Here is an 87,451-nt window from a genome sequence, read left to right on the forward strand (position 1 = left end):
TTGATCGGGATGTCGTTCAGGGCGCAGGTGGCCAGTTCCTGGTTGGTCATCTGGAAGCAGCCGTCGCCGTCGATGGCCCAGACCGCGGTGTCCGGGCGGCCGGCCTTGGCGCCCATCGCGGCGGGGACGGCGTAGCCCATGGTGCCCGCGCCGCCCGAGTTGAGCCAGGTGCCCGGCTTCTCGAAGCGGATGAACTGCGAGCTCCACATCTGGTGCTGGCCGACGCCCGCGGCGTAGATCGCGTCGGGGCCGACCAGTCGGCCGATCCGCTCGATGACCTGCTGCGGGGAGAGGCGGCCGCCCGGGGCGGGCTCGTAGCCGAGCGGGTAGGTCTTCTTCCACTCGTCGAGCTTCTCCCACCACTGCGAGTAGTCGCCCTTGTGTCCGGCGTCGAACTCGGCCTGGACGGCGACGATCAGATCGGCCAGCACCTCGCGGGCGTCGCCGACGATCGGCACGTCGGCGGGGCGGTTCTTGCCGATCTCGGCCGGGTCGATGTCGGCGTGGACGACCTTGGCGTGCGGGGCGAAGCTGTCCAGTTTGCCGGTGACGCGGTCGTCGAAGCGGGCGCCGAGGGTGAACAGCAGGTCGGTTTTCTGGAGTGCGGTGACGGCCGGGACGGAGCCGTGCATGCCGGGCATGCCCAGGTGCTGCGGGTGGCTGTCGGGGAAGGCGCCGAGCGCCATCAGGGTGGTGACCACCGGGGCGCCGGTCAGCTCGGCGAGGATCCGCAGCTCGGTGGTGGCCTGCGCCTTGATCACGCCGCCGCCGACGTACAGCACCGGGCGCTTGGCGCCCACCAGCATCTTCGCGGCCTCGCGGATCTGCTTGGCGTGCGGCTTGGTGACCGGGCGGTAGCCGGGCAGCGAGGGCTCGACCTGCCGATGCCTTGTCAGGCCCTGGAGGGCGTCCTTGGTGATGTCGACGAGGACGGGGCCGGGGCGGCCGGTGGCGGCGATGTGGAACGCCTCGGCGATCACCCGGGGGATCTCGTCGGGGTCGGTGACCAGGTAGTTGTGCTTGGTGATCGGCATGGTGATGCCGCAGATGTCCGCCTCCTGGAAGGCGTCCCTTCCGATCAGGGTCGAGGGGACCTGGCCGGTGATCGCGACGATCGGCACCGAGTCCATGTAGGCGTCGGCGATCGGGGTCACCAGGTTGGTCGCGCCCGGGCCGGAGGTGGCCATGCAGACCCCGACCCGGCCGGTGGCCTGGGCGTATCCGGTGGCGGCGTGGCCGGCGCCCTGCTCGTGGCGGACCAGGATGTGGCGCACCTTGGCCGAGTCCATCAGCGGGTCGTACGCGGGAAGGATGGCTCCGCCCGGGATGCCGAAGACGGTGTCCACTCCGACCTCTTCGAGTGCACGGATCAATGCCTGGGCGCCGGTCGTCCCGGACTCCGCGGGCGTGGTCCGTGCGTCGGGGGTGACCGGCGCGGGGGTCGATTCGGTGGTCTCGGCGCTGTGGGTGGTCACGGGGGACTCGCTCAACTGGGTCATCTGGCAATCTCTCGGTTTCGTCGACGTGGTGGTCCCGCGGGGAGTGCGGGGTGGTGTCCGTGGCCGGGGCCGCTGCGGTGCGCGGCGCCGTTGGGCGGCCAGGGACGTGTCGGGGAAACCGGGGCAGCAGGGTCTGTCTCCGCGCCGGTCGTCGGTCGTCGCGTGCTGAGGGGTGTTTCAGCGCTCGGTGCGACGCCGCACCGTCAGGAAGCGGTGACCGGAAGGGAGTTGACCGGCCCGCAGGAGGTGTCTCGCGCCTCAGCCTTTGTTCGTGGGCGAGTGGCGGGTGAAGAGCAGGAAGATCAGGGCGATGGCGGCGATGGCCGCGCCCAGGCCGTACACGGTCGCGGCGCCGGCGCCGAGGGTGGAGCCGCCGATGATGGTGCCGAGGCCGATGCCGAGGTAGATGGAGGAGGAGTTGAGGGAGACCACCAGCGGGGCCTCCTGGGGGGCGACCTCGATCAGGCGGTGCTGCTGCGGGGGTGTCTGGCACCAACTGCTGGCGCCCCAGAGGAGGACCAGCAGGCCGACGACGGGCTTGAGGTCGGAGTCGGAGGCGGCGAGCCAGGCGAGGGCCCCGAGGGCGACGACCATGGCGGTGTAGCCGATGATCAGGACCTTGGTGGAGCCCCAGCGGTCGGTGGTGTAGCCCGCGGCGAGGTTCCCGATGACGGCGCCGAGGCCGTACAGGAAGAGCATCCACAGGATGGAACTCTCGGGCACCTTGACGGCTTCCAGCATGGGCACGCTGTAGGCGTACGCGGTGTAGCTGGCGCCCATGCCGAGGATGGTGAGCGGCAGGACGGCGAGGACGGCCGGTCGGCGCAGGACGGCGAGGCGGGTGCGTAGCGGCACCCGGACGTTGCCGGGGAGCCACGGCATGATCAGGCGCAGTATCACGGCGACGAGCAGGCAGAGTCCGGCGACGAGGCCGAGGGCGGTGCGCCAGCCCAGCCAGTGGCTGGCGGCGTTGCCGAGCGGCACGCCGAGTGCGGTGGCGATGGTGAGGCCGCCGATGACCACGGCGAGGGCGCGGGCCCGCAGTTCGGGGCGGACGAGGGAGGCGCTGACGGCTCCGGCGTTGGGGGTGTAGGCGGCGGCGCCGGCGGCGGCGATGATGCGGCTGATGATCAGCACGGCCATGTTGGGGGCCAGTGCCGAGCCGAGGTTGGCGATGCCGAGCGTGAACAGTGCGGTGATCAGCAGGGTTCGGCGGGGAAGCCGGGCGAGGAGGGTGGCCAGGACGGGGGAGAGGACGGCGTAGGCGGCGGCGAAGACGGTGATCGACTGGCCGGCCGTGGCCGAGGAGACGTGCAGGTCCTTGGCCATGGAGGGGAGGAAGCCGGCCACGACGAAGGCGTCCGTGCCGACGGCGAATGTGCCTAAGGCGAGGACGAGGGTGGAGGACAGGCCGCCCTGGGGTGGTGAGCCGGGTTCGGCCGGAGCTTTCCGGTCGGCCGGAATCGAGACACTGGACATCCAGATTCTCCTTGCGGGTCGGTGCGTGTGCTGTGGTGTCGCCGCGCGGTGAGGCGGTCGGACCGTCGGGCGTGCGGTCAGCCGGTCATGCGGGCGTAGTGGCGTCGGGTGCGGTCGGCGGCCCCGCCCGGCGCGGCGGCCATGAGGTCGGCCACCGTCTGCCCGGCGAGTTCGCGGCGCCAGGCCAGTTCGGCCTTGCGCATCGCGGTGGCGATCCCGCACGGCTGTCGGAACTCCCGTGCGATGGCGCCACCGCCGTCCGCACGCTGGCGGATCTCGGTGCAGCGGAACACGTCGTCGGGGCCCTCGATGGCGGCGACCACGTCCATCAGAGTGATCTTCTCCGGCCGTCGGCCCAGCCGGAAACCGCCCTTGGAACCTGGCGTCGAGCTCAGGATGCCGGCCCGGACCAGCGCCTGTAGGCGCTTGGTCAGGTAGGCCGGCGGCAGGTCGAACCAGGCCGCCAGCCGTGCCGTCGGAACCGGTTGGTCACTGTCGAGCCATGCCAGGGTGAGGCAGCAGTGCAGGCCCCACTCGACTCCTTCACCCATTCGCATAACCAGGACAATACACGTCCAGGTTCTGTGCCGCAGGCCGGACGTGCCGGAGGCCCGGAATATGTCAAGTCGCGGCCCGACGAGGGCGTTGCGGCCCTGCCGGACCTCCGGTACAACAGTTGGCAGGCGTCCGGTCAGGCCTGCGAATCGGGCCTGAGGATCACCCGTCTGCCGTGCAGCTCGCCGCGTTCCATTCGGCCGTGGACCTCGGCGGCGGCGCTCAGCGGAAGGGTCTCGACCGCCAGGGGGCGCAGCCGTCCGGCCGCGAGCAGGCGGTTGATGGCGACGGCGGCCTCGGCCAGTTCGGTGCTGGTCGCATGCGAGATCACGAAGCCGGCGATCGAGCAGTCCTTCATGTAGAGCGGCCCGACCGGGAGGATCGGCCGCGAGCGGGCGCCGGCCAGCAGGACGATCCGTCCGCGCGGGGCGAGCAGGTCGACGGCGGTGGCCAGGTCGTTCTCCCCGGACGTGTCGAGGTGGAGGTCGACGCCGCCGGGGCAGGCCTGGGCGAGCCGTTCGGCGAGGTCCGGATCGCGGTAGTCCAGGGCCTCGGCCGCACCCAGGGCGAGGCACTGTTCCAGGTCGCGGGCGGAGGCGGTGGCGACGACCCGGGCCCCGGCGTCGACGGCGAGGGTGACCAGCGCGGAGCCGACGTTCCCGGCCGCGCCGGCCACCAGGACGGTCTCACCGGCCCGCAGGCGGCCGTGCGTGAACAGGCCGAGGTAGGCGGTCGCGGCCGGATGGACGACGGCGACGGCCTCCTCGGGGAGGACGCCCTCAGGGAGGTGGTAGAGGCGGTCGGCGGGGACGACGACCTGCTCGGAGGCGGCGCCCTGGCGCCCGCCGTGGCCGAGGCTGTTGGTCCACACCCGGTCGCCGACGGCGAAGCCGGGGGCGGCCGGCCCGGCCGCGGCCACGGTGCCGACCAGGTCGCGGCCGATCACGAACGGGAACTCGACCGGGGTGCGGAAGAGGCCGGAGCGGACGAAGGTGTCCACCGGGTTGACGGTGGTGGCCGTGACGTCGACCAGGATGTCGGTCGGCCCGGGACGGAGGGAGGGAAGTTCGCCGTAGCGGATGTTCTCGGGCGGCCCGAGGGCCTCGATGAAGGCTGCTCGCATGCTCGGAGAGTCTTCCACCGGTCGGCGCCGGGGTGCCGCACGGAAGTCGTTTGTTCGTCAACTCGCGCGCGGTCGGCCCGCCCCTGATGGCCCCGGCACACCCCGCCGGGCGGCTCCGGGGGCGATCGCGCCTGCTCGCGTGCGCTGTCCGGTGGTCCGGCCATAGGCCGCGCGTGCAGCCGTGTGTCCGGTGCACCTGGGCCCGGCCCGAGCCCTCTGCATACCGTCGACCCATCTGAAGATGCGTCTGCCATGTAGAGGTTGGGGATCTCGATGAGCGACTTCGCCCTGCACATCAGGGACACGCGAACGCCCGGGCGCAAGCCGGGCGTCGGTAGTTCCCACGACATCGTCCTCTCGGAGCTGTGCCCGGCGCTGTTCGCGTCGCTGCCCCGGGCGGACCAGCGCCGCAAGGGCGTGGAGTACCTGCGCGGACTGCTGGGCGCGGAGGGCCGCAAGTCGGTGCGCAACATCGCGCGGCTGATCGGCGGGCAGGCCACGGAGCAGAACCTGCACCACTTCATCAGCAGCTCCACCTGGGAGTGGGACCCGGTGCGCGCCGCGCTGGCGCACTACGTGACGTCCGTCGCGCCGCCGCAGGCCTGGGTGGTGCAGCAGACGGTCATCCCGAAGGCCGGGGAGCACTCGGTGGGCGTGGATCGCCGGTTCATCTCCTCGCTCGGCCAGGTGCTCAACGCGCAGCAGGCGGTGGGCGTCTGGGCGGCGTCCGAGGAGGTGAGCATGCCGGTGAACTGGCGGCTGCACCTGTCCCGGGCGTGGCTGGACGACGTGCCGCGGCGCAGCCAGGCGTCCATCCCGGCGAGTGTGGACACCCGGACGCTGGGCGACTGCTCGGTCGAGGCGGTGCTGGAGCTGACCTCGGACTGGCGGCTGCCCACGCTGCCGGTGGTGATGGACGTCCGGGAGCTGGACGGGATGAAGGCGCTGCGGCGGCTGCGCGCGGCGGGGGTGCCGTTCCTCGTGCGGATCAACAGCACGCTGCCGCTCCGCCCGGCCGAGGGGGCCGGGCACGGCGCGGAGGCGATGCCGGCCCACCGGATCATCGGGGCGTGCCGGGACCGCAGGCGGATGGTGACCTGGACCGACCACGGCCAGGACGCCGGGCTGTGCACCGCGCTGGTCGGTGCCGTCCGGGTGCGGACGGTGACCGGGGCGGCCCGCCCCCTGGGAGTGAACCGCAGGCCGGACGGCCCGGACCGCGACCTGCTGCTGCTCGGCGCGGGCAGCTCCGGCCGGCGCTGGCCGCAGGAGCTGTGGCTGGCCGACATCCCGGACGCCACGCCGGCCCAGCTGTTCCGGCTGAGCCTGCGGATCGGCCGGGTCGAGCGGGACTTCGACGAGATCGCGGACCGCACCGGCATCCGCGACTACACCGGCCGCTCCTTCAACGGCTGGCACCGCCATGTCACCCTCGCCTCGGCCGCACACGCGGTCGTGGCCCTCTCCCACACCGGCGGCCGCTCGCTCCGCCGCGTGAGCTAGGGTCCGTCGTCGAACTCGCGCCCGCGCCCTAGGTTCCTTGGCCGACTCCCGCCGACGGGCCGTCCTTGATGAGGAGGTCGCGGACGCGCGAGAGCCGTAGGGCGAGCTGGACTTCGAGCGCTTGGCCGGGGTCCTGCCAGTCGGGGCCGAGCAGTTCCGCGATGCGTTCCAGGCGGCGGGCGACGGTGTTCGGGTGGACGTGCAGCTTCTGGGCGGCCCGGGTGGGGCTGGCTCCGGTCTCGAAGTAGGCGTCCAGGGTGCGGCCGAGGTCGGTGAACCGCTGCCGGTCGTACTCGAGCACCGGACCGATGACCGAGTCGACGAAGGAGCGGACGTCCCGGTTGTCGGCGAGCAGGACACCGAGGAAGCCCAGCTCGCGGGGGGAGGCCGAGCGGCCGGTGGTGTCGAGGGCGATCATCGCCTCCAGGCAGCGCAGCGCCTCCTGGTGGCAGTGGAAGACCGAGGCGGCGTCCGCGACCGGCCCGGCCGCCGCCACCGTGACCGGTTCGCTGAGCAGCGGGGCGAGTTCGTTCAGGACGGCCCGGGCCGTCGCGCCGGCGTCGGTGCCGGGCAGCAGCAGCACGGCGTTGCCGCCGTGCCCGACCCGCAGCCCGTTCAGTCGCTGGGCCAGGCCCGTGGCCAGGGCGCAGGCCCGGCCGACCGCTCGGGCCTCGGGGCGGACGACCACCACCACGTGCGGCGTGGCCAGGTTGATGCCGAGCCGGCGGGCGCGCTCCTCCAACTGCTGCGGCGGGCGCTGGGCGCTGGTGAGCAGGTCCTCCAGCAGCTCGCCGTGGGCGCGGCCCTGCGCGACGGTGGTGTCGCCGGTGCGCAGCAGCTGCACCGCCACCGCCTGGGCGGCCAGGTGCAGCAGTTCGTCGATGCCGGCCGCGGGGAGGTCCTCGGGGCGGAACACCAGGGTGCCGAGTATCTCGCCTCCGGCGGTGACCGGGGCCGCCCAGAGGCCGTCCGCGGTGTGGACCGGGCGTTTGGCGGCGTGCACATCCGCGGCGGCGGGGCCGGTCTCGGGCATCCGGCCGGTGGTGGTCAGGACGGTGCCGTCCGCTGCGTGGATCCGCAGCGCGCCACCCAGGTTCCGGCTCACGGCTTCGGCGAGGCCGTGCAGTTCGCAGTCGGTCAGCGCCCGTTCGATCAGCTCGTGATGGATGCGCCGGTGCTCGCTGAGCTCCCGCAGCGACTCGGTGGTGCGTCCGTGCTCCTCGCGCAGGGTCTGCACGGTGGCCTTGGCGTCGTCGAGGACGAGGGTGCGCTGGACGGCCAGGCCGGCGAGCTCGCCGAGCAGGTTCGCGGTGGAGATCTCCTCCGGGGTGTAGTGCCGCACATTGCGGTCGGCGACGTAGAGCGCGCCGAAGGGGTGCGGGCCGTAGCTCAGCGGGACGGCCATGATCGCGCGCAGCCCCTCGGTCCGGACCACCTCGTCGATGTCGGTGCTGTGCTGGATCCGGTTGTCGTCGAGGTAGTCCGGGGTCCAGACCGGCGCGAGGTTGGCGACGGCGGCGTGGCCGAGTCCGGAGCCGCCGGTCAGCTGGAGGCCGACGTTGAGGGTGGAGGTGTGGCCGTCCGACGCCCGGATGTAGGACAGGCCGTCCTCCGGTCCGGGGAAGCTGACGTACGCCATGTCCGCGCCGAGGAGCAGACGCGAGCGCCGGGTGACGGCCTTGAGCACCCCGTCGAGGGTGTCGGGGACGAGGAGGTCCCGGGCGGTGTCGAGCAGCGCGGACAGGCCCGCTTCGCGTTGCTGGCGCCCGCGGCGCTGGGCGCAGATGTCCAGTCCGAGCCGGACGGCCCGCTCGAGTGCGGCCGTCTCGGCCTCGGGGGCGCCGCCGCAGGCGGCTTCGGCGAGCAGTGACTCGATGCGCGCCGGTGGTGCCTCCGCCACCAGCAAGGTCAGTACGGTCAGCGCGTCAGGCCGCTTCCGGACCCCCTGTTGGGCCATCTCTTATCCCCCACCCGTACATACCAGCCGTTTTGCCTGGCACATGCCAGGTGCTACAACGTGTTTATCATGTCACTTTGGGTGGGGCTCGGATGATTCCACGGTGTGGACGGTGGAGAGGGCACCGCCGAGTGGCCCCCGATGTGTTGCCGGGTCACCTTCCCGCCGCCCGTGCCGGTTGAGGAGGATGAAGTGGTGGCCACCAGGGAGGTGGTCCGGGCGACAACGCCCAGCTGGCGCGGTGGGAGCACAGGCGGACGGCATGAACGCGCTACAGGACTACCGCCGTTCGCTGGAACGAAGCAGGGCCGCGCTGGAGCACGCGCACCGGCCCGCGACCTTCCGGCTCTGCGGCCGCGAATGGGACCTGCTGCCAGGGATTTTCGCCCCGGTCTACTCGCCCACCACCGAGATCTCCATGCGCCTGCTCGGCCTGGACGACCCGCGGGCCGCCGGGCGCTCCGGCTCGCTGCTGGAGATCGGCTGCGGCACCGGCGTCATCGCGGTGGCCGCGGCACTGGCCGGGCATGCCCGGGTGGTGGCCGGCGACATCAACGAGGCCGCCGTCCGCAACACCGAGATGAACGCCCACCGGCACGGCGTCGCCGACCGCGTCCACAGCGTGCACAGCGACCTGTTCGCCGCGCTCGCGCCCGAGGAGCGCTTCGACACCGTCTTCTGGCACTCCAACTACGTGCTCGCGCCGGAGGACTACCGCTACCGGACGATGCACGAGCGCGGCTACGTCGACCCGGGCTACGCCGCCCACCGCCGCTTCCTCGTCGAGGCTCCGGGCCGGCTGGCTCCGGGCGGCTCGGTGCTGCTGCACTTCAGCGAGCGCGGCGACCTGACGGCGCTGAGCCGGATCGCCGAGGAATGCGGGCGCACCCTGCGGGTGGTGCGCGGCGGCGTCTTCCCGGAGGGCGAGCAGGAGGTCGAGCACATGTTGATCGAGGTGGCCGTGGCGCGCGGCCGGGCCGCCCGCGAGACGGCACCCGGTACCGGCTTCTGACGTCCGGGTCCGGCGACCCTACCTGCCACGCCGACTTCGGCATGTGCCACGAGGCGCCGGCGCACGGTGGTCCGCCCACCCCCGGGGTAGGCCTGGGCCACCAGGGTCCGGCCGTGCCGTACGGCGTCCGGGCGGGTCGCGCGCCCGAGCCGTTCCATGGCCGGATCTCGCCGGTCCGCCACCTCGGGACGGACCTCTTCGAGGGTCCGCCGTCACCGTTCTTCGTCGTCCCCGGGCGACATCTGACGGAGTGTGCCGCCACCTGATGGAGTATCCGCCACCTGACGAAGTGCGGGGGCGGGCGTTGGCGACACCTGGCGGCACGCCACAAGATCTGGAAGAGCCTCAGCCGTTCGGCGGCCGGCGGACCGCTGCCGGACCGGGACCCGGGCCGCGGGCCCGCCGGTCCTCCCCGACCCGTGCCATCCACAGCCTCGCCACGACGCCCTTCCGTGCGCGCCGCCGAGCCGGCGCACCTTCGCCCTGGGAGACACCCATGGTCACCGCCCTGTCCGCGCTCCTGTCCCGGCCCGCACTCCATCAGCCCGACTGGGCCGACCACGAGCACCTTCCCGACATCAAGGACCGGCTGGCCGGTCTGCCGCCGCTGGTCGGCCCGGCCGACGTCCGGCGGCTGCGCTCCGTGCTCGCCGAGGTCGCGGCCGGGCGGGCCCAGGTCGTACAGATCGGCGACTGCGCCGAGGACCCGGCGGAGTGCACCGCGGGCGACGTCGCCCGCAAGACCGGGCTGCTGGACGTCCTGGCCGGCATCGTCACGATGGCCACCCACCGGCCGGTGGTCCGGGTCGGCCGGATGGCCGGCCAGTTCGCCAAGCCCCGCTCCAAACCGACCGAGTTCGTCGGCGGCCTGGAGATCCCGGTCTTCCGCGGCCACCTGGTCAACAGCCCCGAACCCGACCCGGAGCTGCGCCGCCCCGACCCGCGGCGGCTGCTCGACTGCTACTGGGCGGCGGCCGAGGCGATGACCCAACTCGGCTGGCCGGATCCGGACCGCCGCTCGCCGCTCAGCCCGCCGGTGTGGACCAGCCACGAGGCGCTGCTGCTCGACTACGAAGTTCCGATGATCCGTCAGATCAGTTACACCGAAAGCCTCCTGACGTCCACGCACTGGCCGTGGATCGGCGAGCGGACCCGCGACGTGGCCGGCGCCCACGTCGCGATGCTCGCGTCCGTGGCCAACCCGGTCGCGTGCAAGGTGGGCCCCGGCATGGCGCCCGAGGAACTGCTGGAGCTGTGCGCGCGGCTCGACCCGCGCCGCGAGCCCGGACGGCTGACCCTGATCGCCCGGATGGGCGCCGAGGTCGTCGCCGACCGGCTGCCCGCGCTGGTCAGGGCCGTCCGGGAGGCCGGCCACCCGGTCATCTGGCTCACCGACCCGATGCACGGCAACACCGTCACCACGCCCGGTGGGCTGAAGACCCGCTTCGTGGAGACCGTCGTCCGGGAGATCCAGCACTTCCAGTACGCCGTCCGCTCCGAGGGCGGCGTGGCCGGCGGCCTGCACCTGGAGACCACGCCCGACGACGTCACCGAGTGCGCCCACGACGCCTCCGGGATGGCGCACGTCGGCGACAAGTACACCAGCTTCTGCGATCCCCGGCTCAACCCCGGCCAGGCCATCACCGTGGTCTCCGCCTGGGAGGGCTGACCCGCCGCGCCCGGAACGGCGCCACGCACCGCCACACCGAGAGAGCAACCGAGAGAGCAACGGGCCGGCCGCGCGCCGGCCCCGAGGGAGGTCCGGCAGTGACGAACACGATCGCCCTGGTCACCGGGGCAGCAGGCGGCATCGGCGCGGCCGTGGTCCGCGCCCTGGCCGAACAGGGCACCGCGGTGGCCGCGGCGGACCGCGACGAGGAGGGCCTGCGCAAGACCGTGGCCGCCCTCGCCGAGGAGGGCCTGCGGGCCGAGGCCTACCCGGTGGACGTCAGCGACCACCGCGCCGTCGACCTGCTCGTCGACCAGGTGGAGCGCGAACTCGGGCCGGTGGACCAACTGGTCAACGCCGCCGGGGTGCTGCGCCTCGGCGAGGTCCGGGACTTCTCCGTCGAGGACTGGGCGGCCACCTTCGCGGTCAACGTCAACGGCGTCTTCCACGTTTCCCGCGCGGTGGTCGACCGGATGATCCCGCGCGGGCGCGGCGCCATCGTCACCGTCGCCTCCAACGCCGCCCGCACCCCGCGCACCGAGATGGCCGCCTACGCCGCCTCCAAGGCCGCCGCGACGATGTTCACCAAGAGCCTCGGCCTGGAGGTCGCCAGGTACGGCATCCGCTGCAACCTCGTCGCCCCCGGATCCACCGACACCCCGATGCTCACCTCGATGTGGCACGACGAATCCGGCCCGCAGGGCACCCTGCACGGTCGCGCGGACGCCTTCCGGGTCGGCATCCCGCTCAACAAGCTGGCCAGCCCCGCCGACATCGCCGCCGCCGTGCTCTTCCTGCTCTCCGACGCGGCCGGCCACATCACCCTGCACGACCTCACCGTCGACGGCGGCGCCGGCCTCGGCGCCTGACCGGCTCGCCCAACTCACCACTCCCCCAGGAGAGTCCACCGCATGGCAGGCATTCCGACCATCGAGCCCTATCCGATGCCGACCGCGGGCGAGCTGCCCGACAACACCGTGTCGTGGACCGTCCGCCCGGACCGCGCGGTGCTGCTCGTGCACGACATGCAGCGCTACTTCCTGCGCCCCTTCCCGGCGGACGAGGCACCCGGCCGGGAGCTGCTGCACAACGCCGCCCTGCTGCGCCGCCAGGCCGCCGAGCTCGGCGTGCCGGTCGCCTACACCGCCCAGCCGGGCGGCATGACCACCGAACAGCGCGGGCTGCTGCTGGACTTCTGGGGCCCCGGGATGCGGATGGACCCGGTCGACCGCGAGGTCGTCGAGTCGCTCGCCCCGGCCCCCGGCGACTGGCTGCTCACCAAGTGGCGCTACAGCGCCTTCTTCCGCTCCGACCTGCTCCAGCGGATGCGCGAGGAGGGCCGCGACCAGCTGATCCTGTGCGGCGTGTACGCCCACGTGGGCGTACTGATGACGGCCGTCGACGCCTTCACCAACGACATCCGGCCGTTCCTGGTCGCCGACGCCGTCGCGGACTTCTCCGCCGCCCACCACCGGCTCGCCCTGGAGTACGCCGCCGCACGCTGCGCGATGCTGATCACCGCCAAGGAGACCTTCGCATGACCGACCGGACGACGGACCGGGCGAGCGAGCCGACGACGGACCGGGCGAGCGAGCGGACGACGGACCGGGCGAGCGAGCGGACGACGGACCGGACGACCGAGGAACTGCTGCGCCGGGTGCTCGCGGAGCGGCCGCCCGCCTTCGCCCTCCTGCACCGGCCCGAGACCACCGGCCCGGGCACGCTGGACGTCCTGTTCGGCGAGGTCGCCACCGCGGACACGCTGGACGGTGTCCCGCTGGGCCCCGAGCCCGGCCGCCCGGGCCCGGAGGTCCTGGTCCTGGTCCCGTACCGGCAGATCGCCGAGCGCGGCTTCGAGGCCCAGGACGACGGTGCCCCGCTGCTCGCCATGACGGTGACCGAGCACGCCACCGTCGACCTCGGCGAAGCGCTGGCGCTGATCCCGGACCGGCCCACCGAGCTGACCGGCGCCCGCTTCGACCTCGGCGACGAGGAGTACGCCGACATCGTCCGCCGGGTGGTCGCCGAGGAGATCGGGCAGGGCGTCGGCGCCAACTTCGTCGTCCGCCGCACCTTCCTGGCCGAGATCAGCGACTACACCCTGCACGCCGCGCTGGCCTTCTTCCGCCGGCTGACGGAGCGCGAGGCGGGCGCCTACTGGATCTTCGTCGTGCACACCGGGGAGCGGACATTCGTCGGCGCCAGCCCCGAGCGGCACATCAGCCTGGCCGACGGCGTCGCCGTGATGAACCCGATCAGCGGCACCTACCGCTACCCGGCCTCCGGCCCCACCCTGGCCGGCGTGATGGACTTCCTCGCCGACCGCAAGGAGGCCGACGAGCTCTACATGGTGGTCGACGAGGAGCTCAAGATGATGGCCCGGATCTGCGAGGGCGGCGGCCGGGTGGTCGGCCCGTACCTCAAGGAGATGGCCCGGCTCGCGCACACCGAGTACCTCATCGAGGGCCGGACCGACCGCGACCCGCGCGAGATCCTCCGCGAGACGATGTTCGCCCCGACCGTCACCGGCAGCCCGCTGGAGAGCGCCGCCCGGGTCATCCGCCGTTACGAGCCCGCCGGGCGCGGCTACTACAGCGGCGTGGCCGCGCTGATCGGCCGGGACGAGCACGGCGGGCGCACGATGGACTCCGCGATCCTGATCCGCACCGCCGACATCGACACCGCCGGCCGGATCCGGATCGGAGTCGGCGCCACCCTGGTGCGCCACTCCGACCCGGCCTCCGAGGTCGCCGAGACCAGGGCCAAGGCGGCCGGGCTGCTGGCCGCGCTGGAAGCCGGAGGCCCGCGCACCTTCGCCGGCCACCCCCGGGTACTGGCCGCGCTGGAGCGGCGCAACACCGGCATCTCGGACTTCTGGCTGGCCGAGGACGCGGACCGCGGCCGGCGGCTCGCCGAATTCGCCGGGCGCCGGGTGCTCGTGATCGACGCCGAGGACACCTTCACCGCCATGATCGGCCACCAACTCCAGTCACTGGGGCTTGAGGTGACGATCCGTCGATTCGACGAGCAGTACGCCTTCGACGGCTTCGACCTGGTCGTGATGGGCCCGGGGCCGGGCGACCCGCGGCAGGCCGACCACCCCAAGATCGCCTGTCTGCGCTCCGCGGTGGCCGAGTTGCTCGCCCGGCGGCGCCCGTTCGTCGCGGTCTGTCTCAGTCACCAGGTGCTGTCCACCCTGCTCGGCCTGCCGCTGCGCCGCCGGGACGTCCCCAACCAGGGCGTCCAACGCGAGATCGACCTGTTCGGCGCTCGCGAGCGGGTGGGCTTCTACAACACCTTCGCCGCCATCAGCCCGCACGACACGGTCGACGTGGACGGCGTCGGCACCGTCGAGGCCGCCCGCGACCGGGAGACCGGCGAGGTGCACGCCCTGCGCGGCCCGCACTTCGCGTCCATGCAGTTCCACGCCGAGTCGGTGCTCACCCAGGACGGCCCCCGGATCGTCGGTGGCCTGATCGCCGAGGTCCTCCGTGCCGGGGCGATCCTTGCCGGGTAGTCTCCGGGAGAGCGCACGGGAGAGAGGCCGACAGGATGGGCGATGACCGCGCCACCGGCGAATGGGGAGCGGAACTGCTCGACGTCGGGGCCTACCTGGCCCGCATCGGCGTCCCTGGCCCGCTGCCCCCCGAGCCCGGGACGCTGCGCCGGCTGCACCGCGCCCACCTGCTGGCCCTCCCGTTCGAGAACCTCGACATCCCGCTCGGCCGCGGCGTCCCGCTCGACCTGGACCGCGTCCAGGCCAAGCTGGTCGCCGGCGGCCGCGGCGGCTACTGCTTCGAACAGAACCTGCTCTTCGCCGCAGTGCTGGAACGCCTGGGCTTCCAGGTCACCAGGCTCGCCGCCCGAGCCCTGCTGAACGCCGGCCGACCGCTGCCGCGCACCCACCTGGTGCTGCTGGTGACGGTCGGCCGGGCGCGTTTCCTCGCCGACGTCGGCTTCGGCGACAAGGGGCCGCTGGAGCCGCTGCCGCTGACCGACGGCGCCCTGGCCGAGCCCGACGGCTGGACTCACCGGCTCCGCCGGGTCGGCTCGGAGCCGGACTGCTGGGTGCTCGAACTCCTTCGCCCCGACGGGTGGTTGCCGCTCTACCGGTTCGAGACGGGCCTGCCGCTGCACCAGGTCGACTGCGTGGTGATGAACCACTACACCTCCACCCACGAGCGCTCCCCGTTCACCGGCCGGGCCTACCTGTCCAGGATCACGCCACAGCGCCGGCTCTCCCTCGACGGCCGACGGCTGGTCGTCGGCCGCGCCGACGGCACGACGGAGGCTGCGGACCTCACCGACGAGCGGTACGCCGCCGTCCTCGCGGAGGACTTCGGTGTCCGGCTCGGGCCCGGGGACCTGCGGTCCGTCCTGCGGAGCCTGCCGGCCATCGGCCCCTCCTGACACGCGTCGGCCCCTCCTGAAAAGCGTCGGCTCAGACCTCCTCGGCCGTGGCCAGCTCCCTGGCCAGCTCCAGCCGCTTCACCTTGGTCGTGGCGGTGTGCGGCAGCTCGTCCAGCCGGCGCTGCACCGGCGGGGCCAGTGTGGGCAGGCCGGCCACCGCGCGGTTCCAGCGGGCGAGGTCGAGCGGCTGGTCGTCCCGGGTGCAGACCACGGGCACCGGGGCCTTGTCCCCGCCGGGCACGATGATCACCTCCAGCAGCTCGGGCAGCCGGGTGAACAGCTTGTCCTCCAGGTCCAGGGTGCTGTTGATCCCCGGGATCTCGTCGACCTCGCGGTCCAGCAGGTGCAGGCAGCCCCACCGGGTGCGGTAGCCGAGGTCGCCCATCCGCCACCAGCCGTCCCGCGAGAACTGGCCCTCGAAGCGCTCCCGCTCGCCGAAGTAGGTGACGATCTGCCCGCCGCTGCGCACCTCGATGTGGCCGGGGGAGTTCTTGGTCACCGGCCGGCCGTCCCGGCTGACCACCCGGACCTCGGTCATCCCGGGGAAGGTCCGCCCGACGCAGCGGCCGTCGGCGCCGCTGCGGCGGTGCCGGGTGTAGGTGCGGGCGGCGATGGCGCCGGTCTCGCTCTGCCCGTACGTCTGGGCGAAGAACGGCAGGCTGCGCTCGGACGCGCCCAGCAGGGTGTCGACCGTGCGCGGGTGGATGGCGTCGAAGGTGTTGCTGAAGCAGCGGACCTTGGCCAGCGGCTTCGCCGGGTGGTCCGCCAGGACCTCCCAGCTCAGCAGGGTGTTGGGGTGGGACTCGATCACCCCCGGGGGGATCCGGGCGAACAGCTTCGCGACGTGCTCCGGCTCGTCGTCCCGCAGGATGATCATGGGGTGGCCGCGCAGCGCGAACAGTGCGGCCCCGCTGATCATCCGCGAGTGGGCGAAGGAGACGTGTACGGCGATCGGCTCGTGCCGCCCGACCGGGGCGAGCAGCACCGACTGCGGGCGGCAGCGGGCCTGGATCGTGATGCCGGTCTGGACGGCGAGCTTGGGCAGGCCGGTGGTGCCCGAGGTGTGGGTGATCAGGGCCGGCTGGTCCTGCGGCATGATCACGGGTGCCACCCGCTCGACCCCGGCCAGCCCGGCCAGCGCGGTCGCGCCCGGGAACTCCCCGGTGGCCACCAGCACCCGCTCGGTCAGGTCGAACACCTCGGACGGGAGTTCCTGCTCCAGCTTCGCCGCGTCGGTGAGCAGCGTCGGCCGGGACAGCCGCCCCAGCAGGCGGGCGACGGTGGTGCCGTCCAGCTTCGGGGACAGCAGCACCGGTACCCCGCCGACCCGGGCGACGCTGTAGGCGAGCAGGGAGATGTCGAAGCTGTCCGACTTGTGGATCACCACGTGCGAGCCGGGGCGGACCTGGGAAGCCCACAGTCGGGCGGCGAAGTCGTCGACCAGATCGGCGAGTTCGGTCAGGGTGACCCGCCGGCCCAGCTCCGGGGCGATGTCGAGGTCGTGGTCGAGGTAGACCGGGCTCGCCGGGTGACGGGCGGCCGCGCGGTCGAAGACCGTGCCCAGTCGGATGCCTCGGTTGCCGACGCGTTGCAGGAACATGCTCCTCTTCCCCTTCGGTTGGTCGCAGATCGCTCGGGAGTCCGGCGCCGGGCCGGCCTCACGGCTCGCGCAGGGCCCGGTCGACGAGGGGGCCGGCCGCCCCGGTGTACGAGGTCGGATCGCACAGCCGGGAGAGCTCGGCCCTGCCGAACATGCCGTCGAGAGCAGGCAGTTCGGCGAGCACCTGCTCCAGTGGCCGCCCATCGCGGTCGGCCTCGCCGGAGGCCTCGGTGAGCAGCTGCTTGGCCGTCGCCTTGCCGAGCCGGGGCGCCAGGACGGCGACGATCCGTTCCGAGACGATCTGACTACCCGTCAGTTCCAGGTTGGTGCGCATCCGTTCGGGCCGGACCTCCAGCCCCTCGGCGAGCTCCACCGCAGTGTGCGCGGCGCCCCCGGTCAGCCGCAGCGCCTCGCGCAGCAGCTGCCACTCGGCGTGCCAGGCGCCTCCCGAGCGCTCGTCCTCGGCCAGCAGGCACTGGGTGAGCCCGGTGGCGATCACCGGCACCTGCAGCGCGGCGCTGCGGATCAGGGTGGCCAGTACCGGGTTGCGCTTGTGCGGCATCGCGGAGGAGCTGCCGCGCCCGGCCGCGGTGGGCTCGGCCACCTCGCCGACCTCCGTCCTGGTCAGCGACTGCACGTCGATCGCGATCTTGCCGAGGGCGCCGGCGGTGAAGGCCAGCGCGCCCGCGAGGTCGGCGATCGGGGTGCGCAGCGCGTGCCAGGGCAGCACCGGGCGGGCCAGCCCGGTCTCGGCGGCGAAGGCGGTGAGCAGCCGGTCCAGGTAGTCGCCCGGGTCCGGCGCCGCCCCGTTCGCGGCCGCGCCGTCGATCCGGGCGTATTCCAGGTACCCGGCGAGGGTGCCGGCGGCGCCGCCGAGCGAGACCGGCAGGCCGTGCTCGGCGACGTGCCCGAGCCGCTGCTCGGCGTCCAGGACGAGCCGGCGCCAGCCGGCCGCCTTGAGGCCGAAGGTGGTCGGTACGGCTTGCAGGGCGAGCGTGCGGCCGGGGAGGACGGTGTCCCGGTGCCGTTCGGCGAGGACGGCCAGGGCCCGCGCGGTGCGGGCGAGGTCGGCGCGGATGATCCGCAGGGCCTGGGCGGCCACCAGCATCGCGCCGGTGTCCAGGACGTCCTGGCTGGTGGAGCCGCGGTGGACGTACTCGGCGGCGGCCCGGTCCTCGGCCGCCACCACCCCGGTCAGCGCCCGGACCAGCCCGACCACCGGGTTGGCGGTCTCCCGGGATTCGACCGCGAGGGCCCGCAGGTCCAGCAGCTCGGCGCGGGCCAGGCGGGTGATGGTGTCGGCGGCGGTCTTCGGCAGGGTGCCCAGCCCGGCCTGGGCCCGGGCCAGCGCCGCCTCGGCGTCCAGCATGGCCTGCAGCCAGGCCCGGTCGCAGACGGCGGCCTCGACCGGCGTCCCGGCGCGGACCGGCGAGAGCAGCCCGGAGTCGGTCAGGATGCCGGCCGCGTCGTGCGGGTCGTGCGGGCCGCCGGGTCCGTGCGGGGCGACCGGCTCGTCAGGGTCGGTCATATCAGCACTCCGGTCAGGTCGGTGACGGCCGCGTCCGGCCGGACCCCGAAGGGCAGCTGGGTGGTGGGTGGCAGGGCGAGCAGCGAGCGGGCGATCGCGTCCGAGTCGCCGAGCGTCACCGAGTCCACGCCGGGCCGGATTCCGGCCGCCGTCACCCAGTGCACCGACTCGGTCGGCACCCCGTAGGCGTAGCGCCGCGGGTGCGCGCGGCCCCGGGTGTCCAGCAGCCGGTACGGCCGTTTGGTGACGGCCAGGCCGCCGGTCTCGTAGTCGGTGCCGCCCGTGCCCGGGATCCGGTACGCGGTGGCCTGCTCGGTGCTCAGCAGGTGCTGCAGCAGCGGGTCGGTGGTGCGGCGCAGGTCGGGTTCGGGCAGCCGGGCCTCGATCAGGACGGTGGCGCGCACCGGCGGCTGGGGCACCGCCCGGGAGGTGAGCACGTAGGCGGCCGCCTCGGTGTCGATCCGGATCTCGGTGCCCGGGCCGGTGAGTTCGACCACCCCGGCCTCGATCAGGGCGATCAGCTCCTCGATCCGGGAGACCGGCGGGCCGATCGACAGGAAGGCGTTGAGCGGGGTGTACCAGCCCTCCAGGTCGTCCCGGTGCGAGTTCCCCTCCAGCCCGCCGTGGTCCACCGCGAGGCGGATCTCGTTGCGCAGGTCGCGCAGGATGTCCAGGGCGGTCTTGAGCGGGCCGCTGAGGTTGCCGGCGCGGGCCGCCTCGACGTCCTCGGCCAGGTACCCGAGCAGCCAGTCGCGGAAGTCCTCCGGCCCGGTGAACTCCCGGTCCCCGTAAGGGCGGAAGAGCCGCTCCCAGTCCCAGCGCTCCGACTCGGGGATGCCGTACTCGTCGAGCAGGGCCGCGAAGCCGCCGCCGTGGGCGACCGTCAGGTACCGCTGGACGAAGGGCTCCCGATCGGCGCCGCGGCCCTTCGCGTCGAGCAGCGTGCCGTAGTAGACGCTCTCCACCTCGCGCGCGATCAGCGGCCACAGATCGGTGCGGAACTGCACCGGCTCGCCGGCCGCGGACTGCTCGCGCAGCCCGGCGATGTACTCGGCGGTCAGCAACCGGGGGAAGTAACGGCCGTACGCGCCCTTCTCGTTCTCGCCGCGGGCGTGGTACGGGATGCCGCGGCGCGAAGTGGCGAACAGTTTCGGCTCCCGGCCCGACGGCCGGTACACCAGCCGTCCGTCCGCGCGGACGAAGGCGCCGCCCCGGCCGACCGTGAACAGGGCCATGTGGTCGAAGAAGTTCAGCCCGAGGCCGCGCAACAGGACGTGCTGGCCCGGCAGGATGCCGCTCAGGTCGAGGTCCGCCGGGTTGGCCGGGGTGATGTAGGTGAGGTGGTGGATCCGGGACAGGCTCGCCGTCCGCTCCTCGTGCGGGGTCGGCCGGGCCGCGACGTGGCCCTGGGCGAGCACGATGGCGTCCAGGCGGTTGAGCCGGCTGCCGTTCTCCAGGCGGATGCCCTGCGGGCCGCCGGGGACACCGTGGGTGTCCGCCATCGCCACCGCCCGCGAGCGGTGCACCTGGACGGTGACGTGCGCGGGCGCGCCGTCCACCACCCGGCGGAAGCTCGCGTTCAGGTAGCGCCCGTAGAACGCCCGGGTGGGGTAGCTGTCGGCCTGCAGGGTGCGGGCCTCGGCCACGCACTCCTCGTCCTGCCCGGAGGCGGCGCCGGCCTCGGCGACCTCCACCGCCCACTCCCACAGGCTCGGACCGGGCTCGATCGGGCCGTCGATCCGGGAACTGTCGTCGGTGTACACGGTGATCTGCGAGGCGACGGTGTTCATCAGCAGGTGCCGTGACTGGTCCTGGCGCCAGACGGCGCCGGCGCCGGGCGCGGCCGGGTCGACCATGTGCACCGTGATGGAGCCGTGCGAGGGCGCTGCGCGCTCGTTGGCGCAGAGCCGTTCCAGAACGGACAGGCCGCGCGGGCCGGCCCCGATGACGCAGACCTCCAGTGCCGCCTTGCTGCCCACTGTGCTCATGCGCCCGCCTCGCTTCGCTCGGCAGGGGCGTGCGCCCACGCGGACCTCTCGATGACGAGCTCGCTTCGCTCACTCACGGCTTCACGTCCTCCACGTCTTCCACGTCCACCCGGGTGCCCTGCAGGGCTTCGGCGAGCAGCAGGCGGGCGAGCTCCAGGCGCTTGATCTTGGTGGTGGCGGTCCTCGGCAGCTCCTCCAGCCGCCGGTGGACCGGCTCGGCCATCGGCGGCAGCGACGCCGCGGCGCGCCGCCAGGCCGCCAGGTCCAGTGGTTCGTCGTCCTTGGTGCACACCACCGGCACGGCCCTGCCGTCCGGGCCGGGGATGATGATGACCTCGGCGAGGCCGGGCAGCTGGCCGAACAGGGTGTCCTCGGCCGCGAGGGTGCTGCCGAAGCCCTCGATCAGGTCGACCTCGCGGTCCAGCAGGTGCACGCAGCCCCACTTGGTGCGGTAGCCGACGTCGCCCATCCGCCACCAGCCGTCCGCCGACACCTGGGCGTCGTAGCGGTCCTGCTCGCCGAGATAGGTGACGATGCGTCCGTCGCTGCGCACCTCGATGAAGCCCGGGTTCCGCTCGGACGGCGGGTTGCCGTTCCGGCTGACCACCCGGACGTCGGTCATCCCGGGGAACGGCATGCCGACGCAGCGGCCGTCGTCGTCCAGGGTGCGGCGCCGGGTGAAGCCGCGGACGATGGCCGGGCCGACCTCGCTCTGCCCGTACAGCTGGCCGAAGAGCGGCGAGCGGCGCCGGGTGGCGCGCAGCAACCGGTGCACGGTCCGCGGGTGGATCGCGTCGAAGGTGCTGCTGAACAGCTTGACGTTGGACAGTGGGCCGCGCGGGTCCTGCGCCAACTCCTCCCACTCCATGAAGGAGTTGGGGTGCGCCTCCAGGATGCCCGGCTTCAGCCGCGCGAACAGGTCGCCGACGTGCTTCGGGTCCGACTCGCGCAGCACGACCAGCGGGAAGCCGCGGTAGAGCGAGATCGCCAGCGCGGTGATCAGCCGCGAGTGGACGAAGGAGACGTGGATGGCGATGGTCTCCCGGCCCGGGATCAGCGGGGCGATGACGGAGGCCTGCGGGCGGTAGCGGGACTGCAGGCTGAACCCGGTGTGCACGGCCAGCTTGGGCGTCCCGGTGGTGCCCGAGGTGTGGGTGATCAGCGTCGGGTGGTCGGCCGGCATGATGACGGGTTTGACCCTCTCCACCCCGGCCAGCGCCCGCAGTTCGACGGCATCCCGGTACGAGCCGGAGGTCAGCACCACCCGGTCGGCGAGGTCGAAGACCGTCTCGGGCAGCACGTTCTCCAGCTTCTCCTGGTCGGTCACCAGGAACGGCCGGTCGGTGCGGCGGACCAGCTCGGCGACCGTCGCGCCGTCCAGAGCCGGCGACAGCAGGACCGGGACCGCCCCGATCCGCGCCGCCGCGCACGCGAGCAGCGTGATGTCGAAGCCGTCGGCCTTGTACACCACCACCCGCCGGCTCGGCCGCACGCCCGCCGCCCAGAGCCGGGAGGCCAGGTCGTCCACCAGGTCCGACACCTCGGCGACAGTCGCCCTGCGGCCCAACTCCGGTGCCGCGTCGAGGTCGTGGTCGAGGATGAGGACGTTCGCGCCGTGTCTGGCCGCGGCGCGTTCGAAGAGCATCCCGAGCTGAATTCCCCGGTTTCCGATACGTTGAAGAAGCACCTGTACGCCTCCCGGGCCGCGGCTGTGCGCCGTCGGCGCCTGACGTGAATGGAATGGACACCACCCGCGGTGAAAGGGACACCGTCCGAGGTGAATTGGCGTGCCCGGGCGTCCGAATGGCCGCGTGCCCGGGCACGAGCCCGGGAATTCCGGGCGAATCGCGGAAAGGCCGGATACCGCCCGGCGTCACGCCTCTTCGACGACGGCCTTGATGCGCTGCAGGGTGGCGGCCAGATCGCCGGAGATCTTGTCGCCCCACTCCGCGAAGAAGCGCTGCTTCTCGGCCGCGTCCATCTCCGCGGTGATGCCCTTGATGCCCTGGGTGGCCGAGTCCATGCGGAAGTGGTGGGTCAGCAGGCTGCCGCCGCCCTCGGCTGCTTCGATGTCGAAGCCCCAGATGCTCTCCTGCTTCTGGCCGTCCGAGTTGTGTATCGCCCACCGGAAGGTCCGGCCCGGCTCCGCGGTGACCACCTCGGACTGGGTCGTCCACCGGCCGCGGACCACCGGCGCCCAGGCGACGATGTCGTCGCCGCGGAGGTTGTCGCCGCGGAACACGGACCCGACGGCGGCCGGCTCGCCGACCGTCCATTCACCGCCCAGGCATTCCGGGCTCCATTCGCCGCTGCGCGGCAGGTCGCTGATCACCGCGTAGACCTCGATCGGTGTCGCGGAAATGCGAATGTCGGCGTCGGCGGAGAATATCGGCTGCTTCTCGTTGATGGTTTCGCCCATGCCGGGGATCGTCCCAGCCCGGCCCCGGAGGGGGTCAAGGGCAGGCCGGCGGGTCCGTCAACTCCGTGATTCCGTGTCAACTCCGGCCCGGGGCCGCGGCGAACGGCCGCGAACCGGCCGGCACCGCGGGCCGTGAACCGGCCGTCCCCTCGAACCGCTACGAACCGGCCCGGATCTCGCGGGCGAAGTGCAGGGCGACGATCGACATCCGGGCCGTGTGATAAAAGCGGTGCGCGCCGTGGTTGGTCACCCCCGAGTCGAGCTCGATCCGGGCGCACCCCGTCCGCCGGGCCCGCTCCTCCAGCTCCGCCATCAGCCGCCCGCCGACCCCCGCCGACCGCACCGCGCGGTCGGTCACCAGGTCGTCGACGAACAGCAGCCGGCCGCGGCTGGTCGCCAGCACCCGGTGGGTCGCCACCCCGACGCACCGCCCGCGACCGTCGTACGCGGCGGTGAAGACCAGCCCCTGCGCGTGCGCCTCGGCGGCGAAGGCGGCGAACCCCTCGGCGGTCAGGGCCGGCCTCAACTGCCGTATCAGCGGCCCGACATCGGTCGCCATGGTGGCGTTTCCCGGTATGACGTCAACCATCGTCAGTTCCATCCCCCGATCTTCGCAGGGAATGCCGGTCCTCGGTCCGGGCGGGACCGGGAGTCCTGGCCCGTGGTCAGCCCGTGGTCAGCCCGTGGTCAGCCCGCGCAGGTCGGGCAGAGGCCGCGGTAGGTGACGGCGGCGTCGGTGACGGTGAAGCCGAAGCGCTGGTCGGCGGGGAGAGCGGTGAGGGGGTCGTCGGTGGGGTGGACGTCGCGGATGGTGCCGCAGTGGGTGCAGACGAGGTGCTGGTGCGGGTGGTGGGCGTTGGGGTCGTAGCGCTTGGCCCGGCCGTCGGTGGAGACCTCGATGACCTCACCGAGGGTGACCAGTTCGCCGAGGGTGTTGTAGACGGTGGCCCGGGAGATCTCGGGCAGGCGTTCGGCGGCTCGGGCGTGGACCTCGTCGGCGGTGAGGTGAACGTGCTCGCCGTCCAGGACCTCCGCCACGACACGCCGCTGGGAGGTGAGGCGCCAGCCGCGTCCGCGCAGTCGTTCCAGCAGGTCACTCATATCGGTTCACCTATTCAGGTCAATGGGAGGACCGGATTTTACCAAGTGATTGCGGCTTCTCTCCGGTTCCCGATCGGATATGGGTTTGGTGTCAATCTTGACGTGGATCGTGTCCATCGTAGGATCGGCTCCGGCGATAGCCTGGGTAGCAGGAAGTAGCAGTCAAGACACCGTGATCCGCCTTGTAGGGAAGGATTTCCATGTCTGAGAACCACGATCCCATCGTTACCGAACCCGAGCCGCAGGCGGAGGGCACGGGGGGCTGCCCGGTGGCCCACGGGCGCGCGCCGCACCCCACCCAGGGCGGCGGAAACCGCCAGTGGTGGCCGGAGCGGCTCAATCTGAAGATCCTCGCGAAGAATCCGGCCGTGGCGAATCCGCTCGGCGCGGACTTCGACTACGCCGCGGCGTTCGGATCCCTCGACCTTCCGACCGTGAAGCGGGACATCGAGACGGCCCTCACCACCTCGCACGCGTGGTGGCCGGCCGACTACGGGCACTACGGCCCCTTCATCATCCGGATGGCGTGGCACAGCGCGGGCACCTACCGGATCAGCGACGGCCGCGGCGGCGCCGGCGCCGGGCAGCAGCGCTTCGCCCCGCTGAACAGCTGGCCCGACAACGCCAGCCTGGACAAGGCCCGCCGCCTGCTGTGGCCGGTGAAGAAGAAGTACGGCCGCAACCTCTCCTGGGCCGACCTGATGATCCTGGCCGGGAACGTCGCCCTGGAGTCGATGGGCTTCGAGACCTTCGGCTTCGGCGGCGGCCGCGTGGACGAGTGGGAGCCGGACGAGGACGTCTACTGGGGCCCGGAGACCACCTGGCTCGGCGACGAGCGCTACACCGGCGACCGCCAGCTGGAGCGCCCGCTCGCCGCCGTCCAGATGGGCCTGATCTACGTCAACCCCGAGGGCCCCAACGGCACCCCGGACCCGCTCGCCGCCGCCCGCGACATCCGCGAGACCTTCTACCGGATGGCGATGAACGACGAGGAGACCGTCGCGCTGATCGCCGGCGGCCACACCTTCGGCAAGACCCACGGCGCGGGCCCGGCGGACAACGTCGGCCCCGACCCCGAGGACGCCCCGATCGAGCAGCAGGGCCTCGGCTGGAAGAGCACCTTCCGCACCGGCAAGGGCGCGGACGCGATCACCAGCGGCCTGGAGGGTGCCTGGACGGCCACCCCGGTGACCTGGGACAACAGCTTCTTCGAGACGCTGTTCGGCTACGAGTGGGAGCTGGCCAAGAGCCCGGCCGGCGCCTTCCAGTGGAAGCCGAAGGGCGGCGCCGGAGCGGGCACCGTCCCGGACGCCCACGACCCGTCCAAGCGGCACGCCCCGACGATGCTGACCACCGACCTCTCGCTGCGCCTGGACCCGGTCTACGAGCCGATCTCCCGGCGCTTCCTGGAGCACCCCGAGCAGCTCGCGGACGCCTTCGCCCGCGCCTGGTTCAAGCTGACCCACCGCGACATGGGCCCGCTCGCCCGCTACGTCGGCGCGGAGGTCCCGAGCGAGCAACTGGTGTGGCAGGACCCGCTGCCCGCGGTCGGCTACCAGCAGATCGACGCCGCGGACGTCGCGGCCCTGCGGGAGCGGATCGCCGCCTCCGGGCTGTCGGTGTCCGAGCTGGTGTCCACGGCGTGGGCGGCGGCCTCCTCGTTCCGCGGCAGCGACAAGCGCGGCGGCGCCAACGGCGGCCGGATCCGGCTCCAGCCGCAGATCGGCTGGGAGGTCAACGAGCCGGACCGGCTGGCCTCGGTGCTGCGCACCCTGGAGGGCGTGCAGCAGGAGTTCAACGCCCGGTCCGGCGCCAAGCAGGTCTCGCTGGCGGACGTGGTGGTGCTGGCCGGCGGCGTCGGCGTGGAGAAGGCCGCCCGGGCGGCCGGCCGCGACGTGGTGGTGCCGTTCACTCCCGGCCGGGCGGACGCGACGCAGGAGCTCACCGACGTCGACTCCTTCGCGGCGATGGAGCCGACCTCGGACGGCTTCCGCAACTACGTGGGCAAGGGCAGCCGGCTGGCCGCCGAGTACCTGCTGCTCGACAAGGCGAACCTGCTGACCCTGAGCGCGCCCGAACTGACCGTGCTGGTCGGCGGCCTGCGCGTGCTGGGCGCCAACTACCAGCAGTCCCCGCACGGCGTCCTCACCGGGACCCCCGAGGCCCTGACGAACGACTTCTTCGTCAACCTGCTCGACCTGGGCACGGAGTGGAAGGCCACCTCGGAGGACGGGCACACCTTCGAGGGCCGGGACGCGGCCACCGGCGCGCTCAAGTGGACCGGCACCCGGGCCGACCTGGTCTTCGGCTCCAACTCCGAACTGCGCGCCGTCGCCGAGGTCTACGCGAGCGACGACGCGAAGGAGAAGTTCGTGGCGGACTTCGTCGCGGCCTGGGTCAAGGTGATGAACCTGGACCGGTTCGACGTCGCCTGACCCCGCGACCGCCTGAGCCCGCGATCGTCCGATCCCGGGTTCCCGGGCGGCCGACGGGGGTTGGCGTCAGCCCGCCATCGGCCCGGAGGTGCACGCCTCCGGGCCGATGGCGGACCGCTACCGGGGTTGCGCCGCAGTGCCGACGCTGACCAGCCCGGTCTCGTAGGCGGCGACCACCGCCTGGGCCCGGTCCCGCAGGTTCAGCTTGCCGAGGATCCGGGCCACGTGCGTCTTGACGGTCGCCTCGGAGAGCTGGAGCCGGGCGGCGAGTTCGGCGTTGCTGAGGCCGCGGGCGAGCAGGCCCATCACCTCCCGCTCGCGCGGGGTGAGCGCGGCCAGTTCGCGGTGCGGGGCGGCGGTGGGGGCGTCCGGGCGGGCGAAGCGTTCGACCAGGCGGCGGGTGATCGCCGGGGCCAGCAGCGCGTCGCCGGTGCGGACCAGCCGGACGGCGGCGGCCAGGTGCTCCGGGGTGACGTCCTTGAGCAGGAAGCCGCTCGCCCCGGCCGCCATCGCGGCGTAGACGTACTGGTCGAGGTCGAAGGTGGTCAGCATGATCACCCGCGGCGGGTGGTCCGCCGGGCCGGTGTCGGCGAGGATCCGGCGGGTGGCCTCCAGCCCGTCCAGGCCGGGCATCCGGATGTCCATCAGGACGACGTCCGGGCGGGTGCGGCGGACGGCGGCGACGGCCTGCTCGCCGCCCTCGGCCTCGGCGACCACCTCGATCCCCTCCGATTCGAGGATCAGCCGGAACCCGGTGCGGACCAGGGCCTGGTCGTCGGCCACCACCACGCGCAGCGCCTGCTCGCTCATGAACTCTCCAGGGGGATCAGGGCCTTGACGCGGTAGCCGCCGCGCGGCCGGGGGCCGGTGTGCAGGGTGCCGCCGTAGACGGCGAGGCGTTCGCGCAGGCCGATCAGGCCGCGGCCGTTGCCGGTGGCGGCGGCGCCGGTGGTCCGGCCGCCGGTGTCGGTGACCTCCACCCGCAGGTGGCCGGGGGCGTACTCGACGGTCACCGCGGCATCCGCGCCGCCCGCGTGCTTGACGGTGTTGGTGAGCGCCTCCTGGACCACGCGGTAGGCGGCGAGTTCGACCCCGGGCGGGACGGCCCGGCGCTCCCCGGTGACGGTCAGCTCGACCGGCAGCCCGGCCCGCCGGACGCCGTCGACCAGCGCGTCCAGTCGGCCCAGGCCCGGCTGCGGGCTGAGATCTGCGGTCGCGGCCGGGTCGTCGCCGGTCTCCGAGTCGATCGTCAACAGGCCCATGACCTGGCGTAGTTCGGTCATCGCGGCGCGACCGCCGGCCTCCACCGCGGCCATCGCCTCGCGGGCCTTGTCCGGGGCGCTGTCCAGGATCTTGCGGGCGGCCCCGGCCTGGATCGTCATCATGCTCACGTTGTGCGTCACCACGTCGTGCAACTCCCGGGCGATCCGCGCCCGTTCGAGCTCCACCGCGTGCTCCACCGCGTGCTCCAGCGCGGCCAGCCGCCCGCGCTCCAGGGCGGACAGCCGTTCGCGCTCCTCGTCCACCCGGCGGCGCCACATCCGCAGTTCGTAGGCGACCGCGAACACCGGCACCAGGACCAGCAGCGCGATCACCGCGTTGGGGAAGTGCGGCAGCTTGGCGTCGTCGAAGAGCACCACCAGCGTCACGGCGGCCGCCGGCAGGCTCGGCAGCAGCGCCGCCGGGCGGCGCCCGTACGCGGCGGCGCTGTAGGCGGCGACGATGACGGCCACGCCGGCCGCGTACGCGATGTCCTCCGACTGGTGACGCACCAGCAGCGCGGCCGGCAGCACCGCCCACAGCACCGTCAGCGGGAGGCGGCGGCGCAGCACCAGCGGCATCGGCACGAGCGGCACCAGCAGCATCGGCCCGTACCAGCCGGTGCCGTGACCCCTGCTCGCGGTGGTGGCGTAGCGGGCGCAGGCGAAGGCGAGGAACAGGGCCAGGGCCAGGTCGAAGGCCTGGCCGCGCCGGGTCGGCCGGGGCGGCGGCGCGGCGCCCGGGGGTTCGGCCAGGCGGGCCGCCGCGCGTAGCCGCGCCGCTGTCGGGAGGTTGATCACCGGGACATTGTGGGGGCCGGGGGCCGTCGGGGACAGCCCCTCGGGCGGCGGTGGCCGCTACACCCGGCGACTACCTCGCAAGGATGACGCCGCGCCGGGTCGCTCGGACGGGGTAGCGGAGTTGCCCCGGGCGACGGACGCGGGTGCGCGCCGCCCGTCCGTACCTTCGTGTCGTCCACCAGGCGGGAACGTACGAGGAGCGGGGAATGAGCAGCGATCCGGTGATCGAACTGAGCGGTGTGAGCCGCCACTACGAGGGCGCGCGGGCGGCGCTGGACGAGGTCACGCTGAGCGTGCGGGCGGGGGAGTCGGTGGCGGTGCTCGGCCCGTCCGGCAGCGGGAAGTCCACCCTGCTCAACCTGGTGGCCGGGCTGGACCGGCCGAGCGCCGGGACGGTCACCGTGGCCGGGGTCCGGGTCGACCGGCTGGGCGAGGCGGGCTCGGCCCGCTACCGGCGCGGCACGATCGGCATGGTGTTCCAGTTCTTCAACCTGCTGGACGACCTCACCGTGGCCGACAACGTGGTGCTCGCCGGCGAACTCGCGGGCGTCCCGCGCGCCGAGGCCCGGCGCCGGGCCGCAGAGCTGCTGGAGTCGCTCGGCATCGACCGGCACGCCCGCGCCCACCCGGCCCGGCTCTCCGGTGGTGAGCGCCAACGCGTCGCGGTGGCAAGGGCGTTGATGAACAGGCCGACGCTGCTGCTGGCCGACGAGCCGACCGGCGCGCTGGACTCGGCCTCCGGCGAGGACGTCAAGGAGCTGTTCCGGGAGCTGCACGAGGACGGCCAGACCATCCTGATCGTCACCCACGACCTGACCCTCGCCGAGGACTGCGCCACCCGCACGGTCCGGATGCGGGACGGCCGGATCGACTCCGACTCGGCGGTGGCGGCATGACCGCGCTGGGCAGGGTGGTGCGCGCGGGTGTCCGTCGGCGCCGCACGCAGTCCGTCGCGATCGGGCTGGCCGCTCTGGTGGCCACCGCCTGCTCCGTCCTCGGCGGCTCGCTGCTGGTGGCCTCGCAGCAGCCCTTCGACCAGGCCTTCGGCGGCCAGCACGGCGCCCACCTCACCGCGCGCTTCGACGGCGCCCGGGCCACCGCCGCCCAACTCGCCGACACCGCGCACGCCCCCGGGGTGACGGCCGCCGCCGGGCCGTTCCGCACCGTCACCGTCGATCCCGAACCGGGCCCAGGCGCGGGCGGTGCGGGCGGTGCGACCGGCGCGGGCGGTGCGACCGGCACGGACGGGGAGGGGATGGAGCCGATGACCGTCGCGGGCCGCGCCGACGCCGCCGGCGGTGTGGACAACATCGAGCTACTGCAGGGAAGTTGGCCCAAGCAGCCGGGGGAGGTGGTGCTCGACGCGAGCTACGGCAGCCCCGTCCGGGAGGTCGGCGGCACACTGCGCCTGCCCGGCCTGCCGGGCGCGCCGACCCTCACCGTCGTCGGCTTCGGCCGGTCCGTCAGCCGCACCGCCGACGCCTGGGTGACGCCGGACGGCCTCGCCGCGCTCACCGCGCCCGGCAGCACCCCCGGCTACGAGATGCTCTACCGCTTCACGCAGGCGGCCACCGCCGAGGCGCTCGCCGCCGACCGGGCCGCCGTCGCCGCCGCCGCACCCGCCGGTGCGCTGACCGGCGCCCAGTCCTGGCTCACCGCCAAGCAGGGCTCCGACCGCAACACCGCGATGTTCCTGCCGTTCATGGTCGCCTTCGGCCTGCTCGGCATGGCGATGTCGGTCCTGGTGGCGGGGAACGTGGTGGCCGGGGCCGTCGGCACCGCCACCCGGCGGATCGGCGTGCTCAAGGCGCTCGGCTGCACGCCCGCCCAGGTGGTCCGCGCGTACGTCGCCCAGGCACTGATCCCGGCCACCGTCGGCACGCTGGCCGGGGTGGTCGCGGGCAACCTGCTGACCCTCCCGGTGCTCGCCACCACCGGGCGGATCTACGGCACCAGCACCTCCGGCATCGCCCCCTGGGTGGACGTCGCGGTGGCCGGCGGCACCCTGGCGGCCGTCGCCCTGGTCGCCTGGGCCGCCGCCGCCCGCGCCGGACGGCTGCGCACGGTGGACGCGCTCGCCGTCGGCCGTACGGCGGGCGGCACCCGGCGGGACCGGGCGGCGGCCCGCGCCGCCGAGCTGGCCGCCCGGCTGCCGCTGCCCCGGCCGCTGAGCCTCGGCCTCGCCCAGCCCTTCGCCCGCCCCGCCCGGGCCGCCGGGATGCTCGCGGCCGTGCTGTTCGGCACGGCGGCCGCGGTCTTCGCGGTGGGCATGGGCGGGACGATGACCTGGGTGCAGGCGGCGAAGGACCACGACACCGCGGACGTCGTCGTGCACCCGCAGCGGCCCGTCGGCCCGCCCGGGGCGACACCTCCCGCCAGGCCGGCCGCCGCCGACCCGGCCGCCGTCACCGCCGCCCTGGACGCCCAGCCGGGCACGGCCGGCTACTTCGGCGACGGCACCGAGGACGTGACGGTCCCCGGCGTCGCGGGGAGCACCAGGGTGACCGCGTTCGACGGCGACGCGACCGGGGCCGGCTACCGGATGGTCTCCGGGCGCTGGTTCCGGGCCCCGGGCGAGGCCGTCGCCCCGGCCACCTTCCTCACCGAGGCCTCGGTGGCGCTCGGCGACCAGGTCACCTTCACCTCCCACGGCAGGGCGGTCACCGTCCGGATCGTCGGCGAGGTCTTCGACCCGCACATGCAGACCAACGAACTGTTCACCGACGCCGCCGGCTACCCGCCCGGCGCCGCCCCGCACCCGGACTCCTGGTCCGTCGCGCTGAAGCCCGGCACCGACCGCGCCGCCTACGCCACCGCCCTCGGTGCCGCCCTCGCCCCGGTGCGGATGACGGCCGAGGCAGGCGGGTCGCACGGCTCCAGCGGCTCCATCGCCGCCCTGAACTCCCTCACCGCCACGCTCACCGCGCTGCTCGTCGTGGTCGCCGGGCTCGGGGTGTTCAACACCGTCGTCCTGGAGATCCGGGAGCGGAAGCGGGACACGGGCGTCGCCAAGGCGCTCGGCATGACCCCGGCGCAGACCGTGGGCGGGGCGCTCGCCCCGGTCGTCCTGGTCGGCGCGCTCGGCGGCGCGAGCGGCCTCCCGGTCGGGCTGCTGCTGCACCGGCTGACGGTGCCCGCCATGGGGCACAGCGCCGGGCTCCGCTTCCCCGCCTCGGCCCTCGACGTGTTCGGCACGCCGGTGCTGGCGCTGCTCGGGCTCGGCGGCGTGCTGATCGCGGTGCTCGGGGCGCTGCTGCCCGCCGTCCGGGCGGCCCGGGCGCGGACGGTCGAGGCGCTGCGGGCCGAGTGAGGGTTCGGGTGAGGGGTCGAGTGAGGGGTCGGGCGGCGGGTCAGGCGCCCTTGTCGGGCCGGTGACCCTCCGCCTTGGGCTCCTCCGCCGTGTGCCGCTCGGCCGGATCCTGTTCTGCCGCGTTCTGCTCTGCCGTGTCCTGCTCCGCCTTGTGCTCGGCGGCCCGGACCTGCTCGGCGAAGGCCTGCGCGTCGATCCGCTCGACCGTGGCCCCGTGCCGGGAGGCCAGGTCGTCGGCCCGGTCGGGAGAGGACTCCCGGAGCTCCAGGACGAGCAGCGCGCCGCCGTCCGGGACGCGGGGCGAGAGCATGATCAGCCCGGCGCCGCCCTCCGTCGCCCGGCCCTCCTCGGCCGCGTTGCCGAGCGCCGCACCCGCCGCGAAGCCGAGCAGGACGCCGATCGGCCCGCCGACCAGTCCCACCAGGCCGCCGAGGACGCCGGAGCTGACGGTGGTCACGCCCGCGCCCCGGGTGAAGGTGTCCTGGATCTCCAACAGGCCGTCGGCGCTGCGCTCCAGGGCCGCCAGCTGCCGCAGGCCCGGCAGGTGCTGCGCCTCGTCGAAGGTCGCCCGCCACGCGGTGGCGTCCGGGAAGGTCAGCAGGACGACGTTGTGCTGCTCGCTCATCGCGCTCCGATCGGGCCGGGGGCGGGGGTCGCCGGATTCCATCGTGACCTTCAGTGCCCGGCCCGGCCACAGGAGCGACGGGCGGCGCGGACTGCCCGGGGCCCGGCCGTTCAAACGTGGGGCCCGGTTCAGTCCCCCGTCGTGGTCTGGATTCCGGACAGGTGTAGGGCGATGCGAGGTCCGACGGGCGAGCCGGGGCACGGGCGCGGCCTGCGGGAGCGGGACGGGCAGGGGAGGCCTCGTCCCTATTTCGACCCTGGCCAAAATTGTGCCCGGTGCAAGGCACACCCCTGGTGCGGCGGGTGGGGCGGTGCCAGGATCCCGACCCGGCACGACCGTGCCAGACCCGAATGTCTGAAGGAGGCACCATGCAGCCCACGGCAGAGCAGGTCCGCGCGCTCAAGGACGAGGACTTCCGGCTCACCCTCGGCCAGGGCCACCAGGTCCACCCGGCCGGCGACCTGTCGGACGAGGTCTACGTGACCGCCGCGGTGCAGGCCAGCACCTGTGGTGGCTGGAGCAGCTGCGCCCACGTCTGCAGCTTCTGAGTCCGCCGTCCGCGGCGCGGACCCCGGCCGCACCGCCGGAGCCCGCGTCGCGGACGCACGACCCGGCCGGTGAGCGCGCGCCCCGGCCGCACCGCCGGGGCGCGTACGTCCGGTGCCGCAACCGTCGGGCACCAAGCACCGCAACCGTCGCGCACGAACCGAGCATGGAGAGACCGCCCGTGGTTGACGCGTCCGAAATCCGGCGGGCCGCCGCCCGAGCCGTCCCGCTCGCCGCCCGCGGTCCGCTGCCCGACCCGGACGCCCGGCGCGCCGAACAGACTGAACGGGCCGACCGTGCGGGGCGGGTCCTCGACCGCTGGCGCGCCCAGCCGCCCTTCGACCGGGAGGACTGGTTCGAGCGCCGCCTCGCCGCCGACCGCCTCGACCCGGACGGGCTGCGCGCCCTGCTCGCCGAACACCCGGCCGACCTCGCGGACCGCCTCGGCACCCCCGCCTGGGCCGAGCGCCTCGCCGCCGCCTTCGAGGCCGGGCACACCCTCGACCTCCCCGAGGACCACGCCTTCGCCCGGCTCGTCGCCCCACTGCTCGCCGACGCCCGCGACCGCCTGCGCACCGGCCTCGCCGAACTCGGCCCCGCCACCGCGGACGCTGCCACCCCCGGCCCCGCCACCCTCGGTACCCCCGACCAGCTCACCGCCCTCGTCCTGCCCGCACTCACCGCGACCGCGCACACCACAGCCGTCCGCACCGTCATCACCGAACTCCACGTCGCCCGTCTCTCCGGCGAGTTGACCGGAGACACCCCCGAGCAGCGGTACCGGAACTTCCTCGACCGGCTCACCGAACCCGGCCGCGCCGTCCGACTCCTCGCCGAATACCCGGTGCTGGCGTACCGGCTGGCCACCGCTGCCGAACAGTGGACCGCCACCTGCCTCACCCTGTACCGCCGCCTCGCCGCCGACCTCCCCGCCCTCGCCCGCACCTTCGCCGACGGCCGCCCGCTCGGCCGCCTCACCGAACTCGCCACCGGCCTCGGCGACCCGCACCGGGGCGGCGCCACCGTCAGCGCCCTGCGCTTCGAACACGGCACCCGGATCGTCTACAAGCCGCGCCCGCTCGGCGCCGAGACGCACTTCCAGCACCTCCTGCGCTGGCTCAACCCCCGACTCCGGCTGCCGCTGCACGACCTCGCCCACCTGGCCCGCGACGGCTACGGCTGGGTCGCCCACGCCACCGCCGAACCAGCCCGCGACGACGCCGAGTTGAGCGACTTCTACCACCGCGCCGGCACCCTCGCCGCGCTGCTCCACACCCTCGACGCGGTCGACTGCCACGCCCAGAACCTGATCGCCGTCCGCGACCAGCCGGTCCTGATCGACCTGGAAGCGCTGTTCCACCCCGACCTGCCCGAACCCGCCAAGGACCTCTCCGAGTCCGAACGGCTCGCCCGCCACGAGGCCCGGCACTCGGTGCTGCGCTCCGGCCTGCTGCCCGAGCGCATGTGGGACGAGGGCAACGGCGGCACCGACCTCTCCGCCCTCGGCTGGGATCCGGGCAGCCTCCCGCCGCGCCCGGCCCCCGTCCTGGTCGACCAGGGCACCGACCGGCTCCGCCTGGAGTACCGCCGGATGCCCGTCGCGGCGCCCGGCAGCCGGCCCGTCCCGCCCGGGCGGCCGCTGCGCCTGGCCGACCACGTCGGCGAACTCGAAGCCGGCTTTACCGAGGCCTACCGGCTGCTCGCCACCCACAAGGGCGAACTCCGGGATCTCATCCGGGCGTTCGCCGCCGACGAGACCAGGATGCTCCGCCGCGACACCTTCGAGTACCGCAGCCTGCTCGCCACCGCCTGCCACCCCGACCTGCTCCGCGACGGCCTCGACCAGGACCGCCACTTCGACCGGCTCTGGGCGCTCCCCGCCTGGGAGGAGCACGCGCTCGCCTACGTCGACCACGAGCGCGCCGACCTCTGGCGCGGGGACGTCCCGGTCTTCACCATCCGCCCCGACGGCGTCGACGCCCGCTCCTCCACCGGAGCCCTGATCCCCGGCGTCACCGACCGGCCCGCACTCGACCTCGCCCTCGCCAAGGCGGACGCCCTCGGCGAACCGGACCTTGCCCGCCAACTCCAGCTGCTGCGCCTGTCGGTGACCACCGCGGACGGCGCCCGCGAGCCGCGCCGCCACCCGGCCACGTCCCCTCCCGCGCAACCCGGGAAGCCCGCCGAAGGCCTGGACCTGGCCTCCCGCGCCCTCGCCAAAGCCGTCGACGCCGGCGAACAACTCCTCCGCGAGGCCTACCGGGGGAGCGCGGACCTCGCCTGGGCCGGCCCCAACTGGACCCCGCCCGGCCGCTGGGCACCCGCCGAACTCGGCCCCGACCTCTACAGCGGGACGGCCGGCGTCACCCTCTTCCTCCACCAGCTCGCCACCGTCACCGGCGATCGCGAGCACCGAAACACCGCCCAGGCAGCTGAACTGACGCTGCGTCATCAAATCCGGCGACGTGCCGACCGCCTCGGCGGCGGCCTCTCCGGCGTCGGCGGCGTCCTCTACGCCCTCGCCCACCTCGCCGCCCACCACCCCGACGCCGAACTCCACGCCCTGGCCGCCCAGGTGGTGCGCCGCAGCGCCGCCCTCGCCGCCGACGACGCCCAGCACGACCTCCTCGCCGGCAACGCGGGCACCATCGGCGGACTGCTCGCCTGGGCGGCCGTCCGCCCCGGCCCCGCCGTCACCGATGCCCTCGCCGCCTGCGCCGAACGCCTCGTCCGGGCCGCCGCGCCGTACCCCGAAGGCGGCGCCGGTTGGCTGCCCGTCTCCCTCGCCGGCGCCGTCAAGCGCCCGCTGGCCGGTTTCGCGCACGGCGGCTCCGGCATCGCCTGGGCGCTCGCCCGCGCCGGCCGGTACCTCGGTGATCCCCGGCTGCCCCAACTCGCCCTCGCCGCCGTCGCGTACGAACGCACCCTGTTCGACCCGGCCGCTGCCAACTGGCGCGACGTCCGCGAGGACGACGGCCCCGACGCGCCCTACTACCCCGCCCTCTGGTGCCACGGCGCCTCGGGCATCGCGCTCGCCCGCACCGAACTCGCCGAACTCCTGCCCGAAGCCCGCGAGTTGCTCCTCGCCGAACGCGACACCGCCCTGACCACCGTCCTCCGCGAGGGCTTCGGCCACAACTTCTCGCTCTGCCACGGTGACTTCGGCAACCTCGAACCCCTCCTCCTCGCCGGCGACCGCTGGCGCACCGCCGCCCTGCGGCAGGCCCACGCCACCCTCGACGACCTCGACACCCGCGGCTGGATCTGCGGCCTCCCGCACGGTGTCCACAGCCCCTCCCTGATGGTCGGCCTCGCCGGCACCGGCCACGGCCTGCTCCGCCTCGCCGACCCCACCACCCCCTCCCTCCTCGCGCTCCACCCGCCGACCCGCTGAGACGGTCGGCGAGGTCGGCGAGGTCGGCGAGGTCGGCAAGGTCGGCGAGGTCGGGCCGCGCGGGCTCGACCGGAACGTTCATGTGATCGTCGGACCGCACGTCCGGAGTGCACCGCAACCGACCCCTGAATCGAACATCGCGGACCCTCCCGGTGATCGATTGCCACCAACTCGCCGCCGCCGACACGGAATCGCCCGGATCGAGTGAGACCGGCCGGGACACGCCGGACGGCCCGGCGGACCGCTGCCAGGATCGGGGTCCGCACCGCAGCCAGCCCTTCGCAGAGTGCCCTCCGGCACCGCTGCCGACCCCACACGCCCACACGGCGGTGAGGGCTGCCCGCGCGCGGATCCGCTGCGGCCACCGGCCGCCGTACCAGGGAGCAGGGAGCACTGTGTCCGAACAGATCGTGAAGCCCGAGAAGCCCCACACCCCGCCCGACCACACCCCGCCCGACCACACCCCGCCCGACCGAACCTCGCCCGACCACGACCAGGATCAGGACCAGCACGACCAGGATCAGGATCGGCACGACGAGGAACTGCGCCTGCGCTTCCCCGGCGACCGCCGCGCCGAGGCCGGCGCGTCGATGTCGGCGAGCGCGATGCTGCGCCGCCTCCCGCACCTGGTGCGCCGCGCGCTGGCGCTGGCGTGGGCGGCGGACCGGACGTTCACCGTGCTGCTGCTGGTGTGCCAGGCGCTGGCGGGCGTGTTTGGGGCGTTGGCGCTGTACGCGACGACCGGCGCCCTGGGCGCGCTGCTGGTGGCGGGCCCGGTGGGGGAGCACCTGCGGACCGCCGCGCCGTCGCTGCTCCTGCTGACCGTCTCGGCCGCGCTGCGCGCGGTGCTGGGGATCGCGGTGGTGGGGCTGTCCGGCCGGGTGTCGCCGAGGGTCACCCGGGAGGCGGAGCTGGCGCTGATCGCCGCCGGGTGCGCGGCCGAGCTGCGGGCGTACGACGAGCCCGCGTACAACGAGCAGTGGGAGGCGGCCGACCGGGGTGCCTCGACCACGCCGGATCTGCTCTCCAACGCCCAGGACGTGATCGCCTCGACGGTCTCGCTGGCCGCTGCGGCGGGTGTCCTGGCGACGCTCCACCCGTGGCTGGTGCCGCTGCTGCTGCTGGGTTCGGTGCCGACCGGGGTGGCGGCCGTCCGGACGGCCCGGATCCACTACCTGGCGGCGGTGGCCACCAACGAGGACCGTGGCGCGCTGCGCGTCTACCGCTGGTTCCTGATCGACAAGACCCGCGCGGACCAGGTCCGTTCGGACCAGGTCACGCCGTTCCTGATGGCCAAGTACCGCCGCGCCGAGGAGAAGATCGTCGAGGCGACGGACCGGGCGACCAGGGAGGCGGCGAAGGTCTCCCTGCTGGCCTCGCTGGGCACGGGGGCGGGCAGCGCGCTGGTCTGGGGCACGCTGCTGTACCTGGTGGCGAGCGGCCGGATCGACCTGGCGGCGGCGGGTACGGCGACGTTCGCGCTGCGGACGGCCTCGTCCGGGTTGCAGGGCCTGGTCGGCAACGGCGCCCGGCTGTACCGGATGGGCCTGTACCTGGACGACTACTTCACCTTCCTGGACGAGGCCGGCGGCCACCGGATCCGGCGCGGCGGGATCGTGCCGGACGCGCCGCAACTGGTGGAGGTCGCGGACCTCGGGCACGCCTACCCCGGCGAGCAGCAGGAACCGGCGCTGTGCGGGGTCAGCATGACGCTGCGGGCCGGGGAGGTGGTGGCGGTGATCGGGCAGAACGGCAGCGGCAAGTCGACGCTGCTGAAGCTGCTGTCCGGCCTCTACCTGCCGCAGTCCGGCCGGATCTGCTGGGACGGCGTGCCGGTGCAGGAACTGGACGCGGACGGCATGTGGTCGCGGGTGGCCCGGGTGCCGCAGGAGTTCGCGCGCTGGCCGCTGGGGGCGGCCGAGAACGTCCACCTGGGGCACCTCACCGAGCAGGTGATGGCGGACGTGGAGCGGGCGGCCGCGCGGACGGGTTTCGACGAGATCGTGGCCCGGCTGCGGTCGGGCTGGCGCACGCTGCTGGCCCAGGGCTGGTGGGGCGGCGCCGAGTTGTCGGGCGGCGGCTGGCAGCGGGCGGCGGTGGCCCGGGCGCTGTACCGGACGGTGCGCAGCCCGGGGCTGCTGATCCTGGACGAGCCGACCTCGGACCTGGACCCGCGCGCCGAGCACCGCATCCTGCACGCGCTGCGCGCCCTCGCCCCGGGGCGGATCACGCTGCTGGTGACGCACAACATCGCCAACGCGGCGGTGGCGGACCGGGTGATCGTGATGGACCGGGGCCGGATCGTGCAGACCGGCACCTGGACGGAGCTGGCGGCGCGCCCGGACGGGCTGTTCCGTGAGCTGCTGGACCTCCAGCGGGACCGGACGGTCCCGGCGCAGCGGGTCTGACGTCCTCGGCCGGCGAGGGCCGGTGCTGACCGTCCTCCGTACCGTCGTCGTCACGGCGGTACGGAGGACGGGAGGCGCCCGCCGGACGCGCGGGGTCTCGTTGACGGCCCTGCGCCAGTGGGTCGGTGAGTCAGAGCGCCGGTGGGCCAGTGCGTCAGTGCGCGGTGCGGGCCGCGTCGCGCAGCCTGCGCCAGGTGCGGCTGACGGACGCCAGCCCGGCCCGCCCGGCGCCGGTCCCGCCGCCTTCCCAGGTCCGGGCCGCCTCGGCGAACGTCTCCGCGCGCTCCGCGTTCTCGGCCGCCGCCTCCGCCCGGGCCGCCCGTGCCTGCGCGGCCCGGGCGGCGAGCCGCAGGTCCTCCGGTTCGATCGTGTCGAGCCTCGTCCGGACGTGGTCGAGCAGCGCGGCGCAGGAGTCGTCGATCGCGGCCTCGCCCAGCGGGCGCGCCGGGAGGTCCAGCCCGTCCGTCAACCGCTGCTCCAGGGCGGCCCGCAGGTCCGGCACGGAGATGTCGCGGATCGTGAGGGACAGGTGGGCGGAGAGGCCGGCGGCGCCGACCGCGCGGTGCGCGAAGCCGCGCGGGACGTAGAGCACGCTGCCGGGTTCGAGGACGCTGTGCAGGAGCCGCGGGGAGTGCTCGTCGTCGGGGAGTTCTCCCGGCGTCCAGTCCGCCGCGGTCGGCGCGTCGTGGACGTACCAGGTCTTGTGTCCGGCCGCCTGGAGGACGAACACGTCGGCGTCGTCGCGGTGCACCGCGAGGCCCTGGCCGCCGGCGGGCGTGACGAAGAAGAACGCCTCCACCCGCCGGTCGAGTTCTTCGGACAGCCGCGCCACGAGCTCGCCCGTCGGGCGGTGCCACTGGTCGACGCAGCGCAGCAGCAGCGTCGCCCCGACGCCCAGGAGCACGAGGACCTTCGCGCGGTCGGCGAAGCCGTGGTACGTGATGCCGTTGACCGTGCGTGACGTGGTGTAGGCCTCGGGCGGAACGGTCACCTTGGTGGAGCGGACCATCTCCAGGTAGGGGGTGCGCAGCAGCCCGGTGTCGAAGGCGGCGTCCAACGCGTCCAGGTCGAACGGCGAGGCGAGTTTCTCCGGCGTGAAGACGGCGGGCTTGCGCTGCCACTGGTGGCCGGTGAAGCTGCGGACGTCGCCGACCCAGTCGGCCAGCGTGGGCGATTCCATGGTGTGTCCCGTGGTGTCAGGGTGTTCGGGGCTCGCGGGTCAGGCCCTGGCCGCGGCGTCGAACCGTACGGAGAGCAGGGAGCGCAGGGGGACGTGCGTCTCCTGCTGCGGGCCGCGAATGGCGAGCCGGTGGTCGAAGGCGACGTTCAGCAGGCGTTCGGCCAGGGGTACGACCAGGTGCTTGGCCCAGCAGCGGGCCCCGTCGAAGCCGAACGGCATGAACCCGGGCGTCTTCTCCGGGTCCGCCACCCCGGCCCACCGTTCGGGCCGGAACTCCAGCGGGTCGGACCAGTGCTCCGGGTGGCGGTGCATCAGGAGCGGGAAGAGCGCGACGCGGTCCTCGGGGCGGATCTCGGGGTGCAGTCCGGTGTAGGCGTGGCCGTCGTTGCGGAACAGCATCCACGCGGGCGGGAGCAGCCGCAGGGTCTCCCACAGGACCTCGGTGAGGTCGGCGCGGGCGTCCTCCCGCTCCCGGTCCGGCCCCATGAGCCACAGGGCGTTGCCGGCCAGTGCGGCCACCCCGTCGCAGAGGGTGGCCGTCGACCGCCGGTACAGCGCGATGGCCTGCCTCCGCTCCCGGGTGTCGGAGGCGTCGCGGATCTGCCCGGCCAGCGCGGTGCTCCTGCCCTCGGCGGCGGATCCCGGCCAGACGGTGACGGCGCGGTCGACGATCCGGGAGAGCCGGTCGGAGCGGGTGACGCCGCGTTTCGACAGGAGGGAGACCGGCAGTGGGTCGGACGCGAAGAGCCATCGGCGCAGGTAGGAGGTGGCCGCGTAGGGCCAGGCGCCGGACAGCCCGCGTGCCGGGGGCGGCGGGGTCCTGATGCCCGCCATGACGTCCTGACCCAGCGCGCGGATCGTCCGGGTCGCGCTGTCGTGGTGGATGTCCGCTCCCGCGGCGGGCTTGTAGACCGAGCGCTCCGCCGACCGCACGGGGCGCGCCGCGACGATTTCGGCCATCAGCTCGCTGTCGGAGACGCCGACCGTGCGGGCGTCGATCCGGAATACCTTTTCTTCCCTGGTCAGCAGGTCCTGGATCTTCGGGGCGTAAACAATGGAATGGCTGCGCCCGGCTGTCGGCGCCATTTCTTCCATGAGAATCCCGCCTCCAATGAAATGGCGATGGAATGGATTCCCCCGGCGGGCGGAGAACTCCGGGCAGGCGGGGGAACTCCGGGCAGGTGAAAGGGTGGGGCGCTCTGCAGCGCCGGCGGGGGCCGCGGCCCGGCCGTGGCCCGGCCACGGCCCCCGTTGGTGACAATGCGTCAGATGACGTGCGCGATCCACGAGTGGTCGGCGAGGTCCTCGTCACGCTTGAACTTCTTCACGATAGCCTTGATCATCTTCATGGGTACTCTCCATTCCCGGGATGGCAGGCACGGTGGAGCAAGGATGCCCGCGGCTTGGCGGAAATTCGGTATTCCGATCGGAACCCCGAACCGACTTTCATCTAACTCCGGACCTTAACCGAAAGCTAGGGCTCCTGACACTCTTTTGACAAAGGATGACCTCCTCGCCGGTCCGGATTGTGCGGCGCATTAGATGGCCGATCGTTATAACTTCCCGAGGCGTGCGGTGGGGGACCATATCGGTATGGAGCTGAGGATTGAGGCCACCGACCTGCCGGGGCGTGAGTGTGCCGCCGCGCCGGGCTTCCCGGGCTACCGGGACCTGTACGTCGCCGTCCAACGCCGGGGCCGCCCGGCCGAGTTGCTCGACCTGTTCCCGGGGGACGCGCCGCGCGCCCGCTGGTCGCTGGAGTGCGAGGCGAGGCCGGCACCCGGAGGTGCGGACCTCGCCGGAGGTGTGGACCTCACCGGCCGGTACGTGCAGGGCGGTCCCGGCGCCCGGTTCGTCTACCTGAACTGGGTGACCGGGAACGGCGACGGCTGGGCGCTGTTCCGCCGGGCCAAGCTGCTGCTGGCGGCGGTCGACCGGGAGGTCGTCGAGGCGGCGGTGGAGCGCGGCGTCCTGGTGGCCCGGCTGCGCCTGACGGACGCCAAGGGCCGTCCGCTGTGTGCCGCCGTCCGCCCGCCCGTGGTGACCTGGTCGGCGGAGGGCTGAGTGCGAGGGGCCCGAACGCGCGAGGAGGGCCCCGCCGCACGCGGGGCCCTCCTCGATGTTCGGTATGCGCAGGTCAGTTGTACGTGGTGGTGACGGTCACGCCGCCGAAGCCCTGCTGGGCGTAGAGGCTGAAGTACACCCAGCCGGACGGCGGGTTGGTGATGGTGAGGGTCTCGCCGTTGCCGGCGTTGGTGGACTTGGCCAGGTTCGACCCGGTGGTGGCCCACGCACCCCCGTTGTAGTAGAGGTCGGCGTTGCCGGTGCCGCCGCTGGTGGTGATGGTCAGCTGCTTCACGCCGGCGGGCAGGTTGAGGAAGTTGTAGCTGTAGTTGCCGGTGGTGGCGGCGACGCCGTCGCGGCGGCAGTTCTTGTCGTACTGCCGGGTGTCGCCGGCGGTGCACAGCGGGGCCTGGCTGGTGGGCAGGCTGCCGCAGTTGTCGGCGCCGCAGGCCTTGAGCCAGATGGCGAAGTCGGCGTCGTAGCGGGTGCCGATGGTGGTCTTGAGCAGGGTGCGAGCGCCGTTCCAGTCGCCGACGCGGTACTTGGCGAGGAGCGCGTCGACGTCCTGCGGGTGCGACTGGAGCATGTAGCGCACGGCCAGGTAGCCCCAGTTGTAGACCTTGGTGGAGTCGGAGTTGTCGTAGGTGTTGTCGAAGAGGGTGCTCAGCGCGTAGGTGCCCTTGCCGGCCTGGGCGACGGCGGCGTCGTAGTGGACGCCCCGGTAGCTGTACGAGATGTACTCGGCGAGGCCCTCGACCCACCAGACGGTCGGGGTGGTCATGCCGGCGTCGAAGTCGCCGTAGAAGTCGTAGCGGCCGTCGAGGTAGTGGGTGTACTCGTGGTTGAGGTTCCAGATCTGGAAGGCGGGGCGCAGCCAGTCGGCCTCGTGCGCGATGAAGCGGGCCTGGTTGCCGGCCTTGGCCGGGTCGCCCTCCTCGTACATGCCGCCGTTGTCGACGGCGATGTCGTACATCTTCCAGGCGTAGAGGCTGTAGTTGTAGTAGTCGTCGAAGACGACGACCTCAAGGCTGGTGTTGTTGTCGTTGGCGACCGGGCCGTTGTCCTTGACCACCTGGTGGAAGAACTGGTCCTCGTTGATCAGGCTGGTGCAGGTGTCGGCGAGCTGCTGCGCGGTCATGTCCTGGGCGCGGATGCGCAGGTTGGCGTTGCAGGTGTGGTCGACGGTGAGCACGAGCGGGACGAGCCGGGCGGCCAGGTCGCAGGTGCCGTAGTAGGCGCAGTTGCCGGTGTCCTTCTTCTCCGCGAACCAGACCAGGTTCATGGTGAGCGGGGCGGTGGCGCCGACCAGCGGGTAGCGGTTGACCAGGTCCTTGACGATCGGCCGGCCCTGGGCCCTGGTGGCGTCGTTGGCGACCAGGTTGCCGATCTGGATGCCGATCGAGGTGACCAGGTCGGAGCCGTTCAGCTGGGAGCTGTTGCGGGTGACGAAGGACGCCATGGTGGTGGCGAAGGAGGGGTCGGCCTGGAGGGCCGCGGTGAAGGCGGGGAGGTCGAAGCCGCGCTCGATGACGGTCTTGGTGTTGGCGACGGCGGTGGCCATCGAGCCGGTCCAGGCGCCGGTGTAGTCGGCGAGCAGGCGCTTGACGACGCCGGTGTAGCGGGCGTTCTCCTGGGCGCTGTCGATCAGGGTGACGGCCTCGGCGAGGGTCGCGCCGTTGGCCTCGGTGACGTCCTTGCTGTGCGGGGCGGCGAAGAAGCCGTCGAGGGCGCCGCGGATGGCGGTCTGCAGGGTGGCGCCGTACGGGCCGACCACGTCCGGGTTGTACCACTGCACGTAGTAGCCGGCGCGCAGGAACAGGACCAGCTGGCCGGCGGAGGTGGAGTCGTCGCCGGGGTAGGTGGCGGAGACGTCCCGCAGGGCGTTGGCGACGGTGGCCATCTGGGCCTCGTTGAACGCGGCCTTGGCGTCGTTGCCGGTCAGGGCGAACAGCGTGTTGACGCAGTCGAGGCCGGCGGCCTCGACCCGCTGGACGAGCGCGGCCCCGGTGTTGCCGGTGAAGGCGGAGACGTCGCAGGCGGGGGCGGCCGCGAGCTGCTTGGCGGCCTTGGCGGCCTTGGCGTCGACACCGGCCCCGGTGGTGCTGGCCGCCGTCGGGGCGGTCGCCTTGGCCTGCTCGTCGGCGGCCAGCGGGCGGGCGTCCTTCGGGGTGTCGGGGGACTTGGGCACGGGCACGGAGCGCGGTGCGGCCGCCTTGCCGGTGGGGGTGGTCGAGGCGTGGGCCGCGGGGGTGTCGGCGGCGTGGGCCTGGGGTGCGAAGAGACCGAGTGCGAGGAAGAAGGCGACGCCGAGCGCAGGGAGTCTGCGCGCGCCGGCCTTAGCTATCCGGGAGGGACGCATCTGTGGGGGCCTCCGGGGCCGTTGAGGGTTGCCGTGTGGTTGGGGGCACACGGTTCCTGATGTGTGACATGTAAAATGTCACACCTGTTGCGGCCGGGGGAAGGCTTGGGAACGGATTCGCGTCGGGCGAGATCGAACCGTTGTCAGGTCGGCGCGCCGCGTCGGGCCGGCGCACCCCGCCACGTCGGCGCGCCGCGTCAGGCCGGCGCACCCCGTCAGGTCGGCCCGACGGCGGATCAACCCGCCGTCAGGCCAACCCGCCGTCAGGCCGCGGCAGTCCGCGCCAACGGCGTCAACGCCGCGAACTCCAGCGGCGCCGACGGATCCACCGACAGCTCCGCCGGAGCCGGCTCGGCGCCGGAGCGGACCAGCAGATCGCCGATCGCCGCCACCATCGCCCCGTTGTCCGTGCAGAGCCTCAGCGGCGGCACCCGCAGCGCGATCCCGGCCGCCGCGCAGCGCTCCTCGGCCAGCGACCGCACCCGGGAGTTGGCCGCGACCCCGCCGACCACCACCAGGGTGCCGATCCCGTGATCGGTGCAGGCTCGCACCGCCTTGCGGGTCAGCACGTCGGCGATCGCCTCCTGCAACCCGGCCGCCGCGTCCGGCACGTACGGGTCCGAGCCGCCCGAGCGCCGCGCCTCCACCCAGCGGGCGGCGGCCGTCTTGAGCCCGGAGAACGAGAACGCGTACGGGTCGTCCCGCGGTCCGGTCAGCGGCCGCGGCAGGCGGACGGCCGTCGGGTCGCCGTCCCGGGCCGCCCGGTCGATCGCCGGACCGCCGGGGTAGGGGAGGCCGAGGATCCGGGCGACCTTGTCGAAGCACTCGCCGGCCGCGTCGTCCAGGGTGTCGCCGAGGTGGACGATCGGATCGCGGGCGAGGTCGCGCACCAGCAGCAGCGAGGTGTGCCCGCCCGAGACGATCAGCACCACGCAGGGGTTCGGCAGCGGCCCGCCGTCCAGCGTCGCGGCGGCGACGTGCCCGGCCAGGTGGTGCACCCCGTACAGCGGGACGCCGAGCGAGAACGCGTAGCCCTTGGCCGCGGCCACCCCGACCTGGAGCGCCCCGGCCAGCCCCGGACCGGTCGTCACCGCGACGGCGCCGATGTCGGCGAGCGTCAGCCCGGCCCGCGCCAGCGCCTCGCCGACCACCGGCGCCATCGCGTGGACGTGCGCCCGGGCGGCGATCTCCGGCACCACCCCGCCGAAGCGGGCGTGCTCGTCCATCGACGACGCCACCGCCTGCCCGAGCAGTACGCCGTCCCGGACCAGACCCGCGCCGGTCTCGTCGCAGGAGGACTCGATCCCCAGCACCACCGGTGACCCTGTCACAGTCACTCACCCTCATCACTCATTACATGCACTCGCGACCATTGTGCCCGACGAGACGTGAGGAATAAGCAGGAGCCCATGCTTCGTTCCTGCAACTCATACGCAATAGTGTTGTCCCGGCACGATCATCACTGTTCATCGAAAGGGGCTGTGTCCCAGCATGGGCACCTACTCGCTTCCCGACCTGCCGTACGACTACTCCGCGCTTGAGCGGGCGATGTCCCCCGAGATCCTCGAACTGCACCACTCCAAGCACCACGCCGCCTACGTCAAGGGTGCGAACGACACCCTGGACCAGCTGGCCGAGGCGCGCGACAAGGAGCAGTTCGGCGGCCTGGTCGGCCTGCAGAAGACCTTCGCCTTCCACCTGTCCGGCCACGTGCTGCACTCGCTGTTCTGGCAGAACCTCTCCCCGGAGGGCGGCGACCGCCCCGAGGGCGAGCTGGCCGACGCCATCACCGAGCACTTCGGAAGCTTCGAGGCCTTCCGCAAGCAGCTCACCATCGCCACCACCGGCGTGCAGGGCTCCGGCTGGGGCATCCTCTCCTGGGAGCCCCTCGGCAAGCGCCTGATCGTCGAGCAGGTCTACGACCACCACGGCAACGTCGGCCAGGGCACCACCCCGCTGCTCGCCTTCGACGCCTGGGAGCACGCCTACTACCTGCAGTACCGCAACGTCCGCCCCGACTACGTCGAGAAGCTCTGGGACGTCGTCAACTGGCAGGACGTCTCGACCCGCTTCGCGGCCGCCAAGACCGTCTGACGCGCACTAGGTGAACGGCCCCGGACCGGTCGGGCGGTCCGGGGCCTTCCTTGTGTCAGGAGAGCTGCAACAACGCCTTCCGGTGCCGCCAGGCGAGCCGCAGGAGCGCCGCACCGGCGGGCTGCATCGGCTCGGTGGCGGTGAGGCGATCCACCTGCTCGGCCGTGAACGGGATGCCGGCCGAGCGTCCGGTGGCGTCCTCCAGGCCAACGCGGTGGCCTTCGTCGTTGGTCGAGACGATGCGCCGGAACGTGTCGTCGAACAGCTCGGCGTCGAACACGGCCACGGTCAGCATGTCGGTGACGAGCGTCAGCGGATCCATCCCGAGGCCCAGCCAGAACACCCGCAGGCGGCCGTCCGCGCGCGCCGCGGTGAGCGACTTGTCGAGCGGCCAGGCGGCGTAGTCGATCGGCGCCCTGTCGCTCCCGTAGTCCTCGGTGCTGCCGAGCAACTCCTCGCTCAGCTCCCGCAGGATCGCCCGCCAGAGGTCGAAGTCGTTCCCCTCGTTCCACGGCGCATCGTGCGAGGCCTGGAACATCCCGACCGGCATCACCTGGAAGAGACCCCCGCCGCTGGCGACCTTCTCGGGGTCTCGCCAGTGCAGCACGAACTCCGCCTCGCCGGTCCTGCGATCGTGCCGGATCGTCAGCGTGCTGATGGCCGCCATGACCGGCCGGCGCGCGAGGTCGGTCGGATCGCCGATGGCGGCCCGGAAGGGCGTGGCGGCCTCGCCCGCCAGGACCGCCGCAGCGTACTCGTGCGCGACGGCCTCACAGATGTTGATCACGTCGAAGTACCGGCCGCGGCCGAAGGTCAGCGTCGGATCGCCCGCAGACGTCCCGACATCAAGCAGGCGGTAGCAGCTTCGATCCTCGAACAGCCTGGGCCTGGCGAGCTCCCGCACCACGTCGGCGTAGCGACGGTAGGTCGTGCCGCCCCTCTGACGCGGGCGGATGCGGTCGAGCTCCGGCTCGCCGCCGTCCAGCTCGGCCTCCGGCGAGTCCGGCTGCCAGCGCAGTCGGACACGCTCCAGCGGCACCGGCTGCTCCGGAATCCAGTGCCGCCGAGCCAGCAACGGAGTCCCCGGGACCAGCCGTTCGGGATCGCTCTCGGCAAGGAGCCGATTGGTCAACTCGAAGCGATGGTCGTTGAGGAAGCTCCGCACCCATCGCCACTGCTCCCGACTGTCGGACGGGCCCGGTTGGTCGTTTGCCACGGTTCACCCTAACGCCGCAGCTCGTTCGTCGAGTTCCCCGGCACCGGCCACATCGCGGAGGCGGTAGAGGCGGGCCCGCAGGTCGCGGACGGCGTCCTGGACCTTGACCGAGCGGATGCCGTCCGCGCAGTCGAGGAAGTCGTTCCAGGACGCGAGGGCGCCGTCGACGTCGTCCTGCCGGAGACGGACGGTGCCGAGGTCGGCGAGGACGATCGCCCGGGTGCGGCGGCGGTCGAGGCCGTGGATGTCGAGCGCGTGGTGGAGGTGTTCCTGCGCGCTGCTGTAGTCGCCGAGTCGGGCGAGGACCATGCCGGACTCGTGGGCCCACCGGCCGATGCTGTAGTGCGAGGCCCACGACTCGCCGGGCGCGCCGGTGGCCCGTTCGATCGCGCTCTGGGACGCGGCGAGCGAGCTGGTCGCGGTGCGCCGGTCGCCGTCGAGGGCAGCGGCGGTGGCCAGGGTGGCCTGGTAGTAGGCGAGTGCTCGGGAGTCATCGAGGTGTTCGGCCTGGTCGACGCACTCTTCCGCTATCCGCACGGCGGTGGGCCTGAAACCCAGGTCGATGGCCTGGACGGCCAGACCGCGCAGGGCGGTGGCGGCCAACTCGGCGTCGCCGGCCTCGGAAGCGAGCCGGAAGGAATGCGCGTAGTACTGCTGGGCGGCGTCCTGGTTCCCCTCGTCCTGGGCCATCCACCCGGCCAGGTGGACGAGTTGGGAGGTCGCCGCGAACAGCTCCCGGCCGACGGCTTCACTCCACGTCCCGTCCAGCCAGGGCGCGACGTCGTCCTGGAGGTAGCGGACGGCGAGATGGCGGGCATGGCCGCCACCGAGCTCGGCGGCCGCGTCGCCCAGCGACTTCGTCATCCGGCGGATCGCTGCGACCTCGCCCCGGCCGACCTTCACTGTGCTGTCAGTCTTTCCCTGCACCCGCCGCAGGATGGCATCAGGGTCGGGCAGGCCCAATGCCGCAAGCGCGTACGCACTGGAGGCGGCCACGAATCCCCGGCGATCCACCACGCCCCTCCGGCTCAGCTCGACACCCGATCCAAGGTAACGCCAATTCCGCTCTCCACGTGACCAGTTGTCGGGCTGTTGACCACCTGGAACATCCGATCGGATTCAGGCAAGCAGCCCCGGACCGGCGATCCGGGGCCGTGCCGAATGCGATGGGCGATCCATTCCCCTACGGCAGGGGCCACGCATTCGTCGGGTCGTCCAGCCAGGCCTGATGGCCGCCGGGGCCGATGGTGAGGCCGAGGCGGCTCGGACCGGGGCGGTCATTGTCCAGCCACCAGCGGTGGGCGGCCTCGACTTCGTCCCACAGGCGGCGCGGGCCGTGCTGCCAGACCGTGTACCGCTCGGTGTTCTCGGTGCCGTCCCAGTCGACGGCGGCCCAGGAGCCGCCGTCGGTCGTGGCCACCCAGAGGCGCGTCTCGACGTCGTCGAGATCGGGATCGTGGTGCCAGGCGTACCAGAGGTCGCCGAGGCGGTGCCCGAGGGCGAACTGGGTCTCGAACTCCGAGTCGGCGACGGCCCAGGGGTCGAGCGTGGTCGTGGACTCGTCCGGTACGTGCTCGTCCATGACGACGTCCCGGAAGAGGCGGAGGTCGCGGCGCTGGGTGCGCATCAGCATGAAGGCGCTGTCGGCGGTGTAGCGGCCGGTGGCGGTGCCGTCGCCGGTGACGGTCAGGCGGAGGAGTCCGCCGCAACTCCACTCGTCGTACCAAGGGGTGAGGATCTGCCCGCCGGGCCTGGTCTGGCTGATCCATTCGCCCGGAACGCGCTTCACGGAGCAGGTGGCCATGATCCGGTCGAACGGCGATGCGGCGTTCCAGCCGAGACTTCCGTCGCCGCAGACGACGCTGGGTGCGTAGCCGGTGGCGTCGAGGTTGGTCCGGGCGCGGTGGGCCACGGCGGCGTCGATCTCGATCGTCGTCACGTTCGCCCCACCGAGGCGGTGGGAGAGCAGGGCTGCGTTGTACCCGGTGCCCGCGCCGATCTCAAGAACCCGCATCCCCGGTGTGACGTCCAGGAGTTCGAGCATCTGGAAGACGACAGACGGCTCGGAGGCCGAGGACGACGGCCACGCATCGGCTACATCCGTCGGCTCCGCTCCGTCGTTGACCTGTGTCACCACGGGAACGTCCGAACCGGCGGCGGCGAACCAGCGGTCGGGTTCACGTTCACGGTCGCAGAGCCGGTAGCCGTCACCGTCGGCAAGCCAGATCCGGTCCGGGAGGAAACGATGGCGCGGGGTCGCCTCTGCGGCCCTTCGCCACTCATCGGACACATCGTGGCCGAGAGAGCGGGATACCGCCCGGAGCAGGCCGTTCGTGGCGGCCTGCTCCAGGTCGTTCTGCTGGCTCGTCACTTCCCGTCGCCGTCCTTGCGGTGCTTGGCGGCCGACGACCCGGACGAGGTGTCCGGGGTCGTCTTGTCCTTCCCGAAGTCCTTCCGGTCCTTGTTCGCGTGCTTGCCCTGCCCGCCGTCGTTGCCCCCGCTGCCGCCACCGGAGCTTCCGTCCTTGCCGGTTCCCCATCCCATGGGTGCCTCCTACCTGTCCTGTTCGCGATGATTGTCGCGTGGAGCGCTTGCCCAGGCGCACGGACGTGACAGTGACCAACTGACGTGCCCCGGGCCGATAGGCTCCTTGATGAGAGCGGGACCGCCGTCGCAGGGAGCGAGACCCGCTGACGGGTCTCCGACCGCTCTCGGTCGGGGACGCCTACGACGGTAGGGTCCCGGAGTCGGAACCTGAAGTGACCGCGAGTACAGGTACGTTGGCACGAACTCCCGAAGTGGGGGGCTCTCATGCAGTCAAGCCCGCATCAGTCTCTGACTGTCAGTCAGGGAAGGCCTCGGCGCCCACGCGTGGGCATCATCTCCGGGTACGTCTTTCGGGTGATACGAGAACAGTGCGGGGCCACCCAGGGCGAGTTCGCCGAGCGGTTGGCCGTGTCGACCGACACGATCGCCGGATGGGAGAGTGGTCGGCGCCCGCTCACGGCCGTACCTGTCGGGCAGATGCTCACCTACCGCCATCGGCTGATGCAGATGGGCACAGCGCCCGCACTCCTCCAAACACTGGAGCGATCCTTCGAGGCGGACATCCTGCTCGCCGGCATCGTTGAGGAGAAGTCGCCGACTGTCGGGAGCCCCCTCGGGGCGATGGTGATACGGCGCGACCTCGTGGAGATTCTCATGTGGCCGCTCAGCGGTGCAGCGCCGAAGGCCGTTCGCGACCTCCCGGCCCCGCCGCGTCCACGAAAGGGCCCAGCGCCGGCCGGACCGGAACTCCTCGCCCCCGACCGCGCCCGGTTCTACACGCACCTGCGGCGCGCGGCCGAGGAAGCGCGTGGAACGGACCAGTTCCTCGCCCGCCGCCAAGCGCTGTACCTGGCCGGATACGACGAACAGGGTGACACCCGGGAGTGGCTCGCCCACCAGCAGCGTTCCGAGCAGCCGAACGACTGGCTGAGCCACTGGCTCAACTCCCGTTCCGTCGCCATGGTCTCCGCCCGCCACGGTGACCGGGATCGGATGAGCCACTTCATCGAAACGGCCCTCGCCGATGAGGCGGGCACGATGGCGAACCTCAACTACTGGGCGTACTGGGTCGGCGAGGTCCCGTACCTCGAACTCTCCGACGACTTCATCGCTGCCCGGTCGCCGGGTCCGTGGTCCGGAGACAAGCTCCTCGCGCACCTCGTTCAGGGTCTCGGCCCGCAGTGCGGGTACGCCGAGTTGAACATCCACAGTGTGTGGTCACTGCTCCAGGTCCGGCCGGATCTGCTGCGCTCCGGAACTGCGGCCCGCGCCCTGCGCGAACGGCTCCCGGTGCTGTTGGATGGTCGGGAGCTGTCGCGGCGCGGGCGACGCGAACTCGACAGCATCCGCTACGCGATCCGCCTTGTCGAGGCGTGAGAGGAGCCAGACAGTGACAGACGACCTGACGCCGGTGGCGAGGTTCCTGTTCGAAGCCGGGACGCTCAAGCAGACCAAGCGCACGGGCTGGTGGATGGCCGGCGTCCGCGATCCCGAATCGGTCGCCGAACACTCCTGGCGAACCGCATTGATCGCTTCGATCATTGCCAAGCTCGAAGGCGCGGACCCGGCGCAGGCCGCCTTCCTCGCGGTCTGGCACGACTCCCAGGAGACGCGCACCGGGGACGTCAACCATCTGGGGAAGAAGTACGCGCCCGGCGCCGATCCGGCGGCGGTGACGGCCGACCAGATCGGCGGCATGCCGGAGATCCTCGCCTCGACCATCCGGGATCTCGTCGCGGAGTACGAAGCGAAGGACTCTCCGGAGGCGGTCTGTGCGCGGGATGCCGACAAGCTGGAGTGCCTGATCCAGGGAGTCGAGTACAAGGCGCAGGGCTACGCGAACGCTCAGCGCTGGATCGACAACAGCCGTGGCCGTCTCACCACGACGACCGCCAACGCACTCGCCGACGCCGTCCTGGCAACCGACTCCCTCGACTGGCTCCGTGCCGCACTCGGCGAGAGGCCGAGCTGACGCGGGTCGTGGATCGCGCCTTGAAGGCGGCACCTTGCCGGTGTCGGTCTCAAAGCGGCAGTTCGATGTGATGGTGGACGACGCCGCGCACGAGATCATCCGGGGCCTGGGCTTCACCCCTCGCATCGCGTTCGAGAAGCGGTGCCGCAACTACGGCTTCCAGCGCGACGGAAGGCACCTGCTCGCCACGCTCGTTCGCGTTCCCGAGTTGGACGACGCCACGTTCATCGAGGTCGAGACGACGGCCGCCACAGAGGCCGACCTCACGCCGGCCCTCGCCCTGGTGCGTGTGGTGTTGGCCGAACTGGGCATCAAAGACGCCGACTTGACCGCCGAGCTGTACACCGACGCGGTCGCGGCGGCGCGACCGGCCTGACTGGTAGGCCCCATTCCGCATTCACCGGCGCGCTCCCTGCGGCCACAGCACCTCAACCGGCACGCCGCGCCGGCGGGCGTAGGCGACCACGTCCGCCGTCCCGCCGTAGCCGCGGGCCGGCAGGCCGTCCCAGACGGCGAGGAGCTTGTCGACCTGGGCTACCAGGACCTCGCTCCCCGCCATGTGGGCGGCTTCGTCGGACTCCACCCGGCCTGTTCGGTGAACGGCGTTGGCACTGCTCAACAGTCGGTCGTAGACGGGGTGATGCCAGTCCGGCAGCCCGTCCCGGTACTGATCCGCCGGAATGACGGCCTCCAGCCGCGCCCCCCGTTCGAGCGCGATCTCCGCGATCCACGCGTCCGGCCCGTCCGCGATGCAGGACACGATCGTGAGCCCAGTCGGGTCCTCTCCCGCGAGAGCGCCTTCGAGCAGCCGTCGAACCTGCTCCTCCACCCCGGCCGCCAGCCCCCTGTGCCCCGTGATTCCGATCCGCAGACCGCTCCGGTCGGCCTTCACGGCGAACGTGCCCTTGCCGGAGGTTTCATCCAGGAACGTCACCTCGAACGATTCGAGGTGCTGAGCGCGTTCGGCCAGGAATCGGCGGACGTGAGGTTGCCGTTCGTGCTCCTCGAAGGCCGCACGGTCCGCGTACAACTCATAGAAGACCCGGACGTGTGGCTCGCCCGGCACGGTGTGAGTGACGTAGAGGAGTGTGCCCGGTTCCTGGGCGCGGATTTCTTCGAGGGCCGCAGCTGCCAGCTGGTCGAAGGCGCGGGCTGCTGTGGCGTCGTGGGTGATGAAGCGGACGACCAGAACGAATCCCACGGGTCACGCGGCCTTCTGGCCGGCGACCTCGCGGGTGCGCTGGTGGAGCTGGCGGACCGTACGGTTGGTGGCTCGTGCCGGGAGGCCCTTGCCCAGAGCCTGGAAGTGCTCGTCGCCACGGACGGAGCTGATCGTGACGTAGTCGTCCAGGAACGCGTTCCAGGTGGCGCAGGCGGCCTCGACGTGCCCGAGTTCCATCTGGCGGCGGGCCAGCAGGCCGTTGCCGTGTACGCGGCCCTGTTTCTCGTTGGCGGGGCGGGCTCGGTTGGAGAGTTGAAGTTCCTTGATCGCCCCTGAGAGGTCGCCGAGTTCGTACAGCACGTGCGAGACGTGGAAGTGGTAGGCGGCCTGGTCGTAGCCGCCGACGGAGTCGTTGCGGCCCTCGGCCTGGGTCAGCGCGGTTTCGGTCTCGGCAAGCCGCGCGAATGCCTGCCGCTGGTCCTTCACCATGGCGGCGCCGTGCGCCTGTTGGCCGGCGAGGAAGGCCCGCAGTCGCGGGCCGGAGGCCGGAGCCGCTTCGGCGGCCGAGTCGGCGAGTTCCAGCGCCTTCGGGCCATATCCGAGATTGGACGCCTGGAGCGCCATGCCCCGTAGGGTGCGGCAGTACGTCACGTGGTCCTGGGCCTCGCGTGCGAGCTTGAGGGCCTGGACGTAGTACTTCTGGCCGAGACCGTGGGCAGTCTCGTACATCGCCATCCACCCGGTGAGGTAGGTGAGATCGGCGGCGGCCGACAGCAGGCCGGCCTTCACTTCCGTGGTGCCGGATGCCTGGAGCCAGGGGCCGACCGAGTTGACCAGGAAGGCCGCCGCCATCGGGCGGGCGTGGGCGGCGCCGAGCTCGTCGAGGATATCGGCGATCCGGTCCGTCATCCTCCGAACGGTCTCGACCTCGCCCTGGCCGACCCGCACGGTACGGCCCGCCGCGGCATGGTTCATCCGGTCAGCGGTGTCGTCGAAGACCGGCAGTGTCAGGGCGAGCGAGTAGAGCCCGGAGACGAGTACACCACGGCGCGAGGGATCCATGTCGGCTTTGCCGATCGACATCAGATCGGACAGGACTCCCTGGCTGCCCGCCTGCTCGGCACCGCGCCCGAAGCCCGTCTCCTCGGGTGTCACCGGTCGTCCGAGCCGACGTGAGAACGTCTCGCGGACAACCTCCTGTACGTCTGCCCGGGGCTGAGTGCCCGAGAGCCAGTGCGAGATCGCCGACTTGTCATAGGTCAGCTGGTGCCCCGCCTCGCCTCCGACGCGATTCACGGCTCGGGCGAGCTGGCCGTTGCCCCACCCCGCCTGCTGCATGAGTGTCGCGAGCGCGGTGTTGGGTGTGCGCGGTCGGTGGGTCATCGCGATCCCGTCCTCTGTTCAACCGGTTCAACGCCTGGACCAGCTTCGCCTGTTCTCCCTTCTTGTGTACCCGCGTTGACTTGGCGTCAGCCATTTGGACGGTGGGTGTGGACCCGAACGATCCGGCGTGGCTGCCGAATTGTCGCTATGTGACCGAATGGATTCCCAGTGATCGTCAGTCCGCTCAACACCGCTCGATTCCCGGTTCCGTTGGAGTGGGGCGTGCCGCCGGGGGCCGACGCCGTGCCGGCGGCCCGGCGGTTGGTGGGGGCGATCGTGCGGGAGTGGGGTGTGCCGCTTTCGGTTGATGCGCTCGGGGAAGTGGAGCTGTGCGCCAGCGAGGTGATCGCCAATGCGCTCGTGCACACCAAGGAGCGCTGTGCCGTGACCGTCCGGTGGTGTGCCGGGCGGGTGCGGGTGGAGGTCGCCGATCGGTGCCCGGAACTCCCGAAGCGCGAGCGTGACGCCGGATCGACCAGCGGGCGTGGCCTCCTGCTCGTCGAAGCGCTGGCGCACACGTGGGGCTGGCGCCCGGCGGGGGTGGGCAAGGTGGTCTGGTTCGAGTACCTGGAAGTCGCCGAAGTGCCGTGCCCCACGCATGGATGGGGCACGGCACTGGACCTTCACGCTCTGCGCGAGGTGGCGTAGTGGCGACCGTCGGGCGCCTCGTGACTGTGACGGATTGTTGACTGACGGTAAGGAATTGGCTTGTGCGTCGGTGTCTCGGCTGCTGCCGAGACTGAGCCAGGACACGTTGGCTGGAACTTGGTCACGGTTGTTGGAACCGGAGTGCCCCAGCGCTGGAATCGCTCTTGGGGCTACTACTCCAGCTGTAGTTCGTGAGGCGTGTGTGACTGAAGGCGTGAAATGGGTTGATCATTCCCAGCCGTGCTCGGCGTAGGTCCGGTTGTCCCACTCCGGGTGCTCTGTGGTGTAGGTGCCCCAGCCCATGCGCTGGTAGTACAACGTCATCGCGTCGAAGTAGCTCGCGGCCTCAACGGTCCACACGAGCCGGGCACCTTCGGACAAGAGCGCACGAGCCCCGTCTCCGCGCGGTCCGGCCAGGCAGAACATCTTTCCCTCCTCGCCTTCGTCCCACAGCTCGTGAAGCATTGGCTCAGGATAGGTCCCAAGCGGCGCGGTGTGACGACAACGGCTGAACCGCTGTCGTCCCCGCCGCTCCAGTTGTCCTGCGTACGCGCTCGCTCGGTTCCAAGCCCCTCAGCGGAGCGGCCACGGACGCCGCGAGCCCGGGTAGTTCGGAACTGGTTCCAACATGAATGGCAATCCACCGCAGGTTGCAAGAAGGATGGCCAGATGGTTCCAACAAACGTGTCCCACCGGGTCGAAACGGCCAGGTCATCACACCGCGTCAGTTCCACCTATCGTGTCCCGGCTCAGAGACACCGACGTCAGGCCCTGTGCTGGCAGTTGTGCCCGACTGGCTCAGAGGGTGTCGGTGGTGGTCAGGCCACTGAGTAATGCGTCGGGGTGGGGTGAGCCGCCCGAGCATCCTCGGCAACTGATTTTGATCGGTTGTCAGGTGATGCCGGTGGATCGAGTGGCGGCCCTGGGGCGGTGCCCGCGTGGGTACGTCAAATGTGGTGGCGGCCCGGTGCCGGGGGTGGTCATTCTGGGCGGATGGGTGATCGTGCGAATTTTGTCGTTGTCCGCGAGAGCGGTGAGTTCGAGCTGTACCTGTCGCGGTTCGGGGCGATAGGAATCGACCTCGACCTCCTGGCCGGGCCGGCGGAGGCGCTCTCGATGGTCCGGTACCTGAGAGCGGTCGACTGGTGGCTGGACGATGTGCACTGCCAGGGTGCGGCACTGATCGACCTCGGTCGGAAGGTGCTGATGCTGTTCGCCTGGGAAGGGCCGAGCGCCGAGATGCGTCACAGGGCGGCCACTCTGGAACTGTTGCAGGAGGCATGGGTGGGGTGGGACGTCCGGTGGATGTACGACGGCCCTGCCGAGCTGCGGACGTACCTGGGGCTGGACCCCGAACACGTCCGCGCTCGTGGGCGCGGGCATGCGGTGGGGCCGCTGCTCGAACCGGGCGACGAGGAGCTGGCTGACCCCGAGCCGATGGTTGCGGTGGTGACGGTCGGGGCGGAGCACTGCTACGTGCTGGCGAACGTCAACGACCATCCGGTCCGGGAGGGGGCTGCGCTGCTCGACCGACTGGCGGGCGGCCCCGAGCACGGGGTCTGCCAGGCGTCGGCCGATGCCGGCATCCACGTCGATCCGCTGCGTCGGCGGGTGGGCTGGTGGGTGCTCGGGGCGTCGGCGGAGGCGTACGAGATGCCGAAGCGGTGGCCCGGTTGGACGGTGGAGTTCTGGCAGGACCGCTGGGAGGAGCACGTGCTGGCGGCGTCCGGACGTTTCTCGCCGCCGCCGGTCGACCGGGCGAGGGCGCTGGCGGACGTACGGGCCGCGGCCGAACGCCGTCGAGAGGCATGAACCCGCCCGGCGCCCGCCGGGTCGGCCCGGCCGACCCCACCCCGCGAACCGTGCCGGCAGGCACTGACGTGCATACTTGCCGGACGATCAGTAGGACGTAGAGGTGATGACGCGGTGAAACTGGCTGAAGCGCTCGCGCAGCGCGCGGCTGCGGTGCGGCAGGTGGAGCAGTTGCGGGCGCGCGTCGTCGGCAGTGCCCGCTACCAGGAGGGCGAGGAGCCGGCCGAGAGCGCGGCGGAGGTCCTGGCCCAGGCCGGAGAGGTGCTGGACGGGCTGGAGCGGCTGATCCGTCAGATCAACCGGACCAACTCCACGGCGCTCATCGAGGGCGGCGGCACGCTGACCGACGCCCTCGCCCGCCGGGACGTGCTGCGGCTGCGCCACTCGGTGATCACCGCGGCCGCCGACGCCGCCTCCGGGCGCGACCAGCGCGGAGCCGTACGGCAGTTGCGGTCCGAACTCAGGATCCTCGCCGCTCTCCCGGTCGCCGAGCTCCGCGCCCAGGCGGACGCCCTGGCGAAGGAGATCCGCGAGGTGGACACCCTGATCCAGCGCACCAACTGGGAGATCGACCTGATCGAGGACTGACCCCACCAGCTGGGTGTGGGAAGCAGGTAGTCGCCACGGAGGCGTGCACACACCGCGGGCCGGCGGTTCATCCGGCCCTTGGCGCGTGAAGAGCAACGCAGGGGTTCGATTCCTCGCCGAACAATGCAGCTCAGCATCGCGTACAGGTGACAGAGCACACCGTACAGCTCACCACCACGTGCAGATCCGGACGACGAGGGCGGGAACGGGGCGCCCCACACCCGGTGCGAGGGCCGTGCACATCAGCACGGCCCTCGCACCTTTTCCTCCCCAGGGCCACCCGAGAAGCGTCTCCCGTCAGGGCGCGCCGAAGAAGGCGTCCAGGATCTGCTGCGCGGCCAGCCCCGCCGGTATGGTGCCGGCGCGCACCTGGGCCTCCAACTCGACCGCGAGCCGCCGTACTTCGGGGTGTTCGTGCAGCCGCGCGTAGAGCTGGTCGTGGACCATCGTCCAGGTCCACTCGACCTGCTGTTCCCGCCGTTTCGCGGCCAGTGCGCCGGTGGCGTCGAGGACCTTGCGGTGTTGCTGGAGCCGTTCCCACAGCACGTCGAGTCCGGCGCCGTCGCGGCCGCTGCAGGTCAGCACCGGTGGTGTCCACGCCGCGTCGGGGGCCTGCAACAGCCGTAGGGCGCCGGCGAGTTCGCGGGCGGCGGCGCGGGCGTCGGGTTCGTGCGGGCCGTCGGCCTTGTTGACGGCGATGACGTCGGCCAGCTCCAGGACGCCCTTCTTGATGCCCTGCAACTGGTCGCCGGTGCGGGCGAGGCTGAGCAGCAGGAAGGTGTCGACCATCCCGGCGACGGCGGTCTCGGACTGGCCGACTCCCACCGTCTCGATCAGGACCACGTCGTAGCCGGCGGCCTCCATCACCACCATGGACTCCCGGGTGGCCTTGGCGACGCCGCCCAGCGTCCCGGAGGTGGGCGAGGGGCGGACGAAGGCGTGCGGGTCGACGGCGAGGCGTTCCATCCGGGTCTTGTCGCCGAGGATGGAGCCGCCGGTGCGGCTGGACGTGGGGTCGACGGCGAGTACGGCGACCCGGTGGCCGAGCGCCGTGAGCATGGTGCCGAAGGAGTCGATGAAGGTCGACTTGCCGACACCGGGCACGCCGGTGATGCCCACCCGGACGGCGCCGCCCGCGTGCGGCAGCAGCCGTTGGAGCAACTGCTGCGCGAGCGCGCGGTGGTCGGGCCGGGTGGACTCGACGAGGGTGACGGCGCGCGCGATCCAGGCGCGCGAGCCGTCGAGGACACCCGTCACATAGCTGTCGAGGTCGATCGTCCGCGGAGGCATACGATCAAAATCTCACAGCTCGTGGCCGAGGTCGGCCGCCAGTGAGGTGAGCAGGTCGTAGGCGGCGTCCGGGATGACGGTGCCCGGCGGGAAGACCGCCGCCGCTCCCGCCTCGTACAGCGCGTCGAAGTCCTGCGGGGGGATCACCCCGCCGACCACGATGGTGATGTCCTCCCGGCCGGCCTCGGCGAGTGCGGTGCGCAGCGCGGGGACCAGGGTGAGGTGCCCGGCGGCGAGCGAGGAGACGCCGACGATGTGCACGTCCGCCTCGACGGCCTGGCGGGCGACCTCGTCGGGGGTCTGGAAGAGCGGGCCGACGTCCACGGTGAAGCCGAGGTCGGCGAAGGCGGTGGCGATCACCTTCTGGCCGCGGTCGTGGCCGTCCTGGCCCATCTTGGCGACCAGGATGCGCGGGCGCCGGCCTTCGGCCCGCTCGAACCGCTCGACCAGGTCGCGGGTGCGCTGGAGGGAGGCCGAGGGGCCCGCTTCGTCTCGGTACACGCCGGAGATGGTACGGATCTGGCCGCTGTGCCGGCCGTACACCTTCTCCAGGGCGTCCGAGATCTCGCCGACGGTGGCCTTCGCCCGGGCCGCGTCGACGGCCAGGTGCAGCAGGTTGCCGTCGAGCGAGCCGCCGCGCTGCGGGCCGGCCTCGGCGGCCCGGGTGAGCGCGTTCAGCGCGTCCTGGCAGGCCGCCTCGTCGCGCTCCTCCCGGAGCCGGCGCAGCTTTTCGAGCTGGCGGGCGCGCACCGAGGAGTTGTCGACCTTGAGCACGTCGATCTGCTCGTCGCTGTCCACCCGGTACTTGTTGACGCCGATGACCGGCTGGCGGCCGGAGTCGATCCGGGCCTGGGTACGGGCGGCGGCCTCCTCGACGCGCATCTTCGGGATGCCCGCGTCGATGGCCTTGGCCATGCCGCCGGCCGCCTCGACCTCCTGGATGTGCTGCCAGGCGCGGCGCGCCAGGTCGTGGGTGAGCTTCTCGACGTAGGCGGAGCCGCCCCACGGGTCGATGACCCGGCAGGTGCCGGACTCCTGCTGGAGCAGCAGCTGGGTGTTGCGGGCGATCCGGGCGGAGAAGTCGGTGGGCAGGGCCAGCGCCTCGTCGAGCGCGTTGGTGTGCAGCGACTGGGTGTGGCCCTGGGTGGCGGCCATCGCCTCCACGCAGGTACGGGTCACGTTGTTGAACACGTCCTGGGCGGTGAGCGACCAGCCGGAGGTCTGCGAATGGGTGCGCAGCGACAGCGACTTGGCGTTCTTCGGGTCGAACTGCTTGACCAGCTTGGCCCACAGCAGCCGGGCCGCGCGCAGCTTGGCGACCTCCATGAAGAAGTTCATGCCGATCGCCCAGAAGAACGACAGCCGCGGCGCGAAGGCGTCGACGTCCAGCCCCACGTCCAGGCCCGCGCGCAGGTACTCCACCCCGTCGGCCAGGGTGTAGGCCAGCTCCAGGTCGGCGGTGGCCCCGGCCTCCTGGATGTGGTAGCCGGAGATGGAGATGGAGTTGTACCGGGGCATCTTCTGCGAGGTGTACGCGAAGATGTCCGAGATGATCCGCATCGACGGCTGCGGCGGGTAGATGTAGGTGTTGCGGACCATGAACTCCTTGAGGATGTCGTTCTGGATGGTCCCCGCCAGCTTCTCGGGCGCCACCCCCTGTTCCTCGGCGGCCACGATGTACAGGGCCAGGACGGGCAGGACGGCGCCGTTCATGGTCATCGACACCGACATCTTGTCCAGCGGGATGCCGTCGAAGAGTTGGCGCATGTCGTAGATCGAGTCGATCGCCACGCCCGCCATGCCGACGTCGCCGGTGACGCGCGGGTGGTCGCTGTCGTAGCCGCGGTGGGTCGGCAGGTCGAAGGCGACCGAGAGGCCCTTCTGGCCGGCTGTCAGGTTGCGGCGGTAGAAGGCGTTGGACTCCTCGGCGGTGGAGAAGCCCGCGTACTGGCGGACGGTCCACGGCTGGTTGACGTACATGGTCGGGTACGGTCCGCGCAGGTACGGGGCGATGCCCGGGTAGGTCTCCAGGAAGTCCAGGCCGGCCAGGTCCGCCGTGGTGTACAGCGGCTTGACGCCGATGCCCTCGGGGGTGTCCCAGACCAGCTCGTCGACGTCCTTGCCGGTGGACTGCCGCCAGGCGGCCCGCCACTGGCCGTCGGTGACGTCCCCGGAGGGATCCCCGTTCAGCCCGATTCCGGTGAAGTCGGGGATCATCGTGCCACTCCGATCTGGTCGAGCAGGGAGGTGAGGACGGCGATGGCGTCCCCGCCCGCGTGGATGAACTCGTCTACTCCTGCCGGGACTTCGCCGAGTCGACCGGCCAGCAGCACCCGTCGGGCTCCGGCCGCCTTCAGCGCGCCGGCGACGGCCTCGGCGTGCTCGCCGTACTGCGCGTCGCTGGAGCACAGGCAGGCGGCGGTGGCGCCGGAGGCGGTGAAGGCCTCGGCGAAGGCGGCCGGGTCGACGGACTCCAGCGAGGTCGTCGCGATGCCGCCGGCCTGGAACAGGTTGGCGGCGAAGGTGGTGCGCGCGGTGTGCGCGGAGGCGGTGCCGATCGAGGCCAGGAACAGCTTCGGCCGCTCGCCGGTGGCCGCGAGCTGCGCGTCCGAGCGGTCGCGCAGCGCCTCGTACGCCTCGGCGCGGCGCACCTGCGGCAGCCCGCCGCCCGGTGCGGCCGGGGCCGGTTCGCGGACCAGCGGCTGCTCGTCCAGGTGCGGGAACTCGCTGACACCGGTGACGGGTTCGCGCCGCTTGGCGAGCTTGACGGAGCGCTCCGCCCAGGTCGCGGCGATCCGCTCGCGGACCGTCCCGTCGGTGAGCGCCGTCTGCTGGCCGCCGGCCCGCTCGATCTCCTGGAACCAGGCCCAGGCGGCCGCCGCCAGCTCCTCGCCCAGCTGCTCGACGTACCAGGAGCCGCCGGCCGGGTCGATCACCCGGGCGAGGTGGGACTCCTCCAGCAGGATCGACTGGGTGTTGCGGGCGATCCGGCGGGCGAAGGCGTCCGGCAGGCCGAGGGCGCTGTCGAAGGGCAGCACGGTGACGGCGTCGGCGCCGCCCACGCCGGCGGCGAGGCAGGCGACGGTGGTGCGCAGCATGTTCACCCACGGGTCGCGGGCGGTCATCATCACCCGGGAGGTGACGGCGTGCTGGCGCTGCGCCGAGGCCGCCGCAGAGGCCCCCGACACCTCGGCGATGCGGGACCAGAGGCGGCGCGCGGCACGGAACTTGGCGATGGTGAGGAACTGGTCGGCGTCGGCCGCGTAGCGGAATTCCAGCTGGCCGAGCGCGGCGTCCACGGACAGCCCGGCGGCGGTGAGCGCCCGCAGGTAGGCGACGCCGGTGGCGAGCGAGCAGCCCAGTTCCTGGGCGGGCGAGGCGCCGGCCTCGTGGTAGGGCAGGGCGTCCACGGTCAGCGCCCGGACGCCGGGGTACTCGGCGGCGCAGCGGGCGGCCAGTGCGGTGGCCTCGGCGAGCAGCGCGGTGGTGCGTCCGGTCTCGCCGGTGCGGGCCTGGAGTCCCAGCGGGTCGGCGCCGAGGTTGCCGGCGGCGGCGCCGGGGGAGACCTCGCGCTCCTCGTACAGGGCGAACAACTGCTCGGCGGCGGCGGTGAATTCGGGTCCGGCGTCGAGTGCCACGGCGGCCAGGTCGAGGTACACGCCGGCCAGCGTCTCGGGCAGGGCCGTGACGGGCAGGCCCGCGCCGCCGAGCTCCAGCCAGAGCGAGCCGACGCCGTTCTCCAGGTCGGCCAGGACCGCCTCGTTGGTGCGCCGGCGGTCCGGGTCGGCGTGCCGCTGGCGGACGTCCCAGCCGGCGACGGCCGCGCCCTGTGGCCGGCCGCCGCGGACGAACGGGGGGAAGCCGGGGTAGCCGGCTTCGGCCGGGGCGTCCTCGGCGGTGTACAGCGGGCGGGCGCGCAGCCCGTCCGGGAGTTCGGTGGTGAGCGCCCGCTCGGCGGCGGCGCCGTCCGCGGGCTGCGCGCCGGACTTGCGCAGCACGCCCTCGACGAGCTGCTGCCACTGCTCGCGGTGTGCGGCCGGGAATTCGGCGGCGAGGGGGAGCCCTTCGGGCAGGACGTTCATGACCGCAGGTTAGCGCTCGTTCGCAGGCCCGCAGGAGGGGCGGCCCGTGTGACCTTTCCCTCGATTTGGCACGTTCTCAGCACTCCGGGCGGCGAGGAGTGCCGCGGACGGTGGCACCCGAGGTCAACGCCGGTGCCGGGGGCCACGATCGATCGCCCGGAACGGCCCGGAACAGGGGGATTGCGGAACCCCTCCACTCATCTATTAAGTTACTTCGAAGAAGGTGGGCGGGGACCGAACCCCCGTAGGTCCTCGCCCGCCTTCGCCGTCCCCTGCCGTCCCCCGAAGGAGAGCCCCCCGCCATGGGAAAGCGTCGCAAGCCCAGCCCCCCGAGCCGGGCCCGCATGGCGGTCCTCACCACGGCCATGGCCGGCGGCGCCGTCCTCGCCTCCGGCACCGCCCACGCCGAGCCCGCCCCCAACCTGGCCTCCGTCAAGGAGCAGGTGGACAAGCTCAACGAGGAGGCCGAGCAGGCCGTCGAGCAGTTCAACGGCTTCCAGGAGAAGCAGCAGAAGCTCCAGGGCGACGCCAGCAAGATCCAGGAGAAGGTCGCCCGCGGGCAGGAGGCGATGAACGAGCTGCGCTCCCAGCTCGGCGCGGTGGCCGCCGACCAGTACCGCACCAACGGCATCGACCCGTCCTTCCAGCTGATGCTCGACTCCGACCCGGCCGCCTACCTGGAGCGCGCCTCGGTCCAGAACCACCTCGCCGACTCCCAGATATCCCTGCTCAAGCAGGCCCAGAACGAGCAGCGCAAGCTCGACCAGGACCGCGCCGAGGCCACCGCCACCCTGGCTCAGCTCGACTCCGTCGGCACCGAGCTGGGGGAGAAGAAGAAGCAGATCCAGGTCAAGCTCGCCCAGGCGCAGGGCATGCTCAACAAGCTGAGCGCCGAGGACCGCGCCAAGATCAACGCCCAGCAGAACGCCGAGAAGGCCAAGGCCGAGGCCCAGGCGGCGGCCGCCGCCGACCGGGCCTCCCGCTCCTCGGAGCGCCCGAACATGAACACCCCGGCGCCGCCCGCCAGCGGTCGCGCCGCCGCCGTCCTCCAGTTCGCCTACGCCCAGCTCGGCAAGCCCTACGGCTGGGGCGCGACCGGCCCCAACAGCTTCGACTGCTCCGGCCTCACCGGCGGCGCCTACCGCGCGGGCAACGTCAAGCTGCCCCGGATGTCCCAGGACCAGTGGAACACCGGCTCCCGCGTCCAGCGCGCCGACCTCCAGCCCGGCGACCTGGTCTTCTTCTACCCCGACATCCACCACGTGGGCATCTACATCGGCGACGGCAAGATGATCCACGCCCCGCGCACCGGCAAGAACGTCGAGGTCCTCCCGATCAGCGCCATGCCGTACGTGGGCGCCGTCCGCCCGTAGCCGTAGGCCGTGGCTGCAGCTGTGTGCTGTGCCCGGCAGCCCGGCAGCCCGGCAGCCCGGCAGCCCGCTCCCGCCTCGGCGGGGGCGGGCCTTCGCGTTCTCCGGGGCCGCCATCTGGACATACTTGCCTCCGCAGTCTCCCCACACCCCCAGGGTCGTCACGGAGAGAGAGCACCATGGTTGACACGCCCGCGCCCACCACCCGCGAGGAGAACCCGTGAGCCTGCCCGAGACCGTCCAGCTGGCCCCCGCCCCGGCCGACTACGCCTACACCTTCGGCGGGCGCGCACCGCTCGTCACCGTGCAGCCCGGCACCATCGTCGAACTGACCACCGAGGACTGCTTCGGCGGCAAGGTGCGCGGCACCGGCGACCTGCCCAGCCAGGTGTGCGTCTTCCCCTACCTCAACCCGGTCACCGGGCCGATCGCGGTGGCGGGCGCGGAGCCCGGCGACGTCCTCGCGGTGCACTTCGTGGAGATCACCCCGGCCCGCGACTGCGGCGTCTCCAGCACCTTCCCGCACTTCGGCGCGCTGACCGCGACCCACAGCACGGCGATGCTGCACCCGCCGCTGGAGGAGCGGGTCTGGGTCTACGACCTGGACCTCAAGGCGGGCGTCTGCCGATTCCGGGCCCGCAACAGCGACTTCACGGTGGACCTCCCGCTCGACCCGATGCACGGCACCGTCGGGGTCGCCCCGGCGGCCGGCGAGGTGCTGGCCTCGATCACGCCGGGCGCGCACGGCGGCAACCTGGACACCCCCGAGATGCGGGCCGGCACCACCGCCTACTTCGGGGTCAACGTCCCGGGCGGGCTGCTCGCCATCGGCGACGGCCACGCGCGCCAGGGGGAGGGGGAGGTGTGCGGGACGGCGGTGGAGGCGGCCATGCGCACCACCGTGATCGTCGACCTGGTCAAGGGCGGCGGACCGGCCTGGCCCCGGCTGGAGGACGACCGCTTCCTGATCAGCACCGGCTCCGCCCGCCCCCTGGAGGACGCGTTCCGGATCAGCCAGCACGACCTGGTCGGCTGGACCGGGCACCTGCTCGGCCTGGACCAGCTCGACGCCTACCAACTGGTCAGCCAGGCCGGGCTGGCGCCGGCCGCCAACGTCTGCGACACCAACTACACGATGGTCGCCAAGCTGCCGAAGAGCCTGCTCGGGCGGGTCCGCGCCTACGACGGCCTGCACGACCGCCTGCGCGAGACCGCCGAGGCGTACCTGCGGCACCGGTAGGGTCGGTCCGGGATCGTGACCGGGGGGCGGCGGACGCCCTACGGGTGCGGCGCGCAGGCCAGCAGGTACGGCAGCAGCGGGAGCGCCAGCACCACCATCCAGAAGGCCAGTTGGCGCCCGCGCCGACCGTGCCCCGGGCGGGCCAGTCGGCGGACCCGGGCCAGCACCCCGCTGGCGGCCGCCGCCAGCGCCCCGCCCGACGCGGGGCCCAGCGACCCGCCCGGCGGGGTGCCGTGCGCCCCGCCCGGCACGATGCCGGGCGCGGCGCCCGTCGGGGCCCCGGACGTCGCCAGGGCGCAGAGCGCGGAGGCGAGTTCGCTGCGCGACACCCGCGCCAGCGCGGCGTCGTCGGCCGCCATCTCCAGCAGCAGCCCCACCTCCGCCCGCCCGTGTCGGGCCAGCGGCAGCGGGCCGAACAGCAGGGCGAAGGTGTCCGCCGGGAGCCGGAACAGGTGGTGGCGGCCGCGGATGTGTCCGTGCTCGTGCGCCACCGCCGCGGCCAACTGCCGTTCGTCCAGCAGCCGCAGCGCCCCGCGCGACAGGACCACCCGGGAGCTGCGGCCGGGCAGGCAGTAGACGGTCGGGTGGGCGTGCTCCAGGATCAGGGCGCCCCAGCGCCCGTCCCGGACGGCGACCACGTCCAGCATTGCCCGGTGCCGCCGGCGCGCCCGCCCGGCCCGGACGCCGACGGCCGTCACCACCGTGGCGATCGCGGCCCCGGCGGCGGCCAGCAGCCACCAGTCGTGGGTGTGCGGGGCGACGGGCCCGACCGGCTCCGGGTGCGGGAACAGCCCGACCAGCCCGGCCGGCTCGTGGGCGAACGGCTCCACCGCGTGGTGCGCCGCCAGCAGCAGAGCGACCAGGAAGGAGGCCATCAGGGCCAGCCAGAGCGCGGCGCCCGCCGCCGGGCGCGCCTGCAACCGGGCCGAGCCGGCCAGCCGGCGCGGCAGCAGGACCCCGGTCACGGTCAGGTGGAGGCCGAGCAGCGCGAGGGTCACTCGGCGTCCCGGGCCTTCACCTGTTCCAGCGCCGCCAGCAGCGCGGACGCCTCGTCGCTGCTCATCCCGTCGACGAAGTGCAGCAGCGCACCCGCCCGGTCCGGCGTGGTCTCCAGCGCCTGGCGCATCAGCTGCGCGGTGTACGCCTCCCGGGTGCAGGTCGGCTCGTACGCCCAGGCCCGGCCCACCTTGTCCCGGCGCAGCCAGCCCTTGGTGTGCAGGATGTCGGCCACCGTGGTGACGGTGGTGTACGCGACCGGCCGCTGACGCTGGAGGTCGTCCACCACCTCGCGTACGGTGGCGGGCCGACCCCAGGACCACAGCCGGTCCATGATCTCGGCCTCCAGGTCGCCGAACCCGCGCAGCACCGCCGTTCTCTCCCTCGCCGACCCGCCGGCGCCCTTCGCCCGCTAGAACCCGCCCATGGTACGGCCCTCTCGCGCGTGGGTCGCCCGCGCACGCCGAAGCCCGCCCCCCATTTCGGAGGGCGGGCTTCGGCGTGCGCCAGGGGTCAGGACAGCCGCCGCCCCATCGGGATGCGGGAGCGGGTCAGCAGGGCGGCGAGCAGCCCCGCCAGCACCGGGAGCACCAGGACGACCAGCAGCAGCTGGCCCCAGGGGGCGGTGATCAGGGCCGGGTGGCCGCCGAACCCGCTCGCCCGGGACTTCAGCAGGCCCACCGCGGGGACGAAGCCGTTGACCGCCCCGAGCAGCGCCCCGAGCAGGGCGATCATCGCGCACTGCAGCCCCGCCATGGTGCGGCGGATCCGCGGCGGTGCGCCGACGGCGGCCAGGGTGGCCTGGTCCTGGCGGGAGTCGGCGGCGGCCAGACCGGTGGCGATGCCGGCGGCGCCGAGGACGACCAGCCCGGCGAAGCCGCTGAGCGCCAGGGTGAGGGCGTCGCCGCGGGGCTGGAAGCCGCGCTCGACCTCCAGCTGGGCGGCCCGGTCGAGCCGGACGACGGCGGCCTCGGCACGCTGCTGGGCCTTGCGGTCGGGCGGGGTGGCGGGCACCCAGATCGCGCCGGTGGGCCTCGCGGCGAGCCCGGGCAGGAGCTTGGGCAGCGCCGAGGGCAGGATCAGGCCCTGGGCGAAGCGGGCGGCGTTCGGGTTCTCGACCAGGACGGCGTCGGCCGGGATTTCCTGGAGGTCGGGCTTGGGGACCTCGCCGGGCTGGAGCGGCGCTCCGGAGCTGCCGCGCAGTTGGAGCACCGCCCGGCCGTCGCCGGCGAGGAAGGCGCGGTCGAAGACCAGGATCTTCCCGGCGGCCAGGGCCTGTTCGGCGGCCGGGTCGTGGATGCCGAACTGGGTGCGGAGCATGGCGGCGTCCCCGGCGGCCAGGTGCGGCGGGCCGGACGCGGTGCGCCAGTTCACGGTGCCCTTGAGCTGGACGGTGCTGGAGCAGTTGGCACAGAACTGGTACACCGCTTCGCCGAGGTCGGCGCGCGGCCCCAGGTCGGTCAGCTGCTTGCCCACCTCGGCGCGCAGGCCGTCGAGTTGCGGTCCGTCGGCGGTGGAGAGGAGTTGCACGGCGCCGTACGGGGCCTGCGGCCGGTAGTCGCGGCGGTTCTCGGCGTCGGTGCTGGTGCTGTAGACGCCGATGGCGACGGCCCCGGCCACGGCGGCCATCACGGCGGCGACGGCCGGCGCGGTGCGCGAGCGGTGCCGGGCGGAGTCGCGCAGGGCGAGTCGGGGGCCGAGCGGCAGCCGCTTGGCGAGCCGGCCGAGCAGGGCGACGAGTGCGGGGGTGCAGGCGAGCAGGCCGAGTTCGGCGATGACGGAGCCGCCGAGCACGGTGAGCGTGCGGGTGTCGTAGGTGCTGACGACGGGTACGCCGCCGTGTTGCACCGCGCTCGCGCCGTACAGGGCCAGGGCGGCGCCGGCGGCGAGCAGCAGCACACCGAGCACGGTGACCCAGCGGTTCGGGGCCTGGACGGTGTCCCGGCCGGTGAGTCCGGCGGTGACGCTGCTGCGGGCGGCCTGCCGGGCGGGCAGTGCGGCCGCGAGGAGCGCCGTGAGCAGGCCGATCCCGCCGATCGCGAGCAGGTCCAGTGGCGGCAGGGCGAAGTGCCCGAAGCGGGCGCCGCCGGCCCGTTCGATCCACGGGCGCAGCCCGGCGACGAGGCCGCCGCCGAGGACCACGCCGACCACGGCCCCGGCCGTGCCGAGGACGAGGGCGCCGCCGAGCACCACCGCGCCGACGTGCGTCCGCCGGCCGCCGGCGGCGCCGAGCAGCGCGAGCTGGCGGCGGGAGCGGCGGGCGCCGACCGCGAAGGCGGGGCCGGCGAGCAGGGCGACCTCCAGCAGGCCCATGCCGGTGACGGTGGCCACCACGACCTTGGTGTTGTCGTCGGCGGAGGGGCCGAAGGAGCGGTAGGCGTCCCGGTAGTAGGGGACGGCGGCGCGCGGCGGCGGGGCGAGCGCGACCGCGCGGGCGGTGAGGGTGTAGCCGTGGGCGTTGAACTCCTGGGCCTTGGCCCAGTCGAGGGTGGCCCCGGCGGGGAGCCGGACCAGCCAGGCGCCGCGTTCGGGCTCCGGGGGTGCCGCGGCCGGGCTGCCGGGAGGCGTGGCGGCGGCGAGCTGGCTCAGCAACGCGCCCGGCTGGGCGACGAGTTCGATCCGGCGGAGGTCGTCCGGGTGCTCGACGACGCCGGTGATGGTGAAGGTGGTCCGCTCCAGGCCGGGAAAGGTGGTGGTGCCGCCGACGGCCAGTCCGGAGTTGTCGAGGAAGGCCCGGGTGGCGGCCAGTTCGCGCGGGCCGCCCGGGGCGTGGCCGTCGACCAGGTCGAGCCGGCCGTGCCAGAGCGGGTCGGCGAGGTCGGCCTCGGTGGTGAGGGCGCGGACCAGGCCTTCGGGGGAGGTCGCGCCGGTCTCCGGGCCCTGCCGGGCGGAGGTGAGCACGCTGCCCGGTGGCAGCAGCCCGGTGACCAGGGCGACGGGGTCGGTGCCGGCGCCCTTCTGCTGCTCGGCCGTGGGCGGCTGCCCGGGGCGGGGCTGGACCGCGAAGGCGCCGTCCTCGGCGACCGGGGCCTGCTCGACGGTCCGGCCGGGGGCGAGCGACGTGACCAGGGCGTCCGCCCCGCCCAGCACCCGTTCGACCCGTTCGGCCGGGGTGAGCTGCCCGCTGCGGTGGACGACGTCGGCGCCGGTGACGCCGAGGACGGGCAGCGCGATCATGGCGACGATCAGGGCGCTACGGCCCTTGGCGCGCAGCGCGTCGCGGCGGGCGATGCGCAGGGCGACCTTCCAGGCGCCGAGTCTCATCGGGTCACCTCGCCGAAGCCGCCGGCCGCGTGGCCGAAGTCGCCGGACGTGTGGCCGTAGTCGCCGGACGCGTGCCCGGCTCCGTCGGCCGGAGCACTGAGCGGCTCGGTGGTCAGTCGGCGCTTGCCGGTGCGCCGCCCGTGGCTCTCGGAGGCGACCGCGCCGTCCTTCAGGTGGACCACCCGGTCCGCCCAACTGGCGTGCGCCGCCTCGTGGGTGACCATCATCGCGGCGGCCCCGGCGTCGCAGCGGGCGCGCAGCACGGCGAGCACGGCCTCGCCGGTGGCGGAGTCGAGGGCGCCGGTCGGTTCGTCGGCGAGGACGAGCCGGCGCTCGCCGATCAGCGCGCGGGCGATGGCGACGCGCTGCTGCTGGCCGCCGGACATGTCGTCGGGGAAGCGGTCGGCGAGTTCCCCGATGCCGAGTTCCTCCAGGGCGGCGAGCGCCTCGCGGCGGGCGGTGCGTCCGGAGACTCCGTCGAGTTCGCGGGGGAGCGAGATGTTCTCGGCGGCGGTGAGGGCGGGGATCAGGTTGTAGTCCTGGAAGACGTACCCGATGGAGCGCCGCCGAAGGTCGGCGAGCCGGCCGCGGCTGAGGCCGCCGAGGGCCACGCCCTCGACCAGGATCTCGCCCTCGCTGGGCGTGTCGAGTCCGCCGGCCAGGGTCAGCAGGGTGGACTTCCCGGAGCCGGACGGGCCCATGACGGCGACGAACTCGCCGGGGTGGACGGCCAGTTCGACGCCGCGCAGGGCGTGTACCTCGGCGGCGCCCCGCCCGTGCACCCGGGTGACGTTGGCCAGGTGCAGGACGGGTGCGGATCGGGTCGGATCGCTGTGGGACACACTTCCCCCTCGTGAGCTGTTGAGCTGCATATGTCGGTGAACTATATATGCCGGATGGGGGTGCACGTCGAGGGGTGGGTTTGGTCAAGCTTCTACAAAGCTGTCGAAGTTCGGTCGAAACGCCGCTATCCGGGTGAAGGGGAGGGTCTATGCTTGACGAGGTTTGCAAGGCACCTCGTTCGGTGAGGCGTCTTCACGGACACAGGCCACTGACCCGACGACGTCGAGAGACGCCCAGGTTCAGGACAGGTCTTCCCGAGTTAAGGGTTGACCCCAAGTGGCTTCCGGCCCGACCGGGCTGGACACGCCGTGGAGTGCCAAAGCTCTGACGAGTTGGGGTGTGCCGGTCCCGTGGGGCCGGTCCGCTCCTTGCCGTGTCGCGATGCGGTGCACAGACGGTGCACCCCCGACCGGGAGGAGGCGAGAGACATGGACTGCGATAGTCCGGGCCATAGTCGCCCCTACCCCCGCATGCTCTCGATCACCTCTGGCACGCGGTAACAACCTTCCCTGCGCTCGTTCACCTGACGCTGCGTCATGCGCTCAACCGCGCCCCGACGCACGACGTCTGACGCTCCGTCATGCCCTCACGGCCGCCGCCGCTCAGCGCCGCCGTGCGGTCCGGCGGCGTGCGCTCGCAGGGAGGATCGCTGCTGCGTGCCCCCTGTCGCCCCCTCAAGGAAGGGGGCAGGGAGGCCCTGCCATGACCAACGTGATGCTGGACCCGAAGGTCCCCACCACCACCCGTACCGCCGTGCTCGACGACGCCCACGTCGGCGACATCAGGGGTGCGCTCGGCACCATCCGGCTCGACGACACCACGCCGCGCCACGGCCTGTCCGCGCGGCTCAAGACCCTGCTGGCGATCGTGGGCCCCGGCCTGATCGTGATGGTCGGCGACAACGACGCGGGCGCCTTCTCGACGTACGGGCAGGCGGGGCAGAACTACGGCACGCAGCTGCTGTGGACGCTGCTGATGCTGGTCCCGGTGCTGTACGTGAACCAGGAGATGGTGCTGCGCCTGGGCGCCGTCACCGGTGTCGGCCACGCCCGGCTCATCCTGGAGCGCTTCGGCAAGTTCTGGGGCGCGTTCAGTGTCATCGACCTGTTCCTGCTGAACGCGCTGACGCTGGTCACCGAGTTCATCGGTGTCACCCTGGCGGCCGGGTACCTCGGGCTGCCGAAGGTGGCCGCGGTGGTGCTGGCGGCGGTGGTGATCATCGCCTCGGCGTTCACCGGCTCGTTCCAGCGCTTCGAGCGCGTCGCCGTCACGCTGTGCGTGGGTTCGCTGCTGCTGGTGCCGATCTACTTCATGGTCCACCCGAAGACCTCGCAGATGGCACACGACTTCACGGTGCCGAGCATGCCGGGCGGCTCGGGCCAGCTGGCGGCCGTGATGCTGGTGATCGTCTCCATCGTGGGCACCACCGTCGCCCCGTGGCAGCTGTTCTTCCAGCAGTCGTACGTCATCGACAAGCGGATCACGCCGCGTTTCATGAAGTACGAGAAGGTCGACCTGTGGATCGGGATCGCCATCGTCATCATCGGCGCCGCCGCGATGATGGGCTTCACCGCCGCGGCCTTCGCCGGCACCGACGGCTTCGGCCAGTTCTCCGACGCGGGCGCCGTCGCCAAGGGCCTTGAGGACAAGGCCGGGCACGTGGTGGGCGTGCTGTTCGCCATCGCGCTGCTGGACGCCTCGATCATCGGCGCCTTCGCCGTCTCCCTCTCCACCGCCTACGCCATCGGCGACGTGTTCGGCATCAGGCACTCGCTGCACCGGGGCGTCAAGGGCGCCAAGGGCTTCTACGCGATCTACGCCGGCCTGGTGGTCGCGGCGGCCGCGATCACGCTGCTGTCCACCGGCTACACCCAGGGCCTGATGACGCAGTTCGTCCAGGTGCTGGCCGGTGTGCTGCTGCCCTCGGCGACGGTGTTCCTGCTGCTGCTGTGCAACGACAAGGCCGTCCTGGGGCCGTGGGTCAACGGGCCCAAGACCAACGCCTTCACCTCCGCCGTGGTCGGCGTGCTGGTGATGCTGTCGCTGATCCTGACCGCCGCCGTGGTCTGGCCCGACATCAGCTCGCAGGCGATCCTGTGGATCATGGCCGGCTGCGGCGTGGCCGGCGTCCTGGTCGCCGGGTACTTCTTCACCTTCGGCCGTCGGGGGACCAAGGAGGACCCCGTCGACCGCACCGGCCGCGAGGAATGGCGGATGCCCCCGCTGGAGACCCTCGGCAAGCCGGTCATGTCCACCGCCCGCAAGGTCGGCATGGGCGCCCTGCGCGCCTACCTCCTGGTCGCGATGGTGATGGTCATCATCAAGATCGTCCAGACCGCGCTCAACCACTGAGCCGCAGACCGCAGCCCGGACGGACGGGTGGTGGGCAGCGGCCCGCCACCCGTCCGTCCGTCTCCCTGCTCTTCCAGCTCTCCCCGCTCTCCCAGCTCTCCCAGTGAAGGAGGTGCCGTCGTGCACACCCTGACCACCGCCGACTTCCTCGTCCGGCTCGCCACCGGGGTCGCCTGCGGCGCGCTCATCGGCGTCGAACGCCAGTGGCGGGCCAGGATGGCCGGCCTGCGCACCAACGCCCTGGTCGCCGCCGGCGCCACCCTGTTCGTGCTGTACAGCGAGGCCGTCGGCGACGCCGCCAGCCCCACCCGGGTCGCCTCCTACGTCGTCTCCGGCATCGGCTTCCTCGGCGGTGGCGTCATCCTGCGCGACGGCGCCGGCGTCCGTGGCCTCAACACCGCTGCCACGCTGTGGTGTTCGGCTGCCGTCGGGGTGCTCGCCGCCGCCGGGAAGCTCGAATTCGCCGTCCTCGGCACGCTCGGCGTCCTCGCCGTCCACCTGATCCTGCGCCCGGCCGGCCGGATGCTCGACCGGGCCCCGCAGTCCGGCAGCGACCCCGACTCCACCGTCCGCGCCACCGTCCACCTGGAATGCGAGCGCAAGGCCGAGACCCACATCCGGGCCCTGCTGCTCCAGGCCCTGTCCGCCTCCGGCCTCGCCCCCACCGGCCTGCGCGCCCGCCGCACCGACAGCGGCGACGCCACCAGCCTGCGCGCCACCGTGGCCATCACCGGGCAGGTCGCCCCGGCCCTCGAACAGGTCGTCAGCCGGCTCTCCCTCGAACCCGGCGTCCGCGACCTGCACTGGCACCTCGACGACGAACCCGACGACCCGAGCCGCCCGGCGCTCGCCTAGGGCGCGGCCCGGGGGAGGTAGAACGGAGGCACCGTCACGAGGCCGACCAGGAGGTCCCGATGTTCACCCCCGACCCCAGGCACGGGCCGCTGGTGCCGATGCTGCTGGTGCTCACCGTCGTCACCGGACTGGTGGACGCCGTCAGCTACCTCCGGCTCGGCCACGTCTTCGTCGCCAACATGACCGGCAACGTGGTCTTCCTCGGCTTCGCCCTGGCCGGTGCCGCCGGACTCTCCGCCACCGCCTCGCTGAGCGCCCTCGCCGCGTTCGTACTCGGCGCCCTGGTCGGGGGCCACCTCGCCCGACGGCTGCCCGACCACCGCGGGCGGCTGCTGACCACGGCGGTGGTCGCCCAGACGGTGTTCGTCGCCGCGAGCATCGCCCTGGCCACCGTGGCCGGCTACACCTCAGACCCGGCCCGCTACGGCCTCATCGGACTGCTGGCCTTCGCCATGGGCGGCCAGAACGCGGTGGTCCGCTCCCTCAAGGTCCCCGACCTGACCACCACGGTGCTCACCATGACCATCACGGCCCTCGCCGCCGACCGCACCGGCCCCCGCCGGCTGGCCTCCGCCGTCTGGATGTTCGTCGGCGCCCTCGTCGGCGCCCTCCTCATCCGCCAGGCCGACGTCCCCATCGCCCTGACCCTCGCCCTGGCCCTCCTCGTCGCGGTCGCGGCCCTCACCCACCGGGCCGCCGGAGCCCACCCCGCCCCGGACTGGACCCACCCGCTCTGACCTGGTGCCGCGTCCCGCTGCTCGCCGGTTCCCGCTCGTCCGCAGGGGTCAGTCGTCCTGGCGGTGGCCGGCGCGGCCGCTCCAGAGGGGTTCGAGGCGGGCCCAGCCCTGGGTCCAGGCCTCGTCGGCGCGGCGGTCGAGGACGTGCAGGCGAAGGCGCAGGGCGAGGGTGAGCAGGGCCAGGAGGGCGAGGAGGGCGCCGGCGCCGGTGCAGACGGCGGAGACGGCGACGGCGGCGCGGTTGGTCGGGGGCGAGGAGAGGGCGCCGGCGGGGTCGACCCAGACGGGGACGACGGTGCCGGTGACGGCCGTACGGGGGGCCTGGACGGTGCCGGTGTGCGGCTGGCCGTCGGGGTAGGTCCAGGAGGCCTCGGCGTCGACGCGGGTGCTGTAGCCGGCGCCGAAGCGTCCTCCGGCGCCGGTGCCCGTGCCGGAGCCGTGGTCGGGGAGGGTGAGCACCACGGCGTCGACCTTGTGGAGGCGCAGGCGGTCGCTGTCGGCCTGGGGTGCGGTGGCGTGGTAGGCGAGCAGGGAGCTGCCGGTGGCCAAGGCGAGGGCGAGCAGGGCCCCGAAGGCGCTCAGCAGCCAGGCGCGGGCGCGGGCCCGGTCGACGGGCCGGACCAGCGGTTCGTGCCGGGCACCGAAGGCCCGCCGCAGCCGGCGGCCGGTTCGCGGCGGGCGCGACGAGGGCCGGGCGGGGCGGGGTGTGCTGGACACGTCGACGGCTCCTCAGGGGGGTTGGGGCGGCGCGGTGGTGAGGTCGTGAGGCTTCGTCACCCAATTTCCACCCGGTGGCCGCCCGCGCACAAGAGTCGTGCGGGCTCGTACCACCGGGACCTGCGGACGGCGCCGCCGCGCGCCGGTCGCGTTCCGGGTCGCGCCCGGGTGCGCGGCCTCCCGGCGCCCCTTCGCGCACCCGGGACGTTCGGCCCTCGGCAGCGGCCGGGTGGGCGGGCAGGCTGGGGTCCGGCCGCATCCTTCGTGTCAGGGGACGGCTTGGCCCGGTTGACCGTGGGGGTGCCGGGCCGTGGTGCGGTGCAGGGGGTGAGCGTGGGGCTGCCTCCTGCCCGCCCGCACCCGGGTGACGGTGTTTCCGCCCGGGTCCCGACCGCGCTCTGGCCGCGTTCTGACCGGCTTCCGCCCGGGTCTCACCCGGGTTCTGACGGGGTTTCCGCAGGCATGGGCCGTATTCTCGCCAGCTATACACTCGGAGTATACGCGTGGGGTATGGTCTCCCCCATGAGTGTTCCTTTGACCCTGCTGGGGCTGCTGGAGCGGGAGCCGAGCCATGGCTACGACCTCAAGCGCGACTACGACTCCCTCTTCGGCCGCGGCAAACCCCTCCCGTACGGACAGGTGTACGCGACCCTCGGCCGGCTGGCCCGGGACGGCAAGGTGGTCGCGGGCGAGGCGGAGCCCGGCGACGGACCCGAACGCAAGCGCTACGTGATCACCGACGCGGGGGTGACGGAGTTCGAGACCTGGCTCCGGGATCCGGTCGCGCCCGAACCCAACCTGCAGAGCGTGCTGTTCACCAAGGTGGTGCTGGCCCTGATGCTGGGCCGTGACGCCGAGGAGTACCTGGACACCCAGCGCGCCGCCCACCTGCGCCGGATGCGCGAACTCACCGAACTGCGCCGCACCGGCGCCCTGGTGGACGCCCTGCTCGCCGACCACGGCCTGTTCCACCTGGACGCCGACCTGCGCTGGATCGACCTCACCACCGCCCGCCTGGACGCGCTGGCCGAGGCGGTGCGCTCATGACCGCCGTGATCGAGGCCCGCGACGTCGCCCTGTCCTTCGGTGAAACCCCCGCCCTGCGCGGGGCGAGCCTGTCCGTCGAGGCCGGCGAGGTGCTCGCCATCATGGGCCCGAGCGGCTCGGGAAAGTCGACGTTACTGCACTGCCTGGCCGGCATCCTGGTGCCCGACGCGGGCGAGGTGCTGTTCAACGGGCAGCGCCTGGACACCCTGAACGAGGCGGGGCGCAGCGCCCTGCGCCGCGACAAGTTCGGCTTCGTGTTCCAGTTCGGCCAGCTCGTCCCGGAGTTGACGGCGGAGGAGAACGTGGCGCTGCCGCTGCTGCTGAACGGCGTGCGCCGCGCGGACGCTCTCGCGCAGGCCCGGCCGTGGTTCGCCCGGCTCGGCCTGGACGGCATGGAGCGGCGCCGCTCCGGCGAACTGTCCGGTGGTCAGGCGCAGCGCGTGGCGCTGGCCCGGGGCCTGGTGGCCCGGCCGCAGGTGCTGTTCGCCGACGAGCCGACCGGCGCGCTGGACTCGCTGACCGGCGAGCAGGTGATGGAACTGATGGTCGGCTCGGCCCGGGAGCAGGGCACCACCGTCATCCTGGTCACCCACGAGCCGCGGGTCGCCGCCTACGCCGACCGCGAGGCGATCGTCCGCGACGGCCAGGCCCGCACGCTCTCCGCCGGGGCCGGGGCCGGGGCCGGGTCGGTGGCCTCGTGATCCGGTTCTCGCTCCGGCTGGCGGTCAGCGGCGGCCGGGAGGCGCTCGCCCGGCTGCTGATGATCGCGGCGGCGGTGGCGATCGGGGTCGGGCTGCTGCTGTCCACGCTCGCCAGCATGAACGCGATCGACCGCGCCAACCAGCGCCAGGTCTGGCTCGACTCCGGGGCCCGGAGCCGGACCGAGAGCGCGCAGGTCGACCCGCTGTGGTGGCAGCCCCACAACGACTACTACGACGGCTCGGAGATCCGCGAGATCGACGTCGCCGCGACCGGGCCGACCTCGCCCGTCCCGCCGGGACTCGACCGGGTGCCGGCCCCCGGCGAGTACTACGCCTCCCCGGCGCTGGCCGCGCTGCTGCGCACCGTCCCGGCCGTCGAGCTGGGCGATCGCTTCCCGGGCCGGATGGCCGGCACCCTGAACGACTCGGCGATGCCCTCTCCGGACACGCTGGCCGTGGTCGTCGGCCGGACGGTCGGCGAGGTCCAGGCCGCGCCCCGCGCCGTCGCCGTCACCGCCATCGCCACCACCCGGCCCGAGTGCGGGAACGGCGACTGCTTGAGCCGGGGCATCCGGGGTGACGCGATGACGCTCATCCTGTCGGTGGTGGGCGGTGCGATGATCTTCCCGGTGCTGATCTTCATCGGCACCGCGACCCGCCTGTCCGCCGCCACCCGGGAGCAGCGGTTCGCCGCGATGCGGCTGGTCGGTGCCACCCCGCGGCAGATCTCGGTGATCGCCGCGGTCGAGTCCACCGTCGCCGCGGTGGCCGGTACGGCCGCCGGATTCGGCCTCTACCTGGCGCTGCGCCCGCTGGTGGCCGACGTGCCCTTCACCGGCGGCCGCTTCCACCTCGACGACCTGAGCCTGACCGGCCTCCAGGTGCTGGGCACCGTCCTGGCCGTGCCGCTCGCCTCGGCGGTGGCGGCCCGGTTCGCGCTGCGCCGGGTCACCGTCTCCCCGCTGGGCGTCAGCCGCCGGGTCACCCCGCGGCCGCCCCGGGCCTGGCGGCTGGTCCCGCTGCTGGCCGGGCTCGCGGAGCTGGTGTACTTCCTCGGCCGCCGTCCGGCCACCGGGAACGGACAGGCGGCGGCCTACCTGCCCGGGTTCCTGCTGGTGATGCTCGGCCTGGTGATCGCCGGGCCGTGGCTGACCATGGTCGCCGCCCGTGCGGTCGCCCGCCGCACCAGCCGTCCGGCCACGCTGATCGCGGTGCGCCGGCTCGCGGACGACCCGAAGGCCGGATTCCGCGCGGTCAGCGGCCTGATCCTGGCACTGTTCGTCACCACGTCGACGGTCTGCGTCATCGGCACGATCAACGCCAACCGCAGCTCGCTGGATGGCGACCAGTCGTCCCGCGCGTCCGTGGTGCAGGGCGACTACCGGGACGGCAGGCAACTGACGGACGCGGTGCCGGAGCAGGTCCTGGCGCAGGCGCGGGCCGTGCCGGGCCTGCGGGGTCTCGCGGTGCTCCACACCAACCCGGCCGGCCTCGGAAAGATCCCGGTGAGCCCGCGCCCGGACGCCCCGCTCCTCACCCCCGGCCTGGTGTCCTGCGCGGACCTCGCCGAGGTCCCGGTGGTCGGCCACTGTGCGGCCGGGGCGAGCGTGGCGGCCGTCCCGTCGCGCGAGTTCCTCAACCTTACCTCGCGCCCGGACGCCGAGTGGCCCGCCGTCCCGGTCTCCGCGGAGGAGGTCGCGAAGCTCCCGGTCCAACTGCTCTACGCCACGACCGACGGATCGACGGCGGCGAAGGAGCAGGTCCGGACGGTGTTCACCGAGGCGTGGCCCGACCACGACGCGCACACGGTCGGCGACTGGGCCACCGAAGGCCAGCAACGGCTCGCCGGCTGGCGGCAGTTGGCGAACGTGGTGCTGCTGACCACGCTCCCGATCGCCGGGTGCAGCCTCGCGGTCAGCGTGGTGGCCGGACTCTCCGACCGCAGGCGGCCGTTCGCGATGCTGCGGCTCACCGGCTCGCCGCTGCGGCTGCTCCAGCGGGTGATCGCGCTGGAGAGCGTGCTGCCGCTGCTGTCGGTGGCGGTGATCTCGATCGGCGCGGCCCTCGCCGCCTCGACCCTGTTCCTCAGCTCCCAGATGGACTACCACCTGGTGTCGCCGGGCGCGGTGTACTTCGGCTTCGTCGCCCTCGGTGTGGTGGCCTCGGTCGGGATCATCGCCTCGACGCTGCCGCTGCTGAAGCGGATCACCGGCCCCGAGGCCGCCCGCAACGGCTGACGGACCGTCGCCGTTCGGGCGAGCTGGACCGTCGGCGCCCGGGCGAGCTGGACCGTCGGCGCCCGGGCGAGCCGGACCGTCGGCGCCCGGGCGAGCTGGACCGCCGCCGCCCGGGTGGGCTGGACCGCCGCCGCCCGGGCGTACCCCGTTGCCCTCAGCGGGTGACGGGGTACCCGGTCGTTCCGGCCCGGACCGCCGACGGCCGTTGCGGCAGCCAGCTGCCGAGGACCAGCGAGGACGGGTAGAACATCGGCTCCGGCAGCGCGTCCAGCGCGACGCGCTCCCAGCCGCCGCAGGCGTGCGGCTCGGTGACGACCGCCTCGGCCAGGCTCGGCGGCGCCAGCACGGCGGCGGTCAGCCGGGGCCGGCCGAGCTCGTGGTCGAGCAGGAGGGCGAGCACCCGCATCTGCTCGGCGGGCAGCACGATGCCGGTCTCCTCGGCGAGTTCGCGGGCCGCGGTCTGCTCGAAGGACTCACCGGGATCGACCTTTCCGCCGGGCAGGCTCCAGGTGGGCGGCTCGCCGGCGGTGGTGCGCCGGCCGATCAGCACCCGGCCGTCCCCGGTGGGCACGATGATTCCTGCGCCGAGCAGCGGTGCGGTGGTCAATTCGCCATCTCCTTCGCGGGGATCCTCGCGGGGACCGGGGTTACCAGTTGGAGCGCTCGTAGTCCTTCAGGAAGCAGCCGTACAGGTCCTCGCCGAGCTCGCCGCGGACGATCGGGTCGTACACCCGGGCCGCGCCGTCGACCAGGTCGAGCGGGGCGTGGAAGCCCTCGTCGGCCAGCCGCATCTTGTCCGGGTGCGGCCGCTCGTCGGTGATCCAGCCGGTGTCGACGGCGGTCATCAGGATGCCGTCGGTCTCGAACATCTCGTGCGCGCTGGTGCGGGTGAGCATGTTGAGCGCGGCCTTGGCCATGTTGGTGTGCGGGTGGCCGGCGCCCTTGTAGCCGCGCTGGAACACGCCCTCCATCGCGGAGACGTTGACCACGTACTTGCGGCGGGAGGCGGAGGCGGCCATCGCCGGGCGCAGCTGGCTGATCAGGATGAACGGCGCGGTGGAGTTGCAGAGTTGGACCTCCAGCAGCTCGACCGGGCCGACCTCCTGGACGGTCTGCACCCAGCTGTTGGTGGGTGCGAGGTCGGGCACCAGTCCGCCGGCGTCGATCGCGGTGCCGGCCTCGATCCGGGCGGGCGTGGCGGAGCCGGTGACGAGCGCGAGCGAGGTGACGTCCTCGGCGGCCATCCGCTGCGCGTCGCCGCTCGCCTGGTGGGGGAGGGCGGGAAGGTCGACGCTGCCGCTGCCGAAGCGGCCGATGGTGGTGGCCTGCGGCAGCTCGCCGGCCGGCAGCGGCGCGGACTCGGCGGCGAGCAGCTCGCGGTAGGACTCCGGCGGGCGGCGCACGGTCTGCGCGGCGTTGTTGATCAGGATGTCCAGCGGGCCGTCGGCAGCGACCTCGTCGGCGAGCGCCATGACCTGGGCCGGGTCGCGCAGGTCGATGCCGACGACCTTGAGGCGGTGGATCCACTCGGCGCTGTCCGGCATCGCGGTGAAGCGGCGGATGGCGTCGTTGGGGAAGCGCGTGGTGATGGTGGTGTGGGCGCCGTCGCGCAGCAGCATCAGCGCGATGTACATGCCGATCTTGGCCCGGCCGCCGGTGAGCAGCGCGCGCTTGCCGGTGAGGTCGGCTCGGGCGTCCCGGTGGGACCGGTTCTTGACGGCGCAGTCCTGGCAGAGGTTGTGGTAGAACGCGTCGACCTCGACGTACCGCTGCTTGCACGTGTAGCAGGAGCGGGGCCGCTCCAGGATGCCGGCGATCTCGGTGCTGGTGACGGTGGTCAGGCCGAAGGCGCCGGCGGTCTCGTCGTCGATCCGGGTGGGGGCGCCGGTGGCGGTGCGCGCGGTGACCTCGCGGTCGTTGGCGGTCTTGCGGGCCCGGGTCTCCTGGCGGCGGCGCTGCTTGAGGGTCCGGAATATGCCGCCGACGGCCTGGCGGACGGTGATCGCGTCCGGGTGGTCGACGTGCAGCTGGTCGAGCTCGGCGAGCACGTCCAGGCAGAGCCGCAGCCGCTCGGGGTCGAGGCCGGGACCGTAGTCGATCTCCTCCCCGGTGTCCGTGTCGCTCTGGTCCTGCTTGATGTCCACGCCCGCCGTCATTGCCTGTCGCCGCTTCCCGCTCGCCTCGCCGTTACCGCGTGAATGCTACGGGAGCGGCCCAGGCCGGGGCGAAAACCGTCGGCCTTGGATGATCGTCCAAGTCTACGCGCGGAGCATTGATCATGGTTTGTACACAGTGCCAGCAATGGGCCTCGAACTGGCTTTTGATCCCACCGTCCCGGAGAATCGAATGCTGGGTGCCGGGCGCCCGAGTGCGCCCGGCGGCAGTGCCGCAACCGCACCCGAGGTGTAATTTCTCCCAGCCAGAGAGCCCCCTTCATGCGCTTCCTGAACGACCTCAAGCCCTCGTACGACCTCACGTACGACGACGTCTTCATGGTCCCCAGCCGTTCCGCCGTGGGCTCCCGGCAGGCGGTCGACCTCTCCTCGGACGACGGCACCGGCACCACCATCCCGCTGGTCGTCGCCAACATGACCGCCATCGCGGGCCGCCGGATGGCCGAGACCGTCGCCCGCCGCGGCGGCCTGGTCGCCATCCCGCAGGACATCCCCACCGAGGTCATCGCCGAGGTCGTCTCCTGGGTCAAGCAGCGCCACCTGGTGCACGACACCCCGATCACCCTCGCCCCCGGCGCCACCGTCGCCGAGGCGCTGTCGCTGCTGCCCAAGCGCGCGCACGGCGCCCTCGTGGTCGTCGAGGACGGCAAGCCGGTCGGCGTCGTCACCGACTCCGACTGCCAGGGCGTGGACCGCTTCACCAGCCTCGCCGACGTGATGTCCCGCGACCTGCTGCTCCTGGACGAGGGCATCGACCCGCGCACCGCCTTCGACAAGCTCACCGAGGCGCACCGCAAGCTCGCCCCGGTCGTCGACGCCGAGGGCCGGCTCGTCGGCATCCTCACCCGCAAGGGCGCGCTGCGCGCCACCCTGTACACCCCGGCCGTGGACGCCGCCGGCAAGCTGCGGATCGCCGCCACCGTCGGCATCAACGGCGACGTGGCCGGCAAGGCCAAGGCCCTGATCGACGCCGGCGCCGACGTACTGGTCGTGGACACCGCGCACGGCCACCAGGAATCGATGATCAGCGCGCTGCGCGCGGTGCGCGGCCTCGACCCGCGGATCCCGATCGTGGCCGGCAACGTGGTCTCCGCCGCCGGTGTCCGCGACCTGGTCGAGGCGGGCGCCGACATCCTCAAGGTCGGCGTCGGCCCCGGCGCCATGTGCACCACCCGGATGATGACCGGCGTCGGCCGCCCGCAGTTCTCCGCCGTGCTGGAGTGCGCCGCCGAGGCGCGCCGGCTCGGCAAGCACGTGTGGGCCGACGGCGGCGTCCGCCACCCGCGCGACGTCGCGATGGCACTGGCCGCCGGCGCCTCCAACGTGATGATCGGCTCCTGGTTCGCCGGCACCTACGAGTCCCCGGGCGACCTGCAGACCGCCGCCGACGGCCGCCAGTACAAGGAGAGCTTCGGCATGGCCTCGGCCCGTGCGGTCAGCAACCGCACCTCCCAGGACTCCTCGTACGACCGGGCCCGCAAGGCGCTGTTCGAGGAGGGCATCTCGCACTCCCGGATGTTCGTCGACCCGGCCCGCCCGGGCGTCGAGGACCTGATCGACTCGATCGTGGCCGGTGTGCGCAGCTCCTGCACCTACGCGGGCGCCAACACCCTGGAGGAGTTCCAGGAGAAGGCGATCGTCGGCATCCAGAGCGCGGCCGGCTACGCCGAGGGCAAGCCGCTGCACTCCAGCTGGGCCTGATCGGGCCGGGCCCGAGCGCCCGCTCCTTCACCGGCCGGCCGGTTCCTCGCCTCGGGGAGCCGGCCGGCCGCCGTGCGGGGCGCGTCCGGCGCCTTGCGGGGTACGTCCGGCGCCTTGCGGGGTACGTCCGGCGCCTTGCGGGGTACGTCCGGCGCCGTGCCTGGTGCGTCGGGCGCCGTGCCCGGTGCGTGCAGTGCCTTGCCTGGTGCGGCCGGTGCGGCCGGTGCGTCCGCCGCCGTGCCTGGTGCGTCCGCCGTGCCCGGTGCGCCGCCGGCTGCGTCCCGCGCGGGGTGCGGGCCGAGCGGGAGCAGCAGGGCGTGGCCGAGCAGGCCGGCCGAGCAGTCCAGGGCGGCGGCGAAGGCCCGCGCGGCGGCCGGCACCGCGCGCAGCTCCCAGAGCGCCTGGACGGCGGACCACGCCCCCTCGCGGGCGGCCTCCACGGACCAGACGCCGAGCAGGTGGGTGAGCGGCTCGGCGCGCTCCAGCACGTCCGGGCCGGGCATCAGCTGCTCCCGGACGGCCGTCTCCACCTCCGCCAGCAGACCGTTGATCCGGTGGTAGTCCGCCGCGAGCCCGGCCGGCTCGCAGCCCCGCCGCAGGCAGGTGTCCACGACGGCGAGCGGCAGGTCGTGCTGGATGTGGGCGTTCATCCCGGCCAGCGCGAACTGCAGCGGGTGCACCCCCGGGTGGGCGCGCAGCGCGAACAGCGGCCGCCAGCAGGCGGGCGGCTCCTGCCCGGCCGCGTCGGCGGCCACGGCCAACAGGTAGCGCCCGGCGAACACCGTGTCCAGTTCGGCCATCGCCGCCGGATCGGCGAAGTACGAGCCGCCGAGCCGGTCGCGGACGGCCTCCGTGACGGTGAGGTAGAGCCGGTTGAAGACCGCCACCCCGTCCGCCGGGGGCAGACCCGCCCCGATCTCCCGCAGCCGACCGACCACCTCCTCGACCGTGACCGGCGCCGTGACGTGAGCCGTGACCGGTGCCGTGACAGGAGTCGCGACAGGCGCTGTGACCGTATTCGCGGCCAGCACCGCGACCGGCGTGCCGTCCGCCGCCATCGTCGTACCGGGCATGCGCCACCCTCCGATGTCGATCGTGCACTGATCGCATCATCGTGGCAGCGCGGACGGCAGCCCGGTGCGTGCGGCACGCGGCGCGCGGGGGAGACCAGGTGATCAGCCCAGGTCGTACTCCAGGACGTAGGTGTGAGTGCCGGCCTCGTCGACGGCCAGGCGGAACTCGCCGGTGAGCCCGGCCAGCTCGCCCGACCCGGTGCCCGGCACCACGCGTATGGTCGTCCCGCCGGTGTCCCACGCCGCGTGCTGGAGCACGAACGAGCCCCTCCGCCCGTCCAGTTCGCCCGTCACGTGCTCCACCGCGACGTACGACGCCGGGCCGCCCGAGGGGCCCGCGACGGAGAGCATCCGCACCTCGCTGGTGCCGCTCAGCCCGCCCGTGAAGTTCTTGGAGATCCGGACCCGCCCGAAGGCCGCACCCTCGCGCTCCTCCGTCTCCACCGGTTCGAAGCTGGTCAGCTCGAACGACCCGCTGGCCTTGAACCCCATGGTGTTCTCCTCCCGACGATCGTTGCCCGGCCGGCCCCTCACCGACCGTGTGCGAAGCCTTGCACACGGCTCTGACAATCGGCCGGGCCGTCACTGCTCCCGCCGACCCGCCCGTCCGCCCGTCAGTGCTCCCAGCGGAGCGCCAGCAGCGCCGCGTCGTCCGTCAGCCCGGCGTCGCCGACCCAGCCGTCGACGTCCGCGAGCAGGTCCTCCAGCAGGTCCGCCGGGCTCCCCGCGGGCAGCTCCGGCAGCCGCTCCTCCAGCGGGTAGAACCGCCCCTCGGCGTTGCGGGCCTCGGTGATGCCGTCGGTGTACAGGAGCAGCAGGTCCCCCGGCAGCGGCTCGAAGCGGCCCGTCGGATACCCGTCACCGGTCAGCCCCAGCAGCCCGAGCGGCGGCGCGGCGTACGGCGGCGTCAGCGCGTGCACCCGGCCCGCGCGGCGCAGCAGCGGGGGCGGGTGCCCGCAGTTGACCACGCCGACCGGCCCCCGCTCCGCGGGCACGGTCAGCAGCAGCGCGGTGGCGAAGCGCCCCTCGCCCGGTCGGGCGGCGAGCGCCGCGTCCAGCCGCTCGGCCAGCCGCCCGAGATCGGGCTCCGTCCGGGCCGCCTCGCGGAACACCCCCAGCACGTCCGCCGCCGTCTCCACCGCCGGCAGCCCGTGCCCCTGCACGTCCCCGAGCAGGATCCGGGCGCCGTAGCGGGTGTCGACCACCGCGTACAGGTCCCCGCCGATGCGTGCCTCGGCCGCCGCCGCGACGTAGCGCACCGCGGTGCGCAGCCGCCCGATCCGCTCCGGCGGCGGGCGCAGCAGGGCCCGCTGCGCCGCCTCGGCGACCGTCCGGACGTGGAACAGCTCCCGCTCCCGGGCCGAGACCAGGACGACGTTGGCGGCGCTGGCCAGGGTTGCCGCGAGCACCGTGATCAGCGCGGTGATGTGCACCTCGGCCGGCAGTTCGGTGTTGGTGGTCTCCAGCAGCCCGACCGCCACGACGGCGATGCCCCCGGCGGCCAGCGGCACCCGGGCGCTGCGGGTGGTCGCCCCGGCCAGGACCGGCGCGACGGCCAGTACGGGGGAGAGGGTCGTCCCCGGCCCGGTCACCAGGTCGGCCACCACGGCGGCGACCAGCAGCCCGAAGGCGCCGACCAGCAGCATCCGGGTGCGCCGCGGCAGGTGCAGCGGCGGCACACCGCCCGGGCCGTCTGCGCTCACACGTCCTCCCGGCTGCTCCCGGCGGATTGGCGACCTACCGTCCACTGTGCTCCGCACTCCCCGTGAGCGGCACCTCGGGGACCTCGGCCGAGGCCGCCCCTGGGGCGGGTCTTCAAACCCCCGCCTGCGCGCCGACGCTCCCCCAGCCTTCGGCCGGGAGGTACCCCCAGGGCACAAACGCACCTCGCCGCGTTGTCGTCGGTCGCCGATGGCCCCCAGCCTCCGGCCGGGAGGTGCCCCCACCGCATGGACTCCCTCCTCCGCCTTGCGATGCACGCACCCCAACGCCGCCACGCCCGCCCTCCGGGCGGACGACGGGGGCTTGAAGACCCGCCCCAGCGGGCGGACTACGCTGGCCGGGAGATGAGACGCAAGAGCCGCCGCCCGGCCTCCCCCCTCCCGCAGCGCCACGGTGTGGACCCGGTGCACCTGCGGCTGCCGCCCGAGGGCCCCTGGCCGACCGTCCGCGCCTACCTGGTCGAGCGGCTGCCGGCCGTGGGCGCCGCGCGGATCGACGCGGCGTTGAGCGGCCGCGAGATCGTCGGCGAGTACGGCCCGGTCGTCCCGGACGAGCCGTTCGGGCCCGGCGCGCACCTGTGGTTCTACCGGGACCTCCCCGAGGAGGTCCACGTCCCGTTCGAACTGGAGGTGCTGCACCGCGACGAACACCTGGTCGTCGTCGACAAGCCGCACTTCCTGGCCACCACCCCGCGCGGCCGGCACGTCGTCGAGACGGCGCTGTCCCGGCTGCGGCACAGTCTCGACCTGCCCGCCCTCAGCCCCGCGCACCGGCTCGACCGGCTCACCGCAGGCCTGGCCATGTTCGTGGTGCGGCCCGAGGAGCGCGGTGCCTACCAGACGCTGTTCAGCGACCGGCTGGTGCGCAAGGAGTACCAGGCGATCGCCCCGTACGACCCGGCGCTGGACCTGCCGCGCACCGTGCGCAGCCACATCCTCAAGGAGCGCGGGGTGATCGCGGCCCGGGAGCTCGACGCGCCGCCGAACAGCGAGAGCCGGATCGACCTGCTGGAACGCCGCGACGGCCTGGCCCGCTACCGGCTGCGGCCGCTGAGCGGGCGAACCCACCAGCTGCGGCTGCACATGTGCGGCCTCGGTGTGCCGATCCTCGGCGACCCGGTGTATCCGGTGGTGCTGCCCGAACCGGCCCCGGACGACTTCCGCCGTCCGCTCCAACTCCTCGCCTCGGTGGTCGAGTTCACCGACCCGCTGACCGGCCGGGAGCACCGCTTCGACACCCGCCGCGCCCTCGCCGCCTGGACGGACCCGCAAGCCTGGGCCGCCGGCCCCGGTCCGGCGACCCAGCCGCTCTAGGCCCAATGCCAGTGACTTTAGGTTGTGTCGTGCTGGGTGACGGTGACTGTTGCCGGTTGTGGTGGTGGCCAGTTGTGGTGTTGGGCGCGTT

At 73.1% G+C, this 87,451-nt stretch carries 70 protein-coding genes, 1 pseudogene and 1 riboswitch; of the genes and pseudogenes, 31 read left to right on the plus strand and 40 right to left on the minus strand.

What is annotated here, in order from left to right; genetic code table 11:
- From ACFWPT_RS22985 to ACFWPT_RS23000, 4 genes are all read right to left on the minus strand, one after another.
- Positions 1–1,499 (minus strand): acetolactate synthase large subunit (locus ACFWPT_RS22985; protein WP_380483837.1); only part of this gene is annotated, 1,499 nt, incomplete at its 3' end.
- A 258-nt stretch (positions 1,500–1,757) separates the two neighbouring features.
- Entirely contained in the window at positions 1,758–2,978 is a 1,221-nt protein-coding gene (locus tag ACFWPT_RS22990) for an MFS transporter (protein WP_380340466.1), read from the minus strand.
- A gap of 77 nt (positions 2,979–3,055) precedes the next feature.
- The gene (locus ACFWPT_RS22995) at positions 3,056–3,535 is read right to left on the minus strand and encodes an Rrf2 family transcriptional regulator (RefSeq protein WP_350886768.1); all 480 of its coding nucleotides are present in this window, start codon (positions 3,533–3,535) and stop codon (positions 3,056–3,058) included.
- 134 nt (positions 3,536–3,669) lie between these two features.
- Positions 3,670–4,656: an NADPH:quinone reductase gene (locus ACFWPT_RS23000; RefSeq protein ID WP_380483839.1), complete on the minus strand. Its 987-nt coding sequence runs from the start codon at positions 4,654–4,656 to the stop codon at positions 3,670–3,672.
- 273 nt (positions 4,657–4,929) lie between these two features.
- Between ACFWPT_RS23000 and ACFWPT_RS23005 the strand changes: the two genes are divergently transcribed.
- Entirely contained in the window at positions 4,930–6,159 is a 1,230-nt protein-coding gene (locus tag ACFWPT_RS23005; protein WP_380340458.1) for an IS701 family transposase, read from the plus strand.
- A gap of 28 nt (positions 6,160–6,187) precedes the next feature.
- On the opposite strand, the gene ACFWPT_RS23010 is transcribed toward ACFWPT_RS23005, so the two are convergent.
- Positions 6,188–8,116, minus strand: coding sequence for a helix-turn-helix domain-containing protein (locus ACFWPT_RS23010; RefSeq protein WP_380375359.1), 1,929 nt, complete (start codon positions 8,114–8,116; stop codon positions 6,188–6,190).
- Positions 8,117–8,378: 262 nt separating this feature from the next.
- On the opposite strand from ACFWPT_RS23010, the gene ACFWPT_RS23015 reads away from it, so the two are divergent.
- The 6 genes from ACFWPT_RS23015 (at position 8,379) to ACFWPT_RS23040 (ending at position 15,207) form a co-directional block, all read left to right on the plus strand.
- A complete protein-coding gene (locus ACFWPT_RS23015; protein ID WP_380483841.1) occupies positions 8,379–9,128 on the plus strand; it encodes a 50S ribosomal protein L11 methyltransferase in 750 nt (249 codons plus the stop codon).
- 496 nt (positions 9,129–9,624) lie between these two features.
- On the plus strand, positions 9,625–10,797 hold the full coding sequence (locus tag ACFWPT_RS23020; protein WP_380483843.1) for a 3-deoxy-7-phosphoheptulonate synthase: 1,173 nt from the start codon (positions 9,625–9,627) through the stop codon (positions 10,795–10,797).
- Between the two features lie 98 nt (positions 10,798–10,895).
- Entirely contained in the window at positions 10,896–11,666 is a 771-nt protein-coding gene (locus ACFWPT_RS23025) for a 2,3-dihydro-2,3-dihydroxybenzoate dehydrogenase (RefSeq protein WP_380483845.1), read from the plus strand.
- A 42-nt stretch (positions 11,667–11,708) separates the two neighbouring features.
- A complete protein-coding gene (locus ACFWPT_RS23030; RefSeq protein WP_063346539.1) occupies positions 11,709–12,338 on the plus strand; it encodes an isochorismatase family protein in 630 nt (209 codons plus the stop codon).
- Positions 12,335–14,314 carry an anthranilate synthase family protein gene (locus ACFWPT_RS23035; RefSeq protein ID WP_380483847.1) on the plus strand — a complete coding sequence of 660 codons (1,980 nt, stop codon included), beginning with the start codon at positions 12,335–12,337 and terminating at the stop codon, positions 14,312–14,314. The genes ACFWPT_RS23030 and ACFWPT_RS23035 overlap by 4 nt, the downstream gene beginning before the upstream one ends.
- Before the next feature lie 35 nt (positions 14,315–14,349).
- Entirely contained in the window at positions 14,350–15,207 is an 858-nt protein-coding gene (locus ACFWPT_RS23040) for an arylamine N-acetyltransferase (protein ID WP_380483849.1), read from the plus strand.
- Between the two features lie 31 nt (positions 15,208–15,238).
- On the opposite strand, the gene ACFWPT_RS23045 is transcribed toward ACFWPT_RS23040, so the two are convergent.
- The 7 genes from ACFWPT_RS23045 to ACFWPT_RS23075 all read right to left on the minus strand — a co-directional run bounded on the left by ACFWPT_RS23045 (position 15,239) and on the right by ACFWPT_RS23075 (position 23,843).
- Positions 15,239–16,807, minus strand: a complete 1,569-nt coding sequence (locus tag ACFWPT_RS23045; RefSeq protein ID WP_380483851.1) for a class I adenylate-forming enzyme family protein — start codon at positions 16,805–16,807, stop codon at positions 15,239–15,241.
- A gap of 58 nt (positions 16,808–16,865) precedes the next feature.
- The gene (locus ACFWPT_RS23050; protein ID WP_380483853.1) at positions 16,866–18,335 is read right to left on the minus strand and encodes an adenylosuccinate lyase family protein; all 1,470 of its coding nucleotides are present in this window, start codon (positions 18,333–18,335) and stop codon (positions 16,866–16,868) included.
- The gene (locus tag ACFWPT_RS23055; protein WP_380375370.1) at positions 18,332–20,323 is read right to left on the minus strand and encodes an FAD/NAD(P)-binding protein; all 1,992 of its coding nucleotides are present in this window, start codon (positions 20,321–20,323) and stop codon (positions 18,332–18,334) included. The genes ACFWPT_RS23050 and ACFWPT_RS23055 overlap by 4 nt, the downstream gene beginning before the upstream one ends.
- A gap of 73 nt (positions 20,324–20,396) precedes the next feature.
- Positions 20,397–21,968 carry a class I adenylate-forming enzyme family protein gene (locus ACFWPT_RS23060; protein ID WP_380483855.1) on the minus strand — a complete coding sequence of 524 codons (1,572 nt, stop codon included), beginning with the start codon at positions 21,966–21,968 and terminating at the stop codon, positions 20,397–20,399.
- Positions 21,969–22,196: 228 nt separating this feature from the next.
- Positions 22,197–22,742 carry an SRPBCC family protein gene (locus ACFWPT_RS23065; RefSeq protein WP_380375374.1) on the minus strand — a complete coding sequence of 182 codons (546 nt, stop codon included), beginning with the start codon at positions 22,740–22,742 and terminating at the stop codon, positions 22,197–22,199.
- 157 nt (positions 22,743–22,899) lie between these two features.
- Complete coding sequence (locus ACFWPT_RS23070) at positions 22,900–23,301, minus strand: GNAT family N-acetyltransferase (protein ID WP_244293282.1); 402 nt, start codon at positions 23,299–23,301, stop codon at positions 22,900–22,902.
- 128 nt (positions 23,302–23,429) lie between these two features.
- Positions 23,430–23,843 carry a Fur family transcriptional regulator gene (locus ACFWPT_RS23075; protein WP_380483857.1) on the minus strand — a complete coding sequence of 138 codons (414 nt, stop codon included), beginning with the start codon at positions 23,841–23,843 and terminating at the stop codon, positions 23,430–23,432.
- Between the two features lie 200 nt (positions 23,844–24,043).
- Here ACFWPT_RS23075 and katG point away from each other — a divergent pair, with 200 nt between their 5' ends.
- Entirely contained in the window at positions 24,044–26,278 is a 2,235-nt protein-coding gene (gene katG, locus ACFWPT_RS23080; protein ID WP_380483859.1) for a catalase/peroxidase HPI, read from the plus strand.
- Positions 26,279–26,395: 117 nt separating this feature from the next.
- On the opposite strand, the gene ACFWPT_RS23085 is transcribed toward katG, so the two are convergent.
- Complete coding sequence (locus ACFWPT_RS23085; RefSeq protein ID WP_380483861.1) at positions 26,396–27,088, minus strand: response regulator; 693 nt, start codon at positions 27,086–27,088, stop codon at positions 26,396–26,398.
- On the minus strand, positions 27,085–28,338 hold the full coding sequence (locus tag ACFWPT_RS23090) for a sensor histidine kinase (protein WP_380483863.1): 1,254 nt from the start codon (positions 28,336–28,338) through the stop codon (positions 27,085–27,087). The genes ACFWPT_RS23085 and ACFWPT_RS23090 overlap by 4 nt, the downstream gene beginning before the upstream one ends.
- A gap of 206 nt (positions 28,339–28,544) precedes the next feature.
- Here ACFWPT_RS23090 and ACFWPT_RS23095 point away from each other — a divergent pair, with 206 nt between their 5' ends.
- Entirely contained in the window at positions 28,545–29,234 is a 690-nt protein-coding gene (locus tag ACFWPT_RS23095) for an ABC transporter ATP-binding protein (protein ID WP_380483865.1), read from the plus strand.
- The gene (locus ACFWPT_RS23100; RefSeq protein ID WP_380483867.1) at positions 29,231–31,648 is read left to right on the plus strand and encodes an FtsX-like permease family protein; all 2,418 of its coding nucleotides are present in this window, start codon (positions 29,231–29,233) and stop codon (positions 31,646–31,648) included. Before ACFWPT_RS23095 ends, ACFWPT_RS23100 begins: the two co-directional genes overlap by 4 nt.
- Before the next feature lie 40 nt (positions 31,649–31,688).
- On the opposite strand, the gene ACFWPT_RS23105 is transcribed toward ACFWPT_RS23100, so the two are convergent.
- Positions 31,689–32,273, minus strand: coding sequence for a hypothetical protein (locus ACFWPT_RS23105; RefSeq protein WP_380483869.1), 585 nt, complete (start codon positions 32,271–32,273; stop codon positions 31,689–31,691).
- 368 nt (positions 32,274–32,641) lie between these two features.
- Here ACFWPT_RS23105 and ACFWPT_RS23110 point away from each other — a divergent pair, with 368 nt between their 5' ends.
- From ACFWPT_RS23110 to ACFWPT_RS23120, 3 genes are all read left to right on the plus strand, one after another.
- Positions 32,642–32,821 (plus strand): hypothetical protein, encoded by a 180-nt coding sequence (locus ACFWPT_RS23110; protein WP_063346527.1) that lies wholly within the window; start codon positions 32,642–32,644, stop codon positions 32,819–32,821.
- Between the two features lie 179 nt (positions 32,822–33,000).
- The gene (locus tag ACFWPT_RS23115) at positions 33,001–36,213 is read left to right on the plus strand and encodes a type 2 lanthipeptide synthetase LanM family protein (RefSeq protein WP_380483871.1); all 3,213 of its coding nucleotides are present in this window, start codon (positions 33,001–33,003) and stop codon (positions 36,211–36,213) included.
- A gap of 395 nt (positions 36,214–36,608) precedes the next feature.
- On the plus strand, positions 36,609–38,621 hold the full coding sequence (locus ACFWPT_RS23120; RefSeq protein ID WP_380483873.1) for an ATP-binding cassette domain-containing protein: 2,013 nt from the start codon (positions 36,609–36,611) through the stop codon (positions 38,619–38,621).
- Between the two features lie 154 nt (positions 38,622–38,775).
- On the opposite strand, the gene ACFWPT_RS23125 is transcribed toward ACFWPT_RS23120, so the two are convergent.
- Together ACFWPT_RS23125 and ACFWPT_RS23130 are read right to left on the minus strand one after the other, a co-directional pair.
- Positions 38,776–39,801, minus strand: coding sequence for a JmjC domain-containing protein (locus ACFWPT_RS23125; protein WP_380483875.1), 1,026 nt, complete (start codon positions 39,799–39,801; stop codon positions 38,776–38,778).
- 39 nt (positions 39,802–39,840) lie between these two features.
- Positions 39,841–40,887: a cytochrome P450 gene (locus ACFWPT_RS23130; RefSeq protein WP_380344352.1), complete on the minus strand. Its 1,047-nt coding sequence runs from the start codon at positions 40,885–40,887 to the stop codon at positions 39,841–39,843.
- Between the two features lie 507 nt (positions 40,888–41,394).
- On the opposite strand from ACFWPT_RS23130, the gene ACFWPT_RS23135 reads away from it, so the two are divergent.
- A complete protein-coding gene (locus ACFWPT_RS23135; protein WP_380483878.1) occupies positions 41,395–41,865 on the plus strand; it encodes a DUF5990 family protein in 471 nt (156 codons plus the stop codon).
- Positions 41,866–41,938: 73 nt separating this feature from the next.
- Here ACFWPT_RS23135 and ACFWPT_RS23140 read toward each other — a convergent pair whose 3' ends face one another.
- Together ACFWPT_RS23140 and tsaD are read right to left on the minus strand one after the other, a co-directional pair.
- Entirely contained in the window at positions 41,939–44,224 is a 2,286-nt protein-coding gene (locus tag ACFWPT_RS23140) for a M9 family metallopeptidase (protein WP_380483880.1), read from the minus strand.
- A 263-nt stretch (positions 44,225–44,487) separates the two neighbouring features.
- Positions 44,488–45,540: a tRNA (adenosine(37)-N6)-threonylcarbamoyltransferase complex transferase subunit TsaD gene (gene tsaD, locus ACFWPT_RS23145; protein ID WP_380483937.1), complete on the minus strand. Its 1,053-nt coding sequence runs from the start codon at positions 45,538–45,540 to the stop codon at positions 44,488–44,490.
- 175 nt (positions 45,541–45,715) lie between these two features.
- Between tsaD and ACFWPT_RS23150 the strand changes: the two genes are divergently transcribed.
- Positions 45,716–46,318: a superoxide dismutase gene (locus ACFWPT_RS23150; RefSeq protein WP_380483882.1), complete on the plus strand. Its 603-nt coding sequence runs from the start codon at positions 45,716–45,718 to the stop codon at positions 46,316–46,318.
- 55 nt (positions 46,319–46,373) lie between these two features.
- Here the strand turns inward: ACFWPT_RS23150 and ACFWPT_RS23155 are convergent, their stop codons facing one another.
- The 4 genes from ACFWPT_RS23155 to ACFWPT_RS23170 form a co-directional block, all read right to left on the minus strand.
- Positions 46,374–47,483 (minus strand): XRE family transcriptional regulator, encoded by a 1,110-nt coding sequence (locus ACFWPT_RS23155; RefSeq protein ID WP_380483884.1) that lies wholly within the window; start codon positions 47,481–47,483, stop codon positions 46,374–46,376.
- Positions 47,484–47,537: 54 nt separating this feature from the next.
- A complete protein-coding gene (locus ACFWPT_RS23160) occupies positions 47,538–48,461 on the minus strand; it encodes a tetratricopeptide repeat protein (RefSeq protein ID WP_380483886.1) in 924 nt (307 codons plus the stop codon).
- A 256-nt stretch (positions 48,462–48,717) separates the two neighbouring features.
- A complete protein-coding gene (locus ACFWPT_RS23165) occupies positions 48,718–49,905 on the minus strand; it encodes a methyltransferase domain-containing protein (RefSeq protein WP_380483888.1) in 1,188 nt (395 codons plus the stop codon).
- Positions 49,902–50,078, minus strand: a complete 177-nt coding sequence (locus ACFWPT_RS23170) for a hypothetical protein (RefSeq protein WP_244293278.1) — start codon at positions 50,076–50,078, stop codon at positions 49,902–49,904. Before ACFWPT_RS23170 ends, ACFWPT_RS23165 begins: the two co-directional genes overlap by 4 nt.
- Before the next feature lie 267 nt (positions 50,079–50,345).
- Here ACFWPT_RS23170 and ACFWPT_RS23175 point away from each other — a divergent pair, with 267 nt between their 5' ends.
- The 3 genes from ACFWPT_RS23175 to ACFWPT_RS23185 are packed head-to-tail and all read left to right on the plus strand — an operon-like array spanning position 50,346 to position 52,429.
- Positions 50,346–51,458: a helix-turn-helix domain-containing protein gene (locus ACFWPT_RS23175; RefSeq protein WP_380483891.1), complete on the plus strand. Its 1,113-nt coding sequence runs from the start codon at positions 50,346–50,348 to the stop codon at positions 51,456–51,458.
- A 13-nt stretch (positions 51,459–51,471) separates the two neighbouring features.
- The gene (locus ACFWPT_RS23180; protein ID WP_380483893.1) at positions 51,472–52,053 is read left to right on the plus strand and encodes an HD family hydrolase; all 582 of its coding nucleotides are present in this window, start codon (positions 51,472–51,474) and stop codon (positions 52,051–52,053) included.
- A gap of 34 nt (positions 52,054–52,087) precedes the next feature.
- On the plus strand, positions 52,088–52,429 hold the full coding sequence (locus ACFWPT_RS23185) for a hypothetical protein (protein ID WP_380483895.1): 342 nt from the start codon (positions 52,088–52,090) through the stop codon (positions 52,427–52,429).
- Positions 52,430–52,450: 21 nt separating this feature from the next.
- Here the strand turns inward: ACFWPT_RS23185 and ACFWPT_RS23190 are convergent, their stop codons facing one another.
- The 3 genes and pseudogenes from ACFWPT_RS23190 to ACFWPT_RS23200 all read right to left on the minus strand — a co-directional run bounded on the left by ACFWPT_RS23190 (position 52,451) and on the right by ACFWPT_RS23200 (position 54,598).
- Complete coding sequence (locus ACFWPT_RS23190) at positions 52,451–52,924, minus strand: hypothetical protein (RefSeq protein WP_380483939.1); 474 nt, start codon at positions 52,922–52,924, stop codon at positions 52,451–52,453.
- 105 nt (positions 52,925–53,029) lie between these two features.
- Positions 53,030–53,254, minus strand: a pseudogene (locus tag ACFWPT_RS23195) (putative quinol monooxygenase); the annotation flags it as partial.
- Between the two features lie 3 nt (positions 53,255–53,257).
- Entirely contained in the window at positions 53,258–54,598 is a 1,341-nt protein-coding gene (locus tag ACFWPT_RS23200) for a hypothetical protein (protein WP_380483897.1), read from the minus strand.
- Positions 54,599–54,766: 168 nt separating this feature from the next.
- Between ACFWPT_RS23200 and ACFWPT_RS23205 the strand changes: the two genes are divergently transcribed.
- Positions 54,767–55,246, plus strand: a complete 480-nt coding sequence (locus ACFWPT_RS23205) for an ATP-binding protein (protein WP_380483899.1) — start codon at positions 54,767–54,769, stop codon at positions 55,244–55,246.
- A gap of 228 nt (positions 55,247–55,474) precedes the next feature.
- Here ACFWPT_RS23205 and ACFWPT_RS23210 read toward each other — a convergent pair whose 3' ends face one another.
- Positions 55,475–55,606 carry a hypothetical protein gene (locus ACFWPT_RS23210; RefSeq protein WP_363376953.1) on the minus strand — a complete coding sequence of 44 codons (132 nt, stop codon included), beginning with the start codon at positions 55,604–55,606 and terminating at the stop codon, positions 55,475–55,477.
- A 633-nt stretch (positions 55,607–56,239) separates the two neighbouring features.
- On the opposite strand from ACFWPT_RS23210, the gene ACFWPT_RS23215 reads away from it, so the two are divergent.
- Together ACFWPT_RS23215 and ACFWPT_RS23220 are read left to right on the plus strand one after the other, a co-directional pair.
- Positions 56,240–57,058: a hypothetical protein gene (locus tag ACFWPT_RS23215; protein ID WP_380483901.1), complete on the plus strand. Its 819-nt coding sequence runs from the start codon at positions 56,240–56,242 to the stop codon at positions 57,056–57,058.
- Positions 57,059–57,172: 114 nt separating this feature from the next.
- A complete protein-coding gene (locus tag ACFWPT_RS23220) occupies positions 57,173–57,646 on the plus strand; it encodes a DIP1984 family protein (RefSeq protein WP_380483903.1) in 474 nt (157 codons plus the stop codon).
- A gap of 297 nt (positions 57,647–57,943) precedes the next feature.
- Here the strand turns inward: ACFWPT_RS23220 and meaB are convergent, their stop codons facing one another.
- Genes meaB through ACFWPT_RS23235 form a run of 3 tightly spaced genes read right to left on the minus strand, consistent with a single transcriptional unit; the run spans position 57,944 to position 63,018 of the window.
- Positions 57,944–58,936 (minus strand): methylmalonyl Co-A mutase-associated GTPase MeaB, encoded by a 993-nt coding sequence (gene meaB, locus ACFWPT_RS23225; RefSeq protein ID WP_380483905.1) that lies wholly within the window; start codon positions 58,934–58,936, stop codon positions 57,944–57,946.
- A gap of 12 nt (positions 58,937–58,948) precedes the next feature.
- Entirely contained in the window at positions 58,949–61,153 is a 2,205-nt protein-coding gene (gene scpA, locus ACFWPT_RS23230) for a methylmalonyl-CoA mutase (RefSeq protein ID WP_380483907.1), read from the minus strand.
- Positions 61,150–63,018 carry a methylmalonyl-CoA mutase family protein gene (locus tag ACFWPT_RS23235; protein ID WP_380483909.1) on the minus strand — a complete coding sequence of 623 codons (1,869 nt, stop codon included), beginning with the start codon at positions 63,016–63,018 and terminating at the stop codon, positions 61,150–61,152. Before ACFWPT_RS23235 ends, scpA begins: the two co-directional genes overlap by 4 nt.
- Before the next feature lie 302 nt (positions 63,019–63,320).
- Between ACFWPT_RS23235 and ACFWPT_RS23240 the strand changes: the two genes are divergently transcribed.
- Both ACFWPT_RS23240 and ACFWPT_RS23245 read left to right on the plus strand, forming a co-directional pair.
- Entirely contained in the window at positions 63,321–64,391 is a 1,071-nt protein-coding gene (locus tag ACFWPT_RS23240) for a C40 family peptidase (RefSeq protein WP_063346507.1), read from the plus strand.
- A gap of 217 nt (positions 64,392–64,608) precedes the next feature.
- Positions 64,609–65,628 carry an acetamidase/formamidase family protein gene (locus ACFWPT_RS23245; RefSeq protein WP_380483911.1) on the plus strand — a complete coding sequence of 340 codons (1,020 nt, stop codon included), beginning with the start codon at positions 64,609–64,611 and terminating at the stop codon, positions 65,626–65,628.
- A gap of 38 nt (positions 65,629–65,666) precedes the next feature.
- On the opposite strand, the gene ACFWPT_RS23250 is transcribed toward ACFWPT_RS23245, so the two are convergent.
- From ACFWPT_RS23250 to ACFWPT_RS23265, 4 genes are all read right to left on the minus strand, one after another.
- Positions 65,667–66,626: a M56 family metallopeptidase gene (locus ACFWPT_RS23250; protein ID WP_380483913.1), complete on the minus strand. Its 960-nt coding sequence runs from the start codon at positions 66,624–66,626 to the stop codon at positions 65,667–65,669.
- Positions 66,623–66,991, minus strand: a complete 369-nt coding sequence (locus ACFWPT_RS23255; protein ID WP_063350923.1) for a BlaI/MecI/CopY family transcriptional regulator — start codon at positions 66,989–66,991, stop codon at positions 66,623–66,625. Before ACFWPT_RS23255 ends, ACFWPT_RS23250 begins: the two co-directional genes overlap by 4 nt.
- Positions 66,992–67,137: 146 nt before the next feature.
- Positions 67,138–69,888, minus strand: a complete 2,751-nt coding sequence (locus tag ACFWPT_RS23260; RefSeq protein WP_380483915.1) for an FtsX-like permease family protein — start codon at positions 69,886–69,888, stop codon at positions 67,138–67,140.
- Entirely contained in the window at positions 69,885–70,760 is an 876-nt protein-coding gene (locus tag ACFWPT_RS23265) for an ABC transporter ATP-binding protein (protein ID WP_380483917.1), read from the minus strand. The genes ACFWPT_RS23260 and ACFWPT_RS23265 overlap by 4 nt, the downstream gene beginning before the upstream one ends.
- Positions 70,761–70,897: 137 nt before the next feature.
- Positions 70,898–71,075: riboswitch (M-box (ykoK) riboswitch) on the plus strand.
- A 358-nt stretch (positions 71,076–71,433) separates the two neighbouring features.
- On the opposite strand from ACFWPT_RS23265, the gene ACFWPT_RS23270 reads away from it, so the two are divergent.
- The 3 genes from ACFWPT_RS23270 (at position 71,434) to ACFWPT_RS23280 (ending at position 74,675) form a co-directional block, all read left to right on the plus strand.
- Positions 71,434–73,083, plus strand: coding sequence for an NRAMP family divalent metal transporter (locus ACFWPT_RS23270; RefSeq protein WP_380483920.1), 1,650 nt, complete (start codon positions 71,434–71,436; stop codon positions 73,081–73,083).
- Positions 73,084–73,203: 120 nt separating this feature from the next.
- Entirely contained in the window at positions 73,204–73,938 is a 735-nt protein-coding gene (locus tag ACFWPT_RS23275; protein ID WP_063346501.1) for an MgtC/SapB family protein, read from the plus strand.
- A gap of 59 nt (positions 73,939–73,997) precedes the next feature.
- Positions 73,998–74,675 (plus strand): YoaK family protein, encoded by a 678-nt coding sequence (locus tag ACFWPT_RS23280; RefSeq protein WP_063346500.1) that lies wholly within the window; start codon positions 73,998–74,000, stop codon positions 74,673–74,675.
- A 48-nt stretch (positions 74,676–74,723) separates the two neighbouring features.
- On the opposite strand, the gene ACFWPT_RS23285 is transcribed toward ACFWPT_RS23280, so the two are convergent.
- On the minus strand, positions 74,724–75,392 hold the full coding sequence (locus ACFWPT_RS23285) for a hypothetical protein (RefSeq protein ID WP_380483922.1): 669 nt from the start codon (positions 75,390–75,392) through the stop codon (positions 74,724–74,726).
- 522 nt (positions 75,393–75,914) lie between these two features.
- On the opposite strand from ACFWPT_RS23285, the gene ACFWPT_RS23290 reads away from it, so the two are divergent.
- The 3 genes from ACFWPT_RS23290 to ACFWPT_RS23300 are packed head-to-tail and all read left to right on the plus strand — an operon-like array spanning position 75,915 to position 79,377.
- Positions 75,915–76,439, plus strand: coding sequence for a PadR family transcriptional regulator (locus ACFWPT_RS23290; protein WP_380376580.1), 525 nt, complete (start codon positions 75,915–75,917; stop codon positions 76,437–76,439).
- Positions 76,436–77,140: an ABC transporter ATP-binding protein gene (locus ACFWPT_RS23295; RefSeq protein ID WP_380483924.1), complete on the plus strand. Its 705-nt coding sequence runs from the start codon at positions 76,436–76,438 to the stop codon at positions 77,138–77,140. The genes ACFWPT_RS23290 and ACFWPT_RS23295 overlap by 4 nt, the downstream gene beginning before the upstream one ends.
- Positions 77,137–79,377 carry an FtsX-like permease family protein gene (locus tag ACFWPT_RS23300; protein WP_380483926.1) on the plus strand — a complete coding sequence of 747 codons (2,241 nt, stop codon included), beginning with the start codon at positions 77,137–77,139 and terminating at the stop codon, positions 79,375–79,377. Before ACFWPT_RS23295 ends, ACFWPT_RS23300 begins: the two co-directional genes overlap by 4 nt.
- Before the next feature lie 154 nt (positions 79,378–79,531).
- On the opposite strand, the gene ACFWPT_RS23305 is transcribed toward ACFWPT_RS23300, so the two are convergent.
- Both ACFWPT_RS23305 and ACFWPT_RS23310 read right to left on the minus strand, forming a co-directional pair.
- Complete coding sequence (locus tag ACFWPT_RS23305; protein ID WP_380376571.1) at positions 79,532–79,984, minus strand: NUDIX hydrolase; 453 nt, start codon at positions 79,982–79,984, stop codon at positions 79,532–79,534.
- A gap of 40 nt (positions 79,985–80,024) precedes the next feature.
- Complete coding sequence (locus ACFWPT_RS23310) at positions 80,025–81,515, minus strand: SDR family NAD(P)-dependent oxidoreductase (RefSeq protein WP_380483941.1); 1,491 nt, start codon at positions 81,513–81,515, stop codon at positions 80,025–80,027.
- Positions 81,516–81,812: 297 nt separating this feature from the next.
- Between ACFWPT_RS23310 and ACFWPT_RS23315 the strand changes: the two genes are divergently transcribed.
- Entirely contained in the window at positions 81,813–83,252 is a 1,440-nt protein-coding gene (locus tag ACFWPT_RS23315) for a GuaB1 family IMP dehydrogenase-related protein (RefSeq protein ID WP_363369738.1), read from the plus strand.
- Here ACFWPT_RS23315 and ACFWPT_RS23320 read toward each other — a convergent pair.
- The 3 genes from ACFWPT_RS23320 to ACFWPT_RS23330 all read right to left on the minus strand — a co-directional run bounded on the left by ACFWPT_RS23320 (position 83,213) and on the right by ACFWPT_RS23330 (position 86,028).
- On the minus strand, positions 83,213–84,325 hold the full coding sequence (locus ACFWPT_RS23320; protein ID WP_380483929.1) for a DUF5995 family protein: 1,113 nt from the start codon (positions 84,323–84,325) through the stop codon (positions 83,213–83,215). The genes ACFWPT_RS23315 and ACFWPT_RS23320 overlap by 40 nt on opposite strands.
- Positions 84,326–84,427: 102 nt before the next feature.
- Positions 84,428–84,817, minus strand: a complete 390-nt coding sequence (locus tag ACFWPT_RS23325; RefSeq protein WP_380483931.1) for a DUF3224 domain-containing protein — start codon at positions 84,815–84,817, stop codon at positions 84,428–84,430.
- A gap of 122 nt (positions 84,818–84,939) precedes the next feature.
- Complete coding sequence (locus tag ACFWPT_RS23330) at positions 84,940–86,028, minus strand: PP2C family protein-serine/threonine phosphatase (protein ID WP_380483933.1); 1,089 nt, start codon at positions 86,026–86,028, stop codon at positions 84,940–84,942.
- A gap of 363 nt (positions 86,029–86,391) precedes the next feature.
- Here ACFWPT_RS23330 and ACFWPT_RS23335 point away from each other — a divergent pair, with 363 nt between their 5' ends.
- Positions 86,392–87,360, plus strand: coding sequence for a pseudouridine synthase (locus ACFWPT_RS23335; protein WP_380483935.1), 969 nt, complete (start codon positions 86,392–86,394; stop codon positions 87,358–87,360).
- The last annotated feature ends 91 nt before the right edge of the window (positions 87,361–87,451 follow it).

Origin of the sequence: Kitasatospora sp. NPDC058478 (assembly GCF_042720345.1) — a bacterium.
In the GTDB taxonomy this organism is placed as follows: domain Bacteria; phylum Actinomycetota; class Actinomycetes; order Streptomycetales; family Streptomycetaceae; genus Kitasatospora.

Coding starts and splice junctions, on each gene's coding strand:
- ACFWPT_RS22990 (WP_380340466.1), bottom strand. CDS start 2,978: ATGTCCAGTGTCTCGATTCCGGCCGACCGGAAAGCTCCGGCCGAACCC.
- ACFWPT_RS22995 (WP_350886768.1), bottom strand. CDS start 3,535: ATGCGAATGGGTGAAGGAGTCGAGTGGGGCCTGCACTGCTGCCTCACC.
- ACFWPT_RS23000 (WP_380483839.1), bottom strand. CDS start 4,656: ATGCGAGCAGCCTTCATCGAGGCCCTCGGGCCGCCCGAGAACATCCGC.
- ACFWPT_RS23005 (WP_380340458.1), top strand. CDS start 4,930: ATGAGCGACTTCGCCCTGCACATCAGGGACACGCGAACGCCCGGGCGC.
- ACFWPT_RS23010 (WP_380375359.1), bottom strand. CDS start 8,116: ATGGCCCAACAGGGGGTCCGGAAGCGGCCTGACGCGCTGACCGTACTG.
- ACFWPT_RS23015 (WP_380483841.1), top strand. CDS start 8,379: ATGAACGCGCTACAGGACTACCGCCGTTCGCTGGAACGAAGCAGGGCC.
- ACFWPT_RS23020 (WP_380483843.1), top strand. CDS start 9,625: ATGGTCACCGCCCTGTCCGCGCTCCTGTCCCGGCCCGCACTCCATCAG.
- ACFWPT_RS23030 (WP_063346539.1), top strand. CDS start 11,709: ATGGCAGGCATTCCGACCATCGAGCCCTATCCGATGCCGACCGCGGGC.
- ACFWPT_RS23035 (WP_380483847.1), top strand. CDS start 12,335: ATGACCGACCGGACGACGGACCGGGCGAGCGAGCCGACGACGGACCGG.
- ACFWPT_RS23040 (WP_380483849.1), top strand. CDS start 14,350: ATGGGCGATGACCGCGCCACCGGCGAATGGGGAGCGGAACTGCTCGAC.
- ACFWPT_RS23045 (WP_380483851.1), bottom strand. CDS start 16,807: ATGTTCCTGCAACGCGTCGGCAACCGAGGCATCCGACTGGGCACGGTC.
- ACFWPT_RS23050 (WP_380483853.1), bottom strand. CDS start 18,335: ATGACCGACCCTGACGAGCCGGTCGCCCCGCACGGACCCGGCGGCCCG.
- ACFWPT_RS23055 (WP_380375370.1), bottom strand. CDS start 20,323: ATGAGCACAGTGGGCAGCAAGGCGGCACTGGAGGTCTGCGTCATCGGG.
- ACFWPT_RS23060 (WP_380483855.1), bottom strand. CDS start 21,968: ATGCTCTTCGAACGCGCCGCGGCCAGACACGGCGCGAACGTCCTCATC.
- ACFWPT_RS23065 (WP_380375374.1), bottom strand. CDS start 22,742: ATGGGCGAAACCATCAACGAGAAGCAGCCGATATTCTCCGCCGACGCC.
- ACFWPT_RS23070 (WP_244293282.1), bottom strand. CDS start 23,301: ATGGCGACCGATGTCGGGCCGCTGATACGGCAGTTGAGGCCGGCCCTG.
- ACFWPT_RS23075 (WP_380483857.1), bottom strand. CDS start 23,843: ATGAGTGACCTGCTGGAACGACTGCGCGGACGCGGCTGGCGCCTCACC.
- katG (WP_380483859.1), top strand. CDS start 24,044: ATGTCTGAGAACCACGATCCCATCGTTACCGAACCCGAGCCGCAGGCG.
- ACFWPT_RS23085 (WP_380483861.1), bottom strand. CDS start 27,088: ATGAGCGAGCAGGCGCTGCGCGTGGTGGTGGCCGACGACCAGGCCCTG.
- ACFWPT_RS23095 (WP_380483865.1), top strand. CDS start 28,545: ATGAGCAGCGATCCGGTGATCGAACTGAGCGGTGTGAGCCGCCACTAC.
- ACFWPT_RS23100 (WP_380483867.1), top strand. CDS start 29,231: ATGACCGCGCTGGGCAGGGTGGTGCGCGCGGGTGTCCGTCGGCGCCGC.
- ACFWPT_RS23105 (WP_380483869.1), bottom strand. CDS start 32,273: ATGAGCGAGCAGCACAACGTCGTCCTGCTGACCTTCCCGGACGCCACC.
- ACFWPT_RS23110 (WP_063346527.1), top strand. CDS start 32,642: ATGCAGCCCACGGCAGAGCAGGTCCGCGCGCTCAAGGACGAGGACTTC.
- ACFWPT_RS23125 (WP_380483875.1), bottom strand. CDS start 39,801: ATGGAATCGCCCACGCTGGCCGACTGGGTCGGCGACGTCCGCAGCTTC.
- ACFWPT_RS23130 (WP_380344352.1), bottom strand. CDS start 40,887: ATGGCGCCGACAGCCGGGCGCAGCCATTCCATTGTTTACGCCCCGAAG.
- ACFWPT_RS23135 (WP_380483878.1), top strand. CDS start 41,395: ATGGAGCTGAGGATTGAGGCCACCGACCTGCCGGGGCGTGAGTGTGCC.
- ACFWPT_RS23140 (WP_380483880.1), bottom strand. CDS start 44,224: ATGCGTCCCTCCCGGATAGCTAAGGCCGGCGCGCGCAGACTCCCTGCG.
- ACFWPT_RS23150 (WP_380483882.1), top strand. CDS start 45,716: ATGGGCACCTACTCGCTTCCCGACCTGCCGTACGACTACTCCGCGCTT.
- ACFWPT_RS23170 (WP_244293278.1), bottom strand. CDS start 50,078: ATGGGATGGGGAACCGGCAAGGACGGAAGCTCCGGTGGCGGCAGCGGG.
- ACFWPT_RS23175 (WP_380483891.1), top strand. CDS start 50,346: ATGCAGTCAAGCCCGCATCAGTCTCTGACTGTCAGTCAGGGAAGGCCT.
- ACFWPT_RS23200 (WP_380483897.1), bottom strand. CDS start 54,598: ATGACCCACCGACCGCGCACACCCAACACCGCGCTCGCGACACTCATG.
- ACFWPT_RS23215 (WP_380483901.1), top strand. CDS start 56,240: ATGGGTGATCGTGCGAATTTTGTCGTTGTCCGCGAGAGCGGTGAGTTC.
- meaB (WP_380483905.1), bottom strand. CDS start 58,936: ATGCCTCCGCGGACGATCGACCTCGACAGCTATGTGACGGGTGTCCTC.
- scpA (WP_380483907.1), bottom strand. CDS start 61,153: ATGATCCCCGACTTCACCGGAATCGGGCTGAACGGGGATCCCTCCGGG.
- ACFWPT_RS23235 (WP_380483909.1), bottom strand. CDS start 63,018: ATGAACGTCCTGCCCGAAGGGCTCCCCCTCGCCGCCGAATTCCCGGCC.
- ACFWPT_RS23240 (WP_063346507.1), top strand. CDS start 63,321: ATGGGAAAGCGTCGCAAGCCCAGCCCCCCGAGCCGGGCCCGCATGGCG.
- ACFWPT_RS23260 (WP_380483915.1), bottom strand. CDS start 69,888: ATGAGACTCGGCGCCTGGAAGGTCGCCCTGCGCATCGCCCGCCGCGAC.
- ACFWPT_RS23265 (WP_380483917.1), bottom strand. CDS start 70,760: ATGCAGCTCAACAGCTCACGAGGGGGAAGTGTGTCCCACAGCGATCCG.
- ACFWPT_RS23270 (WP_380483920.1), top strand. CDS start 71,434: ATGACCAACGTGATGCTGGACCCGAAGGTCCCCACCACCACCCGTACC.
- ACFWPT_RS23280 (WP_063346500.1), top strand. CDS start 73,998: ATGTTCACCCCCGACCCCAGGCACGGGCCGCTGGTGCCGATGCTGCTG.
- ACFWPT_RS23290 (WP_380376580.1), top strand. CDS start 75,915: ATGAGTGTTCCTTTGACCCTGCTGGGGCTGCTGGAGCGGGAGCCGAGC.
- ACFWPT_RS23295 (WP_380483924.1), top strand. CDS start 76,436: ATGACCGCCGTGATCGAGGCCCGCGACGTCGCCCTGTCCTTCGGTGAA.
- ACFWPT_RS23315 (WP_363369738.1), top strand. CDS start 81,813: ATGCGCTTCCTGAACGACCTCAAGCCCTCGTACGACCTCACGTACGAC.
- ACFWPT_RS23320 (WP_380483929.1), bottom strand. CDS start 84,325: ATGCCCGGTACGACGATGGCGGCGGACGGCACGCCGGTCGCGGTGCTG.
- ACFWPT_RS23325 (WP_380483931.1), bottom strand. CDS start 84,817: ATGGGGTTCAAGGCCAGCGGGTCGTTCGAGCTGACCAGCTTCGAACCG.
- ACFWPT_RS23335 (WP_380483935.1), top strand. CDS start 86,392: ATGAGACGCAAGAGCCGCCGCCCGGCCTCCCCCCTCCCGCAGCGCCAC.